The organism is Aquitalea sp., from assembly GCF_030150775.1.
GTDB classification, from domain to species: Bacteria; Pseudomonadota; Gammaproteobacteria; order Burkholderiales; family Chromobacteriaceae; genus Aquitalea; species Aquitalea denitrificans.
Genome location: NZ_JASLFG010000036.1, coordinates 113,803 through 199,360, shown reverse-complemented (window position 1 = coordinate 199,360; position 85,558 = coordinate 113,803). Strand labels below are relative to the sequence as shown.

Genomic DNA, 85,558 nt, shown 5'->3' with positions numbered 1-85,558 from the left:
CTCACCGGTGACAACGAACTGGTGGCCACCAAGGTCTGCCGCGATGTGGGCCTGTCCGTGGGCGAGGCCGTGCTGGGCAGCGATATCGAAGACATGGACGACGCCCGCCTGGCCCTGGTCGTCGAGAGCCACAGCCTGTTTGCCAAGCTCACGCCGCTGCACAAGGAGCGCATCGTGCGCGCCCTGCGCGACAACGGCCATGTCACCGGCTTTCTCGGCGACGGCATCAACGACGCTCCCGCGCTGCGCATGGCCGACATCGGCATCAGCGTGGACGGTGCGGTGGACATCGCCAAGGAGGCGGCCGACATCATCTTGATGGAAAAAAGCCTGATGGTGCTCGAACGCGGCGTCATCGAAGGCCGGCGCACCTTCTCGAACATGCTCAAGTACATACGCATGACGGCCAGCTCCAACTTCGGCAATGTGTTCTCGGTGCTGGTGGCCTCGGCCTTCATCCCTTTTCTGCCCATGCTGCCCATGCACTTGCTGGTGCAAAACCTGCTCTATGACATCTCGCAGATCGCGATCCCATTCGACAACGTCGATGAGGAATTGATTGAAAAACCCCTGCGCTGGGAGCCTGGCAGCCTGGGGCGCTTCATGGTGTTTTTTGGGCCCATCAGTTCGGTGTTCGACATCCTGACCTTTGTACTCATGTGGTACGTGTTCCAGGCCAATACGGCCGAGGAGCAAACCCTGTTCCAGTCCGGCTGGTTTGTCGTGGGCCTGCTCACCCAGACCTTGATCGTGCACATGATTCGTACGCCCAAGCTGCCTTTCCTGCAAAGCTGCGCCTCCTGGCCGCTGCTGCTGATGACGGCCTTGATCATGGCCATTGGCATCTTCCTGCCCATGGGCCCGCTGGCTGGCTACTTCAAGCTGCAAGCCCTGCCCTGGTCCTACTTCCCATGGCTGGTCGCCATCTTGCTGGGCTACGCTACGCTCACCACGGTGCTCAAGCGCTTCTACATCCGCCGCTACGGCTGGCTATAACACCCTGGACCAAGGAGCCAGAATTTCATGCAAGCCCTGCAAAACATCCACCCTGAAGCCATGCTCGACACGCTGGTGAGCCTGGCTGCGGCCTTTATCTTTGGCAGCATCATCGGGCTGGAGCGCCAGTTTCGCCAACGCACGGCCGGCCTGCGCACCAATACCCTGGTCGCCGTAGGTGCTGCCGTTTTTGTCGATCTGGCTGTGCGCCTGGGCGGCGCCGACGGCGCGACCCGCGTCGTGGCCTATGTGGTCTCCGGCGTGGGTTTTCTGGGCGCGGGCGCCATCATGAAGGAAGGCGCCAACATCACCGGACTCAATACGGCGGCCACGCTCTGGGGCTCGGCCGCTGTCGGCGCCTGCGCTGGCGCCAGCTACATTGTGGAAGCGGCGTTGGCCACCTTGTTTGTGCTGGCCAGCAACACCTTGCTGCGCCCCGTGGTCAACCAGATCAACCGCCACCCGGTCAACGAAGGCGCCAGCGAAGCCGTCTACCGGGTCTACGCGATCTGCCACCGCCAGGCCCAGGCGGCCGTGCGCGAGCAGATGCTGCAAATTCTCGATAGCGCCAGCTACCCGGTGCGCACCGTGGAAAAACACGCTTTTGGCGCACAAGAGGCGGAAATAGAAGCCGAGCTCTATGCCACCTCGGTCAACGCGCAGGAGCTTGACGAGGCAGTGGCTGCCATTGCCCAGGTACCCGGGGTCTTGCAGGCGTTCTGGAACTCGGGCACCGAAGAATAAGCCCAGCCCTGGCGCCCAGGCGGCGCCAGCGGCTCAATCAGCCGGCGTGGGCGGCTCGGTGCGCAGCGCCTGGGGCACGGCCAGACCCAGATGGCGGTAGGCGGCCTGGGTCGCCATGCGCCCGCGCGGCGTGCGCTGCAAAAATCCTTGCTGGATGAGATAGGGCTCGATCACATCCTCGATGGTGCCCGCCTCTTCGCCAATGCTGGCGGCAATATTATCGAGCCCCACGGGCCCACCATCGAAGCGGTGGACCACGGCCTCCAGCAGCTTGCGGTCCATGACGTCAAAACCTTCGGGGTCGACATCGAGCATGGCCAGGGCCCGGTCGGCGATGTCCTTGGTGATGCGCCCATCGCCCTTGACATCGGCATAGTCGCGCACCCGGCGCAGCAAGCGGTTGGCAATGCGTGGTGTGCCGCGTGAGCGGCGTGCAATCTCAAAACCACCCTCGGCGTCCATGGGCACTTGCAACAAGCCTGCGCTGCGCATGACGATGCGCCCCAGCTCCTCTGCGTTGTAGAACTCCAGCCGCGCCACAATGCCAAAACGGTCGCGCAAGGGGTTGGTCAACATGCCGGCGCGGGTGGTGGCCCCGACCAGGGTGAACGGCTGCAAGTCAAGCTTGATGGAGCGCGCAGCCGGCCCCTCGCCAATCATGATGTCGATCTGGTAATCCTCCAGCGCCGGGTAGAGGATTTCCTCGACAACCGGGCTCAAGCGGTGGATTTCGTCGATGAACAGCACATCGTGCGGCTCCAGATTGGTCAGCAGTGCCGCCAGGTCGCCGGCACGCTCCAGCACCGGGCCGGAAGTCTGCCGCAGATTGACACCCATTTCCCGCGCCACGATATGTGCCAGCGTAGTCTTGCCAAGGCCAGGCGGGCCGAACAGCAACACGTGGTCCAGCGCTTCGCCGCGACGCTTGGCCGCCTCGATGAAGATTTCCAGCTGTTCGCGTGCCTTCTTCTGGCCCACGTATTCGTCCAGCAGCTTGGGACGCAGGGCGCGTTCCAGCGCCTCCTCCTGGGTGGACAGGCTTTGCTGGGTCACAATGCGTCGCTCGGGCGCGCCGCCAATCAGCTTGTCGGTTTCAATCATGGGTACTGCCGTGGTGGCTGAATCTCGAATCCGCCCATCTTACCACTGCGTTATACTGGCCGCTGGCCGATGCGTATTGCGCGGCCTGTGCTACGTCTTCAGGGCGGGGTGAAACTCCCCACCGGCGGTATGGCCTGCCTGTGCAGGCCGAGCCCGCGAGCGCCTTTTTCGGCTGAAAAAGGGTCAGCAGATCTGGTGCGATGCCAGAGCCGACGGTAATAGTCCGGATGAAAGAAGATGACAGCAGCGCCAGCCTGGCCATACCGGACTGGCGTAGTCCTGTCCGGGTGCCATGCTGCGCCGGTCTTTGCCATGGCCAAGGCCGACAGCCATATTGTGCCCTGCGCTGACTGCACCACATGGTGCAGCTGTGCGTTTTCACGCCCTGAAACGTGTTTCTCTGACTTTATCGAGGACCGTTTCATGTCATACCCACACAGCACCCATCTGCCATCACGTCTTGCCACTGCTCTCGCGGCCCTGCGTCAGGGCCTGCCCGTCATTGTCAGCGACGATGACGACCGCGAAAACGAAGCCGATCTGATCATGGCCGCCGATAACATCAGTCAGCCGGAAATGGCGCGCATGATTCGCGATGGCAGTGGTATTGTCTGCCTGTGCCTGACGTCAGAGCACGCAGCCCGGCTGCAACTGGCCCCCATGGTGCAGGACAACGGCAGCCGCTATGGCACGGCATTTACCGTCAGCATCGAGGCCACTCAAGGGGTCAGCACCGGCGTATCCGCCGCCGACCGCGTCACCACCATCCGCGCTGCCATTGCCCCCCACGCCAAGCCACAAGACCTGGCCCGCCCCGGCCATGTGTTTCCGCTAATTGCCCGCCCCGGCGGCGTGCTGGAGCGGCGTGGCCATACCGAAGCGGCGGTGGAGCTGGCCACACTGGCCGGTTTCAGTCCGGCGGGGGTGTTGTGCGAGCTAATGAATCCGGATGGCCGCATGATGCGTGGTGAACAACTGACACACTATGCCGCGCACCACGGCCTGCCCATGCTGACCGTGGCCGAGCTGGCCGACTGGCGTTGCCAGCAACAAGCTGAACCGCAGGCCGCCGTCTGCGCCTGATGGCATTCTGAAACGAGCAAGGCCAGCGGCATGCCGCTGGCCTTGTTGCTTGCCGATAGCCGGAACACAGCCCGCGTGGAACACTAACCCTTCATCAGGTTCTTCAGTGCCAGCCTTACCCCGTCGCTCACGGTCACATCTGCCGGCAGGCCCTTGGTGGCAGCTGCCGCTTCCTTCTCGTTGTAACCCAGCGCCAGCAGCGCATTGACGATATCGCTCTTGTCATCCGGCGTCGCCGCAAACGGCAGGCCGCCCGGCACCGCCAGATTGCTGCCGGTGGCCAGCTTGCCACGCAGCTCCAGCACCAGCCGTTCGGCGGTTTTCTTGCCGATGCCGGGTACCGAGGACAGCCGCTTGAGGTCTTCGCTGGCAACGGCCACCGCCAGTTCGTCCGCCGTCATGCCGGACAAAATGGCCAGCGCAATCTTGGCACCGATGCCACTCACCTTGATCAGCTGGCGGAAGGTCTGCCGCTCCTCCTTGCTGGCAAAACCAAACAGCAGATGGGCATCTTCGCGCACTACCAGATGGGTGAACAGCGTGGTTTTCTGTCCCAGCACAGGCAGTTGGTAAAAAGTGGTCATCGGCACATCCACTTCGTAACCGACGCCGTTGACATCCACCACCACTTGCGGTGGCAGTTTTTCGATAAGGGTGCCGCTGAGGCGTCCGATCATGACAAGAATTCTCCAGAATGAAATACCGCTCAGGCCAGCAGCAAAGCCACGGCCAGCAGCAGCGGAAACAGATTGGCCGCCATGATGGTGGCGATGATGGCCGGACGCAAGCGCGCCGGTTCGGCTGCATGCCACCACAGCTGCCCGCTGGCATACAACGATAGCGGCAGCGTGAGCAGGCCAAGCGCGGCAGTTACCGGTAACAACTGCCACCATAGCAATATGGCCAGCACGCCATAAGCCAGTACCACCAGCAGGCCATAACCTGCGCGTGCCTGCGTCAGCGGCAGCCGTACTACCCAATGCCATTTACCGGCCAACCGGTCGGCCTCGCGATCAGGAAACTGGTTGATATACAGCAGCAGGCTGGTGAGTACAGCAAATGGCAGGCTGGCCCACAGCAAGGACGGCAACCAGTTACCACTCAGCAATACCGCCATGCCCTGTGGCAACAATAAAAAGCACGCAGCCACACTCAATTCACCCAGACCACGGCTGTTAAGCCGCAATGGCGGGGCCGAATAGCCCCAGCCCAGCACCACCCCGGCAAAACCGATCAGCAGCAAGGGCAGTCCTCGCAAACTGACCAGATACAAGCCGCCAGCAATAACCAGCGCAAACAGACCATAAGCCAGGCGCTGCATCTGCATGACACTGAGGACGCCGTTCTGGATGAAGCGGCTGCCACCGGTAAAGGGAAACAGCCGCGCCGTATTTGCAGCATCCGTGCCATTGTGATGGTCGGCCACATCATTGATGACATTAACTGCGGCATGGGTGAGCAAGGCCAGCAACAGGCCCAGCACAGCCAACGGCCAGTACTGCCGTAAAGCCATCCAGCCGCTGCCCGCCATGCCAAGCATCACACCGGCCAGCGTGATGCTGAGAAAAGCAGGCCGCGTGGCCAGCCACCAGCGGGCCGGATGGTGTGCCAGGGCGGTGGCCTGCGGTTCGATGGCAACAGGGGAAGACGACATGGAAGACTCCGTCAGAATGATGCCCACAGCATAGCGCAGTCAGTCCTGGCTGTGCCTGCCCTATACCAGCCGGCCACCACGGACTTTCAGCCCCTGCCGCGCCAGTTGGCCGATGGCACCGCCGCTGAGATTGGCATGCGCCAAGGCCACCGCCAGCGCATCGGCCGCGTCGGCCTGCGGGGTGCCGGACAGATTGAGCATGCGCACCACCATGTGCTGCACCTGCTCCTTGGCCGCCTTGCCGTGCCCGACCACCGACTGCTTCACCTGCAAGGCGGTGTAGTCCGATACGGCGAGGTTGCGCAACACCAGCGCCGACACGCAGGCCCCGCGTGCCTGGCCCAGCATCAGCGTGGCCGCCGGATTGACGTTGACGAAAACCTGTTCGATGGCGGCTTCGTGTGGCTGATAGGTGTCGATCACGCCGAACAGCCCATCGATGATCACCTTGATGCGCTCCGCCAAGGGTGCGCCCTGCGGGGTGCGGATGCAGCCAGAAGCCACATAGTGACGCTGCTGGCCAACCAGGTCGATCACGCCAAAACCGGTAATGCGGCTACCGGGGTCCACCCCCAGAATGCGCCGACTCACGCCGACCAACCTGCAGCAATGGCATCGGCCTCGGCCAGCCGCTCCGGCGTGCCCACATCCAGCCACAGTCCATCCAGCCGGCTGCCACTCACCTGCCCTTCCGCCATGGCGGCACGCAGCAGCGGTGCCAGCTTGGCGGGTTGGCCGGCGGGTGTGGTGGCAAACAAGGCCGGGTGGTAGGCAGCGATGCCGGAAAAAGTCAGCCCGTTGCCTGCTTGCGGGCCAGGCGACAGCAGGCCGTTGTCCTGAAGGCCGAAGTCACCGGCCGGGTTGTGCGGCGGGTTGTCCACCAGCAGCAGGTGGGCCAGCCGGGTCTGGCCATCCAGTTGCCGCGCAGCCTGCGCGAGCACGGCAAAATCGACATCGCTCAGTACATCACCATTCACCACCAGAAAGGGCGCATCGCCCAGCAAGGGCAGCGCGGTGGCAATGCCGCCCGCCGTTTCCAGCGCACTGGCTTCCGGCGAATAGGCGATTTCCACGCCAAAGCGGCTGCCGTCACCCAGCACCTGCTCGAGCTGCGCCCCCAGCCAGGCGTGGTTGATCACCAACTGGCGAATACCGGCTGCGGCCAGGCGACGGATATGCCATTCAATCAAGGGCCTGCCACCGACCAACAGCAAGGGCTTGGGCGTGTGGTCGGTCAAGGGACGCATGCGCTCGCCACGACCGGCCGCCAGAATCATCGCTTTCATGCCCACCACATCAACCCTTGACACTCAGCACCGGATAGGCTGACTGCAGCTCGGCATCGGTGTCATCCTTGCCCACCAGCTCCAGCAGCAGTTGGTAGATCGGGGCCAGTTCCTGATAACGGCGCGTGGTGCGCTTGAGGTACTTGATGAAGCGCGGAATCTCGCTGCGGTACTTTTCCTTGCCGTCGCGGTGGTAAAGTCTTGCAAAGATTCCGGCCACTTTCAGATGGCGCTGCACACCCATCCACTCGAAATCGCGGTAGAAATCATCCACGCTTTCCGGCACCGGCAGGCCGACTGCACGGGCTTTTTCCCAGTAACGGATGGCGATATCCAGCACGAAATCCTCTTCCCATTCGATGAAAGCATCGCGCAGCAAGGACACCAGATCGTAGCTGATGGGGCCATACACCGCGTCCTGGAAATCCAGCACACCGGGGCGTTCCGTCGTCAGCATCAGGTTACGGACAATAAAATCGCGGTGCACGTAAACCTTGCTTTGCGGCAGGATGGCCGCCAGCAATTTTTCACAGCCAGCATCCCACAACTGGCGTTGGGCATAGTTGAGCGGCTTGCCCAGTTCCTTGGCGCAGAACCACTCGGGAAACAGGCTGAGTTCACGGCGCAGCAAGGCTTCGTCGTACTCCGGCAGCACGCCGGGCTGGCTGGCCTGTTGCAGTTGCACCAGGGTGTCCACCGCCTCCAGCAGCAGATGACGATGCACCAACGGGCGGGCATCGTGCTCCAGCGCCGCCAGCAGGGTCACCTTGCCCAGATCCTCCAGCAGAATGAAGCCCTGATCGCGATCACGCGCGATGATTTCTGGCACGTTCACCATGGCAAACACCTCGCATACCTTGACGTAGGCGTCGGTGTTCATCTTCTCTGGCGGGGCATCCATCACGATGCGCGAAGTGCCATCGGGAAAGTGTGCACGGAAGTAGCGGCGGAAGTCGGCATCGGCGGCGGCAAACTCCACCAGGATGTCGGTTTGCGGATACAGGCTGGAGAGCCAGCTCTTGAGTTGTTCCAAACGTTGCATGTCGGTTCGTCACGATGCTGATAGAATCGTGTGATTTTATACTGCCCACCTGTCCACACGATATGGCTTTGTGCATGCTCAAACTGCAGCCCACGAAAATGACACTGGCCCTGGCCGCCGCATTCTCGGTTTCTACCGCCCAGGCCGACGATAATGCGCCCCAGGCGCTTACCCCCCCGCCCGCAGCCCAAGGACAGACGCATGTCACTGCCGACCACATGGACGGGCAGATGCAGGACAAGCTCAAGGCCAGCGGCGATGTGGTGGTGATCCGCGACAACCAGACCCTGGAAGCGGACTGGCTGGATTACTACCAGCAACAGAACCGGGTAAAGGCGGGCAACCACTTCCGCCTCACCCGCGAGAAAGACGTCGTCACCGGTACTACGCTGGACTACTGGATGGACGAGCACACCGGCTCGGCCCAACAGCCCTCCTTCCAGATGGGCAGCCCGGATACCAGCAACAAGCCGGGTGGTGCCAAGCGCAGCCTGGCGCAGTCCGGCATCGCCTTCCGTGGCGATGGCAGCGAGGTACAGTTCACCGGACCAGACCAGTACCGCCTGATCAACAGTCGCGTGAACTCCTGCGTGGTGGGTGATGACTCCTGGTATCTGAAGTCCTCCACCCTGGACCTGAACTACACTACGAATATCGGCGTTGCCCGCAATGCCCGGCTGGAATTCCAGGGCGTCCCCATCCTGTACACGCCATGGATCGACTTTCCGCTGGATGGCAGCCGCAAGTCCGGCCTGCTGACGCCTACCTTCCGCTCCGGCACCACCGGCTTCGATATTGCGCTTCCCTACTACTGGAACATTGCACCCAATTTCGACGCCACCTTCACGCCGCACCTCAACCTGAAGCACGGCACCATGCTGGCTGGAGAATTCCGCTACCTGGAGCCGGGCTACGAAGGCAGCATTTATACCGAGCAGTTACGCAATGACAAGCTGACCAATACCAACCGCTATGCCTGGTATGCGACGCACAAACAAACCGTCGTCCCCGGCCTGACTTTCGGCTACGAGTACAACTACGTTTCCGACGTCAATTACTTCAGCGACTTCGGCGACCGCACCCTGCAGGCAACCAATATCAACCTCAAGCGTGAAGCCTGGGTGAAATACTCCACTGGTTGGCAGGGTGGCAATGTCGACACCATGCTGCGTGCCCAGCGCTACCAGACGCTGGAAGATCCGGTCATCGCTGCCGACCAGCCCTATGCGCGTCTGCCGCAAATGACGCTGGTGGCCAACCAGAAGCTGCCCGCCGGCCTGAGTTTCAACCTGCAAGGCGACATGACCCGCTTCTCGCACCCCACCTTGCAGACCGGTGACCGTTTCGTGGCCTACCCCAGCGTGACCTGGTCGCTGCTGGAAAAGAGCTGGGGCTTCATCAAGCCCAAGTTCGGGGTCAACTACACCAAATACGACCTGAACCCGCTAGGCAGCAATACCACGCCGGGCAGCACCATCACCCGGACACTGCCGATATTCAGCACCGATTCCGGCCTGTCCTTCGAACGTGATACCAAATTTGGCGGCAGCGACTACGTGGAAACGTTGGAACCGCGCCTGTTCTACGTTTACATTCCGGCCAAGGACCAAAGCAAGATCCCGAACTTCGACAGTTCGGAAAACGACTTCAACTTTGCCCAGCTGTTCTCGGAAAACCGCTTCTCCGGCTGGGACCGCATCAATGCCGCCAACCAGCTGACTGCAGCAGTTACCAGCCGCCTGATCAGCAGCGAGTCCGGTATCGAACGCCTGCGTGTCATGTTGGGCCAGCGCTACTACTTCAAGAATGAAGACACCTCGCTGTATGGCGACCAGATCACCCTGCAGAACAACAGCAAGGGCCTACTGGGCAGCCTGGGTGGTGATCTGACCAAATCATGGCGTCTGGACAGTACCTACGAATACAACCAGGACCTGTCCAAGACCCAGCGTTACAACCTGCAAGTACGTTACAACCCGGCACCGGGTAAAACGGTCAGCCTGCGTTACCGCTATGGCCGTTACGAACAGATCGGCGACACCACCCAGTATGGTCCGCTGCGCCAGATCGACCTGGGCGTGCAATGGCCGATCGCCCGCCAGTGGTATGCCGTTGGCCGCGAAAGCTATTCGCTGATCGACAACAAGCCACTTGAGCATCTGCTCGGTGTGGAGTACAACGACGGCTGCTGGACTGCCCGCTTTGTAGTGAAACGTGATTCGACGCTGGCCACCACCATTTCTTCAGCCTCAACCAGCACCGGTGTATTCTTCCAGCTGGAACTGCGCGGTCTTGGTGGTCTGGGCAGCAGCCCGACCTCCGACCTGAAGCTGGCGATTCCGGGCTACTCCAATATTTCCGACATCCAATCTTATTGACCATGAAAAAAACCCTGCTTGCTCTGTTGATCGCAACACTTGTCCAGACGACCCATGCAGCACCGGCCAACCCGGTCAATGAAATGGATCGCATCGTGGCTGTGGTCAACAAGACCGTGATCACCAATTTCGACCTGCAAAACCGTGTCGATGCAACCATCCAGCAACTCAAGGGCCAGAACATCACCCCGCCGGCGCGCGATGTCCTGGCGCACCAGGTGCTGGAACAGATGATTACCGAACAGGTACAGCTGGAATACGCCAACAGCAACGGCATGCGGGTGGACGAGCATGACCTGGACCTGGCCATCGACGACCTTGCCAAGCAAAACAAAATGGACGTGAAGGGCCTGCAGGCTCAACTGGCCAAGGAAGGCGTACCCTTTGCCCGTTTCCGCGAAGAAATCCGCCGCGAAATCGTGCTGGCACGCCTGAAAAACAATGAAATCGGCTCCCGTATCAATGTCACCGACAGCGAAGTCGATCAGGTACTAAAGAGTGCCCAGAGCGCCAATCGCAGCGAATACCATCTGGCCACCATCCTGGTCAGCACGCCGGAACGGGCCGATGCCAAGCAACTGGACAATCTGGCGGCCAAGGCCAACAAGGCACTGGGCGATCTGAATGACAAGCAGCCGTTTGCCAAGGTTGCCGCCACTTACTCTGATGCGCCGAACGGCATCAAGGGTGGCGATCTGGGCTGGCGCCCGTCCGCCACCTTGCCGCCGGAATTCGTCTCCATGCTGGACAAGCTCAACCCCGGCCAGCACACCGGCGTCATCCGCACGCCGCAGGGCTTCATGATTTTCCAGCTGATCGAAAAACGTAGCGGCAACCAACCCCTGCTGGTGGAGCAGTACCACACTTCGCATATCCTGATCCGCACCAATGAAGCAGTATCGGATGCCGATGCCAAGAACCGTATCCTGCAAATCCGCGACCGCATCCTGCGCGGGGCCAAGTTTGCCGAAATGGCCAAGCTGTATTCGGAAGACGGCAGCAACGCCAAAGGTGGCGATCTGGGCTGGGTCAACAAGGGCGACATGGTGCCCGAGTTTGAAAAAGCCATGCTGGCCCTGCCGGTAGGCACCGTATCCGAACCGGTGCGCAGCCCCTTCGGCTGGCACCTGATCCTGGTAGATGCCAAGCGCAACCAGGATGTATCTGCCGACCGCGAGCGCCAGACCATCAAGCAACAGCTGCGCCTGCGCAAGCTGGACCAGGCATACCTCGACTGGGTACGCCAACTGCGCGACTCGGCTTTTGTTGAAGAACGCCTCGACGACAAATAAGCCATGACAGATACCCGCCCCCTGCTTGCAGTCACCGCCGGCGAACCCGCCGGCATCGGCCCTGACCTGGTGCTGCAACTGGCTGACTGGCAGGGTGCGGCACGACTGGTGGTGATTGCCGACCTGCCGCTGCTGCAACAGCGTGCTGCGCTGCTGGGCCTGCACCAGCAGCAATTCATGCCTTACCGGCCCGGCCAGCCCGCGCCGGCGGCAGGTACGCTGGAAGTCCTGCATGTGCCGCTGGCCGCACCGGTCACGCCGGGCGTGCTGGATGCGAGCAATGGCCGTTACGTGCTGGATACGCTGGATGCCGCCATTGCCGGTTGCCTGTCCGGCGAATTTGCCGCCATGGTGACGGCACCGGTGCACAAGGGCGTCATCAACGATGCCGGTGTCCCCTTCAGCGGCCACACCGAATACCTGGCGGAACACACCGCCACACCCCGCGTGGTGATGATGCTGGCCGGTGCCGGCATGCGGGTGGCGCTGGTCACCACCCACCTGCCCTTGCGTGCTGTGGCCGATGCCATCACCCAACCGGAGCTGGAAGCCGTCATTCGCATCCTGCATGCCGATCTGCAACACAAATTCGGCCTGCCCTCGCCGCGCATCCTGGTGGCCGGCCTCAACCCGCATGCCGGTGAATCCGGCCACATGGGACGTGAGGAAATCGACGTCATCGAACCGGTATTGCAACAGTTGCGCACTGAAGGCATGCAGCTGATCGGCCCGCTGCCCGCCGATACCCTGTTCAACCCGGACAAGCTGGCGACAGCCGATGCCGTGCTGGCCATGTACCACGATCAGGGCCTGCCGGTGCTCAAGCACGCCAGTTTCGGGGCCGGCATCAACATCACGCTGGGCCTGCCCATCATCCGCACCTCGGTGGACCATGGCACGGCACTGGACCTGGCTGGCACTGGCCGGGCCGATCCGGGCAGCCTGTTTGAGGCCGTGCGTCTGGCTGCACAGCTGGCTGCCGGACAGTCTTGAAACTGCCGCCAAAACACCACAGCCCCTGCTAATAACAGGGGCTTTTCCTTTTGTGGCAATACCTTAAGGCGAATGGACCTGTTTTGTCGGACAACATCCAGAACCGGTCGGTATCTTTATATCAAAATGTAAAAATGACGTGAACGGCATTTTTCGCAACGCAGCAATTGGGCTAAACTAGCCGCTAATGTATTCAAACAATTACAGCAGCACGGACCATGACCACCAGCACCCATCAGCGTCTCCGCGAGATCCCCTATAACTACACATCGTATTCGGACCGGGAAATCTTCATCCGGCTTCTGGGCGCCCCCATGTGGGCGCTGCTGGAAGAGTTGCGCAGCGAGCGCAAGACCGGCCGCTCCGCCCGCATGCTGTTCGAGGTGCTGGGGGATATCTGGGTTGTAGACCGCAACCCCTATCTGGTGGATGACCTGCTGGACAATCCCAAGCGCCTGTCCGCGCTGGTGGAGGCCATGCACCACCGCCTGCAGGAAGTGGAAAAGCGCCGCGAAGGCAATGACAAGGTAGGCCAGCTGATTGCTGCAGCCCGTCAGGCAGTGAACGCCTTCGAGCAGCAATTTGCCGAAACCCGCGAACTGCGTCAGGCCATCCTGAAAAAGCTCAGCCGCCACACCCGCCGCGACAACATCTTGTTTGATGGTCTGGCCCGTGTGTCGCACGTGACCGACGCCACCGACTGGCGCGTGGAATACCCCTTCGTGGTGCTGTCGCCGGATACCGAAGAAGAAATCGCCCCGTTGGTGCGCGCGCTGATCGAACTGGAACTGACCATCATCCCGCGTGGCGGTGGTACCGGTTATACCGGCGGTGCAGTACCGCTGGACCGCCGCAGCGCCGTCATCAACACCGAAAAGCTGGTGCAGCACAACGGCGTGGAATACATCGCCCTGCCCGGTCTGGATGGCCAGCGCGCCACCATCCAGTGCGGTGCCGGTGTGGTCACTGCCCGCGTGGCCGAGGCGGCCAGTGCTGCCGGTTTGGTGTTTGCCGTCGACCCCACCTCGGCTGAAGCCTCCTGTATTGGCGGCAACGTCGCCATGAATGCCGGCGGCAAGAAAGCCCTGCTGTGGGGTACTGCACTGGACAATCTGGCCAGCTGGAAAATGGTGGACCCGAACGGCAACTGGATGTTCATCGAACGGGTGGGCCACAACTACGGCAAGATCCACGATGTGGACGTGGCCAGCTTCCGCATCACCCGTTACAAGGAAGACGACAAGACCGTCCTGTCCACCGAGCAGCTGGACATCCCCGGCCCCACTTTCCGTAAAGTCGGCCTGGGCAAGGACGTGACCGACAAATTCCTGGCCGGCCTGCCCGGCGTGCAGAAAGAAGGCACCGACGGCATCATCACCAGTGCCCGCTTCGTGCTGCACCGCATGCCGGCACACACCCGCACCGTGTGTCTGGAATTCTTCGGCACTGTGGCCCAGGCTACGCCGGCCATTGTCGAAATCACCGACTACTTCAAGCCCGGTGGTGCCGGCCATGCGGCAGGCGTGCAGCTGGCCGGTCTGGAACACCTGGACTGGCGCTATGTGCGCGCCGTGGGTTATGCCACCAAGGCCAAGAGCAAGGGCAGACCAAAAATGGTCCTGCTGGCCGACATTGTCTGCGACGATGAAAACGCCGTGGCAGAGGCCACCAGCCAGGTAGTGCGCTTTGCCAATGCCCGTACCGGTGAAGGCTTTATTGCCGTTACCGCCGAAGCGCGCAAGAAGTTCTGGCTGGACCGCTCGCGCACTGCCGCCATCTCGCGCCACACCAACGCCTTCAAGATCAACGAAGACGTGGTGATTCCGCTGCCGCGGCTGGGCGATTACTCCGACGGCATCGAACGCATCAATATCGAACTGTCGGTCGCCAACAAGCTGCGCCTGCTGGATACGCTGACCGAATACTTCCATGGCCGCCTGCCGGTGGATACCGAAGGCGGAGCCGTCTCCGCCGACGAAATCATCGGCGAACGCCGCAGTGCCGCACTGGAGCTGATTTCCACCCTGCGTCAGCGCTGGCAGTGGCTGCTGGACAATCTGGATGCACCGTTTGCCCAGTACCGCTCGCTGTGGCCGGATGCACCGCTGGTGGATGCCAATGCCAGCCCGTCCAGCGTGTTCATCGCCATGCGCGATTTCCAGCTGCGTGTCAGCTGGAAGGACGAATTGCTGAACGATCTGGAAAACCTGTTCTCCGGCAAGGCCGACGCACCGATTCTGGACGCCGTGCATGCACTGCACCAGAAAGTGCTGCGTGGCCGCGTGTTCGTGGCACTGCACATGCATGCTGGTGACGGCAACGTGCATACCAACCTGCCGGTCAACTCCGACGACTACGACATGCTGCAAACCGCACACAAGGCGGTGGCACGCATCATGCAGCTGGCACGCAGCCTGAACGGCGTGATTTCCGGCGAACACGGCATCGGCATCACCAAGCTGGAATTCCTCACCGAGGACGAAATCGCCCCCTTCCGCGCCTACAAGCAGCGCGTGGATCCGAAAGGCCATTTCAACCGCGGCAAACTGCTGCCCGGTGCCGACCTCACCATGGCCTACACCCCGTCCTTCTCGCTACTTGGGGCGGAATCGCTGATTCTGGAGCAATCCGACATCGGTGCCATTTCCAACAGCGTCAAGGACTGCCTGCGTTGCGGCAAGTGCAAACCGGTGTGCTCCACCCACGTGCCACGCGCCAACCTGCTGTACAGCCCACGCAACAAGATTCTGGGCGTCGGCCTGCTGACCGAGGCCTTCCTGTACGAAGAACAGACCCGCCGTGGTGTCAGCCTCAAGCACTTTGACGAGCTGTCCGACGTAGCGGATCACTGCACGGTATGCCACCGCTGCGTGAAACCCTGCCCGGTGAAGATCGACTTCGGCGATGTCTCGGTCGCCATGCGCAACTTCCTGCGCAAGACAGGCAACAAGCGCTTCAACCCCGGCACCGCGCTGGGCATGGCCTTCCTCACCGTCAAGGACCCGGCCACCATCAAGGCCATCCGTGGTGGTCTGGTCGGCTTTGCCTACAAGGCCCAGCGCCTGGGTTACAGCGTGGGCAAGAAGCTGCACCTGATTGGCGGGCAAACCAAGCAGCCGCCGTCCACCGTGGGCAAAGCGCCGGTGAAGGAACAGATCATCCACTTCATCAACAAGCCGATGCCGGGCGGCCTGCCCAAGAAAACCGCGCGCGCGCTGCTGGATGTGGAAGACGCCAATGTAGTACCGGTTATCCGCAACCCGCAGGTGGCGGAAGATGCCGAAGCGGTGTTCTACTTCCCCGGCTGTGGTTCGGAACGCCTGTTCAGCCAGGTAGGCCTCGCTACCCAGGCCATGCTGTGGCATGTCGGCACCCAGACCGTGCTGCCGCCGGGCTATCTGTGCTGTGGCTACCCGCAGACCTCCGCCGGTTATGCCGACAAGGGTGAGGCCATCACCACGGAAAACCGCGTGCTGTTCCACCGTCTGGCCAACACGCTGAACTATCTGGACATCAAGACCGTGGTGGTCAGCTGTGGCACCTGCTACGACCAGTTGGCCAAGTACCGTTTCGAGGAAATCTTCCCAGGCTGCCGCATCATCGACATCCATGAATACCTGATGGAAAAGGGCCTGAAGCTGGAAGGCATCGGTGGTCAGAAGTATATGTACCACGACCCCTGCCACACCCCGATCAAAACCTACCAGCCGCTGGACGTGGCCAACAAGCTATTGGGTGGCGGTGTAACGCTGAACGACCGCTGCTGCGGTGAGTCCGGCACCTTTGCCGCCAGCCGCCCGGACATTGCCACCCAAGTGCGCTCGCGCAAGGAAGAGGAAATCAACACGGATCTGGCCAAGATCGGAGCTACCGAGCAGCCGGTGAAGATTCTCACCTCCTGCCCGTCCTGCCTGCAGGGCCTGTCGCGCTACAGCCCGGATACCGGCACCGAAGCCGACTACATCGTGGTGGAAATGGCTAAGCACATCCTGGGCAAAAACTGGATGAAGGACTACGTGGAAAAAGCCCGCAACGGCGGTATCGAGCGCGTGCTGCTGTAAGCCTTTTTTCTTGGCATCACCCACACAACCGCAGGCCCTGTGCCTGCGGTTTTTTCATGGCTGAATGCAAGATGCCGGGCGATGCAGGCGATAGGTGCGCTGCAGCCAGTCATACAGCGGGCGCTGCACAAAGCCCTGCCGCCATTGCCTGATCACCTCGGGCAGGCAGGCCTGCATTGCCGTCTCATCCCAACTCCACGGCAGCATCGGCCACAGCAGGGAGGCGGCAGTCAGATCGGCCCGGCTGAAGGCATCCCCCACCAGATAATCCCGACCTTGCAAGGCGGCTTCCAGCGTATCCAGTGCCTGTTCCAGCTGCGGCAAGGCAGCAGTAGCGCTCTGCGGGTTGATCCGCATCTTGTAAAACATGGCATGGCGGATCAGGCCGAACAGCGCCTGAAACACCAGGCCCTGGCCACGTGATGCACCGCGTAACAGAAAGGCCATGGCGAACTGGCGCTGGCGCAGTACGTGAGAATAGAACCACAAGCGCAAAGGCACACCGATTTCCTCGCCCAGCCAATGCTCCCACTCCCGTGCCTGCCTGGCCTGCGCTTCTGCGGCCGGCGTCAGGCCATGCTGTGGCCAGCGCTGGTCCAGATAGTCGATGATGGCGGACGAATCCTGCACGATATACGGCCCGTCGCGCAAAATGGGCAGCGAACTGGCACTGGCCATGCGCCGGCTCCAGGCCAGATGCAAAGCAGGTAACAGGTTGACCGCGCGGTAGGGCTGCTGCTTGAGGTCCAGCGCCCAGCAGGCTTTCTCACAGAAATGGGAAAAAGGGAATTGGTAGAGTGTCAGCATCAGCCCATCCGGCCCGTAGTGGCAGAGCCAACATGATGCCACGCAATGACATGGGCATTACCGGCTGTCTGGCCGGATATTGCGCCAGATCAGACCGGCAATTCCGGACGAAGCAAAAGGAGGCTTACGCCTCCTTTTGCTTGAGCACTGCTTACTGCGAGTGAGCTGCCGCTGAGCGGCTTATTAATGCTGTTTGTGCGCCATCTTGTGATGATGCTTCATCACGTGATGGCGATGATGCTTGTGCATGTGCTTCTTGGCAGACTGGGCTTTTTGTGCGGCAGGTGCCGAAGCGGCCTTGCGGGCCTTCTTCACCTGATGATGTTTTTTCTTGGCGTGATGCGCCTTGGCATGGGTCTTGGCCGGAGCGGCAACGGCAGCCTTGGCAGCCGGGGCAGAGGCGTCAGCAGCAAAACCGGCAGCGGAAGCCAGACCAAACACGGCGGCAAGGGCAAGGGCGGCGATCTTTTTCATGGTCATTCTCCCGTAAGGCGACTTTGTTGGGTTCCGGAGGCAGCGTGTTTGCTGCCTCCATGAACTGCATCTTAGGGAGGGCAGAGCTGCGCGTCTGTGAGACTCTTGTAAGCCCGTGTAAGCGTTCGTAACCGCCTCAGCCCACCGGTGCCGCGGCCTGCACGCGGGTGACCAGTAGCTGGTCGATACGGTAGTTGTCGATGTCCACCACTTCAAACTTGTAGCCGGCGTACTCGACATGGTCGGTACGCTTGGGAATCTTGCGCAGCATGTACATCATGAAACCGGCAATGGTTTCGTAGTTCTCGTCGTCCGGGAAACCATCGATATCCAGTGCGCGCAATACGTCCTCCACCGGCGAGGCACCATCCACCAGCCAGCTGTCGGCATCGCGCTGCACGATCTGGTCTTCCTGGTTTTGCGTCACCAGGTCACCCATCACCGTGCTCATCACATCGTTCAGCGTGATGATGCCCACCACCAGCGCGTACTCGTTCATCACCACGGCAAAGTCCTCACGTGTGGCCTTGAAGCGTTCCAGCAGCTCGGACAAGGTCAGGCTGTCCGGGATGATCAGCACATTGCGGATGGTCAGCTCGCGCTTGATCGATACACTTTGCTGGTTGACCAGCCGGGTCAGAATATCCTTGGAATCCACATAGCCCACCACCGCATCCACCACCCCGTCACACACCAGGTATTTGGCATGCGGACTTTCGGCAATCTTGCGCTTGATGCTGGCTTCTTCTTCCTGCAAGGTGAAATACACCACGCTTTCCCGCGCCGTCATCGACGACGGTACGGTGCGGCTTTCCAGCTCGAACACGTTTTCGATCAGGTGATGTTCCTGCTGCTGCAACACACCGGCCTCGGCCCCGGCCTCCATCATGGCCACGATATCGTCCGGTGTCAGATCATCCGGCCGCGCGGTGGGCAGGCCAAACAGACGGAACAAGGCATTAGCCAGGCTGTTGAACAGCCACACCAAGGGCATGAACAGCCGCACGCAGGCCTGCATCGGCCGCACCACGCGCACCGCGATCTGCTCCGGTGCCGACATGCCCAGCCGCTTGGGCATCAGGTCGGCAAACAGCACGAACAGGGCCGTGACGGTGACAAAGGACAGCAGAAAGCTGACCCGCTCCACCCAGTCGGCGGAAAACACCAGATGCAAGGCCTGGGCAAAATAGGGAGTAAATGCCGCTTCACCCATGATACCGGCCATGATGGCCACGGCATTCAGGCCGATCTGCACCACGGTAAAGAACAAGCCCGGCTGTGCCTGCAAGGCCAGCACGCGCTCGGCGCGCACGTCGCCCTCCTCGGCCATTTGTCGCAGCTTGATCTTGCGCGCAGCCGCCAGCGAGATTTCCGATACGGAAAAGAAGGCACTGATCAAAATCAGTACGGCAATCACCATCAGGTTCTGAACCAGATTCACACAGTATTTCCAGGGAGTTAGCGACGAGATGTCTTGTACAGGATAGCAGTCCCGCATGACAGGACTGAACATGCGGACAGTGGAATCAGTATAACAGACGAAAAAAAACCGCAAGGCCGTGGCACGGTAGAATGAGCGACATCCTTCAACAGAATAAGGCGATCCGCTCATGACTTGTCCGCTTTGCACCCTGCCTGCCGGTGAATTGCTGTACGAAGATGCCCGACTGTGGGTCTTGCTGGTAGATGAAGCCGGCTACCCCGGCTTCTGCCGCGTCATCTGGAAACAGCACGTGCGCGAAATGAGTGACCTGGCCGCGGCCGACAGCTCGCATTTGCTTGACTGGGTGCTGCGTACCGAAAAAGCCATCCGCCATGTCATGCAGCCAGACAAGATCAATCTGGCAAGCCTGGGCAATGTGGTTCCCCACCTGCACTGGCATGTGATTCCGCGCTTTGCCGATGATGCCCATTTCCCCAGCCCCATTTGGGCCAGCCCACAACGCAGCGGCACCGACCATGGCAAAGCCGGCCTGGCAGACGGCTTGCGTGCTGCCTTGAAAAATCAGCCACTTGCCTGATGCAATGCAACACCCGGGCAGCTTGCCTGCGGTACAGGCTTCTGTGTAGGCTAGAGCAGTCCTGCTGGCATCCACCGCTGCCAACAGGGCTGCGGAACCGCTTTCAAGCCGGCCCCTGGGCCGGCTCGTAAGCGGCTCCTCCTTGTGACAGGGCATACCGTCCTGCCTCCACCCAGCCAGGAGTAGCCGATGTACAGCACCCTTATCAGCCCAGACCAGCTACAAAAGCAGGATCCCGAACATACCGTCATCCTCGACTGCCGCTTCCAGCTCACCGACCCGGAATACGGCCTGCATGCCTACGAAGCCGGTCATATTCCCGGTGCCCTATACCTCAATCTGGATTATCACCTGTCCGGGGTAAAAACCGGCAGCAATGGCCGTCACCCGCTGCCGGACGGCCAGCGCCTGGCGGTGGATCTGGGTGCTGCCGGCATCACCGGCGATGTACAAGTGGTGTGCTACGACGACGCCGGTGGCATGTATGCCGCACGCGCCTGGATGTTGCTGCGCTGGCTGGGCCACGCCGCCGTTGCCGTGCTGGATGGCGGCATTCAGGCCTGGCAGCAGGCTGGTGCCACACTGGAAACCGACAAAAAACGCCATATGCCACGTCGTTTTCCGGTGAATGTCAGCTTGGTGGAAACCGTCGATGCAGAGCAGGTGCTGGCTAATCTGACAGAGCAGGATTTTGTCGTGGTGGATGCACGCAGTCCGGAACGCTTCCGTGGCGAGGGAGAAACCATGGACCCGGTTGGCGGTCACATTCCCGGCGCACGCAACCGTTTCTTCCAGCACAATCTGGATGGTAATGGCCGCTTCAAGGACCCGGCCTCCTTGCGCAGTGAATGGGAGGCGGTACTGGCCGGCATCAGCCCGGAAGAAATCGTCCACCAGTGCGGCTCCGGCGTCACCGCCTGCCACAACCTGTTGGCGATGGAATACGCCGGCCTCGGCGGCAGCCGTCTGTATCCGGGTTCCTGGAGTGAGTGGTGCAGCGATCCGGAGCGCCCGGTCGCCCGCTAAGTCACGACCATGACAAAACCGCCGTCTTCGGTATCCGGGACGGCGGTGTTTCGTCACAAGCCAGCTCAGGCCAGTATGAAACGCTGCAACAACTGCTGACCCAGCGCCCAGCTTCCCAGCCCGGCATGGCTGCCCATATGGCCGGCCTTGCCTGCATCCAGCAAGCGCACGCCCCAGCCAGATGCCATGGACTCGGCAACGGCGAAATCACAAAACAGATCATCGCGACTGGCCACCAGCACCGCCGGAACCGGTAGTACCCCGCAATCCGGCAACTCGAAACCGGAAAATGCCGGCATGGCAGCATCTTCGGGCAGTTCGCCACTGACACGGGCCCGTGCTTCCGTGATCGGCAAGGCCGGAGGTGCCACCAGCAATACCCCCTTGATACGACGCTGCGTGGCAAAATCCACCGTACGCAACCAGGCCACCGTGGTATGACAACCCAGACTGTGTGCCGCCAACACAATGCGACCGGGGGTATCCCGCACCAGCGCATCCAGCGCCGCTACCCAGGCAGTACGCTCCGGATACAGCCAGTCCAGCTGTTGTACCCGCCGCGCCAGCGGATAGGTCAGCTCCCACAGGGTTTGCCAGTGCCGGTCACCGGAATTTCCCCAGCCGGGTACGGTAATCAGTACTACATCATCATCGTCCAGCATCACGGCCCTTGTGCCTTGCTGATGCTGCCTGCTTAGCAGTAGCAGCATCATGGTTGATCGCCGCGTGACCACCCTAGCTGCCACGCAGGCAACAGGCTAAAGCTTAAGACGCGGGAATGCAAAACCGCCGGACAAGCCGGCGGTTTCCGCATGCAGCACAACGAGGTCAGCGCCGGCCCTCACCGGGCTGGTCTGGCCAGGGCTCGCCCGACCGACCATTACGATGATCATTGCCCCGGTAATCATTACCGCGATGGTCTTCGCCCTTGTGCCAGCCATTATCGTGACCATCGTGGCCATGTGGGTGCTCACGCTGATAGCGTGGGGCATATTCCTCGCGGTACCACTGGTCCTGCACAAAATACACCCGCCGGTCACAAGCGTGGTAACGGCTGCAATAACGATCCCAGTGGCGGGCATGTCCCGGTGGAACACGCAGATAGATGGGCGGCTGGGCCACCACCACCGGACTGACAATCACCGGCTGCGGGTATAGCAAGACCGGAGGCGGATAATTACCGATATCCAGCTGGCCGTAAAAGCCCGGCTCACCGATATTGACTGAAATGCCGACATTGGCAGCGAGTGCCGGTGCCGTGGCACCCAGTGCCAGCAGAAAAAATAGCAGACGGTTTCTCATGGCATACATCCTGTGAAGTTGAGATTGAGCCAGCCGCCGACACACCTGCACTGCCGGCGAACACGCACAAACGATAACTTCATCCTAGGCGTAAGACGTAAGAAAGGGTTAAGACAATCATTGCAATTTGTTGCCAGCACACGATGCTCAACACAAATTCATCAAGCCGGCAGGTCCAGCGCGTAATCGACAGTCAGCGGTGCATGGTCGGAGAACTTCTCCTCCTTGTACACCGAGGCAGCTTTTGCCAACGCCATCAGTGACGGTGTAACGATGTGATAGTCGATGCGCCAGCCCACATCCTTGGCATAAGCCTGGCCGCGGTTACTCCACCAGCTATAGCCGGGGAGATCCGGATACAGGCTGCGCCAGACATCGCACCAGCCCACCCGGCTTAGCAGGTCTGTCATCCAGGCCCGCTCTTCGGGCAGGAAGCCGGAGTTTTTCAGATTGCCCTTCCAATTTTTCAGATCGATTTCATTGTGGGCAATATTCCAGTCGCCACAGATTACGATATCCCGCCCGGCAGCTTTCAATTGCTCCAGATGTGGCATGAACACATCAAGAAACTGGAACTTCACCTGCTGGCGTTCATCACTGCTGGAGCCGGAAGGCAGGTAGAGCGACACCACACTCAGATTACCGAAATCCAGCTGCAGGAAACGGCCCTCGGCATCGATCCAGTCCACCCCCAAGCCTTCCACCACCCTGTCGGGCTGGCGGCGGGTGTACACCCCCACGCCGCTGTAACCCTTTTTCTCGGCATAGTGGAAGTAGCCAGTCATGCCATCGGGTGCGCGCATGCGCTCGCTCAGGTCCCCCGCCTGTGCCTTAAGCTCCTGTACACAGACAAAATCGGCAGCAATGCCGGACAACCAGTCAAAAAAACCTTTCTTGTCCGCCGAGCGGATGCCATTGAGATTGGCTGAAACGATTCGAAGCAATGCAGTCTCCTGTGCTATCCTTGCCGGCAAATTTTCCAGCCGTTCAGATAGTTAACTAGTCTCTATGAGGAATGATATGAGCGATTTCCGCCAAGATTTTATCCGTTTTGCACTCGACAAGCAGGTATTGAAGTTTGGCGAGTTCATCACCAAGGCCGGGCGCAAATCGCCGTATTTCTTCAATGCCGGCCTGTTTAACGACGGTTTGTCCACCTTGCACTTGTCGCGCTTCTATGCCAAGTCGATAATGGCAAGCAATATCGAGTTCGACATGCTGTTCGGGCCTGCCTACAAGGGTATCATCCTGGCCGCCGGTGCCACCATGGCCATGGCCGAAGCAGGCCGCAATGTGTCTTTTGCCTATAATCGCAAGGAAGCCAAGGATCATGGCGAAGGCGGCACCCTGGTTGGCGCCCCCCTGCAAGGCCGCGTGCTGATCATCGACGATGTGATTTCCGCGGGTACCTCGGTACGGGAATCGGTCGAGCTGATCCGTGCCGCCGGAGCTACACCTGCCGGGGTGGCCATTGCACTGGACCGCATGGAACGCGGTACTGGCAGCCTGTCTGCCGTGCAGGAAGTGACCCAGCAATATGGCATGCCGGTTGTGGCCATTGCCACCCTGAAAGACCTGCTGGGCTTTCTGGAAGACAGCCCGGAACTGGCGCAGCATCTGGCTGCAGTACGCGACTACCGCGCCCAATATGGAGTGAATGATTAAATGACCAAGCATCTTCCTGCCTTGTTGCTCTTGCTGGGTTGCGGCACTGCCATGGCTGATGGTGCGCTGTACAAGTGGGTGGACGACGCAGGCAAGGTGCATTACAGCGACTCCGCCCCGCTGCAGAACCAGAAGCAGGGGGTGGCCGAACTGAGCCGACAGGGTACCGTTCGCAAGCAGGCAGAAAGCGAGCAGGCCCGCCGCCAGCGCGAAGCCAGCGAAGCCCAGCACAAGCAGGAGCAGCAGCGCCAGCTGGATAGCGCCCGTTACGATAAGGGGCTGCTGGAAAGCTATCGCAATATCGACGAATTAAAAGCTGACCGCGAAAAACAGCTGAGCATTCTGCAGGCATCGCTGGATGCCCAGTACTCACGCCTGAAATCTCTCAACCTGCAACTGCGCGACATGCTCAAGGAGCAGGATGTCAGTCAGAAAATGCACCGCCCGGTACCGGCTGGCCTGCAACACAATATCCAGGTGATTCAGCAGGAGCAGAAAGGCCTGGGTGCGCAGCTTGCTACCAAGCAGGCTGAATTCAACAGCGTGCGTCAGAAAATGCAAGAAGACATTACGCGCTACCAGCAGATCACCCGTAGCAGACAGTAAATGAAAAAAGCCGGAAGATTCCGGCTTTTTTCATCCTATCGAACAGCCACTCACTGACCGCCAGCGTCCTTGCGCTTCCAGGCCTCATCCAACTGCTTGGTTTGCTGTTGCATCTGCTGCTTTGCCGCAGCATCGGCACTGCCAGCCGCAGCCAGCTCATCCGTAGCACGCTGTACCGCCGCCTGGGCATCTGCCAGACGCTGGTCTGCCTGCAACTTGGCAGCCTGGGCTTGCTTGAGCCGCTCTGCCGCCTGCTCCTGCATATTATTGGCCTGCTGATAGGCCATCTGCGCCGACAGCAATTGTTCATCGATCGTCTGCGCCAGCAGTGGCAGCGGAGCAGCCAGCAGCATCACAAAGGCAAAATGTTTGATCATTGGCCGGACCCTCTCACAGGTATTCTTGACTCTGTCATTATCCACACCCACAGCCGGCTTGACGATATCACCATGTCAGATCGACAAAACAAAAAGCCCGGTCAGCTTGCCGACCGGGCTTTTTGTACTATCTGGTGGGTTGTGAGTGGCTCGAACACTCGACCTACGGATTAAGAGTCCGCTGCTCTACCAACTGAGCTAACAACCCGGGTAAAACGGTGGTGGGTCGGGCGAGATTCGAACTCGCGACCAACGGATTAAAAGTCCGCTGCTCTACCGGCTGAGCTACCGACCCGATCTTGCTTGACGGCAAAACCGGAAAACTTGGTGGGTTGTGAGTGGCTCGAACACTCGACCTACGGATTAAGAGTCCGCTGCTCTACCAACTGAGCTAACAACCCGGGTAAAACTGGTGGGTCGGGCGAGATTCGAACTCGCGACCAACGGATTAAAAGTCCGCTGCTCTACCGGCTGAGCTACCGACCCACGAAAGAGTTCGCAACTATAATAAAACAGCCTTTTTCAGTCAATACTTTTACCGAATTAATTTGAAAAAACCGGGGCATAGACCAGAAATTCATGCTAAACGGCTGGAACTCGGCCGCATTGCTGCAAGTCGAAAATTATCCTGCCACCTGGCCGGCATCTCTTGAAACCACCGCCTGCGATACCCATGTCAGATAAGCGGGCAAGCCCTGCGTGACTGGCACTGCGACGATTTCCGGCACATCATAGGGATGCAATGCCAGCAGACGCTGTTGCAAAGCCGCATAGCCTGCTTGTGTCGTCTTGATCAGCAAGGGAATTTCGCTGCTTTCTTCCAGCAAGCCTTGCCAGATATAAACCGACCGACAGGCGGGCAGGATATTGACACAGGCAGCCAGTTGCTCCTGCACCAGAACATGAGCAATGTGTTTGGCCGTTGTTTCGTCCGGCACATTGCAAAACACCATCAGATAATTCATACGGATACCTTGATTCGATGCGCGCCATTTTATTGCTGTTACTGATTTATCCCCTGCTGGAAATCGCCACCCTGGTTACCCTGGCCCATCATCTTGGTGGTGGTGTGGTGTTCCTGCTGGTGGTGGCCAGCAGCATGCTGGGCATCTGGATGCTGCGCAACCAGAAGCTGGGCGCTCTGCTTACCTTGTCCAGCGTGTTGCGCCAGGGCCAGCAGGTGTCGCTATACTCATTGCTGTGGCCACTGCGCTATGCCCTGTCTGGGTTGCTGTTCGCCATTCCGGGTATTCTGAGCGATTTGCTGGCCATCCTGCTGTTGCTGCCATTCAAGGGACCGACCCTGAAGAATGTGGGCAGCCCGACAGCAATGGCTGATGATGTGATCGAAGGCGAATTCAGCCGGGTTGAGCCCAAGGGCAATGATCCGCGCCGTATTCACTAAAGTAACGGTGCTTACTGGACTTGCAGCAGCTGCAGTACCGCAGCTTCATCCAGCGCCGTAGCAATGGACACCACCTTGTGTCGGCTTTTGTCTCCGGCCTGCAGGCTGACCGCCCGCTTGCCAACCGAAAAGCAGTCGGCCAGCCATGCCAGCAAAGCTGCATTGGCCTTACCATCAACAGGGGGTGCCGCAAGACGGATTTTCAGACAGTCGCCATGTTCGCCGGCGACTTCGGTTTTTCTGGCACCGGGCTGCACGTGCAGAGTAAGTCGTACCACACTGCCATTACAGACCAGCCAGGGTTTCATGGTGATTTTTCCGCAAAAGGGCAATTCTAGACCAGAACTGCCGCAGGCCGGCAAGCCCAGCCCGCAGACATGGCCTGGCGTTCCCATCAATCAGGAGTTTGCATATGGATATCGGCATCAACGAACAAGACCGCCAGGACATTGCCCATGGCCTTTCCCGCCTGCTGGCTGACACTTACACCCTGTACCTGAAAACCCACAATTTCCACTGGAACGTCACCGGGCCGATGTTCAACACCCTGCACCTGATGTTCGAAACCCAATACAACGAACTTTCACTGGCGGTAGACCTGATTGCAGAGCGCATTCGCGCACTCGGCCACTTTGCACCGGGCAGCTATGCCGACTACGCCAAACTGACGGCCATTGCAGAAGCCAGCGGCGTACCGAAAGCGGAAGAAATGCTGGCCCAGCTGGTGGATGGCCATGAAATCCTCTGCCGTACAGCCCGCAGCATCTTTCCGCTGGCCGACCGTGCCGCGGATGAGCCCACCGCCGACCTGCTGACCCAGCGCCTGCAGGTGCATGAAAAAACCGCATGGATGCTGCGCAGCATGCTGGACAAGTAAGCCGTCAACACCAGTAGAACGCCGTGCATTGCACGGCGTTTTTTCTGGTACTTCCTCAGCCATGCTAAACTGCTGCAGACCTATGGAGGCCGCCGTACACCCATGACCGCCCATCTGCGCACCCCGGTCAGCCGCAATCCGCAGCTGACACTATTCATCATGATTGCTGCATCGCTGCTGGCACATGTGCTGCTGTTCGGCTCCAGCATGATTAGATGGGTACGTCCGCTGCAATTGCCGGACAGTCACACCATCAGCGTCAATCTGGCAGCCCAGCCCAGCCTGGCCCCCCCGGATACCCGCCGCCTTGGCCTGGACAATAACCAGGGCAGCGGCAACACCGAGCAAAAACACAAGCAGGCCAGCCATCGCCAGTCCAACGAGCCGCCGGCTCAGACACCATCGGCATCGCTCGACGACAGCACACCACAGCCACGGCAGGTTCACACCATACGCCAGACGGTAGACAAAAAATCTCCGGCATTGCCTCCGCCCTCTGCCGAGTCCACTGACAAACCAGCTGCCCCGGTGAATTCCGGCAGCCTGCTGGCCCAGGTAGGCCAGCTCAGCGCCGTACGTGGCGACGTCACCATGAACGACAGCAGCCTGGAATCAGGCCGCAAGAACAGCAACGGCGACAGCACCCATCGCTACGAATGGTCGCGCTATCAGACCGACTGGCGACTGCGCATCGAACGGATAGGCAACCTCAACTACCCCGAGCAGGCCCGCCGGCAGAACATCCATGGCTCGGTAACGCTGGAAGTGACTGTTGCCGCCGATGGCAGCCTGCTCAAGTGCCGCATCCTGCGCGGCTCAGGGCAAGATGTGCTAGACGAAGGGGCGAAACGCATCGTGCAGATGAGCGCGCCATTCAGCCCCTTCCCGCCATCACTCGCGCCGCAGGGCTCCAAAATCATCGTGCAGACTTTCGCTTTTACGCGCGATAACCAGATTTCCAGCCATTAATACAAGGATTCACCATGTTTGAAGTCAACCGCAGCATTGCCCTGATCCGCCCGCGTGCACCCTTTCTGGCATGGCTGCAGCAACTGCCGGGCGAGCTGGATGGCCAGCTGGAGCTGGAAGCCCTGACCCGGGACTGCAATGCCCTGCTGATTCCGGCCGCTGACGATTATGAATCCGCCCATGATTTTGTATTGCAGCACTACCGTATGCTGTTTCAGGCCGAACTGGCCGACTGGTGCGATGACGAAACACTGTGGCCGGAGCAACTGACGCCGGCCCTGTTCCTGGAGTGGTTCGATGTTGAAATCCACTCCGTTCTTACCGATATGGTCGAGACGCCACTAGAGCGCGAACCATTCGTTCCGCTGGACCTCAATGCCGAGGATTGAGTCCCAGCTTCACACCGAGGGGAAACACATGACACATGAAACACGCATCAAGGTCCGGGGCTATCATCTGGATCTGTACGGCCACGTCAACAATGCCCGCTACCTGGAGTTTCTCGAAGAATCGCGCTGGACCTTCTTCGAAGAACGCGGCGATCTGCCCTGGTTTTTGCAGTCCGGCCTGGCACTGGTGGTGGTGAACATCAACATCGACTACCGCTACCCGGCCACCATGGGCGACGAGTTGGCCATTGCCACCTCGGTCAAGACCATTGGCAGCCGCAGTGCAGTGATGCACCAGCGCGTTACACTGGCTGGCAGCGAAAAGCTTGTGGCCGAAGCCGATGTCACCTTCGTGGTATTTGACGCCAAGCAGAACAAGGCAGTAACGCTTGAGGGACAATTGAAGGAACTCTTGCAGTCCATGCAAGACCAATAATGCCGGAGGCCCCGCCAATGCGGGGCTACCGTTTTTCCACCATTCGGATTACCACGCATGAAGAAGGCTCTGCTCTCACTCCTGGCCCTTGCCGTCGTCGGCCTGATTGCCTACACCACCCTGTTCGACCGTAATGCAGCGCCACAGGTCAGCTATACCTCGCTCAGCGGCCAGCAGGCCGATACCGCTTCGCTCAAGGGCAAGGTGGTACTGGTGAATTTCTGGGCCACCAGCTGCCCGGGCTGCGTGGAAGAAATGCCCGAAATCAAGAAGCTGCACCAGCAATACGGTGCGCGGGGACTGCAAATCATGGCGGTGGCCATGAGCTATGATCCGCCCAATTACGTGCAGGCTTTTGTGCAGAAAAACCAGCTGCCCTTCTTTGTCGCCCTAGATGGCCAGGGCAGCATTGCCAAGGCCTTCGGCGATATCCAGCTGGCACCCACAACTTTTCTGATCGACAAGCAGGGCAATATCCTCAAGCGCTATGTCGGGGTAATGGATTTCAAGGAAGTCCATCAGATCCTGAACCAGCAACTGGGCGCCTGAGCCCGGTCAGCAAAAAGCCCCGCCAAAGTGGGGCTTCAGGCTGCTGGCATAGTAATCTGGTTCGATTGCACTGGACCCGGCAAAGCCGGGCCTTTCGACTAAGCTATTTCTTCCGCAGCCTTCCCATCGATTCCCTATCCCCCGCCCTTACCCTGCCAATTGAAGAGAAGACGTGAGCCTCGTTTTCTTTTCAGAAAGCGAGAGAGGGTTCTTCAACGCACCGCACATACCGGACAGTCCGGATCGCGGCTGAACTTCATCTGGCGGAATTCGCCGCTCAGCGCATCGTACAAGGTCAGGCGGCCAAGTACCGGCGCACGCCCTGCCAGCAGTTTCACCGCTTCCACTGCCTGCAAGCTGCCAATCACTCCCACCAGCGGTGACAACACGCCAAAGGTCGCACACGGGCCATCGGATGCCTCGCCCTCCTCGGCAAACAGGCAGTGATAACAGGGCGAACCCGCCACGCGCGGATCAAACACCGCCAGCTGTCCGGCAAAGCGTACTGCCGCACCGGATACCAGCGGCACCCCGGCAGCCACGCTGGCGCGGTTCACCGCATGGCGGGTGGTGAAATTGTCCGAACAATCCAGCAGCAGATCATGCAGGCCGGCCTCCTGCAGCAGCCGCTGGGCATCCAGCCGCTCGCCCAGCGCCCGCACTGCGATGTCCGGATTGAGTGCCAGCATGCGGGCACGGGCCGACTCAGCCTTGTTCTGCCCCAGCGAATCCATGTCGTGTGCCACCTGGCGCTGCAGATTGCTCAACTCCACCACATCATCATCCGCCAGCGTGATATGGCCAACACCGGCACTGGCCAGGTACAGCGCCACCGGCGAGCCCAGTCCGCCGGCACCAATCACCAGCACCCGGGCCGCTGCCAGCCGCTGCTGGCCTTCAATATCGATTTCCGGCAGCATGATATGCCGGCTGTAGCGCAGCAGCGCCGCATCGTTCAGATCTGTCATGGGGTCAAAGCTTAGTCAAATCGGCAGGCCGGCGCCATAGTTCCTGCGAGCTAGCCGGAAAAACAAAACGCCAGCACGAGGCTGGCGTCTGGTTGAGCAAGTGGCGGATTATTCTTCGACCACCTTGCGGGCGAACTTGATGCCCAGCTGCTTGAGCTTGCGGTACAAGTGGGTACGTTCCAGGCCCACTTTCTGCGCAACCCGGCTCATATTGCCGTTTTCCAGCGAGATGTGGTACTCGAAATAACGACGTTCCAGCTGTTCACGCAATTCGCGCAAGGGCATGTTGAAGTCAAAACCCGACTCTTCCACCGGTTTTTCATGGCGGAACTGCGCCAGTACCTTGTTGACTTCCGGTGCGTCCACATCATCCGACTCGGAGGTCAGCGCCAGGCTCTTGATGATGCTGCGCAGCTGCTCCAGGTTCCCCGGCCAGTCATACTGACGCAGGGCATTCAGCGCTGCGGTGGTCAGTTTCTTGTTGGGGATCTGCCGAGACTCCACCAGCTCGATCAGGATCTGTTCGGCGATGAAGATGATGTCCTCCGCATGCTCGCGCAGCGGTGGAATCGGCACGATCACGCTGGACAGCGCCGTCAGCAGGCGGTTGTCGCACTCCGGATCGACCAGCAGTTCCTGCAAAGGGCGGCTGCAGGAACACAGCAGACGCACATTGAAGCGGTCCAGCTTGGACAGCAGGAACAACAAGCCCTGCTGCACCCGGCGGTTGTACTGGCCGATTTCCGGCAGAAACAGCACACCGTTATTGGCTTTTTGCAGCAATTCCAGCGGCGCATCAGCCAGTTGTTCCGGCTTGGCCGGCGTCACCCAGGGCGTGTTGCCCTGATGGAAAAAACGCGCCACCAGTTCGAATCCGGAACCCGGTTCGCCGGTAAGCAATACCGGGGACTTGACCTTGGCCACCCGCTCCAGCTGGCGCTTGAGCTCCTGAATCGGCTCGCTGCGGCCCAGTTTGTCCAGGTTCAGCGAGGTATTGGCCTGCATGTCGCCATACTTCAGTGCCCGTTGCACCGTGGTAAGCAGCTTTTGCAGGGCAATCGGCTTTTCCAGGAAATCGAAAGCCCCGATACGGGTTGCCTCTACCGCAGTGTCGATACTGGCATGGCCAGACATCATCACCACCGGCATGTTCAGTTGGCCGGACTTGGCCCATTCCTTGAGCAGGGTGACCCCGTCGCAGTCCGGCATCCAGATGTCCAGCAGCACCAGCGCGGGACGCGTCTGGTTGCGCAACTGCCGGGCTACCTCGGCGTTTTCCGCCAGGGCAACCGTGTATCCCTCATCCTGCAGGATCTCCGAGAGCAGTTCACGAATTCCGATCTCGTCATCAACAATCAATATATCGCTGCTACGCATTAGGCCTCCAGCAATGGCAGGGTGAGAAGAATTCGCGCGCCTTGCTGCTCGCCATTCCCCAATGTGACCTGACCATGGTGTTCCTCCGCTATTTTCTTCACCACCGCCAGTCCCAGCCCCGTACCCTTGGGCTTGCTGGTCACATAGGGCTCGAACGCGCGTGGCAGGAGCTCGGCCGGAAAGCCCGAACCATTGTCCTGCACGCAGACGACCGCGTTTCTTCCTTCTTGTCGGCTGCTAATGTGAATCATCGGGATGTCAACGTCAAGGACCGCATCCTGCGCATTCTGCATCAGGTTATGCAATACCTGCCGCAACAGTGCGGCATCCCCCATGATCATCAGCGGCCTGTCTTCCAGCTCAATCTTAACAGCCGGATTGGATTCGTACAGCGTGCTGACCTCACGCACTACCTGATTGAGATCAAGTTCACTGAGTTTGATGCGTGGTGCCCGGGCGTAATCGCGGAAGGCATCCACCATATTCTTCAGCGCAGCCACCTGCTTGATGATGGTGTCGGTGGAACGCTTGAGCATGTCGGCATCCGACCCGTCGAGCTTGGCAGTCAGTTTCATGGCCAGTCGTTCGGCCGACAGCTGGATGGGGGTGAGCGGATTGCGGATTTCATGCGCCAGCCGCTTGGCCACCTCGCCCCAAGCCGCATCCCGCTGCGCCCTGCCCAGCTCGGTAATGTCGTCGAACACCACAACATAACCGCTTCCGGAGCGTTCCGGCAAGCGGGCACCGCGTACCAGCAGGCTGCGTGGGCCATGACCGGTGACATAGTCCAGCTGGGTTTGCCATTCTTCTTCCTGCTTGTTTTCACCATGTTGCAGCATGGTATCGACCAAGGGAATCAAGGCCGGAACCCGGGTGGACCACTGCTCGACCGGATAGGGTACCAGTTCGGAAAAATCGACGCCCAGTATGCGTCCGGCACTGGTATTGGCGGCACGCAGCTGCCAGGCCGCATCCAATGCAATCACTCCGGCAGAGAGATTGGCCAGAATGCTTTCCAGGTAAAGCTTGCCGCTTTCCAGGGCTTGCTGGGTCTGGTTAGCAGTCTGACGGGCCTCATCCAGCTGCTGAGTCATGCGGTTGAACAGGGTGGTGAGCATGCCCAGCTCGTCACGCCGGTATACCGGGTGGCGCTTGGAGAAATCACCTTGCGCCACCGCGCGGGTACCTGCGGCCAGCTCGGACAGCGGCGCAGACAGACGCTCGGACAGGAATAGTGCAAATGCTAGCGCCGAGGTGAGCGCCAGCAGACAGGCCAGTGCCAGCGTCAACATGTAGAAGGTTTTCAGACCGTCACGTGACAACAGCAGCTGATGGTATTCGGATCGTGCAGTTTCAATTTGCTCGGCATCACGCGCAATGGATTGGGGGGCCGCCTGCACAACCTGCAGTACGCGCCACTCCCCTTCTGCGGTCCGGTACGACAGCAGCACGCGCAAGGCCAGCCCGCTGGCATCATTTTCGATCGACTTGCTGCTCTGGCGCAGTTTCAGGCCACGCAGGCTGTCCCGCGACGGCGGCAAGGGCAGCTGCTTTGCATTGCTGCTGGCAAAATTCAGTAACTGACCGGATTTGTTGAAGATGGCAACTTCGCGCAGCCCCAACTGCTCGCGCAAGCGCTCCAGCCTTGAGGGCAGCATGATGCCGGGCAGGCCGTCGATATCATCCAGCACCACCCGGCTCTTGCGGGCGACATCATCCAGCACGTAGTTGAGAGCACCCTTGCCCAGCTCCAGCCCACGATCCAGTGCGGACTCTACCCGGACATCAAACCAGCTTTCGATGCTGCGCGTCAGAAACTGGGCCGAGATGGTAAATACCAGCAGGCCGGGTACCAAGGCCACCACGGCAAACATCATCACCAGCCGCTGTGTCAGCTTGGCGCCGAATACCCGCCCCTTTACCCGCTGACGCAGACGTAGCAATTGCCGCCCCACTACGCCGAGCAGACCAACCAGCAACAGGCTGTTGAGCCCGAACACCCACCAGTAGTACTCGGCCAGCTTGGAAGCATTGCCGGTTGCTACGGCCAGCAGGTAGAGCATGATGGCTCCGAATGTCGCCAGTGCAATGGCGGCATAGCGCATCAGCTTGCTTCTTTCATGTTGATGGCCGTCCAGTTGGAGGACAGACTCCATTCACCCGAGCCCAATGCATTGAGCTGAAAGGGTTTGGGCAATTCACTGATATCCAGCACCAGCCGCACGCGGCCGGCCACGCTGCCCGGGCTGTGAGGGTCCAGCGCACCGCTTTGCAGCACACGCCAGTCCTGGATAGACCCCAAGGCCCCCATGGCTTCGGCGAGAGAACGGTAATAATTTGAAAAACTGCCGATGGTGACACGGTAACGGCTGGTCAACGACTGATAGGACAGTTTGAAAGTGAGACTGGCGTGGGGTTCGAACCACTCTTTGAGATTGAGGTAATACGCGGTGCTGCGGGGCCGGGTAAGTTCGAACTCCAGACGGAAGGTCAAGACAACGCCCTGTGCCAGGGCATCATTCAGACTGCTGGAAAGCTTGGTTTGAAAGCGGGTGCTGAGCGAGAGCTGACCATCCTGCGTCAGCTCAGCATCGGCACGACGCGCAAGAATGCCGTCGGCCTGTGCCGTAGTGACGGCACAGACCAGTAGCCATAACACCAGGCTAATGTTTCGCAAGCAGCGCGTAATAGAAACCGTCATGACGCTCACAGGGCAACAGCTGTTGCTGGTTCAGGCATTCGGCATCGGCATGGCGTGCCAGGAAAGCCTCCAACTGCTGCTGGTTTTCTTCCGGAAAAATCGAGCACGTAGCGTATAGCATTTTCCCGCCGGGCGCGAGTAGCCCCCATAGCGTGTCAACCATTTGCGCCTGCTGTCTTGCCAGCGCGGCAAAGTCGCCCGGGCGACGCAGCCACTTGATGTCCGGATGACGGCGCACCACGCCGGATGCCGAACAAGGTACATCAGCCAGAATGCGGTCGAAGGGCTTGCCATCCCACCAGTCGGCGACCTGTCCGGCATCGGCAGCATGCAGGCTGGCCTGCAAGCCGCCACGCTGCAGGTTCTCGGCCACGCGGACCAGCCGTTGCGGGTCGATATCCAGTGCGGTCATGTTTACATCCGCCAGCTCCAGCATGTGGCAGGTTTTGCCACCGGGTGCAGCACACGCATCCAGCACGCGCTGACCGGCCTGCAGGTCGAGCAGACAGGCAGCCTGCTGCGCGCCCCAGTCCTGCACCGACACCACGCCGTCGGCAAAGCCCGGCAGTTCCCGCACATTGACCGGCTTGTCCAGCAGGATGCCGCCCCGCTCGTCCAGCGCGGTGGCTGCCATCCCCAGGGTTTCCAGCTGTGCAAGATAACTGGCCACCGAGCTTTTGCGGGCGTTGACGCGCAAGGTCATCGGCGGATGGCTGTTATTCCACTGCAGGATTTCCGACCATTCTTGCGGATAAGCCTGCTGTACAGCCTTCACCCACCAGCGCGGATGATTGGTAGCCGCTTCCAGATCCTTGTCTGCCAGACGCAGCATTTCCTCACGCTGGCGCAGGAAATTGCGCAGCACGCCATTGACCAGGGCTTTGAATTTGCCGCGTGCCAGGCGCTCGGATAGTTTGACTGCCTCGTTGACGATGGCGTAATCCGCCGCACGGGTATACACCAGCTGATAAAGCGCCACCAGCAGCACCCGTTCCAGCTGTGGTTCCGGCAGGGCCTTGGGTACCAGCCGCCGCAGCCAGAAGCGCAGGCGGGCCAGCTGACGCAGGCTGCCATAGCAGATGTCCTGCAGGGCGGCGCGCTCTTGTGGCGTCAGTTCACTGCCCTGGCGCTGGGCTTGAGCCAGCGCCTCGGTCAGGGTATGGCCGGATTCCACCTGGCCCAGCACGTCGGCGGCCAGTTGCTGTATGCGATGCATGTCAAAACCTTGAAATGGCAAACGGCGAGCACTGCGCACTCGCCGTATGAAAACGGCCGGTGTCCGCCTGGCGGTACCGGCCCGTGATTTGTTCAGTTGCGCATGATACGTTCAGCCCACGCCGCACGCTATAGCGTGCAAGCGGGCAATGCGCTCCTCAGTGTGCGGGTGGGTACGAAACAGCTCACCCACCTCCAGCCCTGCCAGCGGGTTGATGATCATCATCTGCGCTGTTTCCGGATGGGCTTGTGCCGTAGGCATGGCAATACCTTGAGCGTAGTACTCAATCTTCTGCAGCGCTGACGCCAATGCCAGCGGGTCACCGGAAATTTCTGCACCGCCACGGTCGGCTTCGAATTCACGGGCGCGGGAAATGGCCATCTGGATCAGGCTGGCCGCCAACGGTGCCAGAATGGCCAGCAGAATGCCGGCCAGCGGATTGACCGGACGGCCATTCTCGTCGCGCCCGCCAAAAAACATGGCAAAGTTGGCCAATGCCGACACGGCACCGGCCATGGTGGCGGAGATGGTGGAAATCAGGGTGTCGCGATGCTGCACATGGGCCAGTTCATGTGCCATGACACCACGCAGTTCGCGGTAGTCCAGCATGCGCATGATGCCGCTGGTTGCCGCGACGGCGGCGTGTTCAGGATCGCGCCCGGTGGCAAAGGCGTTGGGTTGCTCTTCGTGAATCACGTAAACCCGTGGCATAGGCAGGCCAGCGCGCTGCGCCAGCTCAGCCACCATGCCGTAAAACTCGGGGGCGGAGCGGGCATCGACCTCCTGGGCGTTGTACATGCGCAACACCATCTGGTCGGAATTCCAGTAGGCAAACAGATTCATCCCGCCGGCAAACAGCAAGGCCAGCAGCAGGCCGCTCTTACCACCGATCAGCGCACCGATCACGCCGAGAAACGCCACAAATCCAGCCATCAGCATGGCCGTCTTGAACATATTGTTCACACCACCCTCCTTTTGCTGTGACCCATACAGACGCTTACTGACCTAAGCGGGTTCCCACCAGCGCGGCACGACCAGCGGCAAAATCGCGTGCACTCAGCCGCTTGCCACCTGCTGCCTGTAGCTGGCTAAGCACTACCAGTCCGTCACCGCTGCCCACCACCACGCCGTCGGCATCGGCACGTAGCACCACACCGGCTTCGCCTTGGCCGGCAATGGCATGCGCCTGCCACAGTTTCAGCGGCTCGCCGCCCAGCTTGCTAAAAGCACCGGGAGCCGGGTTGTAGGCGCGGATGGCGCGGGCAATATCCGCAGCCGGCAGGCCCCAGTCCACTTCGGCCTCGGCCTTGCTCAGCTTGTGGGCATAGGTCACGCCGACTTCGGGCTGCGCTTGTGCCTGCAGTCCATCCAGCCCGGCCAGGGTGCTGACAATGGCCTCGGCACCGCATGCGGCCAGCTTGTCGTGCAGGCTGGCGGCGGTATCGTCCTTGGAAATGGCCACCGGATGCACCGACAGCATGGCGCCGGTATCCAGCCCCACATCCATCTGCATGATGGTGATACCGGTTTCGGTGTCACCTGCCAGGATGGCGCGCTGGATGGGTGCGGCACCGCGCCAGCGCGGCAGCAAGGACGCATGGATGTTCAGACAGCCGCGCGGCGGAATGTCCAGCACGGCCTTGGGTAGCAACAGGCCGTAGGCCGCCACCACCATCAGTTCGGCACCGATCTCGTGCAGCATGGCCTGGGCTTCTTCGGTCTTGAGCGACAGGGGCTGCTCCACGCGCAAGCCGTGTTCCAGCGCCACTTCCTTTACCGGGCTGGGCTTAAGCTTCATGCCACGCCCGGCGGGGCGATCCGGCTGGGTCAGCACCAGGGCAATCTCGTGACCGGCTGCCAGCAGGGTGCGCAGCGCGGCGGCGGCAAATTCCGGCGTACCGGCAAAAATCAGTTTCATCGTAAGCCCACAAGTAGAAAAGACAGGGCTGGCCTGTCCTTTTCAGAGGCACCGTTGCCTGCCTATGCAGACCGGTGCCATTTATCACATATTCTGTTTTTCGCGCTTTTTCAGCTTGGTGCGGATACGGCCCTGCTTGAGTTCGGACAGGTATTCGACAAACACCTTGCCGTCCAGATGATCGATTTCATGCTGGATGCAGATGGCCAGCAGGCCGTCGGCTTCCAGTACATATTCGGCACCGGTGGCATCCTGTGCGCGCACCTTGACCCGTTCGGCACGGGTAACCTTGTCGTAGATGCCGGGTACGGACAAGCAGCCTTCCTCATACACGGTTTCACCTTCTTTTTCGAGAATGACCGGGTTGATGAAGACGCGACGTTCGTTGTGCTCCTCGGAAATATCCATCACCACCAGGCGCTGGTGATAATCCACCTGGGTGGCCGCCAGACCGATGCCCTTAGCCTCGTACATGGTTTCAAACATATTGTCGATCTGGGTCTGCAGGGCTGCGTCAAAGGTCTCGACCGGCGTGGCCACGGTATGCAGACGCGCATCCGGATAATGCAAAATATTCAGCAGCGCCATCGGTTTTCTTGCTCCAAGTTGTCGTAATGCCATCAGCACGTCGATAATAGATGTGTCTGACGCATGCTCGTTTGTCAAAGGAGCGCTCGCGGGCGCTCATTACACTCAATATTGGGGCACTTTTCATGCGTAAAAGTATTATATCGCTTGCTTTGGCTCTGGGACTGGCTCTCCCGGCTTTTTCCGACACACTGACCATCAAACCCGGCGCTCCGGCGCGCTATACCGTGGTCAAGGGCGACACGCTATGGGGTATTTCTGGCCGTTATCTCAAGAGCCCGTGGAAATGGCCCCGTCTGTGGCAGATGAACAAGACTGAAATCAAGAACCCGCACTGGATTTATCCCGGTGACGTACTGGTACTGACTTATGTAAACGGTCAACCGCGCCTATCACTGGAAAAATCCCGGCAGGGTGATGTACGCCTGTCTCCGCAGGTGCGCATGTCTGACATCGACAAGGCTGTATCCAGCATTCCGGCCAAGGCGATCGAACCATTCCTGTACCGTCCACTGGTGGTCAATGAAGAAGAATTCGCCACCTCGCCCAGACTGGTTGCCGGTCCGGAAGAGCGGCTGGCATTTGGCACCGGAGACCGCGTCTTTGCCAACGGGGTGGGCGAGATGGGCAACTGGCAGGTCTATCGCGCCAGTAAACCGCTGATCGACCCCCAAACCAAGGAGAACCTTGGTTACGAGGTGCTGTATGGCGGCGACACCCAGGTGGACAAGTTGGGTGAGGAAATCCAGACCATGCACATTACCAAGGTAAGCAGTGAAATCCTGGTGGGCGACCGCCTGATCAAGGCTCCGAAAGACCAGTTTGTCAGCTATGTGCCGCACAGCCCGGATGGCAATATCCGTGGACAGATCATCTCGGTATACGACGGCGTGGATGGCGCGGCGCAATACTCCAACGTCGTGATCAACCGTGGCAAGCGCGAACAGGTAGAAGCTGGCGATGTGTTCAGCATCTACAAGAATGCCAAGCCTGTCACCCTGATCATGGCCGATGGTGAGAAGAAAGAAGTCACTCTGCCGGGCCAGACCATCGGCAAGATTTTTGTCTACCGGGTGTTTGACAAGGTGTCTTATGGGCTGGTACTGGAAAGCACCGATGCAACCAGCGTCGGAGATGTGATCGCACCACCGGAAGACGAATGAGCCAGGCCACGGAAGACTGGCTGTTGCTGGCGCTGACACCGGGCATAGGCCCGGCTGGCTTTCTCAAGCTGATTGCCGGCTTTGGCTCGGCCAGCCAAGCCATTGCCGCCAGTACGGCGCAGACCACGCCCATTCTGGGCCAGGAAGCGGCACGCGCACTGCGCGACCGGCTGGCCGGCCCCTCCGTGGAGGCCGCACTGGCCTGGGCATCCCAACCTGACTGTACCTTGCTCAGCCTGCTGGATGATGATTATCCGCAGGCGCTGGCCGAAACAGCGTCGCCACCACCGCTGCTGTTTGCCCGTGGCCAGCGGGCATTATTGCAACGCCCCATGCTGGCCATGGTGGGCAGCCGCAGCGCGACCCCACCGGGAAAGCAGATTGCCGAAGACTTTGCCCGCCGGCTGTCCGCCCTGGGTTATACCATCGTCAGTGGCATGGCCAGCGGCATTGATGCCGCCGCGCACCGTGGTGCCTTGCAGGAAATCGGTTCCAGCATTGCTGTCATCGGTACCGGTATCGACCGGGTTTATCCGGCCAGCAACCGCGAACTGGCCCACCAGCTTGGTAGTACCGGCCTGATTCTGTCTGAATTTCCATTGGGAGCCGGCCCGCTCGCCAGCCACTTTCCACGCCGCAACCGCATCATTGCCGGCTTGTCGCGCGGCTGTTTGGTGGTAGAGGCCAATATCAATTCCGGCTCGCTGATTACCGCCAGGCTCTCCGGCGAGTACGGGCGCGAAGTCATGGCCATTCCCGGCTCCATTCACAATCCACAGGCACGAGGCTGCCACCGTTTGCTGAAAGATGGAGCCCGGCTGATCGAAACGGTGGAGGATGTACTGGAAGAAGTGGGCCGACCGGCAGTAATCAGCCCGCAGCCACGGCTGGATAGCCACGTCGCCGAGCACCCGGTTTTGGCACTGCTGGGCTTTGATCCGGTCAGCAGTGAGACACTTGCCGTGCAACTCGGGTTGACGCAGGGGGAGCTTTACGCGATGCTGCTCGAGCTGGAGCTTGCCGGCAAGCTGGCCAGCTTGCCTGGCGGGCAGGTCCAGCGGCTGGTCTGACCCGGACCGGATCGTGTGGTAGCCCATTTGAAGAAGACCTGATGTTTGACGTTCTCACTTATTTGTTCGAGCAATACCGTGACCCGGACGCCTTTGGCGACCGCGGCTCCCTGATGCGCCAACTCGAAGCCGCCGGCTTCGAGGACGAGGAAATCAACGACGCACTGGACTGGCTGGACAATGTTGCCAATATGGTAGACGGCCTGTATGCCAGCGCTGATGATGCCTCCGGCATGCGCATCTACGCCGATGCCGAACTGGAACGCCTGCCCACTGAAGTGCGCGGCCTGATCCAGTTTCTGGAAGATCACGGTGCACTTTCGCCATCGCAGCGTGAAATGGTGATAGACCGCCTGTGCGAGCTGCCCGACGATGACATCAACGTCGGCTCAGCCAAACTGGTGGCGCTGATGGTGTTGTGGGCACAAAAGGCGGAATTGCCCATCCTCTTGGGGGAAGAACTGCTGGACGCCATTCACGGCGAACCGACCATGCAATAACTTGTCAGCATTGGCGGTACGGGCTTACCATCCCGCCTCGCCTGATGATAATGGCAGGGAATTTTGCACAAGAGCGCCAAATGCGCTCTTGTTTTATTTGCGCTCTTGCTTTATTTGATAGATAGAACCGCTATCAGCCGGATGTTTCCGGTACACACTGAAACGAAAACATGCCCTCCAGCCTCTTGATCGTTGAGTCGCCATCCAAGGCAAAAACGCTGAAGAAATACCTGGGACCGGACTTCGAAGTCCTGGCCTCCTACGGTCACGTGCGCGATCTGGTACCCAAAAACGGCGCGGTAGACCCTGAAAAGGGCTTCGCCATGAAATACCAGCTGATCGCCCGCAACAGCAAACACGTTGATGCCATCGTCAAGGCAGTCGCCGAAGTCGACCATGTCTACCTGGCAACTGACCCGGACCGCGAAGGCGAAGCCATTTCCTGGCACCTGGTGCAAATCCTCAACAGCAAGAAGCTGCTGAAGGACAAGACCGCCCAGCGCGTGGTGTTCCACGAAATCACCAAGAACGCGGTGCTGGAAGCCATCGGCAATCCGCGTGAAGTGGCACAAGACCTGGTGGATGCCCAGCAGGCACGCCGTGCGCTGGACTATCTGGTGGGTTTCAACCTGTCCCCGCTGCTGTGGAAGAAAATCCGCCGTGGCCTGTCTGCCGGCCGGGTACAAAGCCCGGCACTGCGCCTGATCTGCGAACGCGAAAACGAGATCAAGGCCTTTGTGCAGCAGGAATACTGGTCGGTACACCTGGATAGCCACAAAGGCCGTACCAAATTTTCCGCCAAACTGACCCAGCTTGCCGGCAAGAAGCTGGACCAGTTCGACATCCCCAATGATGGCGAACACGCCAGCATTCTGGCCCGCCTGCAAGACCAGCCGGCCACCGTCACCAGCATCGAGAAGAAAAAGAAGTCGCGCAGCCCGGCCGCGCCCTTCACCACCTCCACGCTGCAACAGGAAGCCGTGCGCAAGCTGGGCATGACTACCGACCGCACCATGCGGACCGCACAGCAGCTGTATGAAGGTATCGACATCGGCCAGGGTACGGTGGGTCTGATCACCTATATGCGTACCGATTCGGTGGCGCTGGCCAACGAAGCCGTGGAAGAAATTCGTGCCTATATCGGCGACACCTTCAACAACGACTTCCTGCCCAAGAACCCGGTCGCCTACAAGAACAAGTCCAAGAACGCCCAGGAAGCGCACGAGGCCATCCGCCCGACCTCCATCCTGCGCACACCGGAGTCGGTAAAACCCTTCCTCACCACCGACCAGTTCAAGCTGTACGACATGGTGTGGAAGCGTACCCTGGCCTGCCAGATGGCCCCGGCCAAGTTCGACACCACCAGCGTGGACATCACCATGGGCGAAGGCATCTTCCGTGCCAGCGGCCAGGTGCAGACCTTTGCCGGTTTCCTGGCCGTCTACGAAGAAGACGTGGACGATGCCGAGGACGAAGACAATGCCAAGCTGCCGCTACTGGAAGAAGGCGATAGCCTGCCGGTGGACAAGCTGTACGGCGAGCAGCACTTCACCCAGCCGCCGCCGCGCTTCTCCGAAGCCAGCCTGGTAAAGGCGCTGGAAGAATTCGGCATCGGCCGTCCTTCCACCTACGCCAGCATCATCTCCACGCTGAAGGACCGTGAATACGTCATTCTGGACAAGAAGCGCTTCCTGCCCACCGATACCGGCGACATCGTCAACAAGTTCCTGACTGAGCACTTCAGCCAGTACGTGGACTACAACTTCACCGCCAAGCTGGAAAACCAGCTGGATGACATCGCCAGCGGTCAGCGCGAGTGGGTGCCGGTGATGGACAGCTTCTGGAAGGGCTTCTCCAAGCAGATTGCCGAGAAGGAAAGCATTTCCCGCGCCGAAGTCACCACCGAGAGCCTGGACGAAGCCTGCCCCAAGTGCAGCAAGCCCTTGTCGATCAAGTTTGGCAAGCGCGGTCGCTTCATCGCCTGCACCGGCTACCCGGATTGCGACTACACCCGCAATATGGGCGAAACCGCCGAGCAGGCAGCGGAAGAAGCCGAAGCCCCGACGGTGATCGAAGACCGTGTCTGCCCGGACTGCGGCGGCGCGCTGCACATCAAGAAGGGCCGGTACGGCAAGTTCATCGGCTGCGCCAACTACCCCAAGTGCAAGCACATCGAACCACTGGAAAAACCGCGCGACACCGGCGTGGAATGCCCGGAGTGCAAGGCTGGCCATCTGATCGAGCGCAAAAGCCGCTACGGCAAGCTGTTCTACAGCTGCAATACCTATCCCAAGTGCAAGTACGCCACCTGGAACCCGCCGGTCGCCGAGCCCTGCCCCAAGTGCAACTGGCCGATTCTCACCATCAAGACCACCAAGCGTCGCGGTACCGAGAAAGTCTGCCCGCAGAAGGAATGCGGCTACAGCGAGGTGATTGCCCCACCGGAAGCCAAGCCGGCGGAAGAATAAATCACCACCAGCGGATTGCACTCTATGACGCCACCTTCGGGTGGCGTTGTTTTTTTGGCCATGGTACTGAAACCCCTGCAACGGGAAGGGCTACGCCATCAGCATTGGCAATCGGCTGATTTTATTGATCAATTTCGGAAAAGCCGCCATATAATTCGGAAATCAGGCTAAACCGTAAGCAGCCAAGCCGCCTGAAGGTTCCTGCGACGGGCCACATCCATTCCAGACAATACGCCGCCTCCATGTCAGGCGGCGTTTGCCGTTTCACGGGCCAGCGTGCCCAGGCAAAGCACACATCATGAAAACACACAGCAGCTTCTTTTTTACCGGTGCAACGGTACTCACCCTGTTCGGCCTGCTCAGCGGCCACTGGCTGATGCTGCCCATCGCCTTTCTCATTGCCTTTTGTGGCATGGTGGTGGCCGACCGCGAACAGCTGGCGGACATGGATGCCCGCACCGCAGCCATGCTGCTGGTACTGCCCAGCCAGCATCCGCTGCTGCCGCTGGACCATTTTCACGGCGACGAGTTGATGTTCTATCAGGCCGGCAGCCCGGTATACCGGGTATTGCAGGCCAATGGTGCCAGCTGGGAGCTGGTGGGCGAGTATGGCAAGGTGGAAGATGACAGCGGCTGTATTCGCGTCTACCCCGGCTATCTGTATCGTCGCCGCTCAACATCGGTGCGTCAGGGCTGATCAGCTACCGAGGTTTTACCCTCCAACTCGGTATCGCGGATTTCCTTGCCCAGGAAAAAGTTGAGCGCAGTACGCAGCACGGCAATGGCGGCCAGCTTGCCGATCTGGTCCCAACTAGGTGCTACAGCGGTGGACAGGATGTCGGCCGCCAGCTGTAATTCCAGCGCCAGCGCCAGAAAGCGGGCAAAGCTGAGTCGTACCGCATTGAATTGCGCCATGCCCGGCTCAAAGCAGCGCTGCAGATAGCGCACCCCGGCCACCAGTACGCCGATGCCAATCACCACGGCACCGCTGGCTTCCACTGCCAGTTTCAGCCACAGCACCAGATTCAATACCAACTCTTCCACTCCGGATTCGGCGGGTGACAGCATGTCCTCTCCTTGCGCTTGATGTGGGCTCCCCAGCATACACGCAAGGCAGGGCAGTGCCAGTGGGCAGGCCATGTCGTGGACATGTTATGCTGCCGGTCTACCCTGTCCGACTGCTCGCATGCTGCTACTGAAACTGACGCTGGTTCCTGCCTTTCTCTACCTGCTGGCGCAGGTGGCCAGGTATTACGGGCCACAGCGTGCTGGCTGGATGGCGGGCCTGCCCGTGGTGGCCGGTCCCATCCTGTGGCTGTTGCTGCAAGAGCATGGCGCAGACTTCGCCACCCATGCCGCCATGCAAGCCATCGCGGCCATTGCCGCTTCCGAACTGTTCAATCTGGTATACGCCCGTTGCGCAGCCCGCTCAGGCTGGCCTTTGACGCTGACTGCCGCCTTGGGCGGCTGGTTGCTGGCAGCCATGCTGCTGCAGGCGCTGACACTGTCGCTGCCATCGGTCCTGGCCGTGGCCGGGCTGGCGGTGCTGATCAACAGCCGCTGCCTGCCCAGGCCAGCGGCAAAGGATGTGCGGGCGGCAGCAAACGAAACGCTGTGGCTGCGCATGCTGGCGGCAGCTGTACTAACCCTGCTGGCAAGTCTGGCAGCAAGCAGGCTGGGCGCACGCTGGAGCGGGGTGGTTGCAGTATTTCCGCTACTGGCGGTAGTGATGGCGGTGTCGACTCAGCGCATGCAAGGCGCAGCGGCAGTACAGGTGCTACTGCGCGGCATGTTGCTGGGACGGCTGGGTTTTGCCGGTTTCTGTCTGACGCTGGTCTTGCTGCTGCCCCGGCTGGAAGGCAATCTGGCGTTTCTGCTGGCCGCACTGATCTCGATCGGCTTGCAGCTGCAGTCCCGTCGGCTGTTGCCCGCCTAGTGGCCAAACAACACCAGCGACCACATGGCCGCCAGATTGATCAGGCCCAGCAACTGGGCGGCACTCCCCATGTCCTTGGCGCGCTTGGCCAGTGGATGACGCTCTAGCGAGGTATGATCCACCGCCGCCTCGATGGCAGAATTGAGCAGTTCGATCACCAGCGTAGCCAACGAACTGGCCACCAGCAGCGCACGGGCCAGCGGACTGGCCGGGACAATGAATAGTGCAGCAGGGATGAGGATGATGGCCAGTAAGGCCAGTTGGCGGAAAGCATCCTCATGGCGGAAGGCCGCCTTGATGCCATCCAGCGAATAGCCAAAGGCATTGATCAGCCGGCGAATGCCGGTCTTGCCCTTGAACGGGCTTTCCTCATGCTTGCTCATGTCGGGTCCTGTAGTTGCGCGGTGCCGTCTGGTCTGATGCCAGTCTGGCGAGCGGCATGTTAAGCGCTGCCGCCGTCATGGGCAAGCGCTGGCCATATTGCCATGCCAGCGGCGATGTTGCCGCCGGCAGATGACAGGCTGATGGCAGGACTCAGTGCTGGCAGGCCCGCTCCAGGGCATCGATATACAGACCAGCCACATTGATGTCGGTCTGGTCCATGATTTCGCGGAAGCAGGTGGGGCTGGTGACATTCACCTCGGTCAGATAATTGCCAATCACATCCAGCCCGGCCAGCAGGATGCCGCGCTTTTTCAGCTCCGGACCCACCGCTTCGGCAATTTCCCGGTCACGGGCACTGAGCGGACGGGCTTCGCCACGGCCACCGGCGGCCAGATTGCCACGGGTTTCACCCGCGGCCGGAATACGCGCCAGGCAGTAATCCACCGGCACGCCATCAATCACCAGCACACGCTTGTCGCCATCGCGGATTTCCGGGATGTAACGCTGCGCCATGATGGTGCGTTTGCCGCGCAGGGTGATGGTTTCCAGAATCACCGACAGGTTTGGATCATCCGGCTTCACCCGGAAAATGCTGTCGCCGCCCATACTGTCCAGCGGCTTGAGGATAACGTCCAGATGCTGGCGGATGAAGGCCTTCAACCGTGGCGTCTCGCCGGTAATCATGGTGGGGGCCGTCAGCTCGGGAAAATTGAGGATAGCCAGCTTTTCGTTGAAGTCACGCAGTGCCTGACCGCTGGTGAATACCTTGACGCCCTGCGCTTCAGCCAGCGTGAACAGCTGGGAGGCATACAGGTATTCCATGTCGAACGGCGGATCCTTGCGCATCACCACCGCATTGAAGGCAGTCAGCGGTTGGCGATGCACATCTTCCAGCTTGTACCAGGCCGGATGGTCGCCCTTGCGCTCATCGGTGATGGTCAGCCCGCGGGCATCCACCAGCAAGCGGCCGCCTTCCACCGACAGCTGGTGCGCCTGGGCATGGCTGATGGCATGACCGCGCCGTGCAGCCTCTTCCATCATGGCAAAGGTGGTGTCCTTGTAGATCTTGAACTGTTCCAGCGGGTCGGCGATGAACAGGATACGCATGCTGCTCTCCAGGGTTGGGTGGTGGCCGGCAGGCGGCCGTCAGCCTCATTGATGATAGTAGGCGTCCAGCGCATAGCGCCGGGTAGATGTTTTCCAGCGGCCATTGACCAGGGTTTCGCGGGTCACGCGCACCTGTTTGCCTGCCGGGTCCTGCGCGTCTTCAATCAGCCGCTCCACAGCCTGCAGGCGGTGGCGGGCATCGAACTGGTAGTCGGTGGTTTCGTGGTAACAGCAGCCGCTCTTGGCAAAGCTGCGTAGCCGTTTGCGCTTGGCATCCACCTGAAACATGCCCAGGTTTTCTTCGGTCAACGTTGATAATTCATCGTTGAGCACAAATTGCTTGCGGGCAGTGTCGTACAGGTAAACACGGTAGGTGGGGCCGCCGTAGGGGCCGTCATTACCGTTTTGCACCGCGAAATCGGCATGACCGTCGAAGTCGAAATCGGCCACATTGATCACACCCTGCAAATCATACAGGCGCGCGCTATTGACCAGCGGCTTGCCGTTGTCGCCATGCGCCATATAGACATTGTCCAGCCGTAGCTGCTGTACCCTGCGCTGGCTGCGTTTGTCGATGATGTTGATGGTAGCCGGGCCTTCTGCCGCCCAGTCGCGCTCGCCCCAGTTGAACAGGCCGATGTCGAAACGGTAAACCGGCGAAGCATTGTCGATGCGCTGGCGCATCAGCTGTCCGCCCTGCAATTGCGCCAGCCGCTCTTGGTAACGGCTTTGCAGGCAGGCAACGTCTACTTTGCACTCGGCACGCGGGCCGTTCAGCCAGTTGCGCTGATTTTCCTGCAGCAGACCATCCTGATTGTGCTCGCGGTAGGCCGTGACCAATTGCTCATCCAGCGTGGAAAGCGCAGGGGTCGCGCAGATGACCTGCTCGATAGCTGTTGCCGCCTTGCCGCAATCGAAGCTGGCCGCCGTTGCCATAAGGGGCAACAGCAGCAGCCACAGTCCACGCAGAATCTGCATGGCCTCAATCGCGCTCGGGGTCGGTGTTTTCCAGCTCCAGCGCGGCGGCCAGCAGGGCCAGACGGGCAATCACGCCATAGGCGTAGAAGCGGTTGGGCGCACAGTCCGGTGAACCGTGTTTGTCCGGCAGGCAGGGGGTTTCGAACGACAGCGGTACAAACTGCATGCCCGGTGCGTTGAGGTTTTCGTCAATGCCACGACCGGTGTGCACGCGGTAGAAACCACCGGTGACAAAGCGGTCCATCATGTACACCACCGGCTCGGCCACTGCGTCGTCCACTGTTTCGAAGGTATACACGCCTTCCTGCACGATGACTTCGGAGACTTCCAGCCCTTCTTTCACCACCGACATCTTATTGCGCGCCTTGCGGTTCAGCCCGATGACTTCCTCCGGGCTCTTCACGCTCATCACGCCCATGCCATAGGTGCCTGCATCGGCCTTGACGATGACGAAGGGGTCGTTCTTGATGCCGTATTCACGATATTTGGCCGCGATCTTGTCCAGTGTGCCGGCTACTGCTTCGGCCAGCGCGTCCTCGCCCTGACGAGCGTGGAAATCCAGCCCGCTACAGTTGACAAAGTAGGGGTTGATCATCCACGGGTCGATGGAAATCAGCTGGGCAAACTGTTCGGCCACCTGATCGTAAGCGGTAAAGTGATTGCTCTTGCGTCGTACCGCCCAGCCGGCATGCAGCGGTGGCAGCAGGTTTTGTTCCAGATCCTTCAGGATGTCGGGAATGCCGCCGGACAAATCGTTGTTAAGCAGCACCACGCAGGGGTTGAAGCCATCGGCCAGTTTCAAACGGTTACCCTGACGCAGGATGGGTTCGAGCTTGACGATGTCACCGCCAGCACTGGTCAGCTCGGTGACTTCGGTGATTTCCGGGTTCAGCGTACCCAGGCGTACCTTGAGGCCAGCCTGCTCGAAGATGTGCACCAGCGTGGCCACATTTTGCAGGTAGAAAGTGTTGCGGGTGTGGTTTTCCGGAATCAGCAGGATGCTGCGTGCTTCCGGACAAACCTTTTCCACTGCAGCCTGCGCCGCCTGGATGGACAAGGGCAGGAAATCCGGATTCAGGTTGTTGTGTCCGCCGGGGAACAGGTTCATATCCACCGGAGCCAGCTTGAAACCGCTGTTGCGCAGGTCGACCGAGCCGTAGAACGGTGCGGCGTGGTTATGCCACTGACTACGGAACCAGTGCTCGATATGTGGTTGGGCGGTCAGAATGCGGCTTTCCAGTTCCAGCAACGGGCCGGTCAGTGCGGTGGACAGGTGTGGGACGGTCATGGGCTCCCCTAGGCGTCGGAATGACTTGCGAGTAATTGATCTATGGTGGGGGTTGGCTGCGGGGAATTCAACCCTGCTTCATGAAGGAAAGCTTCAGCCTGACGACGTGCGTGTCTGCATGACAAGTGCAATTCACCTTGCCGGCCAGCCCGGCGGCCGACCGGCACGCAAAATTGGCCGGGCTGCGCTTAGTCCAGCGGCCAGACTTCGCCGTAACTGCGCTGATACATGGCGCGTAGTTGTTCCCAGTCGAAGAAGTGATTCTGACAACCGGCAGTGGTGACTTTGATGGCACCGATCATATTGGCCAGACGCCCGGTCAGTTGCCAGTCCAGCTGGCGGCTGATGCCGACCATCAGTCCAGCGCGGAAGGCATCGCCGCAGCCCATCGGGTCCACTGGCGGTTGCGGCATTTCCACCCGTGGCAGGTGGATGTGGTCGGCTCCCACGTAGAGATCGGCCCCGCGCGAACCGCGCGTCACCACCACGGCGGCAACCTTGCGGCGCAGATCGTCCACCGTCAGGCCGGCGCGTTCGCGCATCAGCTCGCTTTCGTAGTCGTTGATGGTGATATAGCTGGCCAGCTCGACAATCTGGTGAATCTCTTCGCGCGACAACAGTGGCAACTCCTGACCCGGGTCGAAGATGAAGGGAATGCCAGCGGCGGCCAGCTCTTGCGAGTGCTGCAAGAATGCCCGATGGCCACCGGGCGACAGGATGGCCAGTTCCACTGGTTGACGGATGTCGGCGATATGGTTGTCGGTAGAAAACTCCATCGCCCCGGGATGAAAGGCCATCAACTGGTTGCCGTCTTCATCGGCGATGCCGAAACACTGGGCGGTGTATTGCTTGCGGATCAGCCGGATATGGCTGTCGTCCACCCCGGCCCGCAGCAGGTGCTGGCGGTAGGGCTGGAAATCTTCGCCGACCGTACCCATCACCAGCGGTTTTTCGCCCAGCAGGGTGAGGCTGTAGGCGATATTGCCCGCCATGCCGCCAAATTCGCGTCGCATGCTAGGAGCCAGAAAAGTGGTGGAAATCTTGTGTAGCTGATCGGGCAGGATCTGACTGTCGAATCGACCGTGAAACGAGAACAGCGTATCGTAGGCGAGCGCCCCGCATACCAGGAGAGACATGCTCACTCCGAATAAAATTCAACTGAACATTTTAACATGAAACTTTTTTGTGCATGCGGAGCGAAACTTGCGCCTGCACCCTCTCTCCAAAGGCAGCAAACCTCGCTTTCCCATTCTGCAAGCTAGTTCTGGAGGCCAAATGAACCTGACATTATTGCGTGCCACGCTGCTGGCCGCCCTGCTCTGCCTGCTGCCACTGGCAGCCAGCGCAGCGCCCACCCTGGCGCAAACCCGCTTTATCGACCAGAGCGGCAGCTCGGTTTCCCTGCGTGCTTACCAAGGCAAGGTGGTACTGGTGAACTTCTGGGCCACCTGGTGCGGCCCCTGCCGCGAGGAAATGCCCATGCTCAATGCGCTGCGCGAGCGTCTGGCCCCCAAAGGCGTTGAGGTGGTGGGCGTGGCCCTGGACAACAAGGCGGAAACCTATAACTTTGCCCGTCAGCTGAAAATCACCTATCCCATCGTGCTGGGCGATAGCGACACGCTTGGCCTGCTGCGCACGCTGGGTAATCCGGCCGGGGCCCTGCCTTACAGCATCATCCTGGACCGCAACGGCAAGCAGGTGGGCAGCCTGCTGGGCCGCCTGAACGAGAAGAACCTGGAAGACACCCTGCGTCACTTCCTGTAAGTCTTGCAGCAGCCTGCAACAAAAATCCCCGCTATTGTCAGCGGGGATTTTCATTTCTGCTACTTGGCAGCTGAAGTAATCAGAGGCTGGCCGCCAATTCGCTGCCCTGACGGATGGCGCGTTTGGCATCCAGTTCGGCCGCCACATCGGCCCCGCCAATCAGATACACGCGCTTGCCGGCATCCAGCAATGGCTGCTGCAGTTCGCGCAGCGGGTCCTGACCGGCACAGATGATGACGTTATCCACGGCCAGTACTTGCGGCTCGTCCTTGATGATGACATGCAGGCCGGCATCGTCGATCTTCTGATAGCTGACGCCGGACAGCATCTTCACCTTTTTCATTTGCAGGCTGGCGCGATGAATCCAACCGGTGGTCTTGCCCAGACCATCCCCCACCTTGCTTTGCTTGCGCTGCAACAGGTAGACCTCACGCGGACTGGCATGCGGCTGCGGGCCTTGCGGGCTGAGGCCACCCGGCTCGGCCACATTCATGTCCACCCCCCATTCCTGCATGAAGGCCGCCACATCCAGCGAGGTGGATTTGCCTTCATGGGTCAGGAACTCCGCGGTATCAAAACCGATGCCACCGGCACCGATGATGGCGACACGCTTGCCCACCGGCTTGCCGTGCTTGAGCACATCCAGGTAATTGAGCACCTTGGGGTGGTCTATGCCGTCAATCTGCGGCAGCCGCGGCGCAATGCCGGTGGCCAGTACCACTTCGTCGAAGTCCTGCAGCATAGTCGCATCGGCACGGGTGTTCAGTTGCAACGAGACGCCGGTATCAGCAAGGCGACTGGCGAAATAGCGCAGGGTTTCGTAGAACTCTTCCTTGCCAGGAATGCGCTTGGCCACATTGAACTGACCGCCGATTTCGCTGGCGGAATCGAACAGCGTCACCTGATGGCCGCGCTCGGCTGCGGTAGTGGCACAGGCGAGGCCTGCCGGGCCGGCTCCCACCACAGCAACCTTTTTCTGCTGAACGGCCGGGGTGTAGTTGAGTTCGGTTTCGCGGCAGGCGCGCGGATTCACCAGACAGCTGGTGAGCTTGCCTTGGAAGATGTGGTCGAGACAGGCCTGGTTGCAGCCGATGCAGGTGTTGATGCTGTCGGCCTTGCCGGCGGCTGCCTTGTTGACGAAATCCGGATCGGCCAGGAAGGGGCGCGCCATCGATACCATATCGGCACAGCCGCTGGCCAGAATGTCCTCCGCCACTTCCGGAGTATTGATGCGATTGGTGGTGATCAGCGGAATCTTCACCTTACCCATCAGCTTTTTGGTGACCCAGGCAAAACCGCCACGCGGCACCATGGTGGCAATGGTGGGGACACGGGCTTCGTGCCAGCCGATGCCGGTATTGATGATGCTGGCACCGGCGCGCTCGATTTCCTGCGCCAGCTGCACCACTTCGTCCCAGCTGCTGCCGTCCTGCACCAGATCCAGCATGGACAGACGGTAGATGATGATGAAATCGCTGCCCACCGCGGCACGCACGGCCTTGACCGTTTCAATGGCAAAGCGGATACGGTTTTCAAAGCTGCCGCCCCAGTCATCGCTGCGCTTGTTGGTGGCGCGGGCGATGAACTGGTTGATCAGATAGCCTTCCGACCCCATCACCTCGACGCCATCGTAACCTGCTTGCTGGGCCAGTCTGGCGCAGCGGGCGAAGTCGGCAATGGTTTGCCACACCTCGGCGTCGCTCAATTCACGCGGGCGGTAGAAGTTGATGGGCGCAATCAGCGGCGAGGCCGACACGCATTTTTCCTGAAAGCTGTAGCGCCCGGAGTGCAGGATCTGCAAGGCAATCTTGCCGCCTGCAGCATGCACGGCAGCGGTCACCTTGCGGTGGTCCGGCACATGCTGCTCATCGGCCAGCATGGACGCGCCTTCGGCCACACAGCCTTCCGCATTCGGCCCTACTCCGCCAGTGACAATCAGCCCCACGCCGCCGCGGGCGCGCTCGGCATAGAAAGCAGCCATTTTGTCGAAACCGCCAGCGGCTTCTTCCAGGCCGGTATGCATGGAGCCCATCAGCACGCGGTTTTTCAGCGTGGTAAAGCCCAGGTCCAGCGGGGAGAGCAAATGCGGATAAGCAGTCATGTTTCGTCCTCGTCGACGTGGCGAGCAGGCGCTCACCCTGATTGTGGTTCAGCCGCCGGTCGCTTGCCGGCATGGCATGCATTATTGTCGCTCGACAATACTTACTAGTAAGTAAGTTGTCAACGCAAGCCATCGTCCGGATGTGCTCATGCACCGCGCATCCGCGCTCACCCTGCTTGGCGTGTACAGGCAGGCTGCTTACACTGTGTCTTTTCTGCCGGATAATCCATGCCCCTGCCCCGCCCGCTGGCCAATCTGCTTGCCCTGCCACCCTTGCTGGCTGCCGGCAGCTTTGCACTCACCGACAACCTGTTCTGGCCGGTACTGCTGTATCTGGCCATGAGCCTGCTGACCTTTGCCGTCTATGCCTGGGACAAGCGCCAGGCCATTAACCATGGCCGCCGCACACCGGAAAAAATACTGCACTGGCTGGAAATGCTGGGTGGCTGGCCGGGCGGCCTGCTGGGGCAATACTGGCTGCAGCACAAATCCAGCAAGGGCAGCTATCAGCTGATGTTCTGGCTGATCGTGCTGGCGCACTGGCTGCTATGGGGCTGTTGGATAGCCTGGCGCTGGCATATGGCGCATCCGGTCTAGCCGGTACCTCCCTGTACGGCTTTGAGTACCCGCTCCAACCAGATCTGCAGATCGGCCACCACTTGCTCGCGGTTGGTTTCATTGAACATTTCGTGACGACCACCGGGATAGACCTTGCTGCTGACATCCAGCAGGCCGGCGTCGCGGTAGCGGATTTCCAGCTGACCCAGTGCCAGCCGACCCAGGCTGACCGGATCGCGGCTTCCCGCCAGCAAATAAACCGGACAGGCGCGCGGCAGACTGCTGCGAGCATCGGCCTCTCCCTGCTCCAGCGCGATGATGCCGCCAAACAGGTCCGCCCACAGTCCGGGCGTGGGGTCAAAGCCGCATAGCGGATCAGCCTGATACGCTGCTACCTGTGCCGTATCGCGCGACAGCCAGTCAACACGGGTGCGCGCCGGAAAGAAACCCAGATTGAAACTGCCGAAAATCAGCCGGGCCATGAAGGCGGATGGCAGATTGGCCCCGCCCAGCTTGCCGGCAAGCCGGGCCAGCTGACGCAATACCCAAGCCAGCGGACGCTGCCGGTAACCGGTAGCCGACAACACCAGCCCAGCCAGTTGTGCGCCATGCTGCAGGAAATACTGCCTGGCGATGAAGGAACCCATGCTGTGGCCCAGCAGGATGAGCGGCAAACCCGGATGGTGGCTGGCAATGTACTGGCGCACGCTATCCACATCAGCCACCACCTTGTCCCAGCCATCGGCGGCGGCAAACCAGCCATGATGGGCCGCATGGGGGCCGTGGCCGCGATGGTCATGGGCATACACGGCAATGCCGCGCTCGGCCAGTTGCAGGGCCAGCGGCTGGTAACGCGCAGCATGTTCGCTCATGCCGTGGCAGATCAGCACTACGGCGCGAACGGCCTGCGTGGCGGGTGGCTGCCAGCAGCAGCCATGAATGCGGTGGCCATCAGCCGCCGGCAGGGTGAAGTGCTCCATGTTTTCCTCGTCGCGCTCTGCGCTCCGCTTGCCCGGGTACGGGGTATGGAGCTGCATTGATGATGCAGCCATCATGCGTCCTGGCCCACTACTGTCGCAAGCAAAAAACCGGGCAGCCGTGGTGATGCCGGACCAGCAGGGCCAGCTCGCCGCTAAAGGGCAGGCAGCAAGGCAATGGTCAGCATCAGGGTGGGGGTCCCTAGAATGGTACTGCACAGCAATGTGGCGCCCGACAGGGCATAAGGCAGTCGCTGGTTCACCCCGAACAGGATGCCAAAGAAGCCAGACGGAATGGCAGCCAGCAACACCACCGCCTGTGTCACTTCATGCGGTAACGCCAGCAACAGGGCCAGCCCGTAAACCAGTACCGGGTGTACCACGTTTTTCAGCACGGCACTCAGCAGGATGTGCCAGTCCAGCCGGAAAGGCTGGGCAGAAACCAGCAAGCCGGTGACAAACAGGGCCAGCCCCCCAACGGCCACACCCATCAGCGAGAAAGCAGCACGCAGATAATCCGGCAAGGGCCATTGCAACAAGGCCAGCAGGGTGCCCGCCAGCGGTGCCAGCACCACCGGATTACGCAGGATGTTCACCAGTGCCGTCAGCAGTGGCCAGCGCTCGCCTCCTGCCGCGGTGGCTGGCTTGTCCTGCAATAACAACAAGGTCAGCGGCGAAATGATGACACTGCCGGCAATGATTGCCACTGCCACCGCCAAGGATTCTGTGGGTGAAATCACCGTGGCAAGGAGGGGAATGCCTACCGCTGCATAGTTGGGCAGTGCCACCGTACAGGCCTGTACTGCCGCCAACGGAGGTTTTTGCCGCCACAGCAGCCGCTCCAGGCCGTAACTGAGACCGAACAGCAACAGCATGGACAACACCAACAAGACAAACAAGGGCAGCTGCTGCTGCAACATGCCGAGCGAGGCAGTGGCCGTGGTCAAAAACAAGGAACACGGCAGGGCAAAACGCATCAGCAGGCTGTTGAGTGATTCGATATGCACATTGTCTACACGCCGTCGTTTGCCAGCATAAAAACCCAGCCCCAACACAAAGAACATGGGCAGTAAAGACAGAAGGATGGTGTGCAGCATGATTTCCCCGGCTTCAGAATGAGGTTCGCCCCGCTGTGTCAGAGCACCATGGCGCATGGTGCATGGCAGGGCAAAGCCGGTCCAGCGGTGCCGGTCAGGCCGGGAACGCTGGCAGACTGTCCAAAACAACGGGAGACAAACAGGAGGGAATGTGACTAATCCATCGTGCCGCCGCGTGCAGAACTACAGCATCAGGCTAGCATCCTGGCCGGGTCGAAGTGCGGATTGGTCAGTGAGGTGAGCACATGATCACGCCAGCTGCCATTGATATACAGGTAATCACGCGCCAGGCCTTCTTCGACAAAGCCCAAGCGCTGCAATAAGGCAGCGCTGCGCTGATTGTGCGGCTGGTAATTGGCTTGCAGGCGATGCAGGCGCAAATCGTCAAAGGCAAAACGGATGATCTCGCTGACCGCCTCGTGCATCAGACCCTGCCCTTCCAGCGCGTGGTCGATGCCATAACCCAGATGGGCCGCCTGGAACACACCACGCACGATATTGCTCAGGCTGATGGTGCCCACCACCTGTTGCGGCGCGTCGGGCAGGGTCAGCAGGTAGCGCGCGCACACGCCTTGCTCCCAGCCCAATGCCTGCTGACGCAGCTGCATGGTCCAGTACAGCTCGGTAAAGAACATGTCGCCGGGCTTGGGGTCCCAGGCAGCAAAATGCTGCCGGTTGCGTACCTGATATTCCAGCATGGGCAGCGCCATACTGATGTTGGCGGGTCGCAAATGCAGGCGCGGGGTGACCAGCACGGTTTGCTGAGTGGTCATGGCTGTCTTTCGGCAAGGACACAGGAGCCAGCAGTGTAAGTGCAGGCTGGCCCAAGGCTCAAGCGGCCTGCCATGCAACAACGCCCGGACGGGCCGGGCGTTAGGTCTTGCTGCGTTGCGACTGGCGGCTTAGTGGCCGGTCAGGCGTTCCAGTGCTTCACGGTACTTGGCGGCGGTTTTTTCGCGCACGTCCAGCGGCACGGCCGGGGCCGGGGCCTGCTTGTTCCAGCCGGAGGCTTCCAGCCAGTCACGCACGAACTGCTTGTCGAAGGACGGCGGATTGGTACCGGCAGCATAGCTGTCGGCCGGCCAGAAACGGCTGGAATCCGGGGTCAGCGCTTCGTCCATCAGCACCAGGGTGCCGTCTTCATCCAGACCGAACTCGAACTTGGTGTCGCAGATGATGATGCCGCGCTTGGCGGCGAATTCGGCAGCCGTCTTGTACAGCAGGATGGCGGTGTCACGCACCTTGGCAGCCAGCTCGGCACCAACGATACCCACGCACTGCTCGTAGCTGATGTTTTCATCGTGATCGCCCACAGCCGCCTTGGTGGACGGGGTGAAGATGGGTTCGGGCAGCTTGCTGGATTCCTGCAGGCCGGCCGGCAATGCAATGCCGCACACGGTGCCGGACTTCTGGTATTCCTTCCAGCCGGAACCGGCCAGATAACCACGTACCACGGCTTCGATCGGCACGGCCTTCAGGCGCTTGGCCACCACGGCACGGCCTTCCACTTGCGGCAGGTCTTCGGCGGACACCACATCTTCCGGCTTGTCACCGGTCAGGTGGTTGGGCACCACGTCCTTCAGGGTTTCAAACCAGAAGTTGGAAATGGCGGTGAGGATCTGGCCCTTGGCCGGAATCGGATCGTCCAGAATCACGTCGAAGGCGGACAAACGGTCGGTGGCGATCATCAGCATGCGCTTGTCGTCGATCTCGTACAGATCGCGTACCTTGCCGGAGTAGATTTTCTTCAGGCTTTTCAGATTAGTGGTGTTGAGTCCGCTCATGACACGTCCTTGCTAAAGGCTGGGCCACCCTGCCTTGTGGGCGGGCTGGCGATTTTGAAAACTGCTCAGCTCCGCAAGCAGCCTGTCGCCGGCTTGCAGAGCTGGAATGGCTTACAGCGTATCCTTCAGCGCCTCGGCCTGCTCCAGTGCCTCGTCGGCAGTGGCGGCCATCACGTTGAAGTGGCCCATCTTGCGACCCGGGCGCGCCTGCTTCTTGCCGTACAGGTGCAGCTGGGCATTGGGGGCCTCGGCCAGCACGTCCCAATTGGGTTCGCGGCCGTCTTCCTTCCATACATCACCCAGCAGGTTCACCATCACCACCGGGCTGAGCAGGTCGGTGCGGCCCGGCAGCAGGCCGCACATGGCGCGTACTTGCTGCTGGAACTGGTCGGTAAGACAGGCCGTCAGGGTATAGTGGCCGGAATTGTGCGGGCGCGGGGCGATTTCATTCACCACCAGACTATCGTCGGCCAGCACGAAGAACTCCACCGCCAGCACGCCGACGTAATCCAGCGCTTCGGCCAGGCTTTGCGCCATCTGCTGGGCAGAGGCCGCCAGCGCCGGAGCAATGCGTGCCGGGACAATGGACACGTCCAGAATGCCGTTTGCGTGGCTGTTTTCCGCGACCGGAAACACCGCCATCTGCGCCGCACTGACGCGGGTGACAATGGCCGATACTTCCAGCTTCAGGTCCAGCATTTTTTCCAGCACACAGGCCTGACCACCCAGATTGGCATAGGCGGCGCGGGCTTCGTCCTGAGTGCTGACCCGTACCTGGCCCTTGCCGTCGTAACCCAGACGGGCAGTTTTCAGGATACCGGGCAGGTAGGGCGTGAGGTCGACCTGAATGTCTTCCACGCTTTCAATGGCCAGATAGGGCGCGATCGGCAGACCGGCCTTGTTGATCCAGCCTTTTTCGGCAATGCGGTCCTGGGCGATGGCCACGCAGTCGCCGGAAGGAGAAACGCGCGTGGTACGCGCCAGTTCGCGCATGGCGTCGGCATTGACGTTTTCAAACTCGGTGGTGACGGCGGCACAGGTCTGCGCCAGCGTCTTGAGTGCAGCGGCGTCGTTGAACGGTGCGCACAGGTGCACGTCGGCAAACTGGGCGGCCGGGGCATTGGCGTCCGGGTCCAGCACCGTCACGCGGTAGCCCATGGTCTTGGCAGCCACGGCAAACATGCGGCCCAGCTGGCCGCCGCCGAGAATTCCCAGCATGGACGGTGGCAGGATGGCCGCCATTTATTCCACCTCCGGCAAGGTCATGCCCAGCACGGTTTCTTCCTGGCGCTTGCGGAAGGCGATCAGTTTCTCGGCCAGTTCCGGCACGGCATTGGCCAGCATGGCCACGGCAAACAGCGCAGCATTGGCGGCACCGGCTTCACCGATGGCAAAGGTGGCCACCGGGATGCCCTTGGGCATTTGCACGATGGACAGCAGCGAGTCTTCGCCACGCAGGTATTTGGACGGCACCGGCACGCCCAGCACCGGCAGGTGGGTCTTGGCGGCCAGCATGCCCGGCAGGTGGGCAGCACCGCCGGCACCGGCGATGATGGCTTTCAGACCGCGCGCGGCAGCGGTTTCTGCGTATTGGAACAACAAATCCGGGGTACGGTGGGCGGAGACGACGCGGGTTTCGAAAGCGACACCGAAGTCCTTCAGCACGCGCGCGGCGTTCTGCATGACTTCCCAGTCGCTGTTGCTACCCATCACGATGCCGACTTCAATCATGGCGGTGAAGCTCAGGGAGGAATAAAGACGTGATTTTACCTGAGAGCCGGCTGGGGCCGGAATGGTTTTTTATTTTGATATCAAGACAGTTGCGACAACTGTCGCAAGCGCTGTCTCTGGCTCAGCCCGGACGCGGATAGGTAAACAGCAGCAGATGGACGGTATTGAAGGCCAGATGCGCCAGTGCCGCCAGTGCCACCTGACGGGTGGCGGCGTACACCAGGCCATAGCCCAGGCCGGCCAGCGTGGCCAGCCCTACCCAGCCCCAGCCACCGGCCACATGGGCGGCACCAAACAGCAGCGAGGCACCAATCAGCGCGGGCAAGGGCTCGATGCGATTTTCCAGCCAGCGCTGCAGGCCATGGCGAAACAGTGCCTCTTCCGGCAAGGCCGTCAGGAAAAAATTGGCAAACAACCAGGGCAGAATCCAGGCCGGTAGCTTGGGAGCATAGGCAATCAGGCCGCTTTCCTGTGCCAGCGCCAGCACCAGCATCAGCAACAGCAGGCCAACCGCAGCCACAGTGCCACCCCAGGCCCGGCCCCGGTGCGGGGCGTCGTGCAGGCCCAGCAGCAGCAGCCAGCCGGCCACACCTTTGTCAAAACTCCAGAACAGCCGGTACACCTGGCTGTCTGGCGTCGCCCGCCCCTGCCATAACAAGGGGTTGTCGAAACCGGGCAGCGCATGCAGGGCCAGCGCCAGCAAGAGTGCCAGCCACAGCACCCGCCATTCCGGGCGCGGAAAACGGTAAACCACATAGCTCAAGCTGCCGGCCACCGCCAGTGCCAGCAGGCCCAGCGGTTGCAGCAGCCCGCACAACAGCGCCAGGCCAATCGCCCCCAGGCCAGCCAGCATGGAGGAGCGCGGCAGGCCCAGGCACTGCAGCAGCAGGGCAATGGCCAGCCAGCCAAAGCTGGCCAGTTCGACGGTGGCGGGTAGCATCATGGGCATGCGCAGCCGCCCGGCCAGCGCAAGGAGTGGCCGGGCGCTAAAGGCTTACATCTTGGTGAGCTGCTCGCGCGCTTTCTGGGCGGCGGAGCTGGACGGATACAGCTTGATCAGGCGCTTGAGCGTGGCCTTGGCAATATCCACTTGCCCCAGGTCGCGCTGGCAGTTGGCCACATTGCGCAGTGCATCCGGTGCCTTGGGGTTGTCCGGAAACTGCTCGGCAAAGCGGCGGTGGATTTCAATGGCGGCGTCGTACTGGCGCTGGGCGGTATGGGCAACGCCCAGCCAGTACAGGGCATCGACGGCCTGTGGCGCATTGGGGTTCTGCTGGATGTACAGGCTGAGCGCGGCGGTAGCCTTGGGGAAATCACGCGCGCGCAGCAGATTGAGTGCCTTGTCGTAATCCGGGCTGGTCTGGGTATCGGCCGCAGCAGGCTGGCTGGCTGCCGGCTGGCTGGCATTCTGCTGGGCGGCGGCCTCCTTGCCGGCACTTTCCAGATGGGCCAGACGGCCATCCAGATCGTTATACAGATCGTTCTGGCGCTTCTGCGTGGTTTGCAGATTGTAATTGGCCACTTCCACCTCGCCGCGCAGCTTGGCCACTTCGGCTTTCAGGCTTTCCATCTGGTTGACCATTTCCAGCAGCTTCTCATTGGACAGCTTGCTTTCCACTTCAGTCAGGCGCGCGCTGGCCTGACGATTGACCTGGTCAATCTGGTTGCGGGTGGCTTCGATATCGCTGGTGGTGGCGCAGGCAGACAGGGTAAGCAGCAGCGCCGCGCTGAGGGCAAGCCGTTTCATGGGGCAGTTCTCGGTCCGTTGCATACAGGTTGGCCGGACATCATAGCAGCCTGAAGTGTATTTCTGGCTAGATGTCCGGCCTGATTGATCCGGCATGGCGGCACACCGCTTAAAGTGTGCCGCTGCTTGCCTTACTCGCCGTTGTACAGAATGTCGGCGCGGCGGTTTTCGGCGTAATCAGCCTCGGTGCTGCCGGTCGCCTTCGGTTTTTCCTTGCCCAGGCTGACCGCCTCAAGCTGCTGGTCCTTCACGCCCAGCACTTCCAGCGAGCGCTTCACGCTTTCGGCACGACGCTGACCCAGGCCCAGGTTGTATTCGCGGCTGCCGCGCGCATCGGTATTGCCCTGGATGATTACCTTGCGATCGGCGTGATCCTTCAGGTAGCCGGCATGGGCTTCCACGGTGGGCTTGTCGCTGCCCTTGACGGTGGAGGAGTCAAAGTCGAAGTACACGCTGCGCTTGGCCAGCGGGCTGTTCGGATCGTGCAGCGGGTCTGCAGCCAGCTTGCCCTGGTTGCTGCTGCCGGTATCGGCCGGGGCCTGTACCTGGCTGGCGGCACCGGCATTGTCGGTATTGCTGGTGACAGCAGCCGGTTTGGTGCTGGCGCAGGCGGCCAGCAGGGTAACCGTGGCGGTGCCGAGTACGAGTTGTTTCCAGTTCATGCCTTCGCTCCTTGGATTTGAATGCATTACATCATTGCGGATTGTTGAAAGGGCCCCATGACGGGTCCTGCACTTCACCATTAATCACTGCCAGTCTTACCTTGCTGCTGCCATCCAGCGTGGTGGCATACAGCACGCTCTTGCCGCCGGCATCGCTGGCATACAGCACCATGCGGCCATTGGGCGCAAAACTGGGGCGTTCGTTGTAACCACTCTCCGACAGCGCACGCACATCACCGGTGGTGAGGTCCTGCGCCATCACGCGAAAACGGCCCGCCTCGCGCCGGATAAAGGTCAGCGTGCGACCATCAGGCGACACGCGCGGCGAAACGTTGTAGCTACCTTGCCAAGTAACGCGCTGGGCCTGCCCACCGCTGACAGCCATGCGATAAATTTGCGGGCCGCCGGTGCGGTCGGAAACAAAATAGATCTGGCTGCCATCCGGGGTGAAGGCCGGCTCGGTATCAATCGCATCGCTATAGCTGAGACGACGCGGCGGCCCGCCCAGGGTATTCACCAGATAAATCTGCGAATTGCCAGTTGTGGTCAGCACCACCGCCAGCTTGCTGCCATCCGGGCTCCAGGCCGGGGCGGAATTGCTGCCCTTGAAGTTGGCCACCGCGCGGCGCTGGCCGGTGGCCAGGTCCTGCACCCACACTACCGGCTTCTTGCTCTCGAACGACACATAGGCCAGATAGCGGCCATCCGGACTCCAGCTAGGCGAGATGATGGGCTCCCTGGAACGCAGGATGGTTTGCGCCCGATTGCTGTCCACATCAGTGATCAAGCCCACTTGCAACTGATAATTGCGACCATTCTTGACCACATACACCACCCGGGTATTGAAAATGCCCTTCTGCCCGGTAATCGCCTGGTAAATCATGTCGGCAATGGTGTGCGCAACTTCGCGGCCACGGTCTGGCGTCACGGTGAACTCACCGGAAGTCAGCTGTTTCTTCTGTGCCACGTCCATCAGCCGGAAGCTGATTTTCACCTGCCCACCGGCCACCGGCTCTACCTTGCCGATGGCGATGGACTGCGCAGCAGCTGCCTGCCACAGCGGGTAGCGGATGTCGGCCGGCTCCACCGGCACATTGGCGATGGCCGAGCCATCCACCATGCGGAACACGCCGGACAGTTCCAGATCGCTGCGGATGATGGGGGTAAGCGCCTCGCGCATGCGCGTGGTTTCATCCTTGAACGGCACCACGGCAATGGCATGTTTGCTGGCACCACCGCCAACGATCTCGATGGTCATTTCCGCGTATGCGCCACGGCCGGCCAGCAAGACAAACATTAGCAATGCCTTAAACAGAGTACGAATGTCCGGCATGAGTTCCCTCTGAATATAAAATTTCCTGAAAACCATTCATCTGCCTGCCGGCCTACTGCCGGGGGCGGAATTCCATCTTGAACTGACGATAGCCATCGTTGAAATTGGCTCCAGGCGGCAGGCTGGGGAAGGTATGTGCCTCCCAGATAGCCCGTTGTACCGCTTCATCATAAGCCTTGCTACCGCTTGAACTGAGCAGCTGCACCTTATTGACCTCCAGCGAAGGCAGCAGGGTCACCTGCACCCGCGCTACCGGATTGCCGGCCAGATCGGGTGGCACCTGCACCAGCGTGGTGATCTTGGCCTTGACCCTGTCCATCCAGCCGCCCTTGGCAGCCGCCGAACCATTCACCGCGCCACCGGCCACGCCATTGGCACTGCCTGCCTGGGTGCTGCGGGCATTGGCCTTGTGGCCGGTATTCGGACTATCCAGCGAGGACAGCAGATCATCCGCCTCGTTGTTATAGGTTTTCGACTGTTTGCTGCCCTTGCCCGGCGTGGTGGCTGGCGGCAGCTTGGCGGTTTTTTTGTCCGTCACGACTGGTGTAACAGGCTTGGCCGGCGCTTTTTCCACCACTTTGGCTGGTTTTTCCTGCTTTTTCGCAGGCTCCGGCGGTTTGACTGGCGCGGCCTTTACCGGCTCGGGCTTGGGTTTTTCCGGCAGCAGCTTGTGTACCGGTTCCAGCTTTTTAGGCGGTTCGATTGGCGGCTTCACCAGGTGCTGTGGCTTGGGTTCAGGTTTTTTCCTGCTACCCAGATTCACCTCGGCGGGCGGTTCTGGCGGCGGTGCCGGCGGCGCTTGCACCGGTACGGTCCGCACCGGCTTGGCAACGGCCTGTGGTTCGACTACGGCAGCCGGCGCGGGCGGCGGGCTACTCCACAACTCCAGCGCCAGCGGCACTTCCCTGCTGGGCTGCTTGCTGGCAAGACCGGCCCACAGCATCAGGGCGATGACCACCCCGTGCAATAGCAGCGAGGCCAGTACGGACCAGGACGGGGAGCTTGAATCGGTACGCTTCATGCCTTATTGATGATTCTGCTGCTTGACGGTGAGGGCCACGCGCTTGATGCCGGCCTTGTGCAGGTCGTCGGCCACACCCACCACTTCGGAATACTTGAGGTCTTTGTCAGCCGAAATGGCCACCGGGCGGTCGGCACCGGCCAGCAAGGCGACCACTTGGGCAGCCAGCGTGCTACGTGATTCCACCACCGTCACCTTGTCGCCATCCTTGATTTCCAGCTTGCCCCCGGCATCCAGCACCACTTCCAGCGGCGGTGCATCCAATGCTGCCGCCTGGGATACGCTGGGTACCTGAATCACCCCGGGGGTGAACATGGGGGCCGTCACCATGAAGATGACCAGCAACACCAGCATGACGTCGATGTAGGGCACCACGTTCATCTGGTTCATTTGACGGCGGGGACGGCGGTTGAGCATGACAATCCAGACCAAAGTTCAGCTTGCCATCATAGCACCGCAGCCAAAGAGGCCGGATGACAAACAATCTTGCTTAACAAAAAAGGGGTCTGACCAGCAGCGCCACCATAAAGTTCTCATCCGGCAGGCGGGCTGGGCCAAGGCTCACAGCCGGGTACACAGGGTAAGGCCGTCGCCAATTGGCAGTACGCAATGGCGGATGCGCTTATCCTGCTGCAGCCGGGCATTGAAAGCATGCATCAGGTGTACGCCAGGCGGATCGTTCGGGTGTGGTGCCACGACACGGCCAGACAAAAAGATATTGTCGATGGCGATGACGCCGCCGGGCCGTACCAGTTGCAGGCAGGTATCGAAGTAATCCTGATAAGAGGGCTTGTCGGCGTCAATGAATGCCAGGTCGAACTGACCGGCCTGCCCCTCTGCCAGCAGCTGCTGCAAGGTCAGCAGGGCGGGCTGCAACTCCAGCCGGATTCGCCCGGCCACCCCGGCGCGCTGCCAGTAGTCGCGCGCGATGGCGGTGAACTCTTCACTGACATCGCAAGCCACGGCCTCGCCATCAGCCGGCATGGCCAGCATGGCGGCAAGCATGCTGTAACCGGTGAAGACACCGATTTCCAGATAGCGGCGCACGCCCATCAGTTGCACCAGCCAGCCCATGAACTGCCCTTGCTCGGGGGCGATCTGCATTTTGGCCATGCGGTGGCCCGCGGTGAATTCGCGCAGTTCACGCATGACCGGGTGCTCGGTCAAGCCAATGGCCATCAGATAATCATGCAAGGTGCCGTCCAGCGGCACGGTACGACTGGTCATGGGTAGTCTCGGAAAAATGACAAAACGCCCACTGGACAGACCGGGCCGGCATGGCAGGCCAGTCCGGTGGCAACAGGGGGCGTTTGGAAATGGCCTCGGCGGCGGCCGGGCCGGGGCTGCTTATTCCGGCTGGTAGACGTAGGGCTTTTGCGCTACGCGGGATTCTTTCCAGCGGCGCTGGTCGTCCAGGCTGACATTGCGGTCCCACAGGGTGAGGCGCAGTTCGCGGCGCTGCTGGTCTACTTCCGGATTCTTGTCCAGAAATTCGCTCATGAATTTGGTGAAGTCGGACTGGTACATGGTGTTCCCCTGGCTATGATCGCAGGATTCTAATCGATAAGCGCCGGCACTGACCACGGTATTGCCGGATATTTGGCCACAGCGGCGGCACAAACACCACAGCAGCAGCTAGCTGCGCGGGATGGCGGGCGATTTGTCGCCGTACATCTTGCGATCGGCAACATCAAGCAATTCCTCAATCAGCATGCCGTCCTCGGGATAATAGGCAATACCGATGCTGACCCCCAGCCGGATGGTGTGACCGTCCACGTCATAAGGTTGCTGAATGGAGTGCTTCAGGCGCTCAACCACCCGGTCAGCCTCGCGGTTGGATTCAACATCCTCAATCAGTAGCACGAACTCATCCCCACCCAGCCGGGCCACGGTATCTTCATTGCGCATAATGGCCAGGATGCGGGCGGCAATCAGCTGCAACACCTTGTCACCGGTGGCGTGGCCATAGCTGTCGTTCACCGGCTTGAAGCGATCCATGTCGAGAAACAGCACCGCCAGTCGTCGGTCGCTACGGTTAAGCCGTGAAATGGCGTGCTGCAGGCGGTCATAAAACAGGTTGCGGTTGGCCAGCCCGGTAAGGCGGTCGTGATTGGCCAGATAAAACAGATGGCTTTCGCGCCGCTGCTGCCGGGACAGCAGTCCCCAATAAAAACGCAGCCCGACCGCAAGCAGCAGCAATACCAGCAATGACTGGCACAGGATGACGGCACGCTCGAAACCGGTGAGCAGATACCAGCCCAGCGGCCAATCCATGCGCAGGGTAAGCGGCTGCGATTCATTGCCCACAGGTCGCTCCAGTTGCAGGCGCGGGAAGCCCAGTGTTTCCAGCCAGCCATGCGGTTTACCAGCAACGTCCACATAGGCTGGCTGCTGGCTGGCCTGCGGCCCTCTTGCCAGAATCCTCATGCTCAGCCCGGCTGGCAGTGCGGTATCGGCCGGGCGCAGATAATCGGAACGCAAAGCCAGGGCGACAAACTGCTCGGGGGTCTGGCCGCGCAGCAATAGTGCGCTGGCATTGACAGGCTGTAGCAGCAGATGGCCCCGGTAGCCCTCGCGCAAAATGAATGAGACCGACATGGCGGTGCGGCCAAAGCGCCGGGCATCCTGGAATGCCGTATGAAACCGCGGGTCATGGACAATGTCAGTACCCAGCAGCGGACGTACGGCCTGGTTCAGCGGCAGGATGGACACCACCGGGTAGTATTCTGTCTGGAACGGCAGGGGGTAGATCAGCGTCTGCCCGGACTGGGCGTAGGCATGCAGCTTGAAATCACTACCCCAGCGTGCCTGCATCTCCTGCATCCAGGCCGGCAGATCCTGCTGGCGAACGCGCTGGATACGCTCCAGCGACACCAGCTGCGGATAGCGCTCGGCCATCTGACGCACAAAAAGCTGTTCCTGCTCGCTGGCATGCTGGTGATCGAGCATGGTGAAGGCGGCATAGCTGTCCAGAATGGTCTCGTTAACCAGCAGCTTCTGGTTCAACTGTTCGGACAGGCGTACACCCAGCATGTCGAACTCCTGCTCGGCGCTGATCACCGCCCGGCTGAGAAAAGCCATGGAGATCAGTGCACTCAGCAATAGCCAGAGCAGTACACATGCCAGGGTGGCCAGTTTTATCCGCATGGAGCAAGGACTGGAAAGGGGGAAAACGGGAATTCTATAGAAAGGGCGGCGTGCTGGCGCAAGTAATCCGTAGCCAGCAGGAAGAGTTAAGTAGTTACACCTAGACGTATTTGCCCTTACTAAAAAGCCCTGCCGCTAGCTGTCTAAACTAGCTGCTTGTCTTACGCAGTCCGGCCCGGATGGCGGACAGCTGACGCCGACTGACTGCCAGTGGCTGAGCGATGTCTCGCAGACGCACACCCCACTGCTCCTCCACGCCATCGCCCAGACGCAGCAGCTCTTGCAGGGCGTGGCGCATCACCAGGCAGTTGCGGTGAATGCGCAGCACGCTATCGCCCAGCCGCTGCTCCAGCGCCACCAGTGAGTCATCCAGCAGATATTCACCATCCGACGTCACCAGGCTGATGTATTTTTGCTCAGCCTTCAGGTAGCGCACGGCAGAAAAGGGAATATTCAACAACCGGTCGCGGTGCCGCACGGTGAAATGGGCTTCGATGGCTGGGCGCTTGCCACAGCGGACTGCTGCTTTTTCCAGCGCCTGGCGCAAGCGCTCCAGCCTGACGGGCTTGAGCAGGTAATCGGCGGCATCCAGCTCGAAGGCATCCACGGCGTACTGCTCGTGTGCCGTGGTGAACACCAGCTGCGGCACCAGCGGCAACTGGCGCAAGCTGCGCGCCAGCTCCACCCCGCTGATGCCGGGCATGGAAATGTCCAGCAGCAGGACATCGACCGAGTAGCGCGCCAGCCAGTGGCTGGCTGTCTCGGCATCGCCCAGAGCCGCCACCGTAGTGGCACCGCACTGCGCCACCTGGCCGATCAGGCGTTCGCGCGCCAGCGGCTCGTCATCCACCACCAGTACGCGCAGGCCGTTTACAGTACCCATTGTGGCTTGCCCAGTTTTTCTACCAGTTGCCGCCAGGCCTTGAGGATCTTCTGGAACTTGTTGTTGGTGGGCGCCTGTTCGCGCACCTGCACCAGCATGTCGTAGGCACGGCGCATATGGCTTTCGTGCCAGCCATTGCCATGCACATAGGCCATGGTGGCATTAGCCAGGTTAAGCATCACCTGCACATTGTGCGGCATTTCCTCATGCGCTTTGACAAAGCGTTCGATGGCCTGCTCGAAGCGACCTGCCTGTGCCTCGCGCACCGCCTGGTTGTTCAGCTCCAGCACCGACTGCACGTTTTCGGCAATCAGCTGGCGGCCCATATCGCCCAGCCCGACTTCCTCGAACAGGCTGCCAATGGTGGACAGCAGCTCTTCGTTATCGTGGTTGTTGCGCACCAGATCGCGCATGGCGGCATTACCGCTGTCCTGCTTGCCCTGGGCATAGCAGGCACGGGCAAATTCCATTTGCGCCTCGGCCGGCAGGTTGCTGCCCAGCTTCTGGTAGGCGGTTTCGGCACTGGCCAACAGGCTGCGTGCCTTTTCGTGATTACCCATGCGGTTCTGCAACTGGCTGTCGATGACATTGCACATCCACTCGCCTGTCTCGTTGTAGCGGTAATCACGCCGCAAATTACCCAGGGTGCGGGCGGCAGTGCCGGTTTCACCGCGCGCCATCTGCACCCGGGCCAGCATGGCGTAATGGGTAGGACTGCGATGCCAGGTGTACTTGGCGATATTGAGGGTTTCTTCACTGGCCGCCTCAGCGGTTTCCAGATCCTTGTTCATCATGGCCACTTCGGCCAGCTGCTTTTGCCGGCGCAACACCACCGGCGACAGGGTTGTTGCCTTCTCCAGCGTGCTTTGCGCACCGGGCAGATCGTGATGGATACGATGCAGCTTGGCCAGCCAGTCATAGGCTTCCATCACCCTTTCATTGTCGGCCAGTACTTCTTCGAACAGCAGCTTGGCTTCGTCATAGGACTTCAGCCCGGTGAGCGATTTGGCCAGCCCCAGCTTGGCCCAGGCCAGCGGTTTGAGGCGCAGCACTTCCATATAGAGGTTGCGGGCGGTGTCGAAGTCACCGATCTTCTGCGCCAGGCTGCCCTTGAGCTTCATGAAGTCCAGGGTGAATTCGCCACGCTGGCTGATCTTGCGGCTACAGGCATCGATGGCGGCCAGGTATTCATGCCGCATGATGGCTTCGTCCACCATGCGGAAGGCCTCGCGCCGGCGCATGGCTTTTTCCAGCCGCTGGCTGAGCACTTCGCCGGTAAAGGGCTTGAGCAGGTAATCATCCGGTGCCAGTTCGGCGGCGGAGATGACGCGCTGGGCGCGGCGCTCGCCGGTGACAATCATGAACACACAGGACTGCTTGATCAGGTTGCGCTCCTTGACCTCTTCAAACAGGTAGAGGCCGTCATAGCCATTACCCAGGTCGTAATCGCACAGCACCACGTCGAATTCGAACTTGGCCATCTTGGCCAGCGCATCGCCGGCCTTGCTGGCATATTCGACCTTGTCCGCGCCAAAGGAGGCCAGGGTCATTGCCAGGGCCCGCTGCATTTCGGGCAGGCTGTCGATGATCAGAAACAGCCGGCTGGCATACGGGTCCTCGTAAGGACGGCGCGTGCTCTCGGCACTGCCCTGACCGGCAGTCAGGCTCTGATAGGTGGTGGAGGGTAGCTTGTCACTCATGGCGTCATCATTGGCCAGCCTGGCTGGAATGTCATTATTCGGCGGTCAGTTTGGCGTAACGCAAATCAAGCCACTTCAACCCGTGTTCGGCAAAATTGATCTGCAAACGCACATCACTGCCACTGCCCTCGGCATTGATCACGACGCCAGAGCCAAACTTGGCGTGGCTGACGCCCTGACCGATGCGAAAGCCCTGCAGCGACATGGCCGCTGGCGGTGCGCTTACCTCATCCAGCCAAGGGGCGCGACGCGGGCTTGCCGGCGGCACAGGTTTCACTGTAGCAGACAGTACCCGTACCAGCTCGGCTGGAATTTCCTCGACAAAGCGCGAACGGATGGGGTAGCGGCTCTGACCATGCAGCATGCGGCTCTGGGCGCAGCTGAGGTACAGCCGTTTGCGGGCACGGGTGACAGCCACGTACATCAGGCGGCGTTCTTCCTCCAGGCCCTTGCTGTCGTTCATGCTGTTTTCGTGCGGGAACAACCCTTCTTCCAGGCCGGACACAAAGACGGCGTCGAACTCCAGGCCCTTGGCGGCATGCACCGTCATCAGTTGCAGTGCGTCCTCACCGGCTTCGGCCTGGTGCTCACCCGCTTCCAGGCTGGCGGCGCTGAGGAATTCGACAATGGCCAGCTCCGGCTGATCCGGGAAGAAACCGGCCGCGGCGCTCACCAGTTCGTCCAAGTTGGCCAGCCGCTCTTCGCCTTCTTTCTTGTCCTGCTCGTACATGGCGCGCAGGCCGGAGTGGTCGATGATCAGGCTGACGGTTTCCGCCAGCGTCATGTCAGTGCTCTTGTTGCGCAAGGCTTCGATCAGCAGCACGAACTCGCCCAGCTTGGCCGCAGTGCGGCCACCACCGGCAGCACAACAGGCCTGCCACAGGGTAACACCCTGCTCGCGGCTGACGGCCTGCAGGTTTTCCACCGTGCGGGCACCGATGCCGCGCGCCGGTACGTTGATCACGCGCAACAGGGCGTTGTCATCATCCGGGTTGCTGACCAGACGCAGATAGGCCAGCGCATGCTTGACTTCCTGACGCTCGAAAAAGCGCAGGCCGCCATAAATGCGGTAGGGCAGCTGGGCATTCACCAATACATGTTCCAGCACCCGTGACTGGGCATTGGAGCGGTACAGGATGGCCATGTCCGACAGATTCATGCCCTCACGTTGCAGGTTCTTCACCTCGTCGATAATGAACTGGGCTTCATCGCCATCGGAGTAGGCTTCGTACAGGCGGATCTGCTCACCCTCGCCGGCATCGGTCCACAGATTCTTGCCCAGGCGGCCATCGTTGCGTTCGATCAGGGCATTGGCGGCATTGAGAATGGTGCCCACCGAGCGGTAGTTCTGCTCCAGCCGCACCGGCTCGGCCACCTGGAAGTCACTCAGCAAGGCGCGCATATTGCCCACTTCCGCGCCACGGAAGGCGTAGATGGACTGGTCGTCATCGCCCACGGCAAACAGCACGTTGTGCTCGCCGGACAACAATTTGAGCCAGGCGTATTGCAGGCGGTTGGTATCCTGGAACTCGTCCACCAGAATATGACGGAAGCGGCCCTGATAATGGGCGCGCAAGGCGGCATTGGCCTGCAGCAGTTCGTAGCTGCGCAGCAGCAGCTCGGCAAAATCCACCACGCCTTCGCGACGGCACTGGGCGTCGTAGGCGGCATACAGCTCCACCATCTTGGCCTCGTACGGCGTCAGCGCCGGCGGCAGGCGGTCGGCCCGCAGCCCGGCTTCCTTGTTGCCGTTGATGAAGCTTTGCACGGCACGCGGCGGATATTTTTCGTCTGACAGTTCCAGGCTTTTGAGCAGGCGCTTGATGGCGGCTTGCTGGTCGGCGGAATCCAGAATCTGGAAAGCCTGCGGCAGGCCGGCATCGCGGTAGTGGGCACGCAGAAAGCGATTGCACAGTCCGTGGAAAGTGCCAATCCACATGGTGCGCACATTCACCGGCACCATGGCACCCAGCCGGGTGTGCATTTCCCGCGCGGCCTTGTTGGTAAAGGTGACTGCCAGAATGCCGGAGGGATTGACCTGACCGGTGGCAATCAGCCAGGCAATGCGGGTGGTCAGTACCCGCGTCTTGCCACTGCCGGCACCGGCCAGCACCAGCGCGCTCTTGGCAGGCCAGGTCACGGCACGCAGTTGTTCGTTATTCAGTCCGGCGAGTAGCTCACTCATGGCAGGGTTTTCTTCAAGGCAAGTTAATGCGCGCATTTTACACGAGCTGACTGCTGTGGACGGCCATGTGGTCACGCAATGCTCACAACGACGTGCTGCAATGAATGCCAAACAGCTTATCGCTCTTGCCTGCCCTTGGCCGACAGGTTAATTTCCTGGAAACAACCCGCCTCGTTGCCCATGCGCCTTGCTCCCGCTTTCTTGCTAGCCCTCTTGCTGTTACCTGCACACGCAACCGGGATCACCGCGTACACAGAAGAGCTGCCGCCATTGAATTTTCAGCAAGGCGGGCAGCTTACCGGCTATGCCAGCGAGCTACTGGCCGCCATGGCAGCACGGGCTGGCATCCCGCTGCATCAGCAATTACTGCCCTGGGCGCGCGCTTATACGCTAGTGCAGAACGCACCCGACACCTTGCTGTTCAGCACAGTACGCACCAGCGAGCGCGAGCCGCTGTTTCGCTGGGTTGGCCCTATCAGTCCCCGGCGCATCTATTTGTACCGACTGGAGAAACGGCACGATATCCGCCTGAGCCATAGCGGGCAGCTCAGGCAATTGCGCATCGGCACCTTGTTTGCATCGGCCTCGCAACTGCAGCTGCAACAGCTTGGCCTGCCTGTTGGAACCGGACAGGACAGCACGCATAGCGATGCCGCCAATCTGGCAAAACTCAAGCTGGGCCGGGTAGATCTGATCGCCATGCTGGACTGGGCCATGCACTGGCAATTGCAGCAAGCCGGGCTGCCGGAACGCATGGTAAGGCCGGCAGCGCTGCTAAATGGGCAGGGTCAATACTGGTATGCACTCAATCCACAGACACCGGATGACACGGTAAACCGTTTGCAGACTGCGCTGGATGATTTGGTCAGGGCTGGCCATGCCCAGCGGCTACGCCAGAAATACATGGGCCGGGAAAGCATCCCGACCGGTATTGCCGACTTCAGCCCGAATAAAGACTGAGCTGGCCACCACCGGCCTTACACATAGGTGTTGATGGTGCGTCCCAGCGTACTGAGGCTTTCTCCTACTGCGGTCAGCCCATGGGCAGCAGCTGTGCCAGTGGCACTGACGCCGCCGCTCAGGCCGCCTCCTGCTGCCTTGGCGGCAGAACCCAGTTCGTCGACTACGTTTTTTGCTCCCTGGCGCAGCACACTATAAGCCGTGGGTGTGCGTGCTACGGTGGAAACTCCACTGATTGTGCTCATGTCGCTCTCCCCTACCGTTTTGTACCTGGTTTATGCCCGCTGCAGCCGGCATGTAAATTTACGTTATGCCGTGTTAAGACAATCGGCCATTTCCTTTACGTTTTCTTACCTTGTTTTTTAATCACTAACGCTAATTAACTGAAAATGAAAATAGAATAAAAGGAGTAATAAAAGGAAAGGGAGCAGCAAAGTGAAAACACTGGCTACTAAATTATCGGCCTGCCTGGTATTTACCGGCTTTATCACCGGCTGCGCCTCTTCTCCACAAACACTGGTTACCGCACCAGTGCATATCAGACCGCAATTTACCCCGGTTGCGCTGGAAGATAGTCCCGGCTCCATTTACCAGCCCAACAAGGCAATGTTGTTATTTGAAGAGCCTATTGCCAACCGTGTTGGTGATGCGTTGAAGATCAATATTGCCGAGAATCTCTCCTCCAGTAACAATGCCAACACATCGACCAGTCGCACATCTACAATTTCCGAATCCGGTCCGGGTGCGCTTTCCTCGATGGGTGGTTTGCTGAAAGAAATTTTTGATTACAGCGGCAAAGCAACTGGCAGTAGCAGCCTGAAAGGCACCGGCCAGGTAACCAATGCCAATCAGATCAGCGGCAGCCTGATGGTTTCGGTAACCGATATATTGCCCAATGGCTATATGGCAGTGGCCGGCGAAAAAGCCGTGGCCGCCAGTGGCAATACCACGCTGCTGCGGTTTTCCGGCATTGTGAACAAGCGCGATATCAAGGTAGGTAATGTCGTATCTTCCAACGACGTGGGTGATGCACGCATCGAGCAGATCGTGAATGGGGTAGCCAGCGAAGTGGCCTCACGCACTGCAGCCCAGAACTTCTTTGCCGGGCTGATCAATTTCTGGTAGTCGTTGCAGCCCGTTTGGCTACATCTTGTTCAAAACGGGTTGCCCCGTTGGCGGCCTCTCCGCTGCCTGCCTGCCATTGCGTCATGTTCTCGGCAGAGAACATCTTGCCCAGCAAGGGTGACAGTTTCTTCCCCGTTGAACTCCACTTGTCATAGGCCATGCCATCCAGCTTATAGGCTGCATTGGCCAATACCTTGCCATTCTTTTTCAATAGCAGATTAATGTCGGTGATATAGGGCCGCAATTCATCGCTGAACATGGGCGAGCCCCACTGCGTCAATACCGTGTAATACAGCAGGGCATCACAATTGGCCGGCGCATTACCAACGGCATAAATCCGGCTTTCCAATTCCCGCTCGCGCAGCTGCTTTTGCAATTCGGGAATGAAGTCCGGCACAATCACACTGGAATTAAGCTCGACACAGATATCGTGTAGCTCTTCATGGGGATGTGCCATACCATTGGTGCTGGTATTGGGGGCCATATTGGCCACCGAGGTTACCGCCGTACTGGCCAGTTGCACCCCGGCCACGATGGGAGAGGTAATCAGGGTACAGGCACTTAATGTCAGCGCAGCAGGTGCAATCATAAAACGCAGCAGATATTTCACCTTCGTACTCGCCAGACAATTAAAACAGAGCAACCCTAGCAGTAAAATAAAATGCCCCGAAGGGCATTTACAGACATTTACACGCCTGAATGCATCAGGCTGCTGCTGGCTTATTTTTTGACGCCCAGCTCGCGCAGGCGCTCGTCCAGATAACTGCCGGCGCTATGCCGTTCAGATAGCACCACTTCCGGGCGCGGATGCAGGAACAAGGGCAGCGACACCCGGCTCTTCAGCGCTGCCTCCCCTTGCGGGTTCACCACCCGGTGCTGGGTGGACGGGTAGTAACCCTGTGATGCCTCTTGCAACATATCGCCGATATTGATGATCAGCATGCCGAAATCACAGGGTACATCCACCCAGTTGCCCACCTTATCCTGTACTTGCAGGCCGGGCTCGTTGGCCGCCGGCAGGATGGTAAGCAGATTGATGTCGCCATGTGCCGCTGCACGCAGCGAACCTGCCGGTTCGTCTCCGCTAAGTGGTGGATAGCGCAGCACGCGCAGCAGGGTTTGCTGGCTGTTTTCAATCATGGCGGACAGCGGCTGGCTGTATTGTGCGGCGATATCGGCTGGCGTGTGCGCCTGCACCCAGCCCAGCAGCTCACGCGCCAGCGCATTGGCGCTGTCGTAATAGCGGCGGGCATCATCGGCCAGCTGCGGCGGCACCCGCCCCCAAGGATAGATGTGGAAGTATTCCTTGATGTCCTTCAGGCTGGCACCCTTGGCCGTTTCCGAAATGTCGGGGGAAAAATAACCGTCCTGCTTCGCCACGGAAAAGGCGTAATCGTGCTTTTGCGGACTGTTGAAGAAGGCCAACCAGTCAGCATAGATTTTTTCCACCAGCTGCTGGTCGATGGGGTGATTCACCAGCACGCCAAAACCGGTTTCGTGCAGGGAACGGGTAAATTGCGCGGCAGCATCGGCGGCGCGGTAGTCGACAACGCGGACGTTCATGCGAGGGAATCCTTACGGAAGGTGGCCGTCAGGCAAGATCGGGACGGACCACGGCGGCGGATTCTACCCCTGCCGTTGCAGCAGGCAAAGCGCAGCGAAGTGAACTCAGCGCAGGGCCACGTGGGGCGGGCCATCCGCTTGCGGCGTCAATACCACAAGCCCGGCTTCGGCCAGCATGGCCAGGCGCCAGAACAGGTAGCTGTCCGGCACAAAGGCTGTGAGGTGTCGCCCCATGACGCCCCCCACCAGACGCGCTGCCGCCTGCGGCCCTTCGCGGCGCAAAGCTTCCAGCAAGGCTGCATCGAAACAATCCGCGCCGGCCTCGCTTAACTGGCCATCCCGCAGCGCGCGCCACCCCACCCCGGCCTGCTGCCAGTTGTCCCACTCGGCGGCAAGGCGCTGGCGCTCTGCCGGCTCGACTGGCCGGGCAGTACCGATCAACGGCTGAATTTCCGGCTGGCCGCACATGCCCATGGCGACATGGCCATTGTGCTGGATATCCACCTTGCCACTGACTTCCACCACCAACAGCGGCTGGCTGGCGTGGGCATGCGCGCACACCATGGCCAGCAGCAGGCGGTCATGCGCGCCATCGCCCAGCCACAGGCAAAGCGGCTGGCGCTGGGCAAACACGCGGAACAACTGCTTGCGACAGTGCCAGTAGTCCTTGAGAAAAGCTTCGTCGATGTCCGGCAGCCAGCGCATGGACCACCAGATGCGGTTCCACCACGCCACCCGCGCCTGCGGGTCGATGGCATCCGCATCGGCCAGCGGGCCATGGGCAAAGTCCTCCACCACATCCAGCACCTCGTCCCCCGGCAACAGGGTGCGCAAAGCCTGGGCGGCGGCAGGCCCGGTCAGCAGATGTACGGTGGACTGGGTCACACGCGCTGGTCCATGTCGAGGGCCGGCATGGCGCCTTCCACCGTTTGCGCCACCACGCGGGCCGGTACGCCCGCCACGGTGGTATGCGGCGGCACGTCTTCCAGCACCACGCTGCCGGCACCCACCTTGGCACAGTCGCCAACGCGGATATTGCCCAGCACGGCGGCACCGGCACCCAGCATCACGCCGTCGCCGATCTTGGGGTGACGATCGCCCCGCTCCTTGCCGGAACCACCCAGCGTCACGCCGTGCAGGATGGAAACATTATTGCCGATGACCGCGGTTTCACCGACGACCAGTCCGGTGCCGTGGTCCAGCATCACTCCCTGGCCGATACGCGCTGCCGGGTGGATATCCGCCCCGGTGACTTCCGAAATGCGGTTCTGCAGGAACAAGGCCAGGGTCTTGCGCTGCTGCTGCCACAGCCAGTGGGTGATGCGCTGGCTTTGCAGCGCATGGAAGCCCTTGAAATACAGCAGCGGTGTGGAATAGCTGTCACAGGCTGGGTCACGCTCGAAACAGGCGCGGATGTCGGCCCGTGCCGAGGCACTGATGGCCGGGTCGGATGCCAGCGCCTCGCGGAACAGTTCCATCAGGGCGCGCGCGTCCATCACCGGGCTGGCCAGTTTGCTGGACAGGTGAAAGGCCAGCACGTCTTCCAGCGTGCTGTGCCGCAATACCGTCATGTGCAGAAAGCTGGCCAGCATCGGTTCGTCACGCGCGGCTTGCTCGGCTTCCTGCAGAATGGCGAGCCACAGGGCGTCGCCGGAATCTTGCTTCATGCTTGTTACTCCATTACCACGCGGCCCGAGCCATGCCGGGCCGGTGCTTACAACAGGACCACGTCAAACTGTTCCTGGGTATAGGTGGATTCCACCGATAGCGAAATCGGCTTGCCGATGAAGTCCACCAGCATGGCCAGGCTTTGCGATTCCTCATCCAGGAACATGTCGATCACCGGCTGGGCCGCCAGGATGCGATAGCCCTTGGCATCAAACTGGCGTGCCTCGCGCACGATTTCGCGCTGCACCTCGTAACACACGGTCTGGGCGGTCTTGATTTCGCCACGCCCCTGGCAGGTGGGGCAGGGTTCGCACAGCACATGCGCCAGGCTTTCGCGGGTGCGCTTGCGGGTGATTTCCACCAGACCCAGGCTGGTAAAGCCGTTGAGCGTGACACGGGTACGGTCGCGCGCCAGTGCCTTCGCCACCTCGGTCAGCACCGCCGTCTGGTGTTCCTCATTATCCATGTCGATGAAGTCGACAATGATGATGCCGCCCAGATTGCGCAGCCGCAGCTGGCGGGCAATGGCCTGGGTGGCTTCCAGATTGGTCTTGAAGATGGTTTCGTCGAAATTGCGGTTGCCGACAAAGCCACCGGTGTTGACGTCGATGGTGGTCATCGCCTCGGTCTGGTCGATGATCAGGTAACCGCCAAACTTCAGGTTCACCCGCCGCGACAGTGCCTTGTCGATTTCCGCCTCGATGGAAAACAGCTCAAACAGCGGGCGCTCGCCCGAATAGCGCTCGATCTTGCGCACCGAGGATTGCACGTATTGCTCGGCAAACTCCACCATGCGGCTGTAGTTTTCGGTCGAGTCGACAATCACGTGCTCGGTGGTGTCGCTCACCATGTCGCGCAGCACGCGCACCGCCAGCGGCAGGTCTTCGTACAGCAGGCTTTGTGCCGGCAGGTGCTGTGATTTGTGGCGGATGTCGGCCCACAGCTTGGACAAGTATTCGATGTCGGCCTGCAGCTCGTCATTGCTGGCGGTTTCGGCACTGGTGCGGATGATGTAGCCACGTGGCGTTTCCGGCGGCAGCAGCTTTTCCAGCCGCGCCTTCAGGCTGTGGCGCTCGGCCTCGCTCTCGATCTTCTGCGAGATGCCGATGTGTTCTTCCTGCGGCAGATGCACCAGAAAACGACCGGCCAGCGAAATCTGGGTGGACAGGCGCGCACCCTTGGTGCCAATCGGGTCCTTGATCACCTGCACCAGCACGGTCTGGCCTTCAAACAGCATTTTTTCGATGCGCTGCGGCTCAGTAGGATGCTGACGTTGTTCCAGCACATCGGCGATATGCAGGAAGGCGGCGCGCTCCAGGCCGATTTCGATGAAGGCGCTCTGCATGCCCGGCAGCACGCGCTTGACCTGGCCCAGATAGATGTTGCCGACAATGCCGCGGCTGGCGGCACGCTCTACGTGCAGTTCCTGCACGATGGAATCTTCCAGCACCGCCACCCGGGTTTCCTGTGGCGTGATGTTGACGAGAATCTGTTCCTTGGGGCGCTGGATGTCGCGCGGCAGAGGAATGGACTGATGCAGCATGGTCTTTCCTCCTTGATTAAGGGAATTGGTGGCCAAACAAGCCCAGCAGTTCTGCGGTTTCAAACATCGGCAGGCCCATCACCCCGGTATAGCTGCCGGCGATATGGTCGATGAACACCGCCGCCAGGCCCTGGATGCCATAGGCACCGGCCTTGTCGAAGGGCTCGCCACTGTCGATATAGCGCTGGATGTCGGTTTCGCTCAGCACACGGAAATGCACTTCGGTAATGCTGGTGCGCAGTTCGACGCGTTCATCCTGGCGGATGGCCACACTGGTCACCACCTGATGGCTGCGACCGGAAAAGGCCCGCAGCATGCGCGCGGCATCGGCAGCATCAGCCGGCTTGCCATAGATTTCACCCTCCAGCACCACGGTGGTGTCGGCGGACAACAAGGGGCGTGACGGCAAACCGCAGTTTTGCACTACGGCCCAGCCGGCAGCGGCTTTTTCACGCGCCAGGCGCTCGGTATAGGCTACTGCGTTTTCACCGGGCAATACCGACTCGTCGATGTCGGCGTGGATGCGTTCCAGGTGCACGCCCAGCTGTTCCAGCAGTTCGCGACGACGCGGGCTGCCGGATGCCAGGTAAATACGGGTATCGCTTGGGGTCATGATGTTGTCGCTGCCAGTGTTATCAATATTTATTTAGCTGCAAGGTTAGCAGAGCGGCCCATGGCCGACTATCTGCTGCACCGCAAAAGCGCCCGGCCTGGTAGAAGCACCTACGCAAAACGCCCTGCAACAAGGCAGGGCGTTTGGTGGGTCATGGCATGGTCAGACGATGGTCGGACTCAGGCCAGACGGCCATGGCACTGCTTGTACTTTTTACCGCTGCCGCAGGGACAAGGATCGTTGCGGCTGACGCGCAGACCTTGCTCGGCCAGCATTTCCGGCGACAGCGGGTTTTCCTCGCCATCGTCCTCGCCCAGCGAGGAGCCCGGCTCGGCATGCTGCATTTCATACTCACCCAGTTGATGCGGCTCGACTGCGTCCACGTCTTCCTGACCGCGAATCTGAACAGTCATCAGCACGTTCACCACGCTGCGCTTGATACGTTCCAGCATGTCTGCAAACAGTTCGAACGCTTCGCGCTTGTATTCCTGCTTGGGGTTCTTCTGCGCATAACCACGCAGATGAATGCCCTGACGCAGGTGGTCCATGGCCGCCAGATGCTCGCGCCAGTGGGTATCCAGCATCTGCAGTACCAGGCTGCGTTCAAACTGGCGCATCACCTGCTCGCCGGCCAGTTCCACCTTGGCCTGATAGGCATCAGCAGCCAGCTGGATAATACGTTGCTTGATATCCGGAATATCCAGCGTGGATTCGGCCTTGATCCAGTCCGCCACCGGTGCGGCCAGCTGGAATTCGGCTTCCAGTGTCTTTTCCAGGCCCACCAGATCCCACTGCTCTTCCATGGATTCCGGCGGCAGGTGCAGGTCCACCAGGTCGGACAGCACGCCTTCGCGCATGTTCACCACCACCGCGCTGACGTCTTCATCCTGCAGGATGTCATTGCGCTGCTGGTAGATCACCTTGCGCTGGTCGTTGGCCACGTCATCGTATTCCAGCAATTGCTTGCGGATGTCGAAGTTGCGGCCTTCCACCTTGCGCTGGGCGTTTTCAATGGAGCGGGAAACCCACGGGTGTTCGATGGCTTCGCCGTCCGGCATTTTCAGGCGGTCCATGATGGCAGCCACGCGGTCGGAGGCAAAAATGCGCAACAGCGGGTCTTCCAGGCTCAGGTAGAAGCGGGAAGAACCCGGGTCGCCCTGACGGCCGGAACGGCCACGCAACTGGTTGTCGATACGGCGCGATTCATGACGCTCGGTACCGATGATGTGCAGGCCGCCTGCGGCCAGCACGGCGTCGTGACGCAGCTTCCATTCGGCGCGGATGGCTTCGATACGGGCGTTCTGCTCGTCTTCAGACAGGCTGTCGTCCTTCTGTACCGCACGGATTTCCGGTTCCGGGTTGCCACCCAGCACGATGTCGGTACCACGACCGGCCATATTGGTGGCTACGGTAATCACGCCCGGGCGACCGGCCTGTACCACGATGTCAGCTTCACGCGCATGTTCCTTGGCGTTCAGCACATTGTGCGGCAGCTTGGCCTGCTTGAGCAGCTCGGCAATCAGCTCGGAGTTTTCAATGCTGGTGGTACCCACCAGTACTGGCTGACCACGTTCCTGGCAGTCCTTGATATCGGCCAGGATGGCGTCGTACTTCTCGCGCGCCGAACGGTAAACCTTGTCCTGTGCGTCCTTGCGCTGCATCGGGCGATTGGTGGGGATCACCACCGTTTCCAGGCCGTAGATGCTCTGGAATTCGTAGGCTTCGGTATCGGCCGTGCCGGTCATGCCGGACAGCTTGCCGTACAGACGGAAGTAGTTCTGGAAGGTGATGGAGGCCAGGGTCTGGTTTTCGCGGTTGATTTCCACGCCTTCCTTGGCTTCCACGGCCTGGTGCAGGCCTTCCGACCAACGACGGCCCGCCATCAGGCGGCCGGTGAATTCATCCACGATCACCACTTCGCCATCCTGCACCACGTAGTGCTGGTCCAGATGGAAGAGCGAATGGGCACGCAGCGCGGCCATCAGGTGGTGCATCAGGGTGATGTTGGTGGCCGAGTACAGGCTGTCGCCTTCCTTCAGCATGTCCAGCTGTACCAGGATGTCTTCGCAATGCTCGTGACCGGCTTCGGACAACAGCACGCTATGGGCTTTTTCATCCACCCAGTAGTCACCCTCGCCGTCCTCGGTTTCCTGGCGCTTGAGCAGCGGCGGTACCGCGTTCATGCGCTGGTACATGTCGATATTGTCTTCAGCCGGGCCGGAGATGATCAGCGGGGTACGCGCTTCGTCAATCAGGATGGAGTCCACTTCGTCGACCACGGCGAAAGCCAGCTTGCGCTGCACCTTCTCGCCGGTGGTGAACACCATGTTGTCGCGCAGGTAGTCAAAACCAAATTCGTTATTGGTACCGTAAGTGATGTCGCAGGCATAGGCAGCTTGCTTGTCATCATGTGCCATCTGCGACAGGTTCACGCCCACGGTCAGGCCGAGGAAGTTGTACAGGCGGCCCATGATGCCGGCGTCACGGCTGGCCAGGTAGTCGTTGACGGTGATGACATGCACGCCATTGCCGGTGAGTGCATTCAGGTACACCGGCAAGGTGCCCACTAGGGTCTTGCCCTCACCGGTACGCATTTCGGCAATCTTGCCGTTGTGCAGCACCATGCCGCCAATCAGCTGCACGTCGAAGTGACGCATGCCCAGCACACGGCACGAGGCCTCGCGGCAGACGGCAAAGGCCTCCGGCAGGATACTGTCAAGCGTTGCGCCCTCAGCGATGCGCTTTTTGAACTCGGCGGTTTTTCCCGCCAAAGCCTCGTCGGACAGCGCTTGCATGCCATCTTCGAGGGCATTGATGCGCGCCACTTCCTGACGATACTGTTTCAGCAGGCGGTCGTTGCGGCTGCCAAATACTTTCTTGAGTAGCGAGGAAATCATGTATTCCAATCCAGAGGCCCGGACGGGCCGACAAAACAAAATAGGCGAAAGTGTAGCACATCCGCGAGACTAGGTTATGGGGGCGAGCTTGCGCTGAATCAAGCCATGGCAGCCAAATTACTCGCCGAAGCGAGGCCCCGATGGCAAGCTGCCATCCGTGTCCTGCAGCAGAGGCTCCACCCCGTAAAGCAGGCAACATCGAGAAATTGCCAAAGTAAGCGCGGATGGCTTTAAATACTTGCAAATCGGGATGTTGCAGATATTTTTCAGCAAATGTTGTCGTTACATAATCCATACAAAAATTTGTCAGATTTCATCAAAACTTGATGTTTGCCTTGTTATCATTCGTGCGCGTTTGCAGAGCCAGTTTGATGTTTGCCCACGGCCAGCCGTGACATAACAAAAGATGGTGCTCATCTGATGAAGAAGCGGAACGGAGCCTGCACCGTGCCGCCAGGTTAACCACACCAATCGGAGAGGCCTGATGACTAGCGTTATCCGTCCGTTTATTCCTGCCACAGCCAGACGGCTGCTGCCCAATCGCTGGGATCTGATCGCTTTCCCCCTGATTCTGGGCTTTCTGTTATTTGCCACCACCGGCATCGAAGGTACTTGGGCACCCATCAGTGCCTTGCAGACCGAACCGATCTCGCTGGATGCGGCCAATCTGCCCGAATACGCCGTGCGCACCACGCTGCGCATGCTGGCGGCCATGCTGGCGTCCATCGTGTTCACGCTGATCTACGGCACGCTGGCAGCCAAGAGCCGCCGCGCCGGCCAGTTGCTGGTGCCCATTCTGGACATCCTGCAATCGGTGCCGGTGCTGGGCTATATCTCCTTCACCGTCACCTTTTTCCTGGCGCTGTTTCCCGGCCGGGTGCTGGGTGCGGAGTTTGCCGCCATCTTTGCGATCTTCACCTCGCAGGCATGGAACATGACCTTCAGCTTCTATCAGTCGCTGCGCACCGTGCCCAACGACCTGAAAGAGGTGTCGCAGAACCTGCGCCTGTCCGGCTGGCAGAAATTCTGGAAGCTGGAAGTGCCGTTCTCCATGCCGGGGATGATCTGGAACATGATGATGTCCATGTCCGGCGGCTGGTTCTTCGTGGTGGCCTCCGAAGCCATTACCGTGGGTGACAAGACCGTCACCCTGCCGGGCGTGGGCTCCTACCTGGCCATGGCCATCGCCCAGAAGAACCTGGCGGCGGTGGGCTGGGTGATTCTCACCATGACCGTGGTCATCATCATCTACGACCAGTTTCTGTTCCGCCCGCTGGTGGCCTGGGCCGACAAGTTCCGCCTGGAAGACACCATGTCGCAGGCGGCACCGGAATCCTGGGTGCTGAACCTGATCCAGCGCACCCGCTTCATCCAGCAGCTGCTGCGCCCGTTTGGCAAATTGCTGAAAAAGCTGGCGCGCCTGCGGCTGAATATCAGCCTGCCACGTGCCATCCATACCGAGCCCCACTCCGGCGTATCGCGCGGGCTGGATATGCTGTGGGGTGCTTTCATGGTGCTGCTGTGCGGCTATGTCAGCTGGCGGCTGTACAGCTTCATCAGCAGCGAGGTGGGGCTGGGCGAAACCTTCAAGGTGATTGGCCTGGGCTTCATCACCCTGATTCGCGTCACCCTGCTGATTGCGCTGGCCTCCATCGTCTGGGTGCCGCTGGGAGTGCTGATCGGCCTGCGTCCGCGCCTGGCTGAGATGATCCAGCCGGTGGCGCAGTTTCTGGCCGCCTTCCCGGCCAACCTGTTGTTTCCGGTATTCGTGGTGTTCATCGTCCACTTCAAGCTGAACCCGGATATCTGGCTGTCACCGCTGATTGTGCTGGGCACGCAGTGGTACATCCTGTTCAATGTGGTGGCCGGTGCCAGCGCCTTCCCCAATGACTTCCGCGAAGCGGCCGCCAATTTCCACATCAAGGGCTGGCAATGGTGGAAGCAGGTGATGCTGCCGGGCATCTTCCCCTACTACATCACCGGTGCCATCACCGCGTCCGGCGGTGCCTGGAATGCCAGCATCGTGTCGGAAATGGTGTCCTGGGGCGATGACAAGCTGGCCGCCCACGGCCTGGGTGCCTATATCGCCCAGACCACCGCCGCCGGCGACTTTCCCAAGATTCTGCTCGGCATCTGCGTGATGTCGCTGTTTGTCGTGCTGTTTAACCGCTTACTGTGGCGTCCGCTGTACGCCATTGCCGAAAACAAACTCCGTCTCAACTAAATCAGGGGGAAATCCATGCCACACGAAACTACAACCCTGAGACAGGAAATCTTCTCCCTCAAGCATGTCGACAAGGGCTACCACAAAGGTGGCGAGGAAGATATCCAGGTGCTGGACGACGTTAATCTTACCTTGCACGAAGGGGAAATCGTCGGCCTGCTGGGACGCTCCGGCTCGGGGAAATCCACCTTGCTACGCATTATTGCCGGGCTGATTCAGGCCAGCGCCGGTGAAGTGAACTACTGCGGCCAGCCACTGACCGGTCCGGCCGAAGGCGTGGCCATGGTATTTCAAACCTTTGCCCTGTTCCCCTGGCTGACCGTGCTGCAAAACGTGGAAGCCGGGCTGGAAGCGCTGGGCGTGGAACCCAAGGAACGCCGTCGCCGCGCGCTGGCCGCCATCGACCTGATCGGCCTGGACGGCTTTGAAAACGCCTACCCGCGCGAATTGTCCGGCGGCATGCGCCAGCGCGTGGGCTTTGCCCGCGGCCTGGTGGTGAACCCCACCCTGCTGCTGATGGATGAACCGTTCTCGGCGCTGGACGTGCTGACTGCGGAAACCCTGCGTACCGACCTGCTCGACCTGTGGAACCAGAAGCAGCTACCAATCAAGTCCATCCTCATCGTCACCCACAACATCGAAGAAGCGGTGTTCATGTGTGACCGCATCATGGTGTTGTCATCCAATCCGGGCCGGGTGGTGGCGGAAATCAAGGTACCATTCGCCCATCCGCGCGACCGGCTGGACCCCACCTTCCGCAAGATGGTGGACGATATCTATGCCCTGATGACCCAGCGCCGCAGCGCCGATACCCTGCACAAGGTGCAACTGGAAATCGGCAGCCCGCTGACCGAAGTATCCACCAACCTGATGGCCGGCCTGATGGAAGCACTGGCAGCCGCACCGTACAACGGCCGCGCCGACCTGCCGGAAATCGGCAGCAAGCTGCTGCTGGAGGTGGACGACCTGTTTCCGGTCACGGAAACACTGGAACACCTGGGCTTTGTCGAACTGCGTGATGGAGACATCGAACTGACCGCTGCCGGCAAACTGTTTGCCGACTATGGCACACAAGAACGC

Annotated in this window: 85 protein-coding genes, 4 tRNA genes and 1 riboswitch (1 of these 90 cut by a window edge); of the genes, 29 read left to right on the top strand and 60 right to left on the bottom strand. The window is 60.4% G+C overall.

Annotation, left to right across the window (positions count from 1 at the left end; translation table 11 throughout):
* Both QVF59_RS13020 and QVF59_RS13015 read left to right on the top strand, forming a co-directional pair.
* A partial coding sequence (locus QVF59_RS13020; RefSeq protein WP_287880451.1) for an HAD-IC family P-type ATPase occupies positions 1 to 996 on the top strand: 996 nt, incomplete at its 5' end.
* A 27-nt stretch (positions 997 to 1,023) separates the two neighbouring features.
* Complete coding sequence (locus QVF59_RS13015; RefSeq protein WP_287880448.1) at positions 1,024 to 1,740, top strand: MgtC/SapB family protein; 717 nt, start codon at positions 1,024 to 1,026, stop codon at positions 1,738 to 1,740.
* A 33-nt stretch (positions 1,741 to 1,773) separates the two neighbouring features.
* Here QVF59_RS13015 and ruvB read toward each other — a convergent pair whose 3' ends face one another.
* A complete protein-coding gene (ruvB, locus tag QVF59_RS13010) occupies positions 1,774 to 2,841 on the bottom strand; it encodes a Holliday junction branch migration DNA helicase RuvB (protein WP_287880445.1) in 1,068 nt (355 codons plus the stop codon).
* Positions 2,842 to 2,931: 90 nt separating this feature from the next.
* A riboswitch (FMN riboswitch) is annotated at positions 2,932 to 3,084 on the top strand.
* Between the two features lie 180 nt (positions 3,085 to 3,264).
* Between ruvB and ribB the strand changes: the two genes are divergently transcribed.
* On the top strand, positions 3,265 to 3,924 hold the full coding sequence (gene ribB, locus QVF59_RS13005) for a 3,4-dihydroxy-2-butanone-4-phosphate synthase (RefSeq protein ID WP_287880444.1): 660 nt from the start codon (positions 3,265 to 3,267) through the stop codon (positions 3,922 to 3,924).
* Positions 3,925 to 4,007: 83 nt separating this feature from the next.
* On the opposite strand, the gene ruvA is transcribed toward ribB, so the two are convergent.
* The 5 genes from ruvA to amgK are packed head-to-tail and all read right to left on the bottom strand — an operon-like array spanning position 4,008 to position 7,906.
* Positions 4,008 to 4,601, bottom strand: a complete 594-nt coding sequence (gene ruvA / locus QVF59_RS13000) for a Holliday junction branch migration protein RuvA (protein ID WP_159879964.1) — start codon at positions 4,599 to 4,601, stop codon at positions 4,008 to 4,010.
* Positions 4,602 to 4,630: 29 nt separating this feature from the next.
* Complete coding sequence (locus QVF59_RS12995; protein WP_287880443.1) at positions 4,631 to 5,578, bottom strand: prenyltransferase; 948 nt, start codon at positions 5,576 to 5,578, stop codon at positions 4,631 to 4,633.
* Positions 5,579 to 5,638: 60 nt separating this feature from the next.
* Positions 5,639 to 6,169 (bottom strand): crossover junction endodeoxyribonuclease RuvC, encoded by a 531-nt coding sequence (gene ruvC, locus QVF59_RS12990; RefSeq protein WP_159879968.1) that lies wholly within the window; start codon positions 6,167 to 6,169, stop codon positions 5,639 to 5,641.
* The gene (murU, locus tag QVF59_RS12985) at positions 6,166 to 6,864 is read right to left on the bottom strand and encodes an N-acetylmuramate alpha-1-phosphate uridylyltransferase MurU (RefSeq protein WP_287880440.1); all 699 of its coding nucleotides are present in this window, start codon (positions 6,862 to 6,864) and stop codon (positions 6,166 to 6,168) included. The genes ruvC and murU overlap by 4 nt, the downstream gene beginning before the upstream one ends.
* A 10-nt stretch (positions 6,865 to 6,874) precedes the next feature.
* Positions 6,875 to 7,906, bottom strand: a complete 1,032-nt coding sequence (amgK, locus tag QVF59_RS12980; protein ID WP_159879972.1) for an N-acetylmuramate/N-acetylglucosamine kinase AmgK — start codon at positions 7,904 to 7,906, stop codon at positions 6,875 to 6,877.
* 98 nt (positions 7,907 to 8,004) lie between these two features.
* On the opposite strand from amgK, the gene QVF59_RS12975 reads away from it, so the two are divergent.
* The 4 genes from QVF59_RS12975 (at position 8,005) to QVF59_RS12960 (ending at position 16,630) form a co-directional block, all read left to right on the top strand.
* Positions 8,005 to 10,284 (top strand): LPS-assembly protein LptD, encoded by a 2,280-nt coding sequence (locus tag QVF59_RS12975; RefSeq protein WP_287880437.1) that lies wholly within the window; start codon positions 8,005 to 8,007, stop codon positions 10,282 to 10,284.
* Between the two features lie 2 nt (positions 10,285 to 10,286).
* Positions 10,287 to 11,576: a peptidylprolyl isomerase gene (locus tag QVF59_RS12970; RefSeq protein ID WP_287880434.1), complete on the top strand. Its 1,290-nt coding sequence runs from the start codon at positions 10,287 to 10,289 to the stop codon at positions 11,574 to 11,576.
* 3 nt (positions 11,577 to 11,579) lie between these two features.
* Positions 11,580 to 12,569, top strand: a complete 990-nt coding sequence (pdxA, locus tag QVF59_RS12965) for a 4-hydroxythreonine-4-phosphate dehydrogenase PdxA (RefSeq protein WP_287880432.1) — start codon at positions 11,580 to 11,582, stop codon at positions 12,567 to 12,569.
* A gap of 218 nt (positions 12,570 to 12,787) precedes the next feature.
* Positions 12,788 to 16,630, top strand: coding sequence for a DUF3683 domain-containing protein (locus QVF59_RS12960; RefSeq protein ID WP_287880430.1), 3,843 nt, complete (start codon positions 12,788 to 12,790; stop codon positions 16,628 to 16,630).
* 54 nt (positions 16,631 to 16,684) lie between these two features.
* Here the strand turns inward: QVF59_RS12960 and QVF59_RS12955 are convergent, their stop codons facing one another.
* From QVF59_RS12955 to paeA, 3 genes are all read right to left on the bottom strand, one after another.
* Positions 16,685 to 17,437 (bottom strand): glutathione S-transferase family protein, encoded by a 753-nt coding sequence (locus QVF59_RS12955; RefSeq protein ID WP_287880428.1) that lies wholly within the window; start codon positions 17,435 to 17,437, stop codon positions 16,685 to 16,687.
* A gap of 183 nt (positions 17,438 to 17,620) precedes the next feature.
* Positions 17,621 to 17,911 carry an acid-shock protein gene (locus QVF59_RS12950; RefSeq protein ID WP_287880425.1) on the bottom strand — a complete coding sequence of 97 codons (291 nt, stop codon included), beginning with the start codon at positions 17,909 to 17,911 and terminating at the stop codon, positions 17,621 to 17,623.
* A gap of 136 nt (positions 17,912 to 18,047) precedes the next feature.
* Positions 18,048 to 19,352: a polyamine export protein PaeA gene (gene paeA, locus QVF59_RS12945; protein ID WP_287880423.1), complete on the bottom strand. Its 1,305-nt coding sequence runs from the start codon at positions 19,350 to 19,352 to the stop codon at positions 18,048 to 18,050.
* A gap of 169 nt (positions 19,353 to 19,521) precedes the next feature.
* Between paeA and QVF59_RS12940 the strand changes: the two genes are divergently transcribed.
* Both QVF59_RS12940 and QVF59_RS12935 read left to right on the top strand, forming a co-directional pair.
* Entirely contained in the window at positions 19,522 to 19,932 is a 411-nt protein-coding gene (locus QVF59_RS12940) for an HIT family protein (RefSeq protein ID WP_287880420.1), read from the top strand.
* A 189-nt stretch (positions 19,933 to 20,121) separates the two neighbouring features.
* The gene (locus QVF59_RS12935; RefSeq protein ID WP_159879996.1) at positions 20,122 to 20,958 is read left to right on the top strand and encodes a sulfurtransferase; all 837 of its coding nucleotides are present in this window, start codon (positions 20,122 to 20,124) and stop codon (positions 20,956 to 20,958) included.
* A gap of 65 nt (positions 20,959 to 21,023) precedes the next feature.
* On the opposite strand, the gene QVF59_RS12930 is transcribed toward QVF59_RS12935, so the two are convergent.
* The 3 genes from QVF59_RS12930 to QVF59_RS12920 all read right to left on the bottom strand — a co-directional run bounded on the left by QVF59_RS12930 (position 21,024) and on the right by QVF59_RS12920 (position 23,204).
* Positions 21,024 to 21,671: an alpha/beta hydrolase gene (locus tag QVF59_RS12930; protein WP_287880416.1), complete on the bottom strand. Its 648-nt coding sequence runs from the start codon at positions 21,669 to 21,671 to the stop codon at positions 21,024 to 21,026.
* Positions 21,672 to 21,786: 115 nt separating this feature from the next.
* The gene (locus QVF59_RS12925) at positions 21,787 to 22,260 is read right to left on the bottom strand and encodes a hypothetical protein (RefSeq protein ID WP_287880414.1); all 474 of its coding nucleotides are present in this window, start codon (positions 22,258 to 22,260) and stop codon (positions 21,787 to 21,789) included.
* Between the two features lie 161 nt (positions 22,261 to 22,421).
* The gene (locus QVF59_RS12920) at positions 22,422 to 23,204 is read right to left on the bottom strand and encodes an exodeoxyribonuclease III (RefSeq protein WP_287880412.1); all 783 of its coding nucleotides are present in this window, start codon (positions 23,202 to 23,204) and stop codon (positions 22,422 to 22,424) included.
* A gap of 76 nt (positions 23,205 to 23,280) precedes the next feature.
* Here QVF59_RS12920 and pyrE point away from each other — a divergent pair, with 76 nt between their 5' ends.
* A complete protein-coding gene (gene pyrE, locus QVF59_RS12915) occupies positions 23,281 to 23,925 on the top strand; it encodes an orotate phosphoribosyltransferase (RefSeq protein WP_287880409.1) in 645 nt (214 codons plus the stop codon).
* Positions 23,926 to 24,531, top strand: coding sequence for a DUF4124 domain-containing protein (locus QVF59_RS12910; protein ID WP_159880004.1), 606 nt, complete (start codon positions 23,926 to 23,928; stop codon positions 24,529 to 24,531).
* A gap of 50 nt (positions 24,532 to 24,581) precedes the next feature.
* On the opposite strand, the gene QVF59_RS12905 is transcribed toward QVF59_RS12910, so the two are convergent.
* From QVF59_RS12905 to cutA, 6 genes are all read right to left on the bottom strand, one after another.
* Positions 24,582 to 24,908 carry a hypothetical protein gene (locus QVF59_RS12905; RefSeq protein ID WP_287880407.1) on the bottom strand — a complete coding sequence of 109 codons (327 nt, stop codon included), beginning with the start codon at positions 24,906 to 24,908 and terminating at the stop codon, positions 24,582 to 24,584.
* Between the two features lie 132 nt (positions 24,909 to 25,040).
* Positions 25,041 to 25,116: transfer RNA gene (locus tag QVF59_RS12900), tRNA-Lys, on the bottom strand.
* A gap of 11 nt (positions 25,117 to 25,127) precedes the next feature.
* A tRNA-Lys gene (locus QVF59_RS12895) sits at positions 25,128 to 25,203 on the bottom strand.
* A 30-nt stretch (positions 25,204 to 25,233) separates the two neighbouring features.
* Positions 25,234 to 25,309, bottom strand: a tRNA-Lys gene (locus tag QVF59_RS12890).
* A 9-nt stretch (positions 25,310 to 25,318) separates the two neighbouring features.
* Positions 25,319 to 25,394 (bottom strand) — tRNA-Lys (locus QVF59_RS12885).
* 137 nt (positions 25,395 to 25,531) lie between these two features.
* Entirely contained in the window at positions 25,532 to 25,873 is a 342-nt protein-coding gene (gene cutA, locus QVF59_RS12880) for a divalent-cation tolerance protein CutA (RefSeq protein WP_159880008.1), read from the bottom strand.
* A 17-nt stretch (positions 25,874 to 25,890) separates the two neighbouring features.
* Between cutA and QVF59_RS12875 the strand changes: the two genes are divergently transcribed.
* A complete protein-coding gene (locus tag QVF59_RS12875; protein ID WP_159880010.1) occupies positions 25,891 to 26,313 on the top strand; it encodes an FxsA family protein in 423 nt (140 codons plus the stop codon).
* Positions 26,314 to 26,324: 11 nt separating this feature from the next.
* On the opposite strand, the gene QVF59_RS12870 is transcribed toward QVF59_RS12875, so the two are convergent.
* Positions 26,325 to 26,621 carry a DUF167 domain-containing protein gene (locus tag QVF59_RS12870; RefSeq protein ID WP_287880403.1) on the bottom strand — a complete coding sequence of 99 codons (297 nt, stop codon included), beginning with the start codon at positions 26,619 to 26,621 and terminating at the stop codon, positions 26,325 to 26,327.
* Between the two features lie 104 nt (positions 26,622 to 26,725).
* Between QVF59_RS12870 and QVF59_RS12865 the strand changes: the two genes are divergently transcribed.
* The 5 genes from QVF59_RS12865 to QVF59_RS12845 all read left to right on the top strand — a co-directional run bounded on the left by QVF59_RS12865 (position 26,726) and on the right by QVF59_RS12845 (position 29,533).
* Positions 26,726 to 27,190, top strand: a complete 465-nt coding sequence (locus QVF59_RS12865; RefSeq protein ID WP_159880014.1) for a Dps family protein — start codon at positions 26,726 to 26,728, stop codon at positions 27,188 to 27,190.
* A gap of 102 nt (positions 27,191 to 27,292) precedes the next feature.
* A complete protein-coding gene (locus QVF59_RS12860; protein ID WP_159880016.1) occupies positions 27,293 to 28,159 on the top strand; it encodes an energy transducer TonB in 867 nt (288 codons plus the stop codon).
* A gap of 14 nt (positions 28,160 to 28,173) precedes the next feature.
* Entirely contained in the window at positions 28,174 to 28,548 is a 375-nt protein-coding gene (locus tag QVF59_RS12855) for a VacJ (RefSeq protein ID WP_159880017.1), read from the top strand.
* A gap of 28 nt (positions 28,549 to 28,576) precedes the next feature.
* Complete coding sequence (locus QVF59_RS12850; RefSeq protein WP_240902537.1) at positions 28,577 to 28,984, top strand: acyl-CoA thioesterase; 408 nt, start codon at positions 28,577 to 28,579, stop codon at positions 28,982 to 28,984.
* Between the two features lie 57 nt (positions 28,985 to 29,041).
* On the top strand, positions 29,042 to 29,533 hold the full coding sequence (locus tag QVF59_RS12845) for a TlpA disulfide reductase family protein (RefSeq protein WP_287880398.1): 492 nt from the start codon (positions 29,042 to 29,044) through the stop codon (positions 29,531 to 29,533).
* A 212-nt stretch (positions 29,534 to 29,745) separates the two neighbouring features.
* On the opposite strand, the gene QVF59_RS12840 is transcribed toward QVF59_RS12845, so the two are convergent.
* The 8 genes from QVF59_RS12840 to def all read right to left on the bottom strand — a co-directional run bounded on the left by QVF59_RS12840 (position 29,746) and on the right by def (position 38,301).
* On the bottom strand, positions 29,746 to 30,501 hold the full coding sequence (locus QVF59_RS12840) for a HesA/MoeB/ThiF family protein (protein WP_287880396.1): 756 nt from the start codon (positions 30,499 to 30,501) through the stop codon (positions 29,746 to 29,748).
* Between the two features lie 108 nt (positions 30,502 to 30,609).
* On the bottom strand, positions 30,610 to 31,878 hold the full coding sequence (locus tag QVF59_RS12835) for a sigma-54-dependent transcriptional regulator (protein ID WP_045846398.1): 1,269 nt from the start codon (positions 31,876 to 31,878) through the stop codon (positions 30,610 to 30,612).
* Positions 31,878 to 34,034, bottom strand: coding sequence for a sensor histidine kinase (locus tag QVF59_RS12830; protein ID WP_240902538.1), 2,157 nt, complete (start codon positions 34,032 to 34,034; stop codon positions 31,878 to 31,880). The genes QVF59_RS12835 and QVF59_RS12830 overlap by 1 nt, the downstream gene beginning before the upstream one ends.
* Positions 33,983 to 34,537, bottom strand: a complete 555-nt coding sequence (locus QVF59_RS12825) for a DUF4390 domain-containing protein (protein WP_287880391.1) — start codon at positions 34,535 to 34,537, stop codon at positions 33,983 to 33,985. The genes QVF59_RS12830 and QVF59_RS12825 overlap by 52 nt, the downstream gene beginning before the upstream one ends.
* A gap of 4 nt (positions 34,538 to 34,541) precedes the next feature.
* The gene (rsmB, locus tag QVF59_RS12820) at positions 34,542 to 35,795 is read right to left on the bottom strand and encodes a 16S rRNA (cytosine(967)-C(5))-methyltransferase RsmB (protein WP_159880027.1); all 1,254 of its coding nucleotides are present in this window, start codon (positions 35,793 to 35,795) and stop codon (positions 34,542 to 34,544) included.
* A gap of 111 nt (positions 35,796 to 35,906) precedes the next feature.
* Positions 35,907 to 36,749, bottom strand: coding sequence for a zinc metalloprotease HtpX (gene htpX / locus QVF59_RS12815; RefSeq protein ID WP_287880465.1), 843 nt, complete (start codon positions 36,747 to 36,749; stop codon positions 35,907 to 35,909).
* A gap of 43 nt (positions 36,750 to 36,792) precedes the next feature.
* Positions 36,793 to 37,713 carry a methionyl-tRNA formyltransferase gene (gene fmt / locus QVF59_RS12810; RefSeq protein WP_287880388.1) on the bottom strand — a complete coding sequence of 307 codons (921 nt, stop codon included), beginning with the start codon at positions 37,711 to 37,713 and terminating at the stop codon, positions 36,793 to 36,795.
* A gap of 84 nt (positions 37,714 to 37,797) precedes the next feature.
* Positions 37,798 to 38,301 carry a peptide deformylase gene (gene def, locus QVF59_RS12805; protein ID WP_159880031.1) on the bottom strand — a complete coding sequence of 168 codons (504 nt, stop codon included), beginning with the start codon at positions 38,299 to 38,301 and terminating at the stop codon, positions 37,798 to 37,800.
* A gap of 125 nt (positions 38,302 to 38,426) precedes the next feature.
* Between def and QVF59_RS12800 the strand changes: the two genes are divergently transcribed.
* The 5 genes from QVF59_RS12800 (at position 38,427) to QVF59_RS12780 (ending at position 44,199) form a co-directional block, all read left to right on the top strand.
* Complete coding sequence (locus QVF59_RS12800) at positions 38,427 to 39,464, top strand: LysM peptidoglycan-binding domain-containing protein (protein ID WP_159880033.1); 1,038 nt, start codon at positions 38,427 to 38,429, stop codon at positions 39,462 to 39,464.
* Positions 39,461 to 40,534, top strand: coding sequence for a DNA-processing protein DprA (dprA, locus tag QVF59_RS12795; protein WP_287880385.1), 1,074 nt, complete (start codon positions 39,461 to 39,463; stop codon positions 40,532 to 40,534). The genes QVF59_RS12800 and dprA overlap by 4 nt, the downstream gene beginning before the upstream one ends.
* A gap of 41 nt (positions 40,535 to 40,575) precedes the next feature.
* A complete protein-coding gene (locus QVF59_RS12790; RefSeq protein WP_159880037.1) occupies positions 40,576 to 41,034 on the top strand; it encodes a Smg family protein in 459 nt (152 codons plus the stop codon).
* Between the two features lie 170 nt (positions 41,035 to 41,204).
* Positions 41,205 to 43,502, top strand: coding sequence for a type I DNA topoisomerase (topA, locus tag QVF59_RS12785; RefSeq protein WP_159880039.1), 2,298 nt, complete (start codon positions 41,205 to 41,207; stop codon positions 43,500 to 43,502).
* Positions 43,503 to 43,800: 298 nt separating this feature from the next.
* Positions 43,801 to 44,199: a hypothetical protein gene (locus QVF59_RS12780; RefSeq protein WP_287880383.1), complete on the top strand. Its 399-nt coding sequence runs from the start codon at positions 43,801 to 43,803 to the stop codon at positions 44,197 to 44,199.
* On the opposite strand, the gene QVF59_RS12775 is transcribed toward QVF59_RS12780, so the two are convergent.
* Entirely contained in the window at positions 44,190 to 44,570 is a 381-nt protein-coding gene (locus QVF59_RS12775) for a DUF1622 domain-containing protein (RefSeq protein WP_159880043.1), read from the bottom strand. The genes QVF59_RS12780 and QVF59_RS12775 overlap by 10 nt on opposite strands.
* 118 nt (positions 44,571 to 44,688) lie before the next feature.
* Here QVF59_RS12775 and QVF59_RS12770 point away from each other — a divergent pair, with 118 nt between their 5' ends.
* A complete protein-coding gene (locus tag QVF59_RS12770) occupies positions 44,689 to 45,438 on the top strand; it encodes a hypothetical protein (protein ID WP_287880381.1) in 750 nt (249 codons plus the stop codon).
* Here QVF59_RS12770 and QVF59_RS12765 read toward each other — a convergent pair.
* The 5 genes from QVF59_RS12765 to QVF59_RS12745 form a co-directional block, all read right to left on the bottom strand.
* Positions 45,435 to 45,821, bottom strand: a complete 387-nt coding sequence (locus QVF59_RS12765) for a diacylglycerol kinase (RefSeq protein WP_159880047.1) — start codon at positions 45,819 to 45,821, stop codon at positions 45,435 to 45,437. The genes QVF59_RS12770 and QVF59_RS12765 overlap by 4 nt on opposite strands.
* Positions 45,822 to 45,972: 151 nt before the next feature.
* Positions 45,973 to 46,929 (bottom strand): glutathione synthase, encoded by a 957-nt coding sequence (gene gshB / locus QVF59_RS12760; protein WP_159880049.1) that lies wholly within the window; start codon positions 46,927 to 46,929, stop codon positions 45,973 to 45,975.
* Positions 46,930 to 46,974: 45 nt separating this feature from the next.
* The gene (locus QVF59_RS12755) at positions 46,975 to 47,907 is read right to left on the bottom strand and encodes an XAC2610-related protein (RefSeq protein WP_287880378.1); all 933 of its coding nucleotides are present in this window, start codon (positions 47,905 to 47,907) and stop codon (positions 46,975 to 46,977) included.
* Positions 47,908 to 47,911: 4 nt separating this feature from the next.
* Positions 47,912 to 49,195, bottom strand: coding sequence for a glutamate--cysteine ligase (gshA, locus tag QVF59_RS12750; RefSeq protein ID WP_159880053.1), 1,284 nt, complete (start codon positions 49,193 to 49,195; stop codon positions 47,912 to 47,914).
* Between the two features lie 188 nt (positions 49,196 to 49,383).
* Positions 49,384 to 50,331, bottom strand: coding sequence for a carbohydrate kinase family protein (locus QVF59_RS12745; RefSeq protein WP_287880375.1), 948 nt, complete (start codon positions 50,329 to 50,331; stop codon positions 49,384 to 49,386).
* A 139-nt stretch (positions 50,332 to 50,470) separates the two neighbouring features.
* Between QVF59_RS12745 and QVF59_RS12740 the strand changes: the two genes are divergently transcribed.
* Positions 50,471 to 50,959 (top strand): TlpA family protein disulfide reductase, encoded by a 489-nt coding sequence (locus QVF59_RS12740; protein ID WP_287880372.1) that lies wholly within the window; start codon positions 50,471 to 50,473, stop codon positions 50,957 to 50,959.
* Positions 50,960 to 51,038: 79 nt separating this feature from the next.
* Here QVF59_RS12740 and QVF59_RS12735 read toward each other — a convergent pair whose 3' ends face one another.
* Positions 51,039 to 53,060, bottom strand: coding sequence for an NADPH-dependent 2,4-dienoyl-CoA reductase (locus QVF59_RS12735; RefSeq protein WP_287880370.1), 2,022 nt, complete (start codon positions 53,058 to 53,060; stop codon positions 51,039 to 51,041).
* Positions 53,061 to 53,288: 228 nt separating this feature from the next.
* Between QVF59_RS12735 and QVF59_RS12730 the strand changes: the two genes are divergently transcribed.
* Positions 53,289 to 53,657 carry a DUF1294 domain-containing protein gene (locus QVF59_RS12730; protein WP_159880061.1) on the top strand — a complete coding sequence of 123 codons (369 nt, stop codon included), beginning with the start codon at positions 53,289 to 53,291 and terminating at the stop codon, positions 53,655 to 53,657.
* Here the strand turns inward: QVF59_RS12730 and QVF59_RS12725 are convergent.
* The 18 genes from QVF59_RS12725 to uvrD form a co-directional block, all read right to left on the bottom strand.
* Positions 53,654 to 54,670, bottom strand: a complete 1,017-nt coding sequence (locus tag QVF59_RS12725) for an alpha/beta hydrolase (protein ID WP_287880367.1) — start codon at positions 54,668 to 54,670, stop codon at positions 53,654 to 53,656. The genes QVF59_RS12730 and QVF59_RS12725 overlap by 4 nt on opposite strands.
* A gap of 80 nt (positions 54,671 to 54,750) precedes the next feature.
* On the bottom strand, positions 54,751 to 55,692 hold the full coding sequence (locus QVF59_RS12720) for an AEC family transporter (RefSeq protein ID WP_287880364.1): 942 nt from the start codon (positions 55,690 to 55,692) through the stop codon (positions 54,751 to 54,753).
* A gap of 191 nt (positions 55,693 to 55,883) precedes the next feature.
* Positions 55,884 to 56,465: a GNAT family N-acetyltransferase gene (locus tag QVF59_RS12715; RefSeq protein WP_159880065.1), complete on the bottom strand. Its 582-nt coding sequence runs from the start codon at positions 56,463 to 56,465 to the stop codon at positions 55,884 to 55,886.
* Between the two features lie 129 nt (positions 56,466 to 56,594).
* Positions 56,595 to 57,476, bottom strand: a complete 882-nt coding sequence (locus tag QVF59_RS12710) for a phosphoribosylaminoimidazolesuccinocarboxamide synthase (RefSeq protein ID WP_287880361.1) — start codon at positions 57,474 to 57,476, stop codon at positions 56,595 to 56,597.
* A 111-nt stretch (positions 57,477 to 57,587) separates the two neighbouring features.
* Complete coding sequence (locus QVF59_RS12705; protein ID WP_287880359.1) at positions 57,588 to 58,718, bottom strand: 5-(carboxyamino)imidazole ribonucleotide synthase; 1,131 nt, start codon at positions 58,716 to 58,718, stop codon at positions 57,588 to 57,590.
* On the bottom strand, positions 58,719 to 59,207 hold the full coding sequence (gene purE, locus QVF59_RS12700; RefSeq protein ID WP_287880358.1) for a 5-(carboxyamino)imidazole ribonucleotide mutase: 489 nt from the start codon (positions 59,205 to 59,207) through the stop codon (positions 58,719 to 58,721).
* Positions 59,208 to 59,328: 121 nt separating this feature from the next.
* Complete coding sequence (locus QVF59_RS12695; RefSeq protein WP_287880356.1) at positions 59,329 to 60,156, bottom strand: CPBP family intramembrane glutamic endopeptidase; 828 nt, start codon at positions 60,154 to 60,156, stop codon at positions 59,329 to 59,331.
* A 45-nt stretch (positions 60,157 to 60,201) separates the two neighbouring features.
* Positions 60,202 to 60,954, bottom strand: a complete 753-nt coding sequence (gene ybgF / locus QVF59_RS12690; protein ID WP_159880071.1) for a tol-pal system protein YbgF — start codon at positions 60,952 to 60,954, stop codon at positions 60,202 to 60,204.
* A 131-nt stretch (positions 60,955 to 61,085) separates the two neighbouring features.
* A complete protein-coding gene (pal, locus tag QVF59_RS12685) occupies positions 61,086 to 61,616 on the bottom strand; it encodes a peptidoglycan-associated lipoprotein Pal (protein WP_159880072.1) in 531 nt (176 codons plus the stop codon).
* A gap of 31 nt (positions 61,617 to 61,647) precedes the next feature.
* The gene (tolB, locus tag QVF59_RS12680; protein ID WP_240902540.1) at positions 61,648 to 62,913 is read right to left on the bottom strand and encodes a Tol-Pal system beta propeller repeat protein TolB; all 1,266 of its coding nucleotides are present in this window, start codon (positions 62,911 to 62,913) and stop codon (positions 61,648 to 61,650) included.
* 88 nt (positions 62,914 to 63,001) lie between these two features.
* A complete protein-coding gene (locus tag QVF59_RS12675; RefSeq protein WP_287880354.1) occupies positions 63,002 to 63,970 on the bottom strand; it encodes a TonB family protein in 969 nt (322 codons plus the stop codon).
* Between the two features lie 3 nt (positions 63,971 to 63,973).
* Complete coding sequence (locus QVF59_RS12670; RefSeq protein WP_287880352.1) at positions 63,974 to 64,387, bottom strand: biopolymer transporter ExbD; 414 nt, start codon at positions 64,385 to 64,387, stop codon at positions 63,974 to 63,976.
* Positions 64,388 to 64,531: 144 nt separating this feature from the next.
* Entirely contained in the window at positions 64,532 to 65,197 is a 666-nt protein-coding gene (locus QVF59_RS12665; RefSeq protein ID WP_287880351.1) for a class I SAM-dependent methyltransferase, read from the bottom strand.
* A 120-nt stretch (positions 65,198 to 65,317) separates the two neighbouring features.
* Complete coding sequence (locus tag QVF59_RS12660; RefSeq protein ID WP_159880077.1) at positions 65,318 to 65,497, bottom strand: DUF3460 family protein; 180 nt, start codon at positions 65,495 to 65,497, stop codon at positions 65,318 to 65,320.
* Positions 65,498 to 65,605: 108 nt separating this feature from the next.
* Positions 65,606 to 67,051, bottom strand: a complete 1,446-nt coding sequence (locus tag QVF59_RS12655) for a sensor domain-containing diguanylate cyclase (protein WP_159880078.1) — start codon at positions 67,049 to 67,051, stop codon at positions 65,606 to 65,608.
* Between the two features lie 214 nt (positions 67,052 to 67,265).
* Positions 67,266 to 68,000 carry a LytR/AlgR family response regulator transcription factor gene (locus QVF59_RS12650; RefSeq protein ID WP_159880079.1) on the bottom strand — a complete coding sequence of 245 codons (735 nt, stop codon included), beginning with the start codon at positions 67,998 to 68,000 and terminating at the stop codon, positions 67,266 to 67,268.
* Positions 67,988 to 69,700, bottom strand: coding sequence for a tetratricopeptide repeat-containing response regulator (locus QVF59_RS12645; RefSeq protein WP_159880080.1), 1,713 nt, complete (start codon positions 69,698 to 69,700; stop codon positions 67,988 to 67,990). Before QVF59_RS12645 ends, QVF59_RS12650 begins: the two co-directional genes overlap by 13 nt.
* 34 nt (positions 69,701 to 69,734) lie before the next feature.
* A complete protein-coding gene (gene uvrD, locus QVF59_RS12640; RefSeq protein WP_287880347.1) occupies positions 69,735 to 71,885 on the bottom strand; it encodes a DNA helicase II in 2,151 nt (716 codons plus the stop codon).
* 180 nt (positions 71,886 to 72,065) lie between these two features.
* Here uvrD and QVF59_RS12635 point away from each other — a divergent pair, with 180 nt between their 5' ends.
* Positions 72,066 to 72,845, top strand: a complete 780-nt coding sequence (locus tag QVF59_RS12635; RefSeq protein ID WP_287880346.1) for a substrate-binding periplasmic protein — start codon at positions 72,066 to 72,068, stop codon at positions 72,843 to 72,845.
* 17 nt (positions 72,846 to 72,862) lie between these two features.
* On the opposite strand, the gene QVF59_RS12630 is transcribed toward QVF59_RS12635, so the two are convergent.
* Positions 72,863 to 73,090 carry a hypothetical protein gene (locus tag QVF59_RS12630; protein ID WP_159880085.1) on the bottom strand — a complete coding sequence of 76 codons (228 nt, stop codon included), beginning with the start codon at positions 73,088 to 73,090 and terminating at the stop codon, positions 72,863 to 72,865.
* A 190-nt stretch (positions 73,091 to 73,280) separates the two neighbouring features.
* Here QVF59_RS12630 and QVF59_RS12625 point away from each other — a divergent pair, with 190 nt between their 5' ends.
* A complete protein-coding gene (locus QVF59_RS12625) occupies positions 73,281 to 73,970 on the top strand; it encodes a flagellar basal body L-ring protein FlgH (protein ID WP_159880087.1) in 690 nt (229 codons plus the stop codon).
* Here QVF59_RS12625 and QVF59_RS12620 read toward each other — a convergent pair.
* The 7 genes from QVF59_RS12620 to secA form a co-directional block, all read right to left on the bottom strand.
* The gene (locus tag QVF59_RS12620; protein WP_159880089.1) at positions 73,957 to 74,580 is read right to left on the bottom strand and encodes a cell division protein FtsI; all 624 of its coding nucleotides are present in this window, start codon (positions 74,578 to 74,580) and stop codon (positions 73,957 to 73,959) included. The two genes, QVF59_RS12625 and QVF59_RS12620, sit on opposite strands and share 14 nt — an antisense overlap.
* A gap of 110 nt (positions 74,581 to 74,690) precedes the next feature.
* Positions 74,691 to 75,533 (bottom strand): isopenicillin N synthase family dioxygenase, encoded by an 843-nt coding sequence (locus QVF59_RS12615; protein ID WP_287880344.1) that lies wholly within the window; start codon positions 75,531 to 75,533, stop codon positions 74,691 to 74,693.
* A 105-nt stretch (positions 75,534 to 75,638) separates the two neighbouring features.
* Positions 75,639 to 76,418: a DUF3658 domain-containing protein gene (locus QVF59_RS12610; RefSeq protein WP_287880342.1), complete on the bottom strand. Its 780-nt coding sequence runs from the start codon at positions 76,416 to 76,418 to the stop codon at positions 75,639 to 75,641.
* Entirely contained in the window at positions 76,415 to 77,200 is a 786-nt protein-coding gene (gene cysE / locus QVF59_RS12605; RefSeq protein WP_287880339.1) for a serine O-acetyltransferase, read from the bottom strand. Before cysE ends, QVF59_RS12610 begins: the two co-directional genes overlap by 4 nt.
* 47 nt (positions 77,201 to 77,247) lie before the next feature.
* Complete coding sequence (rng, locus tag QVF59_RS12600) at positions 77,248 to 78,744, bottom strand: ribonuclease G (protein WP_287880336.1); 1,497 nt, start codon at positions 78,742 to 78,744, stop codon at positions 77,248 to 77,250.
* Positions 78,745 to 78,760: 16 nt separating this feature from the next.
* Positions 78,761 to 79,357 (bottom strand): Maf family protein, encoded by a 597-nt coding sequence (locus QVF59_RS12595; RefSeq protein WP_159880099.1) that lies wholly within the window; start codon positions 79,355 to 79,357, stop codon positions 78,761 to 78,763.
* A 179-nt stretch (positions 79,358 to 79,536) separates the two neighbouring features.
* The gene (gene secA / locus QVF59_RS12590) at positions 79,537 to 82,254 is read right to left on the bottom strand and encodes a preprotein translocase subunit SecA (protein ID WP_159880101.1); all 2,718 of its coding nucleotides are present in this window, start codon (positions 82,252 to 82,254) and stop codon (positions 79,537 to 79,539) included.
* Positions 82,255 to 82,738: 484 nt separating this feature from the next.
* Between secA and QVF59_RS12585 the strand changes: the two genes are divergently transcribed.
* Together QVF59_RS12585 and QVF59_RS12580 are read left to right on the top strand one after the other, a co-directional pair.
* Positions 82,739 to 84,478, top strand: coding sequence for an ABC transporter permease (locus QVF59_RS12585; RefSeq protein ID WP_287880331.1), 1,740 nt, complete (start codon positions 82,739 to 82,741; stop codon positions 84,476 to 84,478).
* Positions 84,479 to 84,493: 15 nt separating this feature from the next.
* A protein-coding gene (locus QVF59_RS12580; RefSeq protein WP_159880105.1) for an ABC transporter ATP-binding protein crosses the window boundary here: on the top strand, positions 84,494 to 85,558 show its 5' portion. Its footprint extends 252 nt past the window's final position; 1,065 of the gene's 1,317 nt are visible here — the first part of the coding sequence; it begins with the start codon at positions 84,494 to 84,496; its stop codon lies beyond the right edge, outside the window.

What these genes read in the sequence shown, in the direction of transcription:
- QVF59_RS13015 (WP_287880448.1), top strand. Translation starts at nt 1,024, where the DNA reads ATGCAAGCCCTGCAAAACATCCACCCTGAAGCCATGCTCGACACGCTG.
- ruvB (WP_287880445.1), bottom strand. Translation starts at nt 2,841, where the DNA reads ATGATTGAAACCGACAAGCTGATTGGCGGCGCGCCCGAGCGACGCATT.
- ribB (WP_287880444.1), top strand. Translation starts at nt 3,265, where the DNA reads ATGTCATACCCACACAGCACCCATCTGCCATCACGTCTTGCCACTGCT.
- ruvA (WP_159879964.1), bottom strand. Translation starts at nt 4,601, where the DNA reads ATGATCGGACGCCTCAGCGGCACCCTTATCGAAAAACTGCCACCGCAA.
- QVF59_RS12995 (WP_287880443.1), bottom strand. Translation starts at nt 5,578, where the DNA reads ATGTCGTCTTCCCCTGTTGCCATCGAACCGCAGGCCACCGCCCTGGCA.
- murU (WP_287880440.1), bottom strand. Translation starts at nt 6,864, where the DNA reads ATGAAAGCGATGATTCTGGCGGCCGGTCGTGGCGAGCGCATGCGTCCC.
- amgK (WP_159879972.1), bottom strand. Translation starts at nt 7,906, where the DNA reads ATGCAACGTTTGGAACAACTCAAGAGCTGGCTCTCCAGCCTGTATCCG.
- QVF59_RS12975 (WP_287880437.1), top strand. Translation starts at nt 8,005, where the DNA reads ATGACACTGGCCCTGGCCGCCGCATTCTCGGTTTCTACCGCCCAGGCC.
- QVF59_RS12970 (WP_287880434.1), top strand. Translation starts at nt 10,287, where the DNA reads ATGAAAAAAACCCTGCTTGCTCTGTTGATCGCAACACTTGTCCAGACG.
- pdxA (WP_287880432.1), top strand. Translation starts at nt 11,580, where the DNA reads ATGACAGATACCCGCCCCCTGCTTGCAGTCACCGCCGGCGAACCCGCC.
- QVF59_RS12960 (WP_287880430.1), top strand. Translation starts at nt 12,788, where the DNA reads ATGACCACCAGCACCCATCAGCGTCTCCGCGAGATCCCCTATAACTAC.
- QVF59_RS12955 (WP_287880428.1), bottom strand. Translation starts at nt 17,437, where the DNA reads ATGCTGACACTCTACCAATTCCCTTTTTCCCATTTCTGTGAGAAAGCC.
- QVF59_RS12950 (WP_287880425.1), bottom strand. Translation starts at nt 17,911, where the DNA reads ATGAAAAAGATCGCCGCCCTTGCCCTTGCCGCCGTGTTTGGTCTGGCT.
- QVF59_RS12940 (WP_287880420.1), top strand. Translation starts at nt 19,522, where the DNA reads ATGACTTGTCCGCTTTGCACCCTGCCTGCCGGTGAATTGCTGTACGAA.
- QVF59_RS12935 (WP_159879996.1), top strand. Translation starts at nt 20,122, where the DNA reads ATGTACAGCACCCTTATCAGCCCAGACCAGCTACAAAAGCAGGATCCC.
- QVF59_RS12930 (WP_287880416.1), bottom strand. Translation starts at nt 21,671, where the DNA reads ATGATGCTGCTACTGCTAAGCAGGCAGCATCAGCAAGGCACAAGGGCC.
- QVF59_RS12925 (WP_287880414.1), bottom strand. Translation starts at nt 22,260, where the DNA reads ATGAGAAACCGTCTGCTATTTTTTCTGCTGGCACTGGGTGCCACGGCA.
- pyrE (WP_287880409.1), top strand. Translation starts at nt 23,281, where the DNA reads ATGAGCGATTTCCGCCAAGATTTTATCCGTTTTGCACTCGACAAGCAG.
- QVF59_RS12910 (WP_159880004.1), top strand. Translation starts at nt 23,926, where the DNA reads ATGACCAAGCATCTTCCTGCCTTGTTGCTCTTGCTGGGTTGCGGCACT.
- QVF59_RS12905 (WP_287880407.1), bottom strand. Translation starts at nt 24,908, where the DNA reads ATGATCAAACATTTTGCCTTTGTGATGCTGCTGGCTGCTCCGCTGCCA.
- cutA (WP_159880008.1), bottom strand. Translation starts at nt 25,873, where the DNA reads ATGAATTATCTGATGGTGTTTTGCAATGTGCCGGACGAAACAACGGCC.
- QVF59_RS12875 (WP_159880010.1), top strand. Translation starts at nt 25,891, where the DNA reads ATGCGCGCCATTTTATTGCTGTTACTGATTTATCCCCTGCTGGAAATC.
- QVF59_RS12870 (WP_287880403.1), bottom strand. Translation starts at nt 26,621, where the DNA reads ATGAAACCCTGGCTGGTCTGTAATGGCAGTGTGGTACGACTTACTCTG.
- QVF59_RS12865 (WP_159880014.1), top strand. Translation starts at nt 26,726, where the DNA reads ATGGATATCGGCATCAACGAACAAGACCGCCAGGACATTGCCCATGGC.
- QVF59_RS12860 (WP_159880016.1), top strand. Translation starts at nt 27,293, where the DNA reads ATGACCGCCCATCTGCGCACCCCGGTCAGCCGCAATCCGCAGCTGACA.
- QVF59_RS12855 (WP_159880017.1), top strand. Translation starts at nt 28,174, where the DNA reads ATGTTTGAAGTCAACCGCAGCATTGCCCTGATCCGCCCGCGTGCACCC.
- QVF59_RS12850 (WP_240902537.1), top strand. Translation starts at nt 28,577, where the DNA reads ATGACACATGAAACACGCATCAAGGTCCGGGGCTATCATCTGGATCTG.
- QVF59_RS12845 (WP_287880398.1), top strand. Translation starts at nt 29,042, where the DNA reads ATGAAGAAGGCTCTGCTCTCACTCCTGGCCCTTGCCGTCGTCGGCCTG.
- QVF59_RS12840 (WP_287880396.1), bottom strand. Translation starts at nt 30,501, where the DNA reads ATGACAGATCTGAACGATGCGGCGCTGCTGCGCTACAGCCGGCATATC.
- QVF59_RS12835 (WP_045846398.1), bottom strand. Translation starts at nt 31,878, where the DNA reads ATGCGTAGCAGCGATATATTGATTGTTGATGACGAGATCGGAATTCGT.
- QVF59_RS12830 (WP_240902538.1), bottom strand. Translation starts at nt 34,034, where the DNA reads ATGGAGTCTGTCCTCCAACTGGACGGCCATCAACATGAAAGAAGCAAG.
- rsmB (WP_159880027.1), bottom strand. Translation starts at nt 35,795, where the DNA reads ATGCATCGCATACAGCAACTGGCCGCCGACGTGCTGGGCCAGGTGGAA.
- htpX (WP_287880465.1), bottom strand. Translation starts at nt 36,749, where the DNA reads ATGTTCAAGACGGCCATGCTGATGGCTGGATTTGTGGCGTTTCTCGGC.
- fmt (WP_287880388.1), bottom strand. Translation starts at nt 37,713, where the DNA reads ATGAAACTGATTTTTGCCGGTACGCCGGAATTTGCCGCCGCCGCGCTG.
- def (WP_159880031.1), bottom strand. Translation starts at nt 38,301, where the DNA reads ATGGCGCTGCTGAATATTTTGCATTATCCGGATGCGCGTCTGCATACC.
- QVF59_RS12800 (WP_159880033.1), top strand. Translation starts at nt 38,427, where the DNA reads ATGCGTAAAAGTATTATATCGCTTGCTTTGGCTCTGGGACTGGCTCTC.
- dprA (WP_287880385.1), top strand. Translation starts at nt 39,461, where the DNA reads ATGAGCCAGGCCACGGAAGACTGGCTGTTGCTGGCGCTGACACCGGGC.
- QVF59_RS12790 (WP_159880037.1), top strand. Translation starts at nt 40,576, where the DNA reads ATGTTTGACGTTCTCACTTATTTGTTCGAGCAATACCGTGACCCGGAC.
- topA (WP_159880039.1), top strand. Translation starts at nt 41,205, where the DNA reads ATGCCCTCCAGCCTCTTGATCGTTGAGTCGCCATCCAAGGCAAAAACG.
- QVF59_RS12780 (WP_287880383.1), top strand. Translation starts at nt 43,801, where the DNA reads ATGAAAACACACAGCAGCTTCTTTTTTACCGGTGCAACGGTACTCACC.
- QVF59_RS12775 (WP_159880043.1), bottom strand. Translation starts at nt 44,570, where the DNA reads ATGCTGTCACCCGCCGAATCCGGAGTGGAAGAGTTGGTATTGAATCTG.
- QVF59_RS12770 (WP_287880381.1), top strand. Translation starts at nt 44,689, where the DNA reads ATGCTGCTACTGAAACTGACGCTGGTTCCTGCCTTTCTCTACCTGCTG.
- QVF59_RS12765 (WP_159880047.1), bottom strand. Translation starts at nt 45,821, where the DNA reads ATGAGCAAGCATGAGGAAAGCCCGTTCAAGGGCAAGACCGGCATTCGC.
- gshB (WP_159880049.1), bottom strand. Translation starts at nt 46,929, where the DNA reads ATGCGTATCCTGTTCATCGCCGACCCGCTGGAACAGTTCAAGATCTAC.
- QVF59_RS12755 (WP_287880378.1), bottom strand. Translation starts at nt 47,907, where the DNA reads ATGCAGATTCTGCGTGGACTGTGGCTGCTGCTGTTGCCCCTTATGGCA.
- gshA (WP_159880053.1), bottom strand. Translation starts at nt 49,195, where the DNA reads ATGACCGTCCCACACCTGTCCACCGCACTGACCGGCCCGTTGCTGGAA.
- QVF59_RS12745 (WP_287880375.1), bottom strand. Translation starts at nt 50,331, where the DNA reads ATGTCTCTCCTGGTATGCGGGGCGCTCGCCTACGATACGCTGTTCTCG.
- QVF59_RS12740 (WP_287880372.1), top strand. Translation starts at nt 50,471, where the DNA reads ATGAACCTGACATTATTGCGTGCCACGCTGCTGGCCGCCCTGCTCTGC.
- QVF59_RS12735 (WP_287880370.1), bottom strand. Translation starts at nt 53,060, where the DNA reads ATGACTGCTTATCCGCATTTGCTCTCCCCGCTGGACCTGGGCTTTACC.
- QVF59_RS12730 (WP_159880061.1), top strand. Translation starts at nt 53,289, where the DNA reads ATGCCCCTGCCCCGCCCGCTGGCCAATCTGCTTGCCCTGCCACCCTTG.
- QVF59_RS12725 (WP_287880367.1), bottom strand. Translation starts at nt 54,670, where the DNA reads ATGGCTGCATCATCAATGCAGCTCCATACCCCGTACCCGGGCAAGCGG.
- QVF59_RS12720 (WP_287880364.1), bottom strand. Translation starts at nt 55,692, where the DNA reads ATGCTGCACACCATCCTTCTGTCTTTACTGCCCATGTTCTTTGTGTTG.
- QVF59_RS12715 (WP_159880065.1), bottom strand. Translation starts at nt 56,465, where the DNA reads ATGACCACTCAGCAAACCGTGCTGGTCACCCCGCGCCTGCATTTGCGA.
- QVF59_RS12710 (WP_287880361.1), bottom strand. Translation starts at nt 57,476, where the DNA reads ATGAGCGGACTCAACACCACTAATCTGAAAAGCCTGAAGAAAATCTAC.
- QVF59_RS12705 (WP_287880359.1), bottom strand. Translation starts at nt 58,718, where the DNA reads ATGGCGGCCATCCTGCCACCGTCCATGCTGGGAATTCTCGGCGGCGGC.
- purE (WP_287880358.1), bottom strand. Translation starts at nt 59,207, where the DNA reads ATGATTGAAGTCGGCATCGTGATGGGTAGCAACAGCGACTGGGAAGTC.
- QVF59_RS12695 (WP_287880356.1), bottom strand. Translation starts at nt 60,156, where the DNA reads ATGCCCATGATGCTACCCGCCACCGTCGAACTGGCCAGCTTTGGCTGG.
- ybgF (WP_159880071.1), bottom strand. Translation starts at nt 60,954, where the DNA reads ATGAAACGGCTTGCCCTCAGCGCGGCGCTGCTGCTTACCCTGTCTGCC.
- pal (WP_159880072.1), bottom strand. Translation starts at nt 61,616, where the DNA reads ATGAACTGGAAACAACTCGTACTCGGCACCGCCACGGTTACCCTGCTG.
- tolB (WP_240902540.1), bottom strand. Translation starts at nt 62,913, where the DNA reads ATGTTTGTCTTGCTGGCCGGCCGTGGCGCATACGCGGAAATGACCATC.
- QVF59_RS12675 (WP_287880354.1), bottom strand. Translation starts at nt 63,970, where the DNA reads ATGAAGCGTACCGATTCAAGCTCCCCGTCCTGGTCCGTACTGGCCTCG.
- QVF59_RS12670 (WP_287880352.1), bottom strand. Translation starts at nt 64,387, where the DNA reads ATGCTCAACCGCCGTCCCCGCCGTCAAATGAACCAGATGAACGTGGTG.
- QVF59_RS12665 (WP_287880351.1), bottom strand. Translation starts at nt 65,197, where the DNA reads ATGACCAGTCGTACCGTGCCGCTGGACGGCACCTTGCATGATTATCTG.
- QVF59_RS12660 (WP_159880077.1), bottom strand. Translation starts at nt 65,497, where the DNA reads ATGTACCAGTCCGACTTCACCAAATTCATGAGCGAATTTCTGGACAAG.
- QVF59_RS12655 (WP_159880078.1), bottom strand. Translation starts at nt 67,051, where the DNA reads ATGGCTTTTCTCAGCCGGGCGGTGATCAGCGCCGAGCAGGAGTTCGAC.
- QVF59_RS12650 (WP_159880079.1), bottom strand. Translation starts at nt 68,000, where the DNA reads ATGGGTACTGTAAACGGCCTGCGCGTACTGGTGGTGGATGACGAGCCG.
- QVF59_RS12645 (WP_159880080.1), bottom strand. Translation starts at nt 69,700, where the DNA reads ATGAGTGACAAGCTACCCTCCACCACCTATCAGAGCCTGACTGCCGGT.
- uvrD (WP_287880347.1), bottom strand. Translation starts at nt 71,885, where the DNA reads ATGAGTGAGCTACTCGCCGGACTGAATAACGAACAACTGCGTGCCGTG.
- QVF59_RS12635 (WP_287880346.1), top strand. Translation starts at nt 72,066, where the DNA reads ATGCGCCTTGCTCCCGCTTTCTTGCTAGCCCTCTTGCTGTTACCTGCA.
- QVF59_RS12630 (WP_159880085.1), bottom strand. Translation starts at nt 73,090, where the DNA reads ATGAGCACAATCAGTGGAGTTTCCACCGTAGCACGCACACCCACGGCT.
- QVF59_RS12615 (WP_287880344.1), bottom strand. Translation starts at nt 75,533, where the DNA reads ATGAACGTCCGCGTTGTCGACTACCGCGCCGCCGATGCTGCCGCGCAA.
- cysE (WP_287880339.1), bottom strand. Translation starts at nt 77,200, where the DNA reads ATGAAGCAAGATTCCGGCGACGCCCTGTGGCTCGCCATTCTGCAGGAA.
- rng (WP_287880336.1), bottom strand. Translation starts at nt 78,744, where the DNA reads ATGCTGCATCAGTCCATTCCTCTGCCGCGCGACATCCAGCGCCCCAAG.
- QVF59_RS12595 (WP_159880099.1), bottom strand. Translation starts at nt 79,357, where the DNA reads ATGACCCCAAGCGATACCCGTATTTACCTGGCATCCGGCAGCCCGCGT.
- secA (WP_159880101.1), bottom strand. Translation starts at nt 82,254, where the DNA reads ATGATTTCCTCGCTACTCAAGAAAGTATTTGGCAGCCGCAACGACCGC.
- QVF59_RS12585 (WP_287880331.1), top strand. Translation starts at nt 82,739, where the DNA reads ATGACTAGCGTTATCCGTCCGTTTATTCCTGCCACAGCCAGACGGCTG.